Here is a 112,304-nt window from a genome sequence, read left to right on the forward strand (position 1 = left end):
TGTTTAATGAGCTCTAATTTGGCAGAGCCTGGCCCCAGAATCAGAATCTCTTTAGATTCATTTACCGCCTGCATCACAGCATGAAGATATTTAGAATCTAGGGCTAGCTTGCCGCTACCAATTTCATTTGCCTTGTGATGCAAATGTGTATGCGTTGATTTGCTTTTAATAATCTCAGCCTCGCTGGCATCCTTACTTAAAAACATCACATGAGCTTCTTGATGATCAATCCAAATTACCGCATGATTTGATGACATCGTTCTTCCTATCATTGAAATAGCCATTCATTTAGGATACTCCTGCAAACAGGAAGATTCATCTCAGAATTTGATTTAAATCAAGCCATATAGATTAATAGTTTGAATTTCATCCCATTAGGCTCATTAGCACCAGGATGTATCTTGATACCAGAAATTAATACTGCGATTTTGCCGAGCATTTTGAATGGCGGATCTTGTACTGGCAAATTCATTTAAATTCAACTTAGTTGGCTCATAAAGCTCGCAGCCCACTCTAATGCGAGATGCTTCGACGGGGCTTGGCCTGAGATTTCTAATAATAAGATCAAATTTTGCAGTTCTGGCCGTCAAGCGCTCCAAAGAGCAACCAGTCCAAATAGTTCCAACTTCCATCTCAGCCGAACCAAGCCGAAGATCTAGCTGAATACCCTTGTCAGAAATATTAACAATATCTCCGATCATCTCTTTGCCAACTGAAAAGAAGATCAGCGCCTTAAAAGCTCTATCAGGAGGGGCGCTAGCCCTAAAGTCTTCCCGCCTCTGAATTAAGGACATGGTCTTGGGAATATCACAACTCAGGAATCCAGACTCAGCAGATTTAAGACCTGCTACTGGAAACTGCAACTTCCCCCCATCAAGACCTGCAATGAAATAACAGGTTTGTCCTATAAAGGCATTCAGGCCATTTCTGGGGGATTCTTCGACTTTTAGCTTCATCCCAGTTTTAGGGTCTAAGCTCTGAACACTGACAGGGAATATCTGTGAGGATTTGACATTGAAAATACTCGCTGTTGGTCCTGGGGAGAACATGCGCTCTAAATTTTTAAAAATAAAACGGGGGTCGAGCGCAAACTTAGCATCAACTTCTCCAAGCTCTGGGGGGAATATTATCAAATTCATAATGGTATTTTACGGGAGTATGATTAATCCATGAAAACATTTGAGATCATCTCAATTGAGCCAACCAACTTAGCCAACCATTGGGTTGTCAGCTTCAAAATCGCGGGCGGTAAGATCGAAAAAGAGAGTATTCAGGCATATGACTCAAATGACGCTTTTATTAAATTTCGCAATCAAATGATCAAGCAATTCAAAGCTATAAATCAAACCAAAAAGTCGCCCAAAAAAGTACAATTTGAGTAGGCAAACTAATAATGGACCAAAAGCGATGACACCCGAAGAACTTGAACGACACGCAGACCTCATTAAAAGAGCCAAAATATTGAGCATAGCTAGTGAGCAGTACTTTAAGGCGGCGCGCGCTATTGAAATAGGTGAATCCGAAGATTTACGCTATCGCTACATCAAATCTGCTAAGGACTCTATTAAAGACGCATTCCCAGAGGTATTTGAAGTGCGGACTCAAGCACCAAAATACCTTATTAAAGAAGAGCCGGATCACAGAGTCATTAAAACCATTGCTATTGCCGCGCTAATCCTTGGCGTCTTATATTCCTTTGTGAAATTTGGGCCTACAGGTGATCTTAGTAAAACGTGGACAGCCGATGACATCCCTAAAGCAACTGCTTACCCAAAATAATCTGAGGGGATAACACTAAGGTTAAATTTCTGAAGCAACTTGCGCTTCAGCCAATTTCATTTCTAAAGCTAATCTCTTAAATCCTGGTTTGTCTGGGTAGGTTTTAGAGAGATAGTAAATGAGTTCGCGGTCAGTTTTACCATGCTGGTGCTCTTTAAGTAGACTCCTCAGTGCCCAAATTAACTGCAAGGTATTGCGCTCATCCCTCAATAAATTCGCTTTTTCTTCCGAATTCTCATCCAAAGTATCAAGGTCGACACCCTTCGCAAAAGCTTCAAGCCTTATAGGCATATCCCATTTACGAACATGCCGAGCCCAAAACAAAAATCGCTTGAAATCAACGCGCATATTTTGAGCTGAGAAATTTTGAATCCAAGCATGCTCAGTCAGTAAATCTAGCTTTGCTTTAAATGCATCGTAATGCCCATCAAAATTGGACAGGTCAAAATGAAGCTCTCCTGCTGCATCCCGCACTGGAAATTTAATTTGTTTAGGATTAATACCATGAACTAAGGCAGCAGCCTGCCAAGTGTATATATAAGGTTTTGAAAACCAAAAATCCCAATCAATGTCAGCCATAAACTACCCTTATGAATATTGCGTTAGGCATAGCTTACTATGGCTAGAAAAATTACAGGTGATTGAACTGGCATCTGTTAAATTAAGAGCATATTAACCACCATTCACTTCAAGAGCCATGATTAAAAATATCCTGTTCCTGCTAGGGGCCCTCACATCTCTCAATGCATTAGCCGATTTGTCGATTGCGGACTATGAAAATAAGAATAAAGCTCAATCGACTAATACCTATCTTTTAGGTCTTAGTGCTGGCCTAAATACTGCTAATAAGAGGTTAAGCGCAAATAAGCAAGTGCCTTTGTATTGCTACCCACCCTATTTAAATCTCAGCATCGCCAATTACAAAGAGATCATTTCTTTGGGCATCCAAGAACTTTCGCCAGATAGCCCCATCAAGCCCAGCGTAGATGAAATTCTACTGAAAAAACTCAGTGCGCTCTATCCTTGCGGGTATAACTAAAGGACTTATATTTGACCAGCCTTCTGATTAGACTGAGTGCTTGAGCCTTCCGCATTTTCCTTGGCATACTGATCTGCTTTTAGCGAAAAATACTGCAAGACATCTGCTTCTAATGTACTGATTTCCGAGGCTGGCTGGTTGTTAGGTGCAATAAGTCCCAGCAAAAAGTAAAGCCCTATTCCGAAGATGGCACATGCTGTGAATATCGGCATTAGGTAACTTTTCAATCGCACCTTTCATTACCTCAGAGGGCTCAGCCTTGAGCTAACAATATGGATCACACTAGGCATCGTATCGCTTGGATAAGCTCGACGGCCAACCTGCTCCTGCCACAAGAGTCGATCCTTGACGAGATCATCGATATGCAACTCCACAAAGACCTCAGAAGCAACTGGTGATTGATTGAGAACCTCTTTTTGTCCCATACAGCCTCCCTCAAGAATGGCACTGCCCATAGATAAATCTTAGGTGCAATGAGTCCTTTATCAAAGAGATAAACCCTGTTTTGGGTGGATTTCTTACCTGCTGAAATGTAAATCTAAGTGGCTGATTTTGATCAGAAAAAAGGTGCCGCATTTTACGGACCAGGGATACACAGATGAAAAAATATGAAAATCTTAAAGATTACAAAAGGCTACAGGAAAATACTCTTGAGAACTTGAATTGTGGGTGGTAAGCCTCTAATTCATATGGCTTTTAAAAGAATTAAATTGGGTAATATAAGCAAAAGTAGCAAAATTGATCTATTTCATACCCAAAAGATCTAAGTCATACCCAAAAGATCTAAGGAATTAGCCCTTCATTAGCAAGCGAGTTAAGGCATTCCGCGCTTCAGCAACCCCCAAATCCATCGCCAACTGAAGCAAAACAGTGGCTTTGGGAACATCCCCAAAATGGCTCTTAACGACCCCATAGTTGTATACCGCCTGAGGATTGCTATTTTTTATCTCACGCTCTAGCTCATGAAACAAAGTATCCAATTGAGACTGATTGAGTTGACCATCCATAGCCATCATGCAGGGCTTTAAGAAGGTGCATTCAACAGAACCAACTTCAAGTGCCATAAAGGCCTCAAAAGCCTGCGGGTATAAGCCCAACTTGAGATACTGCTCGGCTTGGTAAAAATCAGAGTTTTGCATTGACATAATGGGATATTTTAGACTGTAATCTGCTCCCAAGTGCCATTTAACTTGGCATGAAAAGGCTCATGGTAGCGATAAAACTCAATATCTCTAAATTGGCTATTTGCCTCTAAGATACGATTAGACAAAGCAACAATATTCGAGGGCTGCCAGCTAAAGTCTGGTTGCTCGACCCAGGCGCGAATTCCTTCCTCTCGCTTAATGAAGTGATCCATAGAGCCAATCATCTTCGCAATATCCTTCTCATAAGTCACTAGAGCTCTTAAATAGCTTGGTGAATCAGCAAAAGCAAGCTGAATGACAATATATGGCAAGGCAAAAGCAAGCGTCTTATGCTTGCGCACATTTCTGAAGTACACCTGCTGCGTGATATCCCACTGCTGATCCGTACTATTGAGCGAGTAGTCAAAAACCCAATTACTGCTGTAGAAAAAGATACACTGACGACCAACGATTTCATCGCTAATGGTTCGAATATGGCTTTGCTCTCGCAATAAACGTAATTGCTCATAGGGTTGTAGCTTTGGGCTCGAAGAAATCTCTGGATCAGAAGGGGAAATCATTCTTGTCTCTTGTATTGTTCTACCACTACGTCCACTTTATCGCCTAGATCTCTACTGATGCGATAAACAAAATTCTGATCATTTATAAAAAAGTGTTTTTTAAGTGCTGGATCAGCAAATACGATTCGCTTGAAATTACCCTCGCTTAAATTATTAATCAGGGCCAAAGTCTTTTGGGCTTCAGGTTTTAGCGTGATGGGATCTTGCGCCCCAGAAATTCTGGCGACTAGATCAGCTTTGCTGGTAGCGCCTTCATAAAAAGCAAGGCAGCACTGTAAAACACCCTTGGGTCTCACGCCAGTCCACGTAAATTGTTCGTCGGCAAACTTCAGAAGGTTTGCGGTAACTAAGAGCTTTTGCTTACCACCGCCCTCTTGAATCCATGTACCGATCCATCTTTCATTGATGGGCATTACTGCTGCTGACTTACTAGAATCTTTTGTTTCAGCAGCACTTAGCGATTCCTGAGAAGTGATTGAGCCAGACACTACCTGATCAGAATTTTGTGTTGCTGGCAATGCCATAGTGGGATTTGATGCAGGCACTACAGGTACTGAAGAGGGTGTGACTGGTTGGACTGAATTTGAAATAGCATAAATAAGCCCGCAAAGTAGCGTTACAAATAAAAATATACCTAGTACTATGATCACTCTGATTTGTCTAGCCTCATCTCCATTTTCCTCATGCGCATCAGCATCTGGAACTTGAATAGTTGAAAAAGAATTTTTAAGAGTCTCTAATTCTGATAGTAATTGCGTATCAGCCTCAGGCTTAGCCTGCTCTTGAGGAGCAAATGACGGCTCTATTGGTGATTTAACAGGAAGTGGCAGGTTGATTTCTTGCGGGCACTCGAGTTGATGAATAAATAGTAATGCGTCATCAATGCTGGGAAAAATCTTATCTTGTGCAATGATTTGATCTAATGCTAGATTTTTTTCAACCTGATATTTATCTACTAAATATAATACATAGGAATCATTAATCAATTCTTTTGCGCCACGAAAAGATCTTTGTGAGACTGCTTTGCCTGGAAGAAAGAAAATACCAGCAGACAAAAAAATAATTCCGAAGAACCATTTGAGCTGAGTTGAGGTTTGGAGTTGCTCCGTAATGAATTTAATCAGCACGGCAAAGTCAAGGGACGCACTCTCTGAGTGGGCTGAAGCTAAGAGCAAAATACAGCCACAAATCACTGCCGTAAACTTTAGTGCTAGCTGAAGACGCCAATTTTGGGGGGTGGTGTCTCGCATTAATTTCCTTATTGAGATAAATGAGTCTTGCTGACTTAAGCCGAAATGCAGGCATCGAAGACTTTAAAACTTCAATTTTAACCACAAGGAGGCAAAGCTATTGGGATGTAGAGGGCTTTGCAGTCCTAGTTTCTTCCGCTTTTTGACCTATGGGTTCATCCGCAACTTCCGAAACAGCTTCTTCGCTGCCTTCGGGGCTCGCTTTTTGTGTTTCAGCTGGGTTTTTTGTAGCCTCGGCAGGATTCTGCGTGCTTACTTTGGCATGAGTATCGATTGAGTCGAAATTATCAACCCATTTATATTGCGCTAAAAAATCCGCCTGAGGTAAAAAACGCAGGTTTGAATCAATCAAATTCTTATACTCAACGTAGGTGACCCCCACTGCATTCGGAGGAAATACCTGTCTTACAGCTACTCTAGTGCCATTTTCGTCTTCAAAAATATCATGTCTTTGGGGATTGTTCATGCCGAGCCTAACTAGGTTTTGGGTATAAAAAGACTGCTGAGCCACCTACTCGGCCATTTTCTATGGGCTAACCATAAATGTCAATTTAAGGCTGAACGGCTTAAGATAAGGTTTTTTGGTCCCACTGGAGTCGTCATGATCTTTGAACTTGTCTCACTTCTACTAGAGGCATGCACAACAATCCTGGTTGCAGCATGCCTTCTCCGCTTTTATTTACATTACCTAAAAATGAATTTCGTCCCTGGCTCAGGCAACCCCTTTAGTCATTTTTTATTCCCGCTTACTAATTGGCTTATTAACCCGCTTAGAAAAATCATTCCCTTTAGCGGTCGTTTTGACATTTGTCCTTTATTGGCAAGCTATGTGCTTATTTTGGTCAAAGTAATGATCTTAGTGGCGCTAAGCAATGGCGAATACCTTGATCTTCACCTCCCATTGATAGCCCTATTTAATCTTATTGATCTAGCACTATCTGGCCTCATCGGACTTGTGCTGGTTTATGCACTATTTACCTGGACTGGCACGAACTCTCCTACACAAGAGTTGTTTTATAAAATGACTGAGCCCTTATTAAGCCCCATCAGAAAGTTCAGTCCAAGAGTTGCAGGAATAGACTCGTCTGCCCTCATTTTGATAGTACTTATTCAGATGACGTCGATTATCCTAAGACATGCGCAGAAAATAATTCTGAGCAGCATCTAAGCTAGTTACTCTTGATTTTTTTTCAGGAAGCCAGGAATAAAGCGAGATCCGATCGATCTCACAGAGGGAGGGTCTTGTGGCAAGCTTAAATTGATATCTTGCTTAGGGTCCGCCATTGCAGCGCCGCCATAAAAACCCAGGTTTTTTGCACGGTTACGATAATCATCCAGCACGCTAACTTTTTTGCCTATCTCGCGATTCACGGAAGGACCGTTAATTGATAATGTTTTTCTGATCTCTTGGCGTTCATCAATCATTTTTGTGATGTATTTACCAAAAGTACAAAAATTATCAGATACAGCCCTATCAGAGCACACGCAGAAGAAATCCTCATAAACATAGCTATCAATTTCTGGCATACGATGTATCGGTGGCGCTATATGGCAATTCGTCAAAAAGTCTAAGTTGGTAAATGTTCCCTTGGATGCGTACCCTGGATCAACCCTACTTGGAACTATTATCAGACTTTGTTTATTTACCGCTAATCGAGCCATTCTTTTTTGAACGTATTCGAGAATAAAGATTTCAGTACTTGCCATTTCAAACTTGGCGCTTGAGCTTGGGACCAAAACAATATCAAAATCCGACATGAAATCTTCGGACATTGCCGGTGTCCAAGTAAAGTCACAAATGCTCACCTGTACTCCAGATGAATATTTGCGTACCCCCGCCCTTGCGCTCAGTAAGGCCATGCCAGCACTTTGGTAATTGATTTCAACCTGGTCAACCCTGATACCAATATCAGGCGCCTTTTTAGTCCAGCGGGATGGAGAAGCTTGTTTATCAAAATCAACTAAAGCAACCTGTAAATCCTCTTGCATAGCAAGATAAGCCGCCAGATTGGCAGAGATCGTACTTTTACCAACACCACCTTTTTGATTGGTTACAAGAATTTTGATAGGTTCACTAAGTGGCATATTTTTATCTAAAAATTAACTACCTAAATGATCATCAGCAAGCAAATCTTGCTCAGTTATCTTGGATAGCAAGCCACTTAAACGAGCTCCCTGCTCAATGCCAATTTGGGCATAAATAATGTCGCCATGCACGTCAGCTCCACTATGCAATTCGACCCTTTCAGTGGCTCGAACGTTCCCTTCCACTCTTCCGGCAACCAATACGCGACCAGCAGAAATGTTACCTTGTACTAAACCTGTTTTACCGAGTGCCACACAAACGTCGGCACCCTGCTTAGTCACAACGTCACCAATAATCGTGCCATCAATACGCAAACTCTTGGTAGCAACAATTCGTCCAAATATTTCTAGATCTGATCCAATGATTGAGCCAAATGTTTCCCTAGATGGGTCTAATATTCTTATTGCATGACTTTGTTTAATGGCCATGACAATTTAACATTAGCCTTTAATAAAGCGGCCAGCAACCCTACCACCACGCTGAATATGGATATATTTATAGCTAATGTTGCCGTCCACACGGGCAAGCGGGCCTACATTTAAATCATCACAGTTAACATCACCCTTGAGTTGGCCTTTGATAACTAACTGTTCAGAATTCAGCTCGCCGTCTACCTGACCACTCGAATCAATCAACACCGACTTGGCAGTAATTTTGCCGCGGACAGTTCCCGCAATGTTTATTACACCATCTGAAGTGATCGTACCCTCAAACGTAAATCCTTCGCTAATAATCGATGGCTTAGATAACACATTTTGACGGGTAGTTGATTCAAGTCGAGTCACTTGCTCGGAATTGCCGTTACTGAAGGCTTCACTTTGCTCAACAGCAATAAGCTCTTCAACGCTTTCAGGCTGCTCGTTGTCGTTAGACTCATTTACAGCAGGATTTTGATTTTTTGAAAAGATAGACATCGTTATTTAGTAAGTAATGAAATAGAAAATATTAAGAATGGGGATTGAGGTTATGCAAATCACCGTGCAAATGACCGCCCTTTTCAATCTCAATTTCAGAGTAATGAATAGATCCAGTAACCTTACCTGTTGAGCGAATGATTAAGCTGCGTGATGAGGAGACATGCTCATTTACTTCGCCACGAATATCAATTGACTCGCCAGTGAGCTTCCCCCGCACGACACCAGTTGCTTCGATTAGCACTTGCTTGGCAGTGAGTTCGCCCTCAACTGTTCCTGAAATGGATGCGATATCGGGCACATCAAAGTTACCCTTGAGCACAACACCCTCGCCTACAAATAAACAACCCTGTTGATTCACTTCTGCCATGCTTAGCACTCCTTAGCGCATAATGTCATTAATAAAGAATTAGGCAATTCTATCAGTTGATCTTTAGTTTGGGGCTTTAAAATGCACAAATTGCCAATAAAAAATGTCTCAGCCATGCGCCAAAAAGTACCCTCTTTCTTCAAAAAAATAAGCCTCATGGTCTTAACGGCTTTTTTGCTGAATCCAGCTAGCCCATGTTTTGCCAAATGGGTATTCCTGTCCAAGGATAATGTGGGCAATTCTTACTATTACGAGGATAGCAAGACGGTTTATGACTCTGAAAATGGACTAGTCAGCACCTGGCAACTCATAAGCTACACAGAAACCCTCGCCGCACCTAACGGAGCCGCTACTCAATCAGTGATTCAGGACATCTCTTATCTGTGCAAAGTGGGCTACGAAAGCTATAAGGAGTTCTATATTGGGTATTACTCAGGGCCCCAAGGGTCTGGTGTCAGCGTAGATCAGGCAGATACCTCTAATTCAAGCTGGGAACGGGTCATTCCTGACACGATGAGCTACGTGCTCTATAAGTTCTTTTGCAAACCGCCCAATATTCCTAGCTAAAAGAGCAAAAACGCTCAATCGGCTACTGCTTGACCTCTGGACTGGCATCAGCCTTACCGGCCTCAGCAGGCTTAGTGAAATAACTCATCGGGAATGTGGATTCAGACCCATAAGGCCCTTTAATCCATATTTGATCGTTGTATCGAACATAACAACTGCGGGTGACCGTGCCTACCGCATTTACAGAATAAGAAAAGTACCAATTCGGCTCGACCCTCCCAGATTCCGAGGTGCAAGGCTCAGCCGTAATGTACAAAACCTCGCTAAATGAGGGCATTTGGCCAATAATGGCGGCCTGTAGAGGCAAAACGATGCCAATCAGCATGCTCCCGACCAGCCAATTGAGGCTTCTAGACATTTGGGAAAGGGGGTTTAACTTGATCACGTGAATTTATTAAGGCTAAAATGGCTCTCGATTGGACGATTATAGGTCTTTTAAGCGTCCAGAACTTAGCAATTTAATTTCAATAAATCAAATACTTATAGTCAGTGCATGCAATTATTTTGGGTGTCAGGCTCAACTGGAGCCATTAAACAAATCAACATCACCAAAGAGCGCCTCATGCGCCTTGGAGTAGTTGTTGGCGCAGCCTTTTTACTACTAGGTATTTTGATCTTCTCTACAGGCATTCACATTGCCTTAGAAGTGAATCCTGAGTTCGCTAGAGAAGTTAGTGGGGTAGTTACTGTCAAAGAGCGAATGGCGCTGGATAATAGATATGCCAAGCAGTTAAAAGCCGTTCAAGATCAGCTTGCAAAAGCCTCTCTACAATTTAATGAGCTCAAATCCATTAAAGATCGCTACTTAGCCATTTCAACGCCCTACACCATCAAGAATAAGTTTAACGAAAACAGCAGCATTGGCGGCCCACTTAAACCCTTGAGCTTTAAATTTGAGCCTACCAAAACCTTAATCGAAAATTTTGAGGACTCCGTTTTAAAATCTTCAGAAATGGCTGAAATTTTTGAGAAATCAGAGCCCGAGTGGGAAAAACAATACCGTTGGTTGCGCACATTACCAATAGGCCCGCCCATTAACGCACGTCTGGGTATGACAAGCAACTTCGGTGTTCGCGTAGATCCCTTCTCCAAACAACTTGCCCAGCATTCTGGCATTGACTTCGTAACACCAGTGGGCACCCCCATTGTGGCAGCGGGTGACGGCACGGTCATCAAGGCTGGATTAGATCCTGCCTATGGAAACTTTATTGAAATTGCCCACGGCGATGGGTTTATCTCAAAATACGCTCACAACAGTAAGCTGTTCGTAAAATCTGGTCAAACCATTACACGCGGCCAACTAATTGCTAACTCAGGCTCTACTGGAAGGTCTACAGGGCCCCACCTGCATTACGAGATCCATCAAAACAATAGTTACCTAAATCCAGCCAAGATCCTAGTCTACGCACCACCATCAGCTTACTGGTAAAAGCTGCGTCTAGCTTCCACCTTTTTGCTTTTGAGCATTTTGCAAGAGCAGTTGAAATAGCGCACTTTGGAGCGGTGTAGCGTTATTCGGATCTCCAAAATAATTAGCTAACTCATCCGCACTACTAACGCTCATAATTTGCTGTAGTTTTGATATCGTAATCTTCAGTTGTTCTGCAGCAACTGCTGGATGAGTAGATAAAAATTTCAGGTCAAGCTCTTGCGAGCCTGCATTAGCAGTGCTAGTGGCGGCTGCATGATCGACCCCCATTTGCACTTTGGCTTTTTCAAGCAAGCGCTCTAACTCACTCTTAGATAAATGCAACCTCTTAGCTTCGGCCTCAATCAACTCCTGCTCTTCAGCCGAAATCACACCATCTTCTAACATATGGTAGAGCTCATTCATCATTTTCTCGCGCTCAATACGGAGTTGATCGCTCAATGCTGAAGAGAGAATCGCAGCAGGAATCGCAAAAATACCGATGCCCAAAAGTGCGAGAACTATTGTCATCGCTCGACCTGCAGGCGTAATGGGAGAGATATCCCCATAGCCGACGCTAGCCAGTGTCACAACCGCCCAATAGATTGACTGTGGGATGTTTTCAAATTTATCAGGCTGTGCTTCATGCTCAAACAAATAACCCAAACAAGCAGCTAACATGACAAGCAAAATCATAATGAAAGCCGAGGCCTTCATTACGGGCCATTCCCGCTTAATCACGATAAATAAAGATTGGGTTGCACCAGAATAGCGCGCAAGCTTTAAGAGGCGCATTAACCTAAAGACTCTCAAGAAGCGTAAGTCAAATAAATGATGCAATAAACTCTCGAGATAAAAAGGTAAGACAGCAAACAAATCAATCAGACTAGTTGGACTAGCAGCATTTCTGAGTCGCCCTGATAGCCAAGCCTGATATTTTGGATTTTCAGTACAGCTGTACATTCTCATCAAGTACTCAGTTGAAAAAATCGCTACCGCCAAGATATCCAAAATCATGAATTCAGAATGCAGGTGATAGTTAATGCTGTGCACCGATTCTAAAATCACAGCCAGTACCGAAATAATGACCCAAATGACAATAAAGAAATCGAAGATTTGATGTAGCTGACCACTAGTTGGAGTTTCATTCACTAATGCATAGATTTTGTAGCGGAATGACTTGCCCCGATTTTGCTCTCGGAAGTCTTTAACAGCGGGTGCAAGGGCTCTAAAAAGCTTAAACAAACGTAAAAGCCTTAAAGCTCTCAGTACGCGCAAATCTGCATCAAAGAATGCGCCAAGATAAAACGGCAATATTGAGATCAAATCAATTAATGCGAATGGGCTCTTAAAAAAAGCAAACCGTGGATTTTTTGCAGAATTAAAAGCGGAATCTTCCGGGGCTACATAAAAACGTAAAACGTATTCAACCGTAAAGATCCCCAAAGAAATAACATCAAAAAGATGGAAGAGGTGCTCACGAGATTCGTAAATGATGGGAATATGCTCAAGCACTAAGCCTGCCATATTGAGCACAATCATGTACGTAATGAAATGCTCGAATTGATGGTGGAAATTATTTTTAAGATGGGTATTAAAAAAAAGATCGTATAAACGCTTACGTAAGCGCAAATTCAAACTGGTGATAGAAATAGTATTTAGATTCATAGCTTGAACTCGCCAATTTTGATAAGGTAATAACCCGTATCACAAACACTCAGACGAATGTTCATATCATCCATAATCAATTCACCTGCTCCCATTGGAGCAACCCCTGGGGGCCCAACGGGATTAATGATCAATTTTTCAAAAATAAACGCACCACTTGATCCAAGATTCTGCTTATCGCATTTCTGAGCATATACAGGATCCTTGGGCATTAAAAGATTGGTAAAGGCTTTAAAAGGCCCATTATCTGTAAATAAAGATTCAACACAAGAATTCCAGGTATTGGCTTTTGCCCCCTTAGTAACATCCGCCTCTTTGCCTAGGGGCATGCAAGCGGCTGGGGTGACCTCTTCCTTGGACTCGAGCTTTTGAGAAAAATCCTCAAACCAAGAAACGATTTGTTCGCCGTTAGTCTGAATCTGGGATAGCTTAGTAGCTCTTTGATAATCATCAAGACCGAGGTATCCAACGAGTATGAAGTTTGCAATCAAAACTCCAAGAAACGCGAGATCAGAGAATTTCATTCCCCCAAAGATTCCTTGAGTATTTTTTTCCACTATCCTCTCCAAAAACTCTGTAATAATTATTAACGACTATCGCGCTACTTTTAATTGTTGTATATTGACCTCTTAGTGTCGCAACTTAATACTTTGGAATTGCCCATGTTCTTTCAAACAGTTCTTCAAAACCTTTTAGGGAAAAGAAAAAAGTTGGCAAAAGATGCTAAAGCCACTTCTGAAAAAGAGTTATCCCCAATGGCTCAGAGCATAATGCAAAAGCTTGCGGAGCACGAAAAAAATAGTGCCCTCAATTCAAAAACTGACCATTCCCCTGAAAATAAGGGTGATAAATAGCGCTTTCTTGATAGATCATTTCTCTACCTTGATCTTTTTAAATTGACTCAAGAGCGCTAGGCTAGACAAAATTCGGTTGGCCATATCGCCGCCTAAATTGCCCTTAGCCATTTCATAAAGCACCTGATCTGCGCGCTCATGCTCTGGCGCAGTAAGTAAAATCTTAAATACTTGAGCTTCATTCATGTTGGAATCAATTCTTAAGGGTGTCAGCTTGACATCTACCTTACTGCCCTTGATCCCATAACGAACCTGAGCAATCTCTAGCAATTCATTGCGCTGCTTTTCCTGGAGTTGAGCCAAACTTGGCAGATCAGAATGAGAGAGGGGTTCTAAATTCTCCACCAAGCTAGCTTGGGGCTTTTTATGTTTTGTGTAAACCAAATCATCCATAAAAAATTCTTTGCTTTTTATAAGTGGCTATCGATGCCTATAGCAATTTGGTCATTCTTTGATAAGCACTAATCCGTCTATCCGCACTCATGGGGATCGTATCTATTGGATTAGGGCTACCAATCTTGACATCCAGATTAACCGATGGCCCTGGCTGAGCAATTTTGAGGTCTTGGGGTGCTGGATGGGCCCGGCTAATGGCTGCTTTAGGGACTGTGGTTTGCCGCTCATGAATGGTGCCCCCGCTCTTTTGAGAGGAGGCATTTAAATACTGGGCTTGAAGATTTAATTTATCCAAAGGGGGGTGGCGAAGTTCGGTTTATTGATCTAGTTCTATATTAGCAAACAATACCTCAGCCGAAAGTTAAAAAATTAGGTTTTATGGACGATTCTGCCTCTTGGGCGCCCTGCGGTATGATTATTCCAATGCCAAGATTGAAATACTACAAAACCTAAGCCTGCTAATACCCAATTGAGATCCCCATGACAATAAATAAAACTTGGATTTACGTACTTCTTGCCACTGGATTAGCGCTCTCGCTTGCCGCCTGCGGCAACAAAGAGGATCAAGCAAAGGTCGAGGCTTGGTTACCGGATACCAAAGTAGTCAAACTGCCAATGGACGACTATGCCGGAATTCCCTTTAATACCACTCGTGAAGAGGCTAAAGAAAAGTTCAATTGCACGGCTTATGAGCTGTCATTTAGCTGCAAGATTAAAGTAGATGACAAAGAAGAGGCGATTTGGCTCATTTATAACGAGGCTGGGCGTCTCGTTCTAATGAAAAAGGAATTGGGTTATTACAACAAGCAAACTGGCGATACCATTATTGAGCGCTTCACCATTAAGTATGGCCTTGACTACACTCCATCTGAGGGTCAAGAAAGCGCATTTGCGGCAGGTATTCGTAAATCAAAGACATATGTTTTTGGCGGAGGTCAAGTCGCCTTCCAGATTGGCCGCAGCTTAAATAATCGCAATGAACTGATGCTGGTTTACTTCTTCCCCGAAGATGTCGGCACCACTTTTGCAAAGAGCGTGATGAATTAAAGCAAGGGCTTATTGGGTTTTATTTGCTCGGGAATGAAACTCACTTCAGGAATTTGACCTTCAACACCACCTGACTCCTTAACCTCATAAGCCCAAGCCAAAATTTTGGCAATTGCCTCAAAAAGTGACATTGGAATAGCCTCACCTATTTCAAGTTGACTATATAAATACCGCGCTAATGGCGGTATTTGAGCAACGGGGACATCGTGCTCTCTAGCCACCTCCTGAATACGCAGTGCAACTAAGTCCATTCCTTTGGCAATCACAATTGGCGCAGACATCTTTTCCATGTCATAGCGCAGCGCGACTGAATAGTGCTCTGGGTTGGCTAACACGACATCGGCGCGCTCAATAGCCGCCATCATTCGAGAAGAAGCAATCTGTCGCTGTCTTTGCCGTAAGCGTTGCTTAATCTCAGGAGAGCCCTCAGACTCTTTCATCTCCTGCTTCATTTCTTCAGGACTCATCCGAATTTGCTTGCGAAAGTTAAACCATTGCAACCAACCATCACCAATAGCAATTAACAACAGGGGCGCCATTAATAACAAGAAGCCATTTAATATGAAAAAGGAGGTGTGCAACAGTGCGGCATCAAAATCCTGACTCACAATTGATCGCACATAAACAAAAAGGCCAGATAAATAGCCAAGACCTATACCTAGAACCAAGGTTGTTTTTAAAATGTTCTTAACGAGCTCTGCTAACGCAATTAGGGAGACCATTCTTCCAAGACCCGCAATAAAGTCTAATCGCCCCATATCAAACTGTGGAGCAAAGTAAGCGCGAAAGTTCACTAGGGATAAGGGGGCAAATAATGCTACTAGCCAAATAGGCAGGAAAATGAGGCTCAATAAAAGCAACACAACCAGAAATGTGCCTCCCATCCATTCTTGGATATGATCTAAGAGTGCAATTGGCTTAGAAAACTCAAAACTGGATTTTGTCATTAAGACTAACTGCTGCAAAAGCAAAGGGCCAAGAGCAATCAAAAAGATGATGAAAACAGTCAACAGGGCAAAGGTTGCAATATCCCTTGATTGTGGGAGCTGCCCTTGCTCACGGGCACGTAAAATTCGCTGCTCACTCGGCTCTAATTCCCGTTCCTGAGCATTATCTCCGCCTTCAGCCAATCTTCATCCCCTAAAAAGCACTTTGTTAAGAGGATAAACGATTTAAAACCTTGGCTCTAAGGCAGAGTCTTCATAAGGCTAGAGAGCATTGTTTCCGCTTTTTCCAGCTCAGTGGGGCTCAATTTCGCTTTTAACTGCTTAGCCTCTGTGGCTGCCATGGGATTGCCTGATTTATTAGATAGTGTCATCCAAACGTAAGCTGAGACTAGGTCTACAGGGGTTTGATTACCATCCTCATAGAGATGCGCCAAGTTGTACTGGCCAGCGGCACTACCGGCCATTGCCGCCTTCTGAAACCAAAAGAAAGCCATCTGCTCAGCATTTTCTAGGGAAGAGCTCTTTTGATAACGTACCGCCAACTCGAGCATGGCCTGAACATTACCGCCATCAGCAGCCCGATTCAACCAAGTCCAACCCTTCTCAAGATTCTTATTGGTGCCGATGCCTTGCAAATACATTAAGGACAAATCGTACTGCGCCTGACTATCACCTGCGTTTGAGAGTTGCTCAAAAATCTGCAAGGCTTTTTGATATTCACCAGCCTCATATGCAGATCTGGCCTTACGATAATCTGAGCACCCAATGATCAAAAAGGCCAGCAAGAAAAAAAATGGCACCCTTAGAGCAGAGTGCCAATTTATCAATCGCATCAAAACAAGCCCTCAATTATTTTTTAGCGGCAGGCTGCTTATCTTTAGGTGGTGCCGGCTTCTTTTCTTCTAAGTCTTCGTCATCTTCTGGCTGTGCATCGGCAGGCTTTAGATTAAGAGCGGGAGTTGGAGGGTCCACACGATAGCTGGCACCCAAATCGCTACCAATCATTCTAGCGTAAGCACCAAAGTAGCGCCTACTTAAATCAGGATAGTAAGGGGGACTTGTTAGATATCCTTTGCTACGGATGCAAGCAGCATTATTCATCGAACCTTCACAACTGGCGATCGCAGAAAGTCTACCTACCTCAAACTGCTCACCCAAGACGAAGCTAAAAATGAGTAGCACTAAAGGCAGAATGAACCAGAGAAGGACTTTTTTTAGCAGTCGAACAATGCGTTCTAATTTTTCATTCATGCTATGTAATCTCCAATAAATTCAGTATTAATGCTGTTGCGTTTTCTTACTTCCAGACTTTTGAACTAAATCACTAGGTAATTTTCTCCAAGAAGCGATGGGCTCTTCATTATGCAGTTTTGCATAGACATCGACTATACGGGAATCGGCTGGGTTAGCATTTTCTTTCATAGCGTTATACATTTTAGCGCCATCGATCTTATTGCCTTGGCTGATAAATTCAATTGCAGCAGTGTAATAGTAATTGGTTGCCTTATCTTTACGAGGCTCACCTAAAATCCTTGAGCTATAGATATTTCCCATGTACTGGCAAGCATAGGGATTTTTTTCTTTAGCTGGGATTGCTAAAAACTTTTCAGCAAGTAAAAATTGCTGTTTTGCATAGCGTCGATATACGGTGGCAGTCAAAATAAAATCAGGATGAGTAATGAGCTCGGCTTGGGAGTCATAGTAGATGCCGCGCTGGAAGGCAATCAAACCGCGGTAGTAGCTTGCCTGTATATCTCCTGCCGCAGATAACTCATCTAACTTTTGCAGTATTCGCAGAGCCTCTTTGCTATAACGCAGAACCTCATCCTCAGGCTCAATACACTTTGGGTCTCGCACACAAGCAATCGCTGTAATTGTTTTATCAGATGCTTTCTTATAGCGTTTATAGAGCTTTTTAGCTTCAGATGTAGGACCTGCAAAGGGATTGCCGGCATTGATAGATCCGCCTTTAGAGACCTCACCTTGCGCATCTGCAGCTGGAGGGCGAGTATCGCTTGCAAAACTTAAATTACAAGACAGGGTAATGAGCAGAATTAGGCTAACCCTTGAGATAGTAAACAAGGCTTACCTCGCTGGCTTATTTGCTGGAGAGCTTTGCTTGGGCGGTATCTCCATCACGGGCGCTTTAGGAGCATTGTCCTTAGATAAGAATTGCGCTGGTGCGCGAAGATTAGCCGGAATGTCTTGAGCGCCCTTCTCAATGGTCTCAGGGAGCTTTTCTACAGGACGAACAATAGTCTTTTTTTCTTCCTGCTTAGGCTTTTTGTTCAGAAGCGTAATAGAGATGCGGCGATTCAAAGGATCATTCAGATCTTCCGGATTTAAAGGGACTGTATTAGCAAAACCAATCACCTGCACAACTAGCGCAGGGTCTAGGCCGCCAGCAATCAATTCTCGACGGGCTACGTTTGCTCGATCCGTGGATAACTCCCAATTGGTATAACCAGTCTCGCCATTGCCAAACTTAGCACCATCAGAGTGCCCTTCGATGCGGATCGGGCCTGGCGCCATCTGAATGGATTTACCGATGATGCGTAACAATCGACGTGCTGAGACGCTAGGTACAGTACCCCCACTACTAAAGAGCGGCTTGCCCTTCTCATCTACTACCTGAATTCGTAATCCTTCTGAAGTGATATCCATAAAGACCTGGCCTTTGGCATTCTTGAGCTCAGCGTCAGCCTCTATCTTTTTCTGAATATCCTCTTTAACTAATTCGTTTTTGGTTTTGTCTTTACGAGCATTCTCGACGTCAGTGACAGAGGAGTCGCTAATTCGGCGCTGCTCAGTATCGGCATCAGCTCGAGATTCCTCACCAACGGTTTTGGTGATGTTGTCACCGCCACCCTTAATAATGCGAGTCGCATCTCCAGAACCTTGTCCGCCAGACAGGGAAACGCGCAATGGATTTTGAAAGTATGCAGAAATACCAGCCAAGTCACCCGCTGTTGTAGATCCTAAGACCCACATCAACAAGAAGAAGGCCATCATGGCCGTTACGAAGTCTGCGTAAGCAATTTTCCAGGCGCCACCGTGATGTCCGTGACCACCTTTTTTAACGCGCTTAATGACAATAATTGGCGCGTCGCTCTTAGCCATAACGCTTATTTCCCTTTAACGGCTTTGGTACCCTCATCAAGCTCAGCAAACGTTGGACGTTGATAGCTAAAGAGAACTTTACGACCAAACTCGACTGCTGCTGCAGGAGGGAAATTACTTAAGCTAGCAATCAAAATAGCTTTGATCGCCATATAGGCGCGAGTATCAGATTCTGCGTTTTGCTCAAGTACTTTTGCCACTGGAGAAACAATCGCATAAGCAAGCAAAATACCCAAGAAGGTACCCACTAGCGCAGCACCGATCAACTTACCTAGTTCGGCTGGTGGTAAACCAATAGATCCCATGGTGTGAACCACACCCATAACCGCTGCAACAATACCGAATGCTGGCAAGCCGTCACCTACGTTAGTTACGGAGGCCACTGGGATATGGGTTTCTTGATGATGCACTTCGAGCTCTTGCTCCATCAAGCTCTCAATTTGAATAACGTCTAGAGAGCCGCCAAGCATCATGCGCAAATAGTCTGTGATGAAATCTACTAAATGATGGTCTTTTGTAATTAAAGGATACTTTTCAAATAAAGGGCTAGCTTCTGGTTCTTCAATATCGCCCTCTAAGGACATCAAACCATCACGCTTAATCTTCTGCAAAATCTCAAACATGAGACAAAGCAAATCTAAGTGCATCTGCTTAACATTGCTTTTAGATTTAAAAGCACCACCCAAAGCAGACAGCGTTTTTTTCAGATTGATCATGCTATTGGAGGCAATCATCGTGCCAACGGCAGCGCCTACGATGGTCAGAACCTCAGTTGGCTGCCACAAAACCATGATATGGCCGCCATGCAGAGCATAGCCTCCAAGGGCACAAGCTAGCGCAATAATCCAACCTATAGGAATATTCATACTTCGATCAACTCAGTTTTATAGTTTTGAAAACAAGTTACTAGACTGAAGCTTAGCAAACATCGCCTGAGCTGCGTTTAATAATGTCTGAGCTCTAGTATAAGCCGCAGTTGCCTCAGCCATGTCGGTATCGAGCAGGACTGACTGGGAGGAGGCCAATTCGACGCCAAAAGCACTCATGGCTGTCTTTGAAGCATCCACCTGGGCAGAGATACCTCCGCTGACCTGCTCCGCCATAGTCAGCTGGTCAAAAGCGGTTTTTAGCCCGGATTCGACCGTAGCAGCAGTCTGGGTAGTTAAAACCCCCCGGGATTTTTCGTCCAAATAGGTTACAAATTGATTAATACTGACATAAAGCTGTGATTGTTCTGGTGTAGCAAATGCTCCCCCGGCCCCAAAAGCGTCGGCAAATTTAACACCGGAATCTACCATGACATTTGGCTCAATCTGCACCTGGTTTACGGTATCAGAAAAAATGGCATTTCCGGTCGCATCTTTTGCAACCATTTGACTTTTAATCGTATCCCGAATTTGCTGAGCCTGAATTTTTAATGCCCCAAAATTCGATGTATTTAATGCGCCATTTTGTGATTGTGTAAATGTTTGCTTAAGACTGTTAAGCTCATCAATAATGCTGCCCATTTGAGCTTGAGCAACAGCATGAGATGAAGTTAAAAAATTTTGATTCGATTTGAACATCTGCAATCGACCAATATCGAAATCTAACCTCACACCTCTTGAGACTGCATATGCATTGTCCGATGCTTTGCTGTACTGCTTGCCAGAACTAATTTTTTTCTGCCAAGCAGTTGCATCCACTAAGCTGTTATCCATTGCCTGGGTGCCTGCATCTAAAACTTGATTTGAACTAATTCGTATACTCATTTTTTACTCCTTAGTTCATGATAGATAAAAGTGTGTTGAACATTTGGTTACCTGCCTGCAAAACTTTTGTAGAGGCGGTATAGAGTTGCTGATACTTCAATAAGTTAGCCGCTTCTTCATCTAAATTAACCCCAGAGATAGAGTCGCGTTGATCTTTCAAATTGGCCATCACTACAGTGTCGGCCTTCTGATTATTTTTCCAGGTAGCAACTTGAACACCTACATCATTCACAAAATTAGAAGCTCTAGAAGCAAAAACTGTACTCAATTGCTGCAAGGTATTGGCTTTAGATGACGTGATCAGTGGCGCCCCGCCATCAACAGCACCAGTAAAGTACTGCAAGAAATTACTTGGGGCTACTGAAACAAAATTAGATGCCTTTAATCCATTAGCAGTCATCAAATTTGCCGGGCTTGCCAAGTCGTTATAGAGCGACGTCATATCAGCATCAGATGCTATGCTACGAATGTTAGCCGTTCTATCACCGGTTGCTAAACTGGAGTATGTAGTAGAACCCACCTTAAATCCAAATATTGCCAAGTTCGTAGCAGATCCCGCAGCACTTTGTGCAGCTCCGTTGGCAACTTTCACTAATGCCAAAGCAATCGTGTCCAGTTGGCGCACGATGGCAGGCACAAACTCGTTAGATATTTTTAATAATGCTCCTGCTTGTCCACCGTCTAAACTTTGAACTGTAGTTTGAAAACCTTTATCTGGGCCGTTCTGCAAATTGAAAGTGAGGGCGACATGTTCAAGATCGGAGTTGATGGTGACTTTATTTGCAATTGCTCTCTCAACTAATGGCATTCCTGCTGCCAACTGAGTAGCAGTCTCATCAGAATTAATGAGGCTTTGTCCGCCAACTAATTTTTGTAGTTGAGACAGTAGGCGATCTCGCTCGTCGAGTAGATCAGCAGAAGGAGCGCTATTGCCTGGACTATTGGCCTCAATAATTCTTTGATTAATATCGGCTAAGGAAGGTAGTAAGGTATTGACCTGTGCAACGGTGTCAGTCAAGCCTTTTTGAGCATCGCTTTGTAGCTGAGTCGCCAAAGTACTCATGCCCGTCATTCGCTGGGCAACAGCATTTGCTGTTCCAGAGATGGCACCTGCCATCGCTTTATTGGTAGGATCTGCTGCGTAGGTACCAACAGCATTGAAGAAGTCATTTAAAGCCACGTTGAGGCCAGTTGCTTTATCGGCCACCAGTGAATCAACCGATTGGGTGTACTGCACCAAGGTGTCAGAATAACTAGATTTAGCCTGCTGATTGAGCAACTGGCCGTTTAATAGCGATGAATATTGACGTGTAAAGCCCTCAACCGCAAAACTTGACCCGTTTAGCATCAATGAATTAGGTGCCAACTTATCCATAATGGCATTGGCATTGCGCCTGGTATAGCCTTCAACAGATGTACCAGCTACGTTTTGTGATGTTGTTAATATGCCAGCTTGAGCAATATTCAAGCCTGCCATTGCTGATTCGGTTATAGAGTAGATACCCATCTTGCTTCCTTATTTAGCCGTACCCAGAAAACCATCTGGTCTTTGCAGAGATTTCAAGGTTTCAGCAGATACCGTAGCTTCTCTCGGCGTATTCAGTGGTTTAACGGCTATTTCTCCATTTCCGATTAGCTTTCCAGCATTCGCCTGCTGAATCAATTGCTCGGCCATTTTGGTGCCAAAACCCATCCCTTGACCTTTGGACAGCATATCGGCCATATGGTCATCCATGATCTCTAGATAGGACTTTGATGTGCTGCTTTGCTCTTCGGTACCGCGTAAATTGGTATTACGCACAGTACTTAACATTTGACGTATTAAAGTGCGCTCGAAACCTTGGGCAGCCTTTTTGAGCTTTTCCTCATTGCTTGATAAGGCTGGTGCTTGATTATTATTCGCAATAATCCTTGCACTACCTTGATCAATCGATGGGGTGATGGCGTTAAGAGCGCTCATCAAATAACCTCTAGCTCCGCTCTAAGAGCACCAGCTGATTTTAATGATTGCAGTATTGAAATCAGATCTTGTGGAGTTGCACCAAGCATATTAAGTGCTTTTACAACTTGATCCAATGAGGCACCCGGTGGTACCGAAATTAAGCTGTTTTCTTTTCCGCTATCACTAATGGTCGCAGTATCTTGAGTTGCTACTGCAGTCTGCCCACGGCTAAACGGCAAGGGCTGGCTAATTGTTGGGCTTTGCTGAACCTTGACGGTTAAATTGCCATGAGCAACAGCAGATGGTGATAATTGAACCGCTTGGTTCATAACCACGGAACCCGTTCTGGAATTGAGAATCACCCTTGCTGGTCCGCTCACCATTTGCACATCTAAATCTTGCAGCGCCGCCATAAATGCAGTCCGTCTTAATGGCTCAACAGGCACTCTTACATTGAGCGTTCTAGCATCAACTGGAAGGGCTGTACCCAATCCAAATCTCCTACCAATCGCTTCTGCTGTCTTTTGCATCAATGCAAAATCAGCCCGATGTAGGTCCAGCTGAACAAACTCATCGGCTAATAATGATGGAACTGCCTTTTCGATTAAGCCGCCCGAAGGAATGCGACCTGCATTTAAATGGTTTACAGAAGTTGCAGCGCCACCGGTAGCGGCTCTTGCACCACCAATAACAAGGTTTCCTTGGCCCTGGGCATAAACCTGACCATCTGCCGCTTTCAATGGCGTCATCACTAAAGTGCCGCCCTTTAAGCTAGTAGCATTCCCCAAAGATGAGACCGTAATATCAATTTGCTGACCAGGGCGAGCTAGAGCTGGAAAATCAGCGGTCACCATAACGGCTGCTGTATTACGTAACTGAGTTTGACCACCACCCTGAGGGATGGTCACACCTAGAACACCAATCATCTGCAATACGCTCTGCAAAGTAAATGGAGTTTGGGTGGTTTGGTCACCAGTACCATCTAAGCCAACTACTAAACCATAGCCCACTAATTGGTTTGAACGTTGACCAGCAATGTCTGCAAAATCCTTAATGCGATCAGCAAAGCAATGGCTCGAAAATATGCCAAGGCTTATCAACACTAGGAAGCCTTTTTTCAGAGGGGATGTAGAGTTTTTCATCATCAAATTAGAATGGCGCTAACTTCAACATCAGCCTGGTAAACCAGCCAGTGCCTTGGGTATCGTCTGTTGCGCCTCTGCCGCGATATTCAATCCGCGCATCGGCAACTTGCTGTGAAGATACTTGGTTAAAGACCAATGTATTGGGATTTACTACACCGCCAAAACGAATAATTTCTTCTTCGTTACTAACAGCAACTTGTTTTTCTCCTGCAACTACTAAGTTTCCGTTGGAGAGAATTTCAACAACAGTAACCGTGATCGTGCCTGCGAATGTATTACTTGCCGCACTTGCACCAGTGCCTTCGCTCTTCAAATCACCAGATCCTCCAAAGTTAGCTATATTTGCAATACTTGTATACGGGCCAAATGGAGTTGTTCCAGTATTACCAAACTGTGAGCTTGCATTTGCCTTACGCGCAGCTGACATCCCTGAATTTTTTGCTGCACTAGTTGTTTCATTCAGAAGGACTGTGAGCGTGTCACCAACATTACGAGCCCTACGATCTTCAAACAATGGTCGATGACTCACTGCATTTACATATGGGCCACCAGAATTTGCTGGATATAGACTGCCCATATTGGCAGAGGTTTCCTGAATTGGTCTTGGCCTCGCAGTTGAAGGCGTCGTCAATAAGGAGGGACGATCAGCACTAGCGCAACCACCCAAAATAATGGCGCTCAATGCTGCCACTGATAATGCGCGATAGTTATAAAAGAAATTCATTATTACTGACCCATATTACTTACGCGTTGCAAAATCTGATCAGAGGCTGTGACCGCTCTTGTATTGATTTCATATGCACGTTGCGCTGCAATCAAATTGACTAATTCTTCGGCAACGTTCACGTTAGATTGTTCGATGTAGTATTGGTTCGTTGTACCCATACCGTTTGATCCAGCTATATTGTTTTGCGCAGTTCCTGATGCAGGCGTTGGAATAAAATTACCCCCACCTAAAGCTTGCAAACCAGCTGGATTAATAAAGTTAGCCATAGTCAGCTGGCCGGCTTGAATTGCATTGGTATTGCCTTGCAATGTGTACTGAACTAAACCAGCCTGATTGATTGTGATTGAAGTGGCATTGGCTGGTATCACTCCACCACCCGCAACCACGTTACCCTGCATCGTCACAATCTGACCAGTCGCACTTTTACTAAACTGACCATTTCGGGTATAAGCCAATGTTCCATCCGCCAACTGAATCTGGAAGAAACCATTTCCTTGAATGGCCACATCCAATTGGTTACCCGTTTGAATTAATCCACCTTGAATATTATTTCGCTCTGTTGAGGTAACAGCAGCACCTGCACCAATTTGCAAGCCTGTTGGCAATAGATTTTGCGCATTCGATGCAGAGCCTGCAGATCGCAATGTGGTGTAGAGCAAATCCTGAAACATCGGCTGTACGCGTTTAAAAGCGGTTGTCGATGAGTTTGCTAAGTTATTCGTAATGACGTCTAGGTTGAACTGCTGAGAGTCCATACCTGTTTTTGCTATCCATAAAGAACGTAACATTGTTTATTTTCTCTTGTTATTTAATGTTGATTAAGCTCGTGAAAGTGATAGCAAAGTTGTTGCTGATCTTGCATTTTGGTCTGCATAAGTAATTGAACGACTATTCAAATCAAACATGCGGCTCTGATCAATCATTTGCACCATCGCCAAAGTTGGATTGTTATTACTCATTTCGAATGCGCCTTGCACAATCCTCACCAAAGGATCGGCTGCTGCTTGCTGGCCTGGTAAGTCAAATAAACCATCCGCTGCTCGAACTAAGTCATTGTTATTTGGATTAACCAGTTTTAGTTTTCCAGCCTGATTTAAGAACTGTGTTCCTGGTAACTGGGTGTATACAGCGCCATCTTCAGCGATTTGAACTGTCGCCCCAATCGGAATGGTGATCGTGCCACCAGCGCCAACTACTGGTATGTCTTTACCAATCATCAACATACCTGCTTCGTTGACCATGAACTTACCAGCGCGGGTATATGCCTCTTGCCCATCTGGTCGACGAACAGTAAACATACCATCACCCTTAATGGCTACATCTAAGGCATTTCCAGTTGTTTGTAATTGGCCTTGTGCAAAATTACTTCCCGGTGTTGTCTCTACAGAAAATACTCGCGTATCTGCACCGTTACCAGTAAAAGGTACGCCATCCCCTTTTAATGGCACGGCACGGAAGGCGCTAATTACCTCACGAAAACCTGGCGTTAATGAATTGGCCAAGTTATTAGAGGTCACAGCCAACTGCTGAGTAGCAGCTGTTGCGCCAGTCATCGAGGTATAAGCGTAGCGATTAATCATTTAGTTTTTTAGTTAAACGATTTCTTAACGGCCAATGTTGATAGCATCATCAATCAATGTAGCTGCCATCACTTTAGTTGCCTGTGACACAGCAGAATATTGACGTTGCAGCACCATCAATCTCACCAATTCTTCTGTGAGATCAACGTTAGATTGCTCAACGGCTTTAGAGCGAATTGCGCCCAAAGTACCATCGCCAGGAAAGCTTAACAATGGATCGCCTGAAGCAGAAGATGCTTCGTAGGTATTGTTTCCGTTTGGAATTAATCCCTCTAAGTTATTAAAGTAGGCCAAAATTAATTGGCCTTTAACAACAGAGCGGCCGTTATCGTACTGAGCCATTAATCTTCCGCTTGAATCGATATTGTATGAAGCTAATTGCGCTGTAGCAGAACCATCCTGCCTATTTGCATAGGTTTGTCCAGCAGAAGAATAAGCAGTACTACCGTTTGCCTCGATGGTTAACTGAACACCACCACCATTTAGCGTTTGACCATAATTGGAGCCCTCACCTCGTGCCGCGTCAATCTTAAATCTTGTTGCAAATTGCGGCGCTCCAAATGAATCTTTTGATATGGAATCAATATTTTTGCCGGCAATGAAGCCCATCACTCCTAATGCTTGTTGCTCTGCAATGGGTGAGCCCTCAATTAAAACACTTGCATCATTTAGGCCACCAGTAATTGGATTCAAAACACTGGTAAGACTTGTTACGTCTGATTTACCAACCGTACTTGTAAAAACTACAGTATTTGTTGACTGCGGTCCAGTTGACCACTCAGCCGCAGCGCCGGATGTGAATACCCCACCAGTAGATGCGCCAGTTAGAGAGTTATTTGTATTGACTGTTGCATAAGCTTGTCCAGCAGTAATATTTGCAAACGCCGCCGCTACTTGAGCTGCGGTTGCACCAGACGTTCCAGCAGTAAATGTAAGGCCAGCTATCGTAATCGATTGCTCAGCATTTAATGTATTAAATGCCATTGTTGCTGTAGAAGTTACACCCTGAGTTCTTGAATAAGTAGCGTCAGTCACTCGATCTCCAGTACTCTGCAAATCTCCCACAACGGTATAAGGTGTGGCACTTGTGAAGGCTACAGTAGCTGTAGAGCGTGGACCGCTCGACCATCCTGCAACAGTACCCGAAGTGAATGATCCTACAGTTGCAGCATTTGTCGTTAAGGAGTTATTTGTATTTACAGTTGCAGCGCTTTGTCCTGGAGTAATATTTGCGAATGCAGCTGCAAGTTCATTAGCAGTTGCACCTGCTGATCCAGCTGTAAAAGTAAGGCCCGCCATAATAAAAGTCTTACCAGTCGCTAAGGCAGGGAATACAACTGAAGTCAACTCTGTTACTGCAGCTGCACCTGCGGTTCTTGATGGTGGCGTTGGAGGTGTAATACTTGCATTGGGCGTTACTGGATTTCCATCAATCGTAGAAAACACTTCGAAACGATCCACGTTAACCGTATATTGCGCCTTGATAGTGCTAGTGCCTGCGACCGTTTGAGTCAGAGTGAGGTTAGTTCCGTCTCTGAGGCGAAGGTTATACACAGTACCTACAGTGTTTGCAGTACCACTCATTGGTGTAAGCGTAGCTTCATATATGGACTCAGTACTTGCAGCGCCAGTTCCTAATGCTACAGCGGTTGTTGCAATTTTATTAAACTGCTCTCCAGGTGGCCTGTTGAATGAATCGACTGCTGCAATGCTTGGGTCAATAGTTTGCGTAGGACTAAAATTAAATGTACTTCCCGCAGCCGTTCCTACAGCATCAGCACTAATCGTCAATAACTGCGAACTCACTTTTTTGTAGAAAACTGATAGGGTATGCGCAAACCCTCCATCGTCATAAACTGTTTGTGACGTTGCTTGATTGTAGGTTGTTGGATCGGTTGGGGAAAATATATTTCCTGTTTTTGAATCCACCCTATCGTCTAAATTTAACTCCAATGTTGAATTTCTAGTCGGCTGCTGAGCTAGGGGTGTGCGATCTAGAACTAATACTGATTTAGTACTAGAGATAATAGTTCCCGCGGAGTCAGCTGGGTATCCAACCAAGAACATACCGTTCTCATTGACGATCCGATTTTTATTGTCTGCAGCAAACTGGCCATTACGAGTAAATTGGAATTTCGTTGGATTTTCTGTTGGCACTGTTCCATCAACTGTTTTTGCCAACATAAACATGCCAGGGCCAGTGATCGCCATGTCCAAAGGATTTTGGGTATTCACTACCGTACCATAGCTACCAGTTCGACGGATAGCCATGCGATATGCACCCATACCAGCGCGATCAACAGATTGTGGATCTTGGGCTTTAAAGAACTGGTCTGAGAAAACATATTCTCCAGACTTATATCCAATAGTCTGAGCATTGGAGATGTTGTTACTGGTAACGTCAATTGCTTCGGAGGCTGACTTTAATCCTGATAATCCGATTCCGTATCCCATTTTGTTTCCTTTGTCTAACTTTGTTCTGTTGGTTAATAACTATTAAATTTCAATATCTACTTAGCTGATCCACTGCTGTACTTCGGAAGAATTAATTGTTCTTCCATCTAATAAATTAAGAATGGCATCGCCATTAGCGCCTTTAGAGACAGACGCAACTGCAGATGCAACATAAGCCGTTGGATTTTCGCTAGCATCTGCCGCATTCGTTCCGCTTAAGCTCAAGTAGTACATGCCAGCTGGCACGGTATTGCCGCTAGCATCTTTTCCATTCCAAATGAAATTACTCATGCCAGCATTCACATTGCCCAAGTCCACGCTATTGACCGTATTACCGCTAGCGTCTGTAATAGTTGCAATCACTGATTTCAATGGATTCGCAGCATTAGCCCCAAGCATCACTTGATTAGTCCCATCAAATGCAATGCCATTACCTGCAACAACTGGGCTATGGCCAATCAATGCAGCTTGATTCATAAAGTTAACGCTTTGCATCTGAGAAAGCATGGATGTCATTGAGGTGTTCATATTGGCCATACTGCTCACCATATTGAGCTGCGACATTTGCGCTGTCATTGTCGATGCATCCATTGGAGCCATTGGATCCTGATTCTGAATCTGCGCAATCAATAGCTTGAGGAAGTTCTGAGTTTGCTCAGCAGCCGTTCCACCAGCGGTAGATGATGCTTCCGCTGGCTTATTCGCTGTTGTTGGATCGTAAGTCCGGATACCGCTTAATGGATTTGTGATTGCCATAATGTCCTCTTATGCTCTACGCATGCTCTCTATTAATTACTTACCTAAATCTAATGTCTTTAGCATCAGCTGCCGAGACACATTCATTGCCTCGACGTTCATTTGATATGAACGCGAAGCAGAAATCATGTTCACCATCTCTTCTACTGGATTAACGTTTGGCATCTCCACATAGCCTGCGGCATTTGCCTTTGGGTGGCCTGGGCGGTATTCCATTCGTAACGGGGCATCGCTTTCCAATATCTTGCTAACCTCAACACCCGATCCTGGTTGCCCTGGTTTATAGACAGCACTAAATTCCACCTGACGAGCACGATATGGGCGACCATCAGGGCCGGACACGCTCTCTACGTTGGCAATATTGGAGGCAGTTGTATTCAAGCGCATTGCTTGGGCAGTCATGCCAGTTGAGCCGATATTAAATGCGCCTAATAAACTCATGAGGGCTGACCTGTAATAGCAGACATGCGTGAACGAATCGTGCCACCCAACATAGTCAGAGCTGACTCTGTGTATACCGAGTTCTTCGTGAATTCAGTGAGCTCAACATCAGCATCTACCGTATTACCATCCATTGATGGTTGGTTCGGAATGCGATATAGCAAACGGGGATCTTCTTGCGGAACCTTCCCTGGGATATGGGCTGAATGGGTGGTTGCTAAATTAACCGCATTAGAAGGGGCGATACCCTCTAGCTGGGCCTTCAGTACATCAGCAAAGCGAATATCCCGCGCCTTAAAGCCCGGGGTATCTGAATTTGCCAAGTTGTTACCCAGCACTTGTTGACGGAAAGTACGCAGCTTGAGTGCGTTTTCGCCAAAAGTAAGTGGATCGTACTGCGGCACTGCGTTCATTTAATCTCCTCCCTATTCGGGGACGATGAAACCTGAGGGGAAAGTCCTCACGTATGAATATGCAAAGTCCGTGCCAAAGTTACCTTTTCAGAAAGATATAAGTAGTAGCTACGCTGAGTAGGTTTGCAATGTATAGGCAGCGAAAACTAAAAATACCCCAGAAATAGCAAAAAAGCCCTATTTCTAGGACTTTTTAAACTTAGGTGGCAAATTTTGCCGTTTTTAAAGGTTAGCCTGCAAAGATTCGGGCAAAACCTGCCAATCGGGGCTATTACTGCTGTTTGCTTAGTTACCCTTGGTCTCTTTGATTAAACGATCGCCTTTGGGCTGCAAAGGTCGGGCATTCATCGGATAAATGCGATCAAAGTTCTGTACCTGCTCTTCACTAACAAAGATCGGCGTTTTCATGACAAACCACAAGACATTTTCAGTGCATGGAGGGGTTTCTAAGGAGCCCATGTAGGTGAAAAAACTCTTATCTGCTGGCAACATCTGATTTATATCGATCGTCACCCCAGGCATCTCCGTTTTACCCTTGGTAAGGGGCACATTGTTCCAAAGAGTTTGAATGAGGGCGTTACCCTTTACTTCGTCGCTTCCCCACCAGTATTTCTTAGGGCTTACCGGTGGTTTTGTGGTCATTAAAACAGCAACTACCGCTAAGTTGCCGTCATGGTGTTGGTGTACTAAATGCGCCACCATATCAGTGCGCTCCCCATTAATCGCTTCTTCGCTAGGCTTATGGAAATGGAATTGAACTAGGCGGTACTGACGGCCATCAACCATCAAATTACTACCTTCACCATAATTGACCATTACAGTGTGGCCGTTATCAACAATCGATAAGGGGGAAGGTCTGTAGAGGAACTCTAAGGGAGATAGCTCTGCCTTTACTGCCCGATCCACATTGATATTAATGGGGGACTGCGTTTTTCCTTTTGAGCAAGCCAAGTTATCTTTACTCAGATTACCCCAGTCTTCGGGGCCACCAGGGCCTTCAATATAAGACCATTGCACGGCATGCACCTCTTTTTCAACAGGTTTTGCCGCTGCTTTTGTAGCCTTAGGCTTATCTGCTACCTTTGCTTCAATTGGCGCAGCGCCGGCAGGTAAATCACCAGTACGAATCACAATATCGCCAGAGCCTTTGCTGATCTTCTCAAACAAAGCCTTGCTCATTTGGTCATCACTAGAAGTGGCTGGTGCAGCTACCTTTGCCTTTGGCGCGTCGGCTGCTGCTTTTACAGGGGCGGGAGTAGTGTTTGAGTCGCTAGATAGTGCATTGCCTGCAATCAACATGCCCAGCAAAAAGCCGACCGAGACTACAGATCGAGGGGTGCAATTAATAGTTTTCATGTGATCTCTAACGGCTCTTGTTGAAATAGTGTTTATATTGCCATATAAATCAATGCTTAAGCCAATTGACTATACAAATTTAAGACTTATTGAGCAGCCTTCTTCTTGGGTGCAGCCTTTTTTGCAGGAGTAACAACTGGGGCTGGGCTCGGGTCCATGATGCTTCCGCCCGGCAACACATCAATAACCGGCGAACGGCTGCGAGAAAACATCCACTCACACTTCATGAGTCCGGCGATATCCTTCTTACTCTCCAATGGGGTGGACTGTTTTAGCGCCACCTCCAAGGCCTCGTCTGTGGGTGGTGGTGTCAAGTCGTTGCTAGTAGCCCACTTTAAAAAGCGCTGATACCAACCCTGCTTTGGCATTCTGCCTGGGTCTGCATAAAAATTAGAGCTACAGATTTGTAAGCGACGTTCAATTTCGCTGGCAGCCATGTAATAACCATCAATCAAGATATTCGCTACATTCCCGTTGCACCTCGCCCAAGCAGCTAGCTCGATCTTAGAGCCTGTAGTACTAGGACCTGCTGGCTTTTCAGCAATTAAAGAATTGATTTCGCAAACCATTCTTTGTCCACGGATTTGCAATTTCTTACAAATCTCTTGGCCATTTTCGGCATACGGATTATTGGATGAGGAAGCTGGAAATGGATACTTCAGTTCACATTCTTCAGGGCCAGTTGGCGCTTGATCAAGAGAACTTTGATTTAATTTATTTTTCTGTTCAGCCGTAAGCCCCTCTTCTACCGAACCAATTAGCGGCACCTCAGAATTGGCCTGAGCTTGTACTAAAGAACTAACGCTAAAAGCAGATACAAATAAGCTGATAGCGAGAATATAAGGAAGGGATTTATTTTGCATAAGGAGTTTCTATGCCTTGGCGAATAAGTTGCATCGGGTTTTCAAGGGATCGCTCCAAAACAATTTGTAAATCAGGAAGTATCATAAATATAACGAGGAATGCTAAGGGAATGCTAACAGCAAAACCAACGGAGAACAAATTCATCTGCGGGCTTGTTCTTCCTAAAAATGCTTGGGTTAAATTAAACATCATATAGACTAAGAGGACGGGCATTGACAAGATGAGTCCCAGGCGAAATGATGCCGACACTAAATCTACCAAGCCTTTTGAAGACCAAGCGCTAGGCCATACGCCTACTGGTATCGTTTGAAAGCTTTGCAAAACAATATCGATCAATACCAAATGAATGTTTAGTGCAAACGCCAAGGCGATCACAATCAAACCTAAAAATTGTCCGACCAAACCAGAATCTAATGCAGGGTCTCGAAAATAGGTTGAGGCAAAACTAAATCCTGCCTGAAATGACAGTACTTCTGCAGCCACATCGATCACCATAAAGCCAACACGAATCGCAAAGCCAATAAATGCGCCAATAGCAAGCTCAATCACTGATACAAAAAAAGTCAGACTGCCAGGATTAGGAATTTGACCACCAGCGACCAAGGGCATCATATAGAACGCAAATGCTAATGCAATCAGTACACGAAATTGCATTGGTAATGTTCTAAACGCAAACATGGGGGTCGTTAAGAACAATCCAAAAACTCTGAGAGAAGTAAACATGAAGATTGCCATGTACTGCTCAATCTGAAGACCGGTGATAGTCAACATAACTTAGTTCACCAAACCTGGTATGCGCGCAAAGAGCTCTTTCATGTAATCTGTAAACAGAGCGAGAGTGACTGGACCAATCAGCAGGATCACCACCCCAAAAACAATCAGCTTGGGCACAAAAGCGACGGTTGATTCATTCACGGAAGTGGCAGCTTGCAAAATGCCGATGATCAAGCCAACAACTAACAGTGCCATTAATATGGGGCCTGCCAAAACAGCTGCCATTCGCAGAGCCTGATACACCAAATCGATGATGACTCCGCTCTCCATAGCGATTAATTAATATAGCTTTGCACTAATGATGTCGACAGAAGAGCCCAGCCATCAGCCAAAGCAAAGACAATCAGCTTTAGAGGTAAAGAAAACATCATGGGCGAGACCATCACCATACCAAGTGAAGTCAAAATACTCGCCACTGCAAAGTCAATCACTAAAAATGGTAAGTAAATGACAAAGCCAATTAAGAATCCTGTTTTGATTTCTGAGATAGCAAATGCTGGAATGAGAACCGTGAAAGGCACATCCTCGCGAGCGCTAATTTCTTTGCCATACATCTTGGCAAAAAGATTTAAATCGTCTCTTCGCGTTTGCTTGAGCATAAATTCTTTTAAGGGTTTTGCCCCCACCTCAACTGCCTGTGGAAAGCCCATTTTTCCAGATGCATAGGGCTGATAAGCGTTTTGATAGATAGACTCAAATACAGGGTTCATGATGAAGATGGTCAAGAAGAAAGAAAGACCAATCAACACAATATTTGGGGGCATCGTTGTGAGGCCTAAAGCCTGACGCAGCAAAGAAAACACAATCAATATCCGAGTGAAGCTTGTCATCAACACCAAAGCAGCTGGCAAAAAACTCAAAGCCGTAAGAGCAATGATCGTTTCGACAGGAACTGCATAAGTTGTTCCACCGCCAACCTGCTTAGCTGTTACTAAAGGCAGTGTTTGACTCCAAGCAAGTAAAGGAAATAGTCCGATCAGGGCTGTAATTCCAATCGACCACCAGAATACTTTGCGCTTCAACCTAGTTTCCTTTTCACAAACTGCCGCAAGTTATTAGCAAAGTCTACGCTTGGGGTTTGAGGCTTTAAATTTGCCACATCCTCGGGCTCTAATTCAGCGATGAGGGTAATTTGAGTAGGTGTGTGCCCTACTACCAAAATGCGATTCAATACATTGAGTACCAGAACGCGTTCTCTGGGGCCAAGAGCTTGTTGGGCCAAGATCATGACATGTGGGTTACTTGCGCGTATTGCCGAATCACGCTTAACAAGATAAGCCACTACCCAAATCAGTGCTGCAGCAAGAGCGAGCCAGATAAATGAAAAGAGCAACATACCTCCAACCGAGGAGCCCATATCAAATTAGCGATTAATTTTGCGGAGTCGCTCAGCTGGTGTCACGATATCGGTCAATCGAATACCATAACGATCATTCACGATTACCACTTCACCTTGAGCTACTAGACAACCATTCACTACAACCTCTAAGGGCTCGCCGGCTAAAATATCTAACTCAATTACTGAGCCATAAGTCAAGTTGAGCAAATTACGAATTTGCATTTTGGCGCGGCCAAGTTCTACAGTCACCTGAACCGGAACATCCATCACCAAATCAATCTCATTGAACTCGGCACCTGCTTTGGCACCGTCTTCCAAATTATTAAAGGTGGCTTTACGCAATGAGCCGGATACGTCAGTGCTGGTAAGCGATTTCGCTAAATCGTTGTCATTTTCAGCCATTGTGATCCTCTTATTCTTCGCCTTCTTTATCCGTTAGGGGGCATCTGCTGGCACTAAGCCATCTGCTATGGTACTAATTGTATCTCCAGCAGCCATCGGCGCTGGGATTTCTGGGTGGCTTTTCGCATCCTCAGGTAATTGCTCATAAAGTTCGCCTTTTTCTGCGCTACGCATCATGCTAGGGCCCAAACGAGCGCTTTCTAAGGGGCTCTTCAAAAACTCGGCTGGATGTTGAATAGTGCCTACTTTTACTGAATAGCGGCCATCTTTGGTTCCATATTGCCCCTTGATCACTGGCAGTCCATCTACATAGACTGTGACCGGATCACTAATTTCGATAGGGATGATATCGCCGACCGACAAAGAGGCTACCTCCCTGAGGAGCATTTGTTTACGAGCAAGGACTGCTACAGCTGTCACTGGTGCCTCATGCACTTGATCGTTTAAGAGATCTGTCCAATGCTGATCTGGCTCTGTCGCAAAGCCCTGCATATTGTTATACAAAATACTTTTGACTGGCTCTAGCACCCAAAACGGAATACATAAGTCGATATCACCTGGGCGGCCATTAATCTCAATGGTGAACTTTGAGTGCAATACCATCTCACCAGGAGAGGTAATTTTTGCAAAACCAAAATTAGTTTCTTGGCGCATGAAATCAAACTTGATCTCATAGACTGACTTCCATGCCTTTTCATACTCATTTAAAAAGGCGTCTACCAAGCGGCGAATAATACGTAATTCTGTGGCGGTATATTCACGTAAATTTAAGCGCGGAGCTAAGCGTCCTTCGCCGCCAAACATATTGTCAATTGCTATGTAGACCACTCCTGGATCCACAATCCAACAACCTACTCCCCTAAGAGGACGTATGCCCACAATATTAATATTAGTTCGCTCAGGAAATTCATCGACAAACTTTTGATAGCTCTTCACAACCGGAAGATGCATTTGCACCTCAATCGGTGCGCGGATCATGTTAAAGAGAGTTAAGCGAACTGCACGACTAAAGCGCTCATGAATCAACTCCAAAGTCGGCATGCGGCGCCGAGCAATAATCTTCGATTTATCAAACATTGTCCGCTGATCTTCAGCGTCAATATTCATCTCGACATTGATTTCCTCTGCCGCCATGATTTCCTAAATGGACTTTCTAAAGTGGTTGATTACTGCATCACAAAAGAACTAAACAACACTGCCTGGACCGGCAAATCCATTTCAGTTACATTCCAAAACTCTGCAGCTGCTCTAGCTGCTTCACCGGTAATTTTTTGTCCAGATGAAGTCTCTTTTGGAACAGCGCCAATACGCTCAAGGTTTTGCATATCCGCAGTACTAGGTTGCTGTTGCAACACATAAATAGCAGTCAATTGAGGGGCAATAATGGAGTTAATGACCAAGGCAATTTCACGAGCTATCATCACTTTGCCTTCAACTGTGGCCAACTCCTGCATTTGACGTGAAGACAGTACAGTAATGATTTTGTCACGGATGACTGGCATGAAGTTTTTAATTTTGCCTTCGGTAGAAGAGTCATTTGTTCTTAGAACAATCTTAGTTTGCAAATAGTGCTCGCCACCACGGCCAGGCAAATTCACAATCATTTCATCTAGCGGTATATAGATTGGAGGGGCATTTTCTTTGCGCTCCATCAATTGTTTTTTGAGGATATTTTCTGGACGCTTAGCTTCTGCTTCTTGACGTTGACGTTCCGCAGCTGAATGCTGCATATAAAAATATCCGCCAACAGCGCCGGCTACGACAACAACTAGGCCAATGATAATAAAAAGCTTACCTTTACCTTTTGGCTTAGGAGCTTGGTCTGAAGATTCTTGTCCACCTGCAGGAGCAGCGACAGCCGCCTGGGGGTCAGCAGCATTTGGATCTAAGGTGGGTTCAACGCGCTCTTCATCAGCCATTACTATTCCTCTTTACTTAATAATATCAAGCATACAGGTGAACTGTACTGCTATCACCCCTATTATCACCTGAACCAATAGAATTGATTGAGGCTGATGCTCTCAGATTCTGGGGGCTTGAAGTAATACCGCTGTAGCCAGGCTGGCGTCCACTGTAAGAGGCTTGATCACGCATTTGCTGGGACTGATCACCCTGCCTTAAATCCAAGGATAAATTAAGGCCCATTTGGGCAAATTCATTCTTCAGGTTTTGCCCGCCTTGATCCAAGCGAGACTTAGTAGCATCGCTAGCACCCTCAACAATTAAGTGAGCCTGTCCGGCGGCATTAATACGCAAATCTATCCGGATAGTCCCCTGCTCGGGAGGAGTTAACTCCAACATAATCCGACCACCACCAGATTTAGCAGCGCTCATGACTTCAGCATGAAGTGGGCCAGATGCGAGAGATACTTCGGAAGCCTTCAGCTCCATTTTTTGGGTAGCAGTACTAGATTGGTTGTCTAGTCTTACAAGACCGCTATTTGTGGCTGTTAACGCATTGAAGTCCAGCTTATCTTTAGAGTTCTGGGCACTGAACTGATCGACTTGAGCAGACTTAGCCGCCTCACTTTGATCTTTCGCTAAAAGCAGTGCAGCGTCATCAGCCATTGAACCAGGTTTGCTTACAAGCTTTTTGTCACCAACGGCATTCAAAGTCAAAGCACTATCTAAAGACTTACCTTTAGATAGCTTGTCAGCAGCAGTGGTCATGACCTGCGCTGACTTGCCTTCAGTCAGGTTTTGAATCGTACTTGCTTTTGAAGGATCAACCGCTCCAGCCTGAAGGGTGGCATCGCTTTGTACGCCAATTAACTTAATGCCAGCAGTTTCTGCACTACCCTGATTAATCAAACTGGTTAATTGCGTCTGGATTTCAGGTGGCAATGTGATGCCTTTTTCCCGAGCCAAAGCTTGAATAGCGCTAGCAATTTGCGCTGGGGTTTGACCTGAAGCTGGATTTTGAGAATTCTGAGCAGCGCCACCTTGCAAAGCTTGCAATAAGGCGGCGATCTGGCTTTGCATCATGGCATCTGGGCTCTGACCACTTGCTTTCATTGCCTTGGTCAATGCCTGGCTAATTAATGCAGCCTGCTTAGAATCAAGCTGCTGCCCCATCAAAGCCATCAAATCTTGGGGGGCACCAGCCCCTTGTGTATTCAGACTCGCCATTAATGCTTGAATATTCATTGAGCTATTAACAGCCCCATTGACTGAACCATTCGCAGTGCCGCCAAGTACTGGTTGATTAATAGCACTAGAAGTTTGAAGTGCAGTGTTTTGCGCCAATAAACCTTGGGCAGCTAACTGAGCCATTAAAAGCTGCATTGGATCGGAACTTTTTGCAGTGTCTTCAGTAGTCTTATTAGAAATCGGCAAATTTTGCCCTCTCAATGCTACGGGCAAGGCATTTTGGGCGCCAAATCGTTCTGAATCGCTACTCGCATTGAGGCGAGCTGCTCGGGTTTGATCAAGGGCGGCTAAAAAAGCCTCGAAGCCACCGGGCATAGCAGAGCTGCCTGGCGTAGAGCCAGGCTTCGCCATAGCGTTATTAACGCTATTAGCAGCTGCTTGCATCCGAATTTGACTTACTGTTGGCATAGCCTCTCCAAAAGGAACAGTTCTTACTATGCATCTTTCGTGCCAGAGTTGATATTCAGTCTGGCGGCATAACTATCCTCAAACTGATTCATTTCTGCCTTATCCTTCTTTTTTCGGGCTTCCAGCCGCTTTTTATCCACTAATTTCGTCAATCCGCGAGTACGCATTCGAGCCTGTGTAGCAGTCATTAAGGTCTCTTCAGAGGCTCTTGAGAGCCCCTGAATTTGGCCATCCATCTCCAGAGAGCTCTGAATCAGCTTCTCTCGAAAGGCATTGGCATCTTGAATAAAAGAAACTGGCATGCTCTCCTTAGAGGCCCCTAGCATTTGAATTTCATAATCTTTAGCGTACTCAAGTACTTGATTTTTAAAGGCTTTTGTTTGATTGACTTGCCCAGCTGCTCTTTTGGCGCGGGCCATTGCCTGATCCTCGCGGATTTTGGCTAAGCGGAGTAAGAGTTCAATGGCAGACATTTGTTATTGAACCAATTTATTGAACTGTTGGGGGTGCTATCTCAAATAAGAGCTTTTCGGTCTGATCAATTGGCACCATGACCTCTGCATCTTGCTGCAAAAATGCCTGGATTTTGGGCCAAGCCTGAAGAGCAGTATCTAATTCAGGATCTGTTCCGGCGATATAAGCGCCCATGGAGACTAAGTCTCTTCCCCGCATATAGCGACTGTAAAGCTGCTTTAAACGGCGTGCTGATAACAAATGCTCTTTTGAGACGACTTTAGGCATTACCCGAGAAATCGATTTTTCCACATCAATTGCGGGATAGTGGCCGCTATCAGCTAACTCTCTAGAGAGAAAGAAGTGGCCATCCAAAATTCCGCGTGCCGTGTCAGCAACGGGATCATTGGTATCGTCACCTTCTAACAAAACCGTATAAAACGCAGTAATCGATCCATCGGGATTGGCGCCATTTCCTACTCGCTCAACCAACTCGGGCATTCGGGCGAAGACGCTAGGAGGATAGCCACGAGCAACTGGTGCCTCACCTAAGCTCAGACCAATTTCTCGCAACGACATAGCGTAGCGAGTTAAGGAGTCCACAATTAAGACAACGTGCTTACCTTGATCTCGAAACCAAATGGCGACATCGGTTGCATAGGAAGCACCCTTCGATCTAGCGAGCGGCGAAGCATCTGCTGGAGCAGCAACAACGACTGCGCGCTTGAATGATTCAGGTCCCAAGGTATCTTCACAAAATTCCCTTACCTCGCGCCCACGCTCACCAACAAGTCCAATCACGATCACATCAGCAACACAGTTACGCGCCAACATTCCAAGCAGGACGCTCTTACCCACGCCAGAGCCAGCAAAAATTCCGACGCGTTGTCCGCGGCCGACCGTCAGTAAACCATTAACTGCTTGAATGCCTACATCCAAAGGTTCATGAATCGGCGTTCTATCGAGAGGATTTAAGTTTCGCTGAATAAATGGCGTAAGTTGTTTTTCACCATACCCCTTGCCATCGATTGGTCGGCCAAGGCCATCAACTACTCGCCCCAATAAACTCTCACCAATCGGGAGTGGGTCACCAATACTGTTAGAGGTGTAGCCCTTACCTGAATCAAAAGGAGTATTTGCTGGGTACACCAAAGCACCTGGAGAAATCCCCTCGATCGCATCAATTGGCATCAGATAGGTAATTGCGCCATTAAAACCAATGCACTCTGCATCATAGGTTTTGCCACCCAACTCAGAAAGGATGGTTGCGCCAGTGCCAATACTCATTGGCAAGCCCTCAACCTCCAGCACAATGCCAGAGACGCGCTTTAACTTACCTTCACGAATTGACAGCGGTGTTTCAAGTAAGTGTTGCTTGCGCATCTCTAACTGACTTGCTAACTCAGCAGGCTGCAAATGACTCACTCTGGTTTTACCTCATCATCTGATGATTCAATCGGACCATCTTGCAAAGGATCATCTGTTAAATGAGGATGCTCGTGATGCTCAAGCGAGCGCACTTCATCAATGCCACTCAACATTTCCTCATCAGCATTTCGATCTAAACCTAACGCAGCTCTGACCAATGCGATGCGTGCTTGTTCACCCACATCAATGCGAGCACCACTCACTTCAACATAGGCGTGACCAAGCTTGACATCTGCGTCAATCAAAATAGTGCAGTTAAATGGCAATCCTGGATCTTCCACAATTTTTTTCCAGGTCTCTACCTCTTCCCCGTTGAGTCGCAAATAGAGATTTTCACCAGGACGCGGCAAGCGCATGAGTGCTTCTTGAACCGCTGCTACAAACGGAGCACGTTCCATGGAATGATTTGCTGCTAAGCGCGCAGCCGTTTCGTAGGCAAATTCGGTAAGCGGCTGAGCAATCGCCTCTGGCATACCTGTGAGCGCCTCTAGCAATTCTCCGAGCGCGGCTTGAAGGCGATGAGTCTCATTATCAGCATCGGCATATCCTTGTTGATAGCCCTCACGATAGCCAGATTCTTTACCTTCCTTATATCCAGCATCACGGCCTTCAACAAAACCTTGGCTGGTACCTAACTCATAAGCCTCTTTGTAAGCGCTATCGCGTATCGCCTCAACCTCTTCAACCGTGGGGTAAAGAATGGGCGCAACCTTTGGAGGTTTGGGGGGCTTTGGAGGATCAAAGGAGGGTGGCTCCCACCTCGTCAGCAAGGAGTCCTCATCAGAGGAAGGCATCGGCTGACTTGCCCCTTTCCATGATCATGCGGCCTTCTTCAGCCAAGTTCCGTGCGATACGAATAACTTCTTTTTGCATTTCTTCGACTTCTTGCACCTTGACTGGTGGGCGTGTTTCCAAATCTTCGCGCACACCATCAGCAGCGCGCTTAGCCATATTCTTGAACAATTTTTCGCGAAGTTTTGGACTAGCGCCCTTGAGAGCAACGATGAGTGTTTCTTGCGGAACTTCCAAGAGCAAGGTTTGCAAGGAGCGATCTTCGATATCGTTGAAGTCTTCGAATATGAACATCTTTTCTTGAATTGCATCAGCCAATTCAGAATTAAAGTCGCTAATGGTTTTAAGCGCTTGTTTGTCAAGGCCACCTGAAAGCATGTTGAGAATTTCGGCGGTAGGTACTACCCCACCAACAGTACTTCTGCGGAAGTCTGCATCTGGACCAGCGGAACGTGACATCACTTCATTCAACTCCTTCAGAGCGGCTGGTTGAACTTTTTCTAACAAAGCAATACGAAGAATCAATTCATTACGCAAATCATCCGGGAAGAGTTTCAAAACGGAAGCTGCCTGACCAGGCTCCAAGAACACCATCACCGTTGCCACAATTTGTGGATGCTCCCCCTTGATCATCTCATACAGAACATCAGGCTCCATCCTTTTAAGCGTTTCAATACCAGACATATCTAGCGTTGATTCCAGGCGACCGAGCAAATCAGAAGCACCTTCTGCACCCATGGCTTTGGTGAGCATGTTCTGCATAAAGTCATCAGTGTCAAACGCCACTTGAGAATTGTTTTCTGTGACCTCTTTAAATTGCCTTAGCACTTGCAAAACTAAATCACGACTTAATGAACGTACCACCGCCATTTTTCCAGACAGTCTTTGCACTTCAAATGGGGTCATAGTGCGCAATACGTTTGCTGCTGATTCTGCGCCGACCGCCAATAGAACCACCGCTGCACGCGAGGCGCCATCAAGCTCTTCAAACGTTAGGGCGCCAGTCTGCTGAGCACCTTTAACGCCCTCTTTAAGCGCCTCTGCTATCGAGAGGCTTTTCGGTGCTGCGACTTCTTCATCGGCCATGTTATTTACTCTTTATCTCAACCTGTAGCAGCGGCAGCTGCTACATTTGCAGTATTGGTTTTCGCAGCATCTGCAGCCAGCCACTCCTTGAAGATGCCAGATACCACTTTGGGATTTTCAGCAACAAACTCTGTAGCGTATTTGAGAAGCGAGTCATACTCATTCTTCTTCTCTTCTTCCAGACGAGTGCGCTCTTCATCCATCTTCTTTTTCTCTTCATCAAGACGCTGACGCTCTTCTTCTTCAGCAATACGCTGGCGCTCTTTTAATAACTCCATCTCCATACGCCGCTTCTCACGCAGTTTTGGATCCATCTGCGCCATCTCGGCTTTGATTTTCTCATCAAACTCTTCTTCAATACGCTGCTCTTCCAAAGCATCGTCCACTTTCTTTGGGAAGAGTAGTGGCTTAACCACACCAAAGAACATAATGCCAAGCGATCCCAGAATGATGGCAAATTTAAAGAACTCTTTACTAAGCTCAATAACACCAGGTTGCTTGTAAAACGCCGGCTCATCTAATACTTCCACTTTAAATGGGATATTAGCAACACTCACGCTATCGCCACGTTGCTCGGTAAAGCCCACTGCATCCCTGGCAAGATTATTAATCTGGTCTAGCTCTTTTGCACTAAAGGGTACGGGCTTGAGCGGCTTACCATCCTTATCAACACCAGTAGGCTGCTTATAGTTCACCACCACAGCTGCAGAAACCCTTCTGACCTTACCTTTTTCAGACTTGATGCGCTCAATCGCACGATCTAGTTCGTAGTTCACAGTTAAATCTTTTTTGATGTTGCTAGCACTAGAAGAAGAACTCGAAGGTGGCGCATTCAAATTTTGCGGACCGGTATTTGCGGCGGCTCCACCAGCTGCATTAATCGGGGCTTGTCCACCACCTGGAGGCTGATTTGTCAGGGCACCTGGTACACCAGATGCGGATGAACTCGGTGTTGCAGCCTCATTAGATTGTTGACTACGAATCGATGATTGATTAGGCGGAGAGTTGCGACCATAGGTTTCTTGAGTACGCTCTAACTCACCAAAATCCATATCCACTGTGACTTGAGCGCGTACATTCTCTTTACCAGTCACTGGCTCCAAAATTGATTGCACACGTTTTGATAGAGCACCTTCTAACTCAGCAACATATTTGAGTTGATTGCTATCTAAACCCATTAAGCGCTGGGCATTAGGAGCAAGCAAGCTACCTTCAGCATCAACGATCGTGACATTTGCAGGCCCTAAATTCGGTACGGATGAGCCCACTAGATTAGTAATCGCAGCAACTTGCTGAGAGTCTAAGAAACGGCCTGGATGCATTGTCACAACAACGGATGCAGTAGGCTTTTCTTGTTCACGCATAAATGCGGTTTGCTTTGGAATCGCCAACATCACTCTGGCAGATTTAACTTGCGCCAAAGAACTAATGCTGCGCGCTAATTCTCCCTCGAGCCCACGTTGATAGTTCACCTGCTCAACAAATTGGCTGGTCCCCATCTTTTGATTTTCCAGGAGCTCAAACCCAACATTGCCAGCCTTGGGCAAACCTTGGCCAGCAAGGCGTAAGCGAGTCTCATATACCGAGGATTCAGGCACCAAAATGGCAGCGCCACCTTCGGTAAATTTATAAGGAATGTTCATCTGTTGCAAAGCGGCAACAATCGCTGCCCCATCACGCTCGTTCACGCTGGAAAACAGCACGCGATAGTCGTCTTTGCTACGACCAGAGACAATCACAAAAGTCAGGGCAGAGATAAATAACAGCAAGGCAGCGGCAACAATCAATCTTTGCTGCATACCTAGCGCTTCAAAGCGCATTTGCAGTTCGCCTAATTTTGAGGGGAGTTTTACCTTGCCCACAAAAGGGGCTGATGCTGGAACAGCAAAGGCTGCCGGCTTAGAGCCAATATTGACTACCGCCGCATCCTTTTCGCTTTCCTGTATTCCGGGCTGTGCTTCTTCGCTCAATGGCTCGTTTCCGTCAAATCAGGCAAAAATTCTAAAAACATAATAGCACTATATATAGAACTTTTTTGCCTATTTTCTCTAAATATTGATATTCTATGCTCATATTGTAAAAAAAGAGGCAAAATTTGCCTCCTATTCTTACTCAGTAGCTAAGGCCAAAAATCCATTGCCCAACTCAGAAAATACCATGCCTCTTGCCGCAAATAGTGGCAACCTACCTCTAGATGCCAAGCACTTAGAAGAAGCATTTGCGATTTTTTATGCCGAATCTCAAAAACTGGAGGCTCAGCAAAGCGCCCTGCAGGAAAAGATTAACCAGCTAAGCGATGAGCTACAAAAGTCCAATCAACGGCTAGGTATTTTGGTCAACGCCATCCCAGCGGGCGTAATCTTGCTAGAAAACAATATCGTGCTCTTGCACAACCCTGCGGTATTGCACTTCTTACCTACCCTTAGCGCGGGTCAATCGTTTGCGATCCCCAGTGATTGGCAGCAGTCCATTGCGCCTGGTGAATACCTCATTGGCGAAACAGATAGCCCAGATTCGAAGACGCAAAAGACAGTGCAGGTCATCCGAATTGACGAGGGCATTCGTAGCTTTATTCAAATCCAAGACATTACCGCCAATATTTCCTTGCACCAAGAAACCCAACGTGAAAATCGTCTCAGTGCGATGGGCAAAATGGCAGCTGGCATTGCCCATCAATTTCGTACACCTTTAGCAACTGCCCTACTCTACTCATCTCACCTTTGTGATGATGATTTAGCACCAGAGATGTCTAAAGAGTTTGCGCAACGCTTACGTAAGCAATTACTCGATCTAGAAAAACTCTCACAAGAGATGCTGCGCTTTATTTCGAATCGTCCAAGTAAAAATATTCTGACTAGCGCTCAGCAAATCATCGATGAAGCACAGGCCAGCATTCAAGCATTGTTTGAAAGCAAGGAGGTTGAGCTCAATGTGCAATGTAGCGTTCCATCCTCAGCGATGTTGTTAGTTGAGCCTAAATCTATACCCAATGCTTTAGTAGCCGTTTTAGAAAATGCACTCAGTGTGTCCAAGTCAAAAGATAGCGTGCAATTACAAGCAAGCGTGGATACAAAAAAACTCATTATCAGCATCAAAGACCAAGGCCCTGGTATTGCATCAACCATTATTGATTCCTTGTTTGAGCCCTTTTCTACCACTAGCGCGAATGGCACTGGTCTTGGTTTATCGATTGCCAAAAATACGATTGAAGCGCACCGTGGAACTATTGCTGTTGAGAATTCTAACCACGGTGCCACCTTCAAAATTACCTTACCGATTGCCTCTGAGTAACTAGCCAATAACCTATCAACCCTGAATATTGCGAATAAATCAATCATGACCGAGCTTTTAAATGAACGCTTCCCAGTGATTCTTGTTGAAGATGACGAAGATCTGCGAGAGGCTATTGCAGTGACCTTAAGAATGAAGGGCATCGACTTTGTGACGCATCAGCGCGCAGAGACTGTAGTGCCTTTACTGCGTCCTGATCTCAACACTGTATTGGTAACGGATTACAAACTACCAGGCATGAACGGCATAGATTTGCTCAAGATTGCGCAAAAAGAATGTCCTGATTTACCAGTCGTCATCATGACGGCCTTTGCCGATGCCAAGCTCGCTGTCGAGGCCCTTAAAGCAGGTGCTCGTGATTTTTTAATTAAGCCTTTTGTACCACAGCAGCTGATTGAAATTATTTCTCGCTATCGTGCACCCAATAGCGCACCTGTTACCGCACCTGCCTTAACAACAGATGCAACTAAAACTGAAGCAGTTGGTTCAGAGATCAGACCTGCTGAACATAAGGTGATCGCAGTAGACCCAAAAACGGTGGCGATTTTTGCTCGTTGCGAAAGAGTGGCCGCCACGGATACGAGCGTATTAGTGACGGGTGAGTCAGGCGCCGGCAAAGAAGTCGTAGCGCACCATATTCACAAAACCTCTAAGCGCGCCAATGGTCCTTATGTCGCGATTAATTGCGCAGCCATTCCTGACACACTTTTGGAATCGATTTTATTTGGTCATGAAAAAGGATCTTTTACTGGAGCCACGAAAGCGCAAGCTGGTAAGTTCGAGCAAGCCAATAAAGGCACGCTCTTTTTAGATGAAATCGGTGAGATGCCAGCAACTCTTCAAACCAAATTGTTAAGAGTGCTACAAGATAAAAAGATTGAGCGCATTGGTTCAAGCGATTCGATTCAAGCAGACGTGCGCATCATTGCTGCCACCAACTTGAACCTTCAAGATCAAGTCAAAGCAGGCAAATTTCGGGAAGATTTGTACTTTCGCCTAAACGTCTTCCCAATCCATATTTTAGAACTTCGCAAACGTCCACTAGATATCATTCCACTGGCTGAATTCTTCCTCAAGCGCTATAGCGTCAATATTGGGCGAGACTCTCTAGTCCTTAGCAATGCCGCTAAAGCCTTGCTCCAAAAATACGCTTGGCCTGGCAACGTTCGCGAACTGGAGAACATTATTCAGCGCGCGGTCTTACTGGCTGACCGAGATCAAATTTATGCCGAGGACTTGGAGCTAGACGACTCTCATTTAAGTCATGACATCTCGACGCCAGATCACAGTGCCCAAACCCCTGAAAACCCAGAAACCCCGAATTTGAGCACCAAATCTGGGCAAAATGGCATAGAACTTGCATTAAATAAAGGTGAAAGTGGTCAAGATATTGAGTCAGTGGAGCGAGAGCACATCCTCAAGGTGTTGGCCGAAGTAAATGGAAATCGAACGAAAGCCGTAGATATACTAGGTATTTCAGCAAGGGCACTGCGCTATAAGCTCAAATCCTATAAAGAAGCTGGCTTTCTGAATGAATAAGCAGTCTTAGTGATTTTTTGTGTGATTTTGATAGATAATTAGGCATATGACTACAACTAACGTCGACTCTATGATTACCCGGATGCAAGCGCTTGCCGCTGCAGCCAGTGGTAAGCCTGTAGCTAGCGATAACCAAGCAGGCAGTGGCGTTGACTTCTCAGCTGTTCTGAAAAACGCGATTGAGAATGTGAATACTGCTCAAAATAGTGCCCAAGCTAAGGCTCAGTCCTTCGCAACTGGTGCTTCCGACACCTCTTTGGAAGACGTGATTGTCTCTTTGCAAAAAGCCAACCTTTCATTGCAAGGCATGATTGCAGTGCGCAATCGCTTAGTTGATGCTTATAAGGAAGTGACTAATCTGCAGGTTTAAGGCTAGTTATTCATAAGGCATTAGCAAAAAGCCCGATAATTCGGGCTTTTTTATTTCCTTCTAATCACTCTTAATAACACTACTGCTGATTTATCTAGCGGTCGATAAGCACATTATTGGGGTTGGGCACTGTTTTGCCATCAACCTCATAAGCCCAAGCCAATACCTCTGCAACTGCTGCGTAAAGTTTTGGCGGGACTAATTCATTGAGCTTGAGCTGCATTAAAAACTCTACCAATTCAGGCTCAGTTCTAGTGGGAATACCCATTTCTTTTGCTTTAGCCAAAATGGCATCTGCCACAAAACCTTCACCCTGCCCTGTAATACGTGGGGCAGCGCTATTAGTCTCATAGGCTAACGCGACTGCTTTGCGAATCTTTTTCTCATCCATCAGGAACTAGCCTCTCCCTTAAGACTGACCTTAGCGTCTGGATCTATCTGTGAGTGCATTTGACCAAGTAACTGCGCAAATGCATTTGCCAATGTTGTTTGAGAATCAGGAGATGCCTCAATGGCCACATATACGCTCTCGCCAAATTGAGTGCCCACTACTTTAAAGGGCCCTAGATTAGGAAGCGTGATTTCCATAGTGATCTTGCTGCCCTTTTGCATTTGGGTTGGATCTTGAGGATCGGATTGCCACGCATCTTCTCGGTACAGGCGGCCCTGCACATTAGGCATTAACTGACCTTGCCATAACAAGTCGCCGCGCAATAGTAACTTGACTGAATCCTGTAAGGCAGGTGAACTGCTAAGTTGCCCAACCAATCTCTCTGCTTCTGCTGGAATATCTCTTATGACCTTGGACTGCATGTCACCATCATCACTTGCAGGAAAGAGTAGTTTTTTTAATTGATCAGCGGCAAAAATTCCGGAGGTCTGTAAATTTTGATACAGCACATTCATTGCAACTCTGGGATCGGTTGTATTGGCAAGCGCTGCGTTTGTATTAGCAGGATTAGCGCCAGGCCAGTTCACCACAACATTCTGTAATGTATTCTTGTTACCGGTATTGACAGCCTGTCCTAGCTCAGGAACATCGACTGCCAAAATGTCAGAGAGCATCTGTCCTAGCGCTGCGCCACCTAAGGCATCCATGCGATTGAGACTTTGTGACAACAAGCTATCTACTCGGGCTTGCGAAGGATTACCTGTCGCTTCAGCCTGATCACCGGCAAAACTGGAGATTTGTAATAAGACCGCTTGATCTACTGTTGGTTCAGTCGGCAATAAAGTGCTTGGCTGTCCACGACCAACTGCACTTTGCAGGACATCCTGTAATGAGCCACCAGCCGAGGAATCGACTACTGGCAAAGGCATTTTGAGGGCTATGCGAGGGTCTATGGCTGCAAGGCTTTCAACTACCGTTGGAGCTGCAGGCGGAGAAACAAGATCATTGCGATGAAAATCAACTACTGGGTTGATTGGTAAATTCGGAGGGATCGGAATTGCCATTTTCAACCCTCCATTTACAAAGATCGATTTACTTTACAGCTAGATTCAATATATATCTAGCATCTGGACTACTTACTAGTTAGCAGCTTGAGCATAGGGAGCGCCAGCTGACTCGCCATCCCTTAAGCTAGGCATCACATCTTTTGGAGCTAATGCTAACCAAGCTTCATATAAGGGCAATAGTACATCTAACACTTCTTGGACTTTTTCTGGAGACTTCGTCAGGCGCGCGCTCAATATCTCCCGCAAAGACCATTCGTAAACTGCACTAAGGCTCTGCGCCACTTCGCCGCCGCCATCATAATCAAGACATGCTAAAAGGCCTTGCTGAATCAAGTCATGAGCTTTTGTAAAGGGCTCAATTCCGTAATCGCCTGACTCAAGCGCTTTTTTTGCTAGCTTCAGATGATCGAAAATACGCTCATATACCAAGACAATTAACTGCCCTGGATTGGAACCATTTACGCCAGTTAGAGAATCAGTTGCAGCGTAAGCACGCGCAGATTTAGGAGCCATGGAACTTCCCATCTTAAAAAGAATTAATTCTTACTCTGACTATTGGTCAAAGCATCTAAAGCGCTTGTCAATGCAGTACTGGTGTTGTTTAACTGAAAGAGCAAGGCATTGAGTGCAGAGTATTGCGAAATTAAATTATTCTGCACAGCATTCAAGCGAGTCTGCAAATCATCTTGCCGCTTAGTTAAATTTCGGACAGATTCATTTTGTGATTGAATCTGGGAATCGAGTGCACCACCAGTTGATACCTGGGAGGTCAAAAAAGTATTGAGATTATGAGTGCCATCGATACGGCCCATAGTTACTCCAGAAGCCAAAACATCCTGCAGTCCATTTGCGCTAGCATTCGTAAAATTCACAGCATTAAATTTTGCCGTGCCGTCTAACTGTAAATCAATACCCAGCTCATTTAAACTCATGGTCTTTAGGGTGCCTGAACTGGTATAACTCAATCCCTTTGCAAAACTTGCCTTAATTTGATTAATAAAACTAAGAGTAGTCGGAGAGTTTGCAAATGTTCCAGGAGTTGTTGAGTTGCTACTATTTGCCGTCATAGTCTTATAAGACGACATCAGATCGTTATATGCAGTGATCAAGGTGTTGATTGCTTGGCTTGATGTATTTGCCCCCTTAGTAATATTAATAACTTGGGTGCTATCCGTCGGAGATTTTTTTATGAGGTTTAAAGTCACGCCACTCAAAACATCATTGATTGAATTGCTGCTTCTTACAAAAGCCGTTCCATCCAAAGTAAACGAGGCATCTCCCGCTATGCTTACCGGAGTTGATGTGATTGATGGTGTTGCGCCTGTGGTCCCAGTTAAGCCAGTGAATGAAATGGCGTTAGATAGTCCAGTTTGGGTGCCACCAATCTGCAGGGCCCAATTAGCACTGCTTGTCGTTTGAACCACATTGGCACTAACGTTGGCACCTAATCCATTAATCCAATTCTTTAAATCAGTGATGGTTGGACTTGCACCCAATGCTGCAGTGCCAGCAGGTGTGCCTAATGTGTTGTAGGTAACTCCATTAATAGTTAACGAAAAGCCTGATGAAGCATCTACAGTAGCCAATGCGGCACTAGAGTTGTAGCCTGTTAGGGCAAATTGACTGGAAGTGGCGATGCTATCAACAACAATACTGTGGCTACTGACCTTGGCTCCGTTAGATGAAGTTGCCTGAATCACGCTACTATCTGTTGTACTAACCGAAGTGGCATTAAAAGTAGTTGGGTCCTGGAATGTCTGCAAGACCTCTTGCAGAGTACTAACCTTACTTTTTATTGTGCCTAAATCACTAATCACCGTATTTTGCTGGGTAATTTTTGCCTTGATGGCGTCCAGAGGTCGATTCTCAACCGTCATCAACTGCTGAACAATGCCAGCAACATCTATGCTAGTTGTTGAAGTTGAGCTAGAACCGGTAGTGCTAGATACGGCCATTTTTTAAGTCCCTAAGTCTGTTTATTCGTTTACTTTAGGCTTAAGAGATATGCAAAATATGTGCCAACCTTAGAGTTGGCACATATCCTTAAGAGATTATGCGCGCTGATGAACTAACGCAGCATTTAACTGCTCAAAACTTTGGGCAATACGTAGCAGCTCCTCAGTTGGTAGCTGCCTGACAACCTCACCCGTATCGGGGTTGGTTACTCTGACAATATGATAACCAGTTGTGCTATCAACAGAGAAAGCCAAGTTACGGCCCATTGAATTCACGAAGCTTTGGATTTGCTGCGCGGCTTTAGCAACCACTTCCCTTGTAGGTGCAGCAGCTTCATTAACGTTTGATGGCTTAATCTCAGTGCTGGCAACGACAGATACAGCTTCTGCATCACTTTTAACTGGTGCAGCAACCCGATCAGGAACAGAACCAGCCGAAGACATTACGCCCAGGCCACTATTTGAGGCTACTGGGGCGGGACTTATTGCGGTGACTTGACTCATAACCTACTCCTTCTTAAATTGCAAAATGCAAAGGCTGAATTTCTTCAGGCTTTGCATTAATCCTATACTAATTACTTCAACAATGACAGAACAACGTTTGGCATCTGGTTTGCCTGTGCCAACATCGCTGTTGCTGCTTGTTGCATAATCTGACCCTTAGTCAACTTTGCAGTTTCTGCAGCAAAGTCGGTATCAGTAATAGCTGATTTAGAGCTTTGCAAGTTAGTACTTTGAGCCTGCAAGTTTGTGCTGATATAAGAAATTCTGTTAATCAAAGAGCCCATAACGGAACGTTGATCAGAAATGTAATTAATCGCTGTATCAATATTAGTACCAAGCGTATTAAAACCTGAAGCCCACGAAGTTGTTGCTGTCGCTCCAGTATAGGCACCAACGGTAGTAATTTGTGTACCCAAGTCAGTCATAGCGGCATTGCTACCAGTTCCAGACGTAGTTTGTACATTAATCGTTTGGTACGAAATTAAATTTGCGGCCTGAGTATCTGCACCAGCCTGAAAATCCAAAGAAGGATTGCTACCACCAACGATTACTGTAAGAGTGTTTAAAGATGTTGCGGCAGCTGTTGACACAGTGGCGCCTGAGTGTTCCATTGTGAAGGAAATGCCCAAAGTATCAAAATTAAATTCTTGCTTACCGCCATTGCTACCCGTCGCAATAGTCTTTGTTTGAGCCAGCAGACTTGTTGCGCCAGTCAGGGTGATATTTGAACCTGAAATAGTTATTGTGTAAGTATCTGCTAGGGTACCTTTTGATGCTAAATTAGTAATTGTTCCAGTTGTACCAACTACCTCACCATTAGTAAGTGTTCCACCAGTAATGCCAGTGGTTACGTTAATTAAGGAGTTACCATTGAATTTAGTACGTTCAGCTGTATTATTAATCTCAGTATTTAGCTGCTTGATCTCATCCATGATGTTCATCTTTTGAGCACCGGATAATGAGCCATCATAGCCCTGAGTGGCCAACTGCTTCATGCGCAACAACATATCATGAATTGTGCTCATAGAAGTATCAGCAACCTGAATCAAATTAGTTGCATCATTCAAATTGCGCACAGACTGATTTACGCTGTTGATTTGACCTTGCATATTTTGAGAAATTGCCAATCCAGCAGCATCATCCTTGGCGCTATTGATACGCAGACCAGACGATAAGCGCATTACTGAAGAAGCCAAGGCGTTTTGAGCGCCTGATAAATTGTTTTGGGCATACAGAGAAGCCAAGTTGGTGTTAATTACTGTACTCATGTAAATCTCCTTAGTTGAACTGTTAAGGGAGCTTTCAACGTGGTTCCGTTCCCCTGTAAATCACTTAACGGCCCCCCGCCCTTAAGCGTTTAGATCTTTTTAGGTTTCTTTTACTCCAGAGCACCAAGATATAGCTACCTAAATCAGCATAAGTCATTGATTTTGTTAGTTATATTTTAATAATTGTCTTTTTTCACCATTAAACTGTCCCTCCTAACATCCCGGACACCCAACGTGGTGGTTGATCCCTTTGGGCCAACCTGCTGCATTTATGCTCATTTTGAAGTCTTAGGTAAACAAGTTACCTTTATTAGCCGTAGAGCCAATAAGCCTTAGTGTTTATTGAGGGCGCATCAACTTGAAAGCCAGTGAAATGGTCACCTTAAATACCAATGTTTCTTCATTAAATGCGCAACAAAGCCTTGCCCAAGCTCAAAAAGCGCTTACGGAGACCATGGTGCAGCTTTCAACGGGTAAAAGAATCAATGCTGCCCAAGATGATGCTGCCTCACTTGCCATTTCTCAGAGCATGGTGGGCCAGATTCTGGCGGTTAACCAATCTGTCAGAAATCTCAATGACGCTACTAATATGATGCAAATCGCTGACACCGGGCTTTCTTCATTGCAAGATATGTTTTTGCGTATTAATGAGTTGGCAGTCCAGGGGCGCAACGATAGCTTAACTGGCTCACAAAAAATGAATATTGTGACTGAGCTCTCTTCAATCAACCAAGAAATTAACAACGTTATCGACCGTACCAAGATGAATGGCAACGGTCTATTAACAAATTACGGCGTTCTGAATGCTGGATCCGGATTACAACAAAACAGCACTAACGTTGGTATTTTGGATGACACGCTTGCTTCCACTATTAATGTATTGGGTGCGCGCCCCGGAATTTATAAATTCTCCAATGTAGGCGCAGATCTAACCCTAACGAAGACTGACAACAACGACAATACTCTCTGGGCGCAAACGCTGACGGTCCAAACACCGGTTGGAGCAAAAAATACTGATGTATTGCAAACGCTAAACTACTCTGAGCTTGGCATTTCTATCACCCTTAAGAGCAGAACAAAGCCGAACAATGTTAATAACTTAACGGATAGTGGCGATGAAATTGCACACAAGTTGAGTAATATCTTTAAGCCAATGATTATCGATGAAGCAGTTAAGTTAAATTTTGGTGCAGGTGCAACGAATGATCTTTTGGTATCTTTTAGACCTATTAACTTAACCACTGTAGCTAAGCCTGATTTGGAAATAGATGCTGCCACGCAAAATCTCAATGGTGCTAGCAATACCAATCCAACAGCAATCCAAGTGCTGCCTGCTAGTACTACAGCAAAGGGGGCCTATTCAATCAGTATCAGCCAATCGGCAGCTGCAACAGAGTTTGAGCTCGTTGGATTTACAGGCACTGGTGCTACAGGCGCCTTAAATACTAGCAATAGTATCGGCATTAATTCGGGATTTAACTTAACCGTTGGAACACGTACTTATATAGCTAGTAGCGGCACAACTCCTCTTAGCGGCTCTAATGGTCAATTGGTCTCCATTAACGAATTTACCAATTGGATTAATGGTCTAAATGACCAAAACATTTCTGCACGTTTGTACCAACGAGACACCGGCGACTACTCCATCAAAGTAGATGGCGGATCTACTGGCGCAGCAAATGCAGTCTCATTTACTAATCTAAATTTAGCAGTAGGCTTTGATCAACTTCCAGGGACTAAGATTTATGGCAATGTGAGTCTAGCAGCCGATGGAAAGTTATCAACCAGTTTCCCAAGTTACCTCAGTGGCGCAGTTGACCCAACAAGTGGTAATGCCGTCACTACATCAGCAACAACCTTTAATGGTTACGAAGGTAACAACAGTCAATACCTAAGCTTAAGTGGGCAAAACTACTCCTCTTTGTATGCAAATACAACTGCGAGTGCTAATGGCATACAAATTAACAATGAGCTTGGTCCAATCCCAGCTTATAACCCTAATTACTACCCTTACCCAAATGCATACAACAACGCATATGACCCTGGAAGTGTTAAGTATGTTGGCGCCGGATTAGTGCCAGGGGGCTGGAGTCAATCATCTACGCCACCAGCATCTTGGTATGTAACGCATTGGGATCGCAACTATACCTATGCATATGATGCTACTTACAACCCACTATCAGGAAGCTATAACTCCATTCGAGGAACTACTCGCGATCAACCGAGTAGCGCAGCCTATGTAAGAGACACAAGCACCTACACTTATAACGCTACTAGTTGGGATAATAATTTCACATCAAATACTTACTTATTAAATTCAGTGATAAGTATTGATCCTGCACGTGATGCAAAATTAACCATCACAAAAGATGGTGTTTCCAGAAATATTTCTAACGACACAAACGTATTTACTGACGCCACCTCAGGCATACAAATCAATTTAACCCCAGGCCTCCAACCCTGGGATGGGGGCGCTGCTGCAACAATTGTGGTTGGCGACCCTCAGCCAGCCTTGCCACGTAATAACTCAAATCTTGTAGCGGTAGATGAAAAAATTACCGCCATGAATAGCTTTAGCACCAATACGTCGAAAACGGACTGGAAGGATGCCTTTGACTACCTTCAAGATCAGGCTAATAAAGCCCTAGATTACCTCTCTTATGAGCGCAGTATTATCGGCGGGCAAATGAATCAAGTGGCTTACATCAATACAAATTTACGCTCGCAAAGTGTGAATCTTGAAAAATCGAACTCTGATTTGCTTGATACTGATGTTGCTTCTGCCTCGGCAAAACTTGCTAAAGGTGAAATTCAACAAAGGGTAGCAGCGCAGATGATTACCCAAGCCAATTCACTGGTAAATCCGATTCGAACATTGATCAATCTATGGGATGACATTAAATCTAAGTAAGTCTCTGATATTCAAAATCCAAGGCCGCCCCTAGCGGCCTTTTTCTTGACCCTCTTTTAGTAAAAAACCATATTTATCAATCAGTTAGAACTTTTTTGCCACCTTTACAGTTTAACATCGGCAAAATTTGCCATTTTTGGTGTTTTTCTCAATGAAATCAGGTATATTTAGGGCTGTTTAGGGAGCTAACCACTAGATATAGTGATTTTTTCCTTTTTTGTGAATGTGCGCTATTTCGATACACACTTTCGCTTTTTTTGATCATTTTTCGGGCAAAAGACCTATACGCATGAAAATCCTGGGTTTTGACACCTCCAAGCTGCCGAGTCCTTCGGCACAAGGCGCCATCCCGATTCTGGTTCTTTTAGTCCTGATCATGATGCTGGTGCCCTTGCCAGCAATTCTTTTGGATGTGCTCTTTACCTTCAATATTGCGCTATCGATCATCGTACTGTTTACAGCGATCAATATTAAGAGCTTTAAAGACTTCGTTGCGTTTCCTACAGTATTGCTCTTAACCACCCTACTGCGCCTATCCCTTAACGTCGCCTCTACTCGTATTGTGCTGATGGATGGTTACAAAGGCACGGATGCGGCCGGTAAGGTCATTGAAGCCTTTGGGGTGTTTTTGATTGGCGGCAACTTTGCTGTCGGTATCGTGATCTTCATTGTGATCACCATCATTAACTTTGTGGTGATCACCAAGGGTTCTGGTCGTGTTGCTGAAGTATCTGCCCGCTTTGCACTCGATTCGATGCCAGGTAAACAAATGGCAATCGATGCAGATTTAAATGCAGGCCTGATTCAACAAGATGAAGCGAAGGCACGTCGTGCTGATGTCGCCCAAGAAGCAGACTTCTTTGGTTCCATGGATGGTGCGTCTAAATTTGTGCGTGGCGATGCGATGGCTGGCATCATGATTTTGGTCATCAACCTCATCGGTGGTTTGCTAATCGGCGTACTGCAACATGACATGGATTTTGGTAAGGCTCTTTCTACTTTTGCATCATTGACGATTGGTGATGGCTTGGTTGCCCAAATTCCGGCGCTGATCATTTCTACTGCAGCAGGTATTTTGGTTACCCGTGTTGCTACCGAAGATGATTTCTCGGGGCAGGTCTCTAAGCAATTTGAAGCCAATAGCAATGCATTAGGAGTAGTAGCTGCCGTCTTAGGTATCTTGGGCGTGCTGCCTGGTATGCCTCACTTTATCTTCTTGGCCTTTGCGGTATTTTTTGGCGCACTTGCCTATATCACGCATCAGCGTATTAAAAAAGAAAGTGCTGCAGCCAAGATAGCAGCAGCACAGCCAGTGACCAATGAAGAACTCGAGTGGAAAGATGTTCCGATTGTTGAGCCTCTCTGTTTGGAGTTGGCTTATCGTCTGATTCCTTTGGTAGATAAAGGTGATGAAAGTGATTTGATTAAACGCATCAAAGCGATTCGTCGTAAGTTTGTGACGCAAGTAGGATTCTTAATTCCGTCGGTACATATTCGTGATAACTTGCAACTGAGCGCTGAGACCTATCGGGTTTTGTTATACGGCGCAGAAATTGGTCGTGGTCAATGCTTACCTGATCGCTTATTAGCGATTCAACAAAGTGGTACTGAAAAAATTCCTGGTATTGAAGTGAAAGATCCAACTTTTGGGATGCCTGCTGTTTGGATCGAGCGTCGCCAACGCGATGAAGCGATTGCCAAAGGCTATACCGTGGTTGAACCTGCTGTCGTGATCACTACCCATTTAGATCATCTCATTCATCAGCACGCTGCAGAACTCTTAGGTAGACAAGAAACCCAAGACTTACTCGATCACTTTAAGATGAGTTATCCAAAGTTGGTCGAAGATGTCATTCCAAAAATAGTGAGCGTTGCGCAGTTGCAGCGCATTTTGCAATTACTGCTCGAAGAGAATGTGCCTATTAAAGACTTGCGGACGATCTTGGAAGTATCCAGCGAGTATGCAGGCAAGCTGAATGATCCCCTGGAAATTCTGCCGCATATTCGGTATGCATTACGCCGTACGATTGTGCAAGACACCTTGGGAGATGGTGTTAATTTTCAGGTGCTTGGTATCCAACCCGAATTTGAGCGCTTAATTGAGCAGTCGATTGGTGCAGGCGCTATCGCTCCCGATGGCTTAATTGAACCTTCATTGGCACGTATGTTTGGTGAAGAGGTCATCAAAGGGGTGCAGGAGATGGAAAATGAAAACCTCCCCCCAGTCATTGTGAGCGGCACTCGGACTAGGGCTACTATCTCCAGAATTGCTCGTCGGGTTTGCCCGCAGGCCATCATCCTGGCGCTGAGCGAGCTGCCGCCGACTGCAAATCTGGCTTTTTACAAGGTTCTTTGTTCCCAAACCGGCAAAAACCCCTAAAATCAACCCTAGAGAGAATTATTTCGGAGTTAACGTATGGGTCCACAAAAATTTATAGCAGCCAATACCGCTGACGCTTTAAAGCTCATACGTGCCGAGATGGGTCCTGATGCTATGGTGCTCTCGACCAAAGATACTGATCAAGGCGTTGAGGTAATGGCTATCACTTCTGGTGATTTAGCAAACCTTTCTTCACGCTCTGAACTCATTAACCCAGAACATGGTGAACATGGCGTCTTTTCAGAGCGCTCCCTAGAACGCTCAGGATTATCGGATAAGTTTGCTAGCGCCATTGCTAGGCGAGCACCTTCTCCTGCACCCTCGCCTTCTGCTAGAACGTATCCGGATGTACCCAGTGGTATTGTGCGGCGTAACCCTGCTAGAGCTGAGCGCTCTATTCGTGCTCCTGGTGCCGAGGCTTTTTTACCGACTTCATTTAATGATGCAGAGCGCATTCCACGAGGATCGGCTAATGTCATCAATCCTTCTAATAATGATGCAATCTTTAGCGCCAGCCTTGCAGCGAACACCAAAGCAGCGCAAGAGGCTGCAGCGCTCAATGCTATGAAAAATGCAGCGCAAAGTGCAGCGCAAAGTATCCGTGCTGCAAGCGGCTTTATCCCTGCCAGCGCTCCATTAAGTATCCCCACCGCCCCCATTGCAGGACCAGCCGAAAGTTCACCGAAAGTAGAAAAGTTACTTTCTGAAATCAGCGAAGTGAAGCAACTATTGCAATCACACGTTGCTGGCAGTTTTTGGGGCAACCTGCAACAAGAAAATACTCGCATCACCGAGGTTGTAAAACATCTTCTCAATTGCGGCTTTTCACCAAAACTGGTTGCAGAGATCTCCCAAAATCTTCCTGAGAATTTGAGCGTATTGCACTTATTGAAAAATGCTCGGGAGCAAGTTAAATGCATGATGAAAACATCCCATGCATTTGATACTTTTGATCGCGGTGGCGTATTTGCGTTTATTGGCCCCACTGGAGTTGGTAAAACCACTACGGTTGCCAAGATTGCTGCCCGCTGTGTGCTGCGCTATGGTCGCAATCAAGTCGCTTTGCTCACAACCGATACCTATCGTATTGGCGCTCAGGAACAACTCAAAACTTTTGCCAAAATATTGGGCTTATCGGTTACTGCAGTCAGAGATAGCGAAGACTTGGCTGCCAAAATTAAAGACTTTTCAAATCGCAAGATCATTTTGCTAGATACCGCTGGCGTAAGCCAACGCGATACCCTCATGGTTGAGCAATCTCATTTGCTAGAACATGGCTCTGGTAAAGCACGTCGGATCTTGGTGATGAGCTCCACTACCGATCTGCGCACTCAAGAAGAAGTGATTAATTTACACAATCAAGCAATGCAAAATACCCATGGTGAAAAGTTAGATCATGTCATCATTACCAAAATTGATGAAGCAGCCCACTTAGCCCCAGTGATCGATAGTGTCATTCGGCATAATCTATCCCTCTTGTTTGTATCTAATGGTCAACGTGTTCCAGAAGATCTCAGCCAGCCTGATATCAATTATTTAAGCCACCGCGCGATGGCTATGCGCGCTTTCTCTGAAACATTCTCACTGACTGACGAGCAAGTTCCTGCCCTACTTTCTGATCATTTGGGCGACTGGATTCGCAAAGTAAATCAATGAGTACCGTAGGCACTGCTAGCGGCACGGATCAGGCCGCAGGTTTACGTAATATTTTTGGCTCCGAAATGTGCCGTGTGATTTGTATTGCAAGCACCTTAGATGCTGACTCTACTATCCACCTAGGCCATAGCACCGCAAGGAATATCAAGCAACAGGGTCACCGTGTTCTACTGATTGATGAAATAGCCCTTGCTGATCGCAAAACGATGACTGGTTTTTTATACCCAGTACGTTACGACCTTGGACAAGTATTTTCTAGCTCAGTAGATTTAGATAAAGCCATTAAACAAATTGAAGAAAATCTTTGGTATGCCACTAGCGTAAAACTAAGGCCAGAGATTTCTAAGCGGTTTGCCAAATACCCCCAATTAGATGAGCGTCTGATCAAACACGAGCTTGATATTGACTACGTTATTTACCCTACAGTAGATCCACAGGCTAATATCGTTGCCTACTATGGCAGCAATATCAAACGCATTTTGGTGACAAGCACGGAGCAATCCTGCCTGAAAAGAGCGCTGGTGATGATCCGCCAAATGGCGCAATTGCAACTCGATGAGCCCTTAGCAGTATTGATTGTTGGTGGTCCAGATGAGGAAACAGGCACCGCTGCTTTCGAAAAACTGAAAGAGGCAGCTCATAGAGCACTTGAGCAAAGTATCGAGTTTCTTGGTTGGATTAAAGCCCTGACTGCTCAACGTGTAGAGCTTGATCTTGACGATATGAGCCTGAATCCTGTCAGCCACGGGACTACGCACGAATTTGTGCTTCCTCACGGTTTCTTTAAAGCAATTTCTGCCAAAATTACAGCTTAAGAAAATTTTGAGATTTCCGATTGATATCCCTTTTCGTGAGTTGTAATTGAAGCCATCTAGCTATTCCCAATCTATTGATATCGATCTAGCTATTAAAGAACATTTGCCGTTGGTAAAGCGGATTGCCCATCAAATCTGCTCACGCCTTCCACCCAACGTTGAAGTGGATGATTTAATTCAGGAGGGCTTAACGGGTTTATTGGATGCCTTGACTCGTTATGAACCACAAGCTAATTTGAACTTTGAAGTCTATGCTCGAACCCGTATTCGCGGGGCTATTTATGATGCCTGTCGTAAAAACGATATCCTGCCGCGCAACCAGCGCGATGAGTTAGAGGGTCTAGAAAAAGTGACTCGCAAACTAGAGCAAAACCTTGGACGTCACCCATCTGAGCGAGAGATTGCTGATAGCGCAGCGATGAGCATTGAAGCCTATCACGCCATCATGGCAAATATGGTTCATCTAATGCCCTTAGATGATCTTTCTGATGATCTACTGCCATCCGATACGGACTCATCTGACCCCATGAGAGCCGTAGCGATGAGTCAACTCGCTGAGCGTATTGCCACCATCTTGGAAGGCTTGCCTGAAAATGAGCAATTGGTTTTTGCGCTTCACTACCAAGAAGATTTATCCTATCGCGAAATTGCCCAAGTAATGAATATCACTCCAGGGCGAATTAGCCAGATTCATACTCAAGGGATGATTCGGATCCGCGCCAAACTCAAACTTCAATAAGAGGTTAGTTGCGTTGATAACATAAAAACTCAAGCTTGCTTGAGTGAGCAAAGGTTAAACCTTGCGCGACAGAACCCCGCCAACAGAGCCTGGCACACCGCCCTCACTATCGTAGGTCGCGCTGGGTGCTTGCTGTGCAATAAACGATTGCATGGCCGCACTCCGCTGCATCGCAAGACGGATCAGATCCCCATTAATTTGGTGGTTTACAGAGGCTTCATCCAATAAGCTCATGAGCATCTGTTTTTGATCTTCAGGAAATTGTCCAATATCCCCTTTGAGCTTTTCAGCGCCGCCAGGATACTGATTAATGGCGTCCAGAGCGATATTGGTGAGATCCAAAGCAGCGGGCAAACGATCCATATCATTGGCCTCTAGCGCAGTTCTTAAATCTTGAACAGCACCAGCAATTTTTTGCAAAAAGTCTTGCATGCCATCAAATGAGCTTGATGGCGCTAAATCTGGCATAAATTGATAAATCTAAGGGAAATTTTAGGCTTAGATGACGCTTAAGCTTGTTTTGGTTTTTGACCAATAGAAGCAACGACATCTTTGAGCATTGCCTGAGAAATCTTTTGGTAATCAATCTTAAATTCGCCATTGGCAACTTGATTGCGCAACTTTTCGATCAAGGCCTCATCGCTAACCTTGCTAGCATTATCGCTTTGTACTTCTGCTAATTTTGCAGTCAGGCTGATATCTAAATTTACTGCAGGACCAGCCACTACATCGGTAGCGACTTTATTGGCACCTGGATTTACAGAAGTCGAGTTTGAGCCGGGGTTGGTTTTTCCAACTCCTGAGTTTGGCGGAATTAGTGCAGCATTCTCGTTAACTTTCATCTCATTCTCCTCTGTACTTCAACTATTTTACTGCCCTTGGCTGCAGATCGCTGGCCATTAGCAATAAGCCTTACTGTAATGCAAAAACCGTGTTTTGACAGCACCTTATTCAATGGTCACCCTGACTACCGATGACCTTAAAACCTTACCTTGCAACACCTGTCCATCGGCTAATCGCACCCGAACCATGTCACCAATCATGCCTGAGGTTTGGGCAATACCCTCACCAGAAACCTCAAAATCCTTGCCGCTTAACACTAGCCTAACAGGATCTCCTACCTTTATTACGGATGATTCCCTTAAATCGTTTAGCCCAATCGGAGAACCCATTTGTAAGGGCCTGTTCAATACTCGGTCATAGGCCCCCTTAGGGGTGCGCAGGACATCATCAGGCAATAAATTGAGCTCCCCTTCAATGACCCGAATATCGCCCGGCTCAATTTTTTGGCCAAAAGGAAGATAGCGGCTAGCAACTACATAATCGCCAAATACTCGAATATTAAAGGGTACATTAACCATCCAGCTTGCCTTAGCACAGCGTAGTTGCAAGGTTGTTCTTCCCCAAACGCGAGCTCCTGGTTGGGTACTGATCTCAATCGCACCACCAATACAGGCCGGCACCGCAATATTGGGATCTACCTGCTCCACCTGAACTCTTAAGCCATTGACGCTCGGGCTTTTTTGAATAAAACGGGTAATTTCTTTATCTAAGTCAGGTGCCAATGCTGCCTGAGCACTTGTGCCTAAAAAAAAGGCAGTCAGGAGGATTCCCCAAAAACGCATTATCGAACGTACCGATCTAAAGCAATCCAAGAGTAAACATTGTTAGCGCCATCTAAGGCAACACCAGCCATCCAATAGGGTCGCTCTAAGGACTTGGGAAGATTTTGGTGAACGTTCATATTTTGAACGCCCAAAAACTCATGGGCATGAATCACGTAATTCTGATTGCCAGCACGAATGTAGATATTTCTGGCGGGATGAATAATCTCTCCTAAAAAATCAACCTTAGCATCGGCAGTCTTGGTCAGCGGCTCTTCACCCAAATACTGAATCGCTGAAACAGCGTATTGCTCACCATGACGAGTAAAGAAGGCCATTGGCATTCTGAGCAGGCTAGATGGACAGGATAAACGGACGCCATCATGATGTATCTCTAAAGAGCCACCAATCTCAGCCATCATATTACCTACCGCCAACAGGTGCTCACTAGAAAGAGTGATGTGATCTAAATCGACAAAAATCATGAGCTCTTGTTGAACAGCAAAGATGCTGGGGCAAGGCGGCAAAATACTGAGTATGGTCAAGAGCTGCTGTGCAATATCTGGATCAGCATAGACTTCATCAATTAATAGCTCGTCCGTTAAATTCTCAAAAATATGGCGCAAGGATTGCTGGCCAGCGCGCACTAATTCATCTTGCTCACGTCCGAGTAGAAAATCCACCTCTACACCACTCCAGCCATCGCCTTTACCAATCAAACTACGCGCTTTTTGCATGCGGTTTAAATTGACAGATCGGTCCAAGGAGAAATGTTTATCAAGATAGCGCGCCTTACTTGAATACTCAAAAGCACTCTCGCGATCAATTGGCTTGGTTAAGTTCTCTGGCAAGGAGAAGGATTTTGGCTCTGGAGGGGTAAATAAAACTGGTGGAGATTCTTTTCTGGGTGCAAATAAATGATTAAGGCCATAAGAGGCACGCTCTAGAGTTTCATGTTGAGCCTGTTCGGATGGAACAGACTCTTGAGCTAGAACCTGATCAGTTGGTGGCTGAACTGCTGCAGGTGAAGATTGTGACTGCTCTGGAGCATTCACTTTGTTAGCCTGCAAATTACGGAAAAGTTCTGGAGAAAATTCTTGATTAGGGAAAGAATCCTCAGCAACATCTTCAGCCTGCCAAGTTTGGCTTTCGGAAACTGCCTGAGCTTGCACAGTTTGCTGAGCATCTTTAGCCTCTAGCTCTTTGCTTCCCAGAATAGGCTCGGGAGAAATTGGCGTACCCTCTTTTAGCTGCCCTAATTTTTTTGCAAAATTAGATTTAGCAGTCTGTAATGCCTCTTCTCCAATGGCTGATTGCGATGCTTCGCCTGGATGAATTTGCATGACCCCCACATTAGCCAATTCAATGAAGTCATTTACCAGCAACAAAGATTGCGTTTGATTTGTTTTAAACTGATTTGCAAGCTCATGCGCAAATTCAGAGAGATCCTCTAGGCCGGCTCCATCTAGCGCATTCGCTAGATCAACGCAATACATCACTATGGACTCAACCTTGATTGACCCAGATGTACTTTTAGGCGTCGATGAGAGTAAGCCTTCGATGGCGCGATCGACGTCTATTAAAAAAAGGGGTTTTTCTTCAGCCATGGGTACTTTGTGCTTAATGTACTTTCAACTCAATCAAACTTTGATTTCACGCTTGAGCTCACCAAATGCTCGGCCCAATCCATCAAACTCTTCTTGCCACAAATCAAGATCACGCATCACCTGTTTTGCATCCATACTCAATAACTCAATCATCTCAGGCGATACCTGAGGAGCAGCAGTCTGCGAATCGGCAGCTTGGTCAAGCACTTGCGCCAATGAACTCCTTATTTTGGAAACCGTAGTCTCAACTCGCTCAACTAGTAGATTTAGCTGCTCTGTTTCAACCGCCAATTGCTTACTAGAGTGGTTATCCAAAATTGCCAAATACAAACGAACGCCCTGCTGCTTAAGGGCAAAGAAGGCATCTTGTAATTGCTCCAGAGGGCCACCGCGATCAGCGCTAGCACTGACGCCATAAAATCCATCAGCCTGCGCACTTGTACCAGATCGCAACTGAGCACTTTTATCTTGTAAAGTACTTACTGAGTGACGTAACTTATTACCCAATTGGCTGAGAACCTTAATCTGGGACTCAAAACCCATTACCTTATCTCTTAAGTCTTGACTAAGCTCCGTAATAACGTTGGTTACAGTTTTGACCTCGGCATTACCTGCGCTGGCTAGATTCTTCTTATCATCAGCTGCTTTGAGAGCTGCTGCCTGAGGTTCGGCTTTAGCTTTCCCATCTTGAGCATTCGTACTGGCTGACTTGTTTAACCCTAGGTCAATAGAGCCCAATAACTGATCTGCTGCTGCTGAAAGCTTAGTGGTTCGCTTATCCTCAACTTGAGCAACTCGAGTATTTTTTAGCAACATTGCAACGCCCAAGCTAGTACCAATCAAACTAATCACGCTTAGCAATGTCAGGCCTAAAAATCCACCCGCAGTATTAAAATCAAAGAGGCGCAGTTCTTTTGAATTCTTTTGCGCAACTACACGTAAGGCCTCATGGTCAGAGGCGAACTTACGCACAAGCTGAATATTATTGGCATACATCTTGAGGGCTGAAGCACTCTCTTGCGGTAATTTGGTATGCCATGGAGTTTGATTCAACTTTGGCATTGCTTGTGTAAGGCTTAATGTTGACTTACCAGATGTCTTTTTGCCAGCCTCAATCTCAATCAAGACCTTCTGATCAATGGCAGCGCCCAATGCTTTTTGCAAATCTGCTGATGCAGACGCACTGGTGATATTTTTTTGCCAAGCGGCGTTTGCCTTGACATACTCAGCCAGACTTTCAGCATATTTTCTAACCGGGGAATCAGGAGCGATCTTATCTAACTCAAGAGATCCCTTTGGAGAAAGCAACACCTCTGCAGATTTAGCCAAAATGTCTAAGCCGGCCAAACCCTTCTCCTGGGCCAGCACTATGACAATAGACTGTTCTGCACTTTTAGCGCCAATTAAAACTTCTTGAACATCAACGGCGCTAACAGAATTTTGCTCAGGGACATTTGAAGCGGGGACTGTATCTTCCTCATTAGGTAGCGCCGCATACTTATCTGGCTTATCAAATAGCAGCTTCATAATTTTTGAATCTAGCTTTTGGAAAAAAGCTAAGGCAGGATTATCTGAAAGTACTGCCAGAGAGCCAGACTCAGCAGTGGAATTCTGATTCTTGTTTGAATTAGCAGTAGTTACTGACTTTTGAGAAGTTACTGCATTTGATGTACTAGATGAATTAGAGCCATCTGAAGGCAACTTCACATCATCAGTCATCGAACGCAAGAGACGATCTGCTTTTTTAAGCTTATTGAAAAAATCAGAATCTAAGGTATGCGTTCCTGAGGTTTGTTGCTGCAAATCTTTGAGCGCAGGAATTAAGCGCAACACCTCAATCTGGTCAATATCAATTGCTTGCAAATACCGGCCCTCGCCCAACCAGCTGCGAGCCGTAAAATATGCGCCAGCACTCGCCAGCAAAGCTACGCTCAAAGAAATGATAGCCAACCATTGCCAAGGTTTGGTCGAGCGTTGAAAGACGTGATTGTTATATATTTTGCGCATATTTATTGTCTAACTATAAGGTTTCGCGGTATGGTCTGCAAATTTATAAAACCTCTACCAAATAAAAATCTGATCCGTTGTGGTGCAGGAAAGGGGTTTCAGGAAAAGCGGATGAGTGAAACGGGCCAACAATATTATTTACCCTAAAACCCAAACCTTTATCTGTGCCATCTTTTAATACAACCACCCATGGGGCATGGTCTCGCTTTAACACCTGCTGCCAGTGTGCCATGCTCTCAACACCCCGACCCGTCCTGAGAAGTTGAAAATGATTACGAAGATAAACTGGCTCACCTTCATGCACTACTACGCCAGAAATCTTTAACTCTTTAATAGACTGCTCTACCTCTGGGCAGAGAAAAACGGAATATACGTGTGATGCAGGTAATGCATAGCGCTCACCATTAATCCGTAAACCCAACCAATACTCTTGGTTATCTAAAGAGCTCATGATTTATTACCTGCAATGCGACGTTGATACCAAAATAGAGCTGCAGCAATGATAAAAATAATCAAACTACAAACGAAGCCAACTACCGCATCACCCATGCCAGTTAAATAAACGGCATTTGTATTTTCGATTTTTCTTCTTTGAGAAAAGTAAACATCAATTCGCTCTAGTACTTTTTTATGCTGCCAACTCAATAGATCTTTAGTCTGAATCTTTGATGGAGATGAGCCAGTAGGATCAATCACCGCCTTAGCTATTAAATTTAAACGCTTAGCGCTTTGCATTAAATTATTAGCCGCTTCAGAGCGCCAGTCTATAGAGATAGCAGGAAGCATTTCACGGCGATATTGATCGGCCATGCGCTTACTATCTAGCTCTGTTACATAAACGGCTTCTGGTGGAGCGGCAAACTTAATACCGCTATTACTTCCATTGATGGACGTGCGATTTGGATTTTTCATCGCAAGTGAAATATTGTTCTGCTTATTCCGCAGTAACTTTAAACTTGTTTCTGAAGAGAGCTTTTCATTGAGCGCCTGGTAATAACCCATAGCCGATTCAATCTTAATAGAACTAACAAATAGAATGAGGTCACCTGGCTTAACTCCTGCAATATCCGCAGGAGAGCCGGGCTCAACTGACTCAACATTAGGAGTCGTCACTGTCAAAATAGGCCCAGAACGTTTATTTTCAAATTCCGCAAAGTACTGAAATGCTCTATTGACCGCATCATCTACGCTTACTGTAACAACGGCATCGTCAGCTAATTTTGGAATGTCACTTGGCTTTAATCGACGAGTGTTGAGGGTAGTATTGTTCAGGCGATAGTCGATTGCCTGAGAATTGACATACTCCTCCAAACTCGGCATCACAACCTTCAGATTTTTTAAATCTGATGAGGAGCTAGACAGCTCACCAGCCGCCCCTAAAAGGGTAGCTAAAGAAAAGAGCATCAAAAAGCTTGAAAAAGCCAAGAACCAAAAGTAGATACCTTTTTGTGTACGAGGAAACTGAATTTTTAGCACGATGATGTTTACTTTTTCTTAGGCCCAGAACCAACTTCGTTGCTAGTAAACTTATGACTACCTTGATTCAAAATGAAGCGCTGCTTTAATAATTCAACCTCACGATGCTCTGCCATCAGCTGAACCTCAGTTTTACGTTTATCCATGAGCAATCTGCAGCTAGCAATATCGTCTATCCAGTCACCTGATTTCATTTCAATAATCGCTGACTCTAAAATATCGCGCCCATTAGTCTCGTTAGCCTTAATCCGCACAACAAATAAGCGCACGTCATCTACATCACGCAAAGTGAGTTCAACGAAATAGGTTCTTGCAAATCGATGATTAATAGCGGTAAGTGTGTATGGGTAGTTATGTAAGGTAAATTCAATCTTTGTGCCATCATCTAGAGGTAGCGGCTCAACTTTCAGATCGGTAATGCCCGCCTGAGCATGCCACTCAAGATCAGTCTGCTGCGCATCTAGACTCTTCTTAGGAAAGGCACGTGTTTCAAAATAAATTTGATACAAGGTTTCTGGTAGATGCCTTTCAGTTGCCAAATTCTTTAAAACTTCAGCAGTAGAGGTAATACGCAAGCGCTCCGCCATCAAATCCAACTTCATATTGGCAATCTTTTGGTTGATTACCTCTTCTAGTTGATGGGTTTTTTGTAGACTTGCCACTACCACAGGCTCAATCGGTTTAGCTTGTTGATCCTTAACCTCATCAATGACTTTCCCATAAAAGTCACGAATGAAAAAATAGACCAAAGCAATAAACATGAGCAAGCTCACGATGATGATCAGTTTTCCAGTAGTAAATGATGCGAAGAAATTCATAGAGAAATTAAATTCCAAGAACTGACAAAGGTCGCGCCAGGGTATTACTCATGCCAAGAAGCCCCCAAATACCAGCGATTTAAACGGCTTTGGACGCGCGCATTCTCAATAGCACTGCGCGTACTTTCAAATTCTTTGAGGACTTGTTTTTTAGGCTCATATAACTCGCACCCAGCACGAATACGATCGATGTCAGCCCCAGGACGTACATTTTTAATTTCTAAGTCTATAGTAGTTGAGCGCGATCTTAAGCGCTCAAAATAACCAGAATGCCAATAACGCCCTACCTCCACTTCTGTTGCACCTAAACGAAGATCCAACAAAATGCCATGGTCAGATATATCAATCACCTTGGTGAGCAACTCTTGCCCAGCACCAAGGCAGAGCACAAAATTTAAATCATCATCTGCGGGTCCAAGAGTTCTAAATTCCTTGCGGCGCTGAATCAAAATTAAATCTGCTGGCAATGGGCATAACAAGTTGCCCTCATCATTTAGCCTTAAATTACTTGCCAAGAATTGCATCTTACCGCTATCACTACATAGCACCAAAATGCGCTGCCCACCAACCAGACTTGCAAAACCACCCTCTGGCTTTATTTCGAGCTTCATGACCAATAAGCCTTGGTGGATACCTAAAAGACTCACTGGTATGGCCGCGCCATTACCGTCAATTGGATATAAACCAGCCAGGGGAATTTTATGCAACTCCCGCTCTATTGTCTTAGCAATGGCACGAGGTTCAACATGGAATTTTGGCTCGATACTTTTGAGCCCTTCTGGTGGGAAAATATTAAATCTCATATGAATAAATTAAGAACTACAAATTTGGGAATAAATAATAGCCAAGGGAGTTCCTGCCGGAACCGGATCGTCGTTTAATTCAAAACCAGACTTCGTTTGCAAAATGGGTTTGCCCATGGCGTTGGTCCCACCATAATTTACGGTAGCTAAAGTGGAGTAAGTATTACGAACGCAATTAAATAAAATATTGCTGCGAATCGATTGAATTTTCTCGGGTGCAGCACCCTCTTCTTGTTTTCGATTGGTAATAATCCATACCTTCTTCCAATCGGGGGGCAAGGCTTTAATTGAGCTCTTGTAATAGGAAAGACTATGCTGGCGCCCATCGAACACAGTTACCAAATCGTCATTTGCTTGGGCCAAAGCAAGACCACTGCCAAAAATGGCAAAAAAGACAATAAAAGTGGTTTTTTGAAAAAAGGAGCGGCCCATACAACTAACCCACATTAAATGGGTCATTATACGGATATCCTATGTTTATAGTCCTCTAAACACCCTTAAATCCCAATAGAGGATTTACGAATTAAAGGCTTTAGAACAGCTAGAAATAGAGCGTGAAGTTGTTAAATAAAACTTATGAGGTTTTCGCGTCACCATGGTCAGCATCGCCTTGAGGAAGGGCAACACTCTGGCCGGCTACCACATGCTTTACCCAATAACGTGCCGCCGCAATATTGGTCGTGTAAAAAGCAATTTTGTTGCTTTTCTCGATGGTATAGAAGCGTTCACCACGAATACGGTGCTCAGTAATGATAGGATTTTCCATAATGTGAAATTCCTCTTTTTTAGTGACAGGGTAACTTTAAACGGATAAATCTGGACAAGCGATTAGCTGTATTTAGCATTCGGAACATCATACACGTCTCAATACTTTCGTAAGTAATTAATTTATATAGCTATTTTTTATATTTTTTCGATTTACTGGGATGCAAAAAGAGGTATTAGACACCCGGGTCCATAGGAAATTGACTTTGGAGGCGGATAGAAACCCTTAAACAGACTTGAAGGTGCCCAATCAGATGCATCCATTCTGAAATAAGCCAATTACACTCAATCCTGTGAACACTCAAATTCTCTCCATAATCATCAATAATCAGTAAATCATGGCCATCTCACTGAATACCCGAGTCAGCCAGACCGTCAACCTTACGCCACAACTGCAGCAATCAATCAGGCTGTTGCAGCTTTCTAATTCAGAGCTAGAGCAAGAATTAGCCAAAGCAGCTGAAGACAACCCTCTTATCGAATTTGAGCCAAATCCTGAAATTGAATCCAACCTTTCTCAGTCTAGCGAGCGGATTGAAACCAATCAAAACTCTTGGGCTAATAATCGAATATCGCAAGACGATGATGAGGAATGGGGAGAACGCTACGAGCGTATAGCTCATAAACAAACCTTACTAGAATATCTAGACGAGCAGGTTCATCTGCTCAATATCGACCCCAAAGAGCAATCATTGATTGCCTATATCGCCGGATGCTTAGATGAGAGGGGTTACCTCCCAGAGGATCTCGAAGCGATTCAAGCGGATATTGGCACCCAGATTGATGGAGCCAATTCGCGCGATAGTATCCAAAATGCCCTGGCTAAACTGCAATCACTTGATCCTCCAGGTATTGGTGCTCGTGACTTGGCAGAATGCCTGTCACTCCAAATAGATCGCATTCTTGAAAATGCAAAGTCTGATAGGCCCTCTTGGGAATTAGCCCGATATATTGTTACCAGTCATCTATCCAAAGTGGGATCAAAAGACTGGCAAAAAATCAAACAGGCTAGCGGCAAATCTGAGGCAGAAGTACTCAAAGCCGTTGAACTGATTCGTACGCTACAGCATAATCCAGGCTCTCAATTTGAACGTGAGAATGATCAGTGGGTTCTACCGGATGTCGTTGTTAATCTGAAACAAAATCGTTGGGTCGTTGAATCTAATCCCAACGCAAAACCCCGTCTCTCTCTAAACAATGAATACGCAAGAATTCTGAAAGAAAATGGTCAGAAGAACATTGATGGCGTCCTAAAGCAAAAAATGCTAGAGGCAAGTTGGCTCGTGAAGAATATTGTGCAGCGAGAAGAAACTATATTAAGAGTAGCGCAAGCGATTGTTGTCAGGCAACAGCAATTTTTCTCAATGGGGGCTATTGGTATGAAACCTTTAGTTTTGCGTGAAATTGCTGAAGAATTGGAAATGCATGAATCGACCATCTCCAGAGTGACCACTCAAAAATATTTAGCCTGTCAACTGGGAATTTTTGAGTTCAAATATTTTTTTAGCAGTCAAGTCAGCTCAGAAAAAGGTGGCGGCATTTCTTCTACAGCCGTACAGGCCTTAATCAAAAAAATTGTAGAAGAAGAATCTGCTGGTAAACCAATTTCTGATACTCAGATCGCCCAACTATTGAGCGATCAAGGCTACATCATTGCACGGCGTACCGTTGCGAAGTATCGAGATATTCTCCGGATTCCGCCTGTTCACTTGCGCAAACAATAGCCCTCTAGTCACCACTTTACGAAGTAGTAATTTCAATTCGGTTTTTGCCTGCCTTTTTGGCGTTATACATTGCCTGGTCTGCTCGCTCAATGAACGTCAGCGCATCTACTTTCTCCTGTGAAGCCATGGATGTCGCCGGCATAACAATAGATACCCCAATGCTTGCCCCCAAGAATAAGGTCAACGGCTCATCAGCGCTCAATCTTAGAGGATGAGAAATGGCAGTCAATAGTCGATTGGCTAAGTTTTCAACTGATTCCGGTCGATCAACATTTTGTAGAACCACCACAAACTCATCACCGCCCCAACGACATAACAGGTCATCTGACCGGATAGAGTTTTGCAAGCGTGCGCTTACCAAGCATAAGGCTTGATCGCCTAAGGCATGCCCATGCTGATCATTAATCTCTTTAAATCCATCTAGATCAATAAAACATACCGCTAAGATGGCATTACTACTTTGTAGGCCCCTTAGCGCAAGGTCTAGACTCTCAATTAAGCTAGATCTGATTAAGAGCCCAGTTAACTCGTCACGCAAAGTCGCAGACGGCGATGGCTGATCATAAAGTAGCTCTTGAAAAATATGGCGCTGAAGATGGGTCAATTGCGCATCAGAATGGATCTGTGCAACAAGCTCTTGATGATCAGCTTCCTGAGCCAATTTTTGCATTTGAGCAAATAGAGTCTTAAATTGCTCTGCCACGAGTTGTGACTTCGCTTGGCGATCTGTCATTTAATTACAGATAATGGATTTAACGCTCGACTCAATAGTCTCGGGATTAATTGGCAGGATGTCAGACTTACTTTTCTTGAAGAAGACTTCGCTCAAGGCTTTGGACTTGGTATCAAAATACATATAGGAAATACGGTAAAAGAAAAAATGATTTTCCTTGCAATCCTGAGCACCACTCAGACTAAAAAGATTAAAAGGCTTGCCATTAGGTGCTAATTGCTCGGCATTAAAGTGAGCTGAAACGGTGTACCAAACATAAGGCTCTTCTGCTTTACCCCAGCCTGACAATAAATACACGGTGGATTGTCCATTCTTTCGCAGTACAACATCCTTATCATTATTTGACTTCTGCGCGCCCTTTGCACTTCCGGATTTTGCTGGCCCTGACTCCTGCTGTTCAGACTTTGCTTGCGCTCCCACTACAAAGCAGACCGTTAATAGCGCACATAGATAATATTTAATCCGGGGGATTACCGTACTCAATAAAAGAGCCATTATTTGGCACCCCCTGAGGTTTGATTACCGTGCCACTTCTCAAACGCTGCAGGTGTCGACTTACCATCCTCAACACCATAGTAAACAGTCTTGCCATCTTGGCTAAGGGCCGCATAGTATTTACCGCTATCGGGGTCAATCACAAATGCTGCTTCGGCCTCACTACACGCTTGCTTTTTACAACCTGAGCCTAAAATTTGCTTACCAACATAAATCATCGGGACGCTATCTTCCATTGCATTCTGAAAGGCTTTGTAATCAGCGGCTAAGAGGTAAGAAAAAATAAAATCTCTGTTACCGCGCTGTACATATTCAAGGGATGAAGTACCGACCATTAGGGGGGCGTAAGAAACCTCGTCTCTGATGAAATCCTCAAACTTAGTCTTTTGCTGATTTAGAAAAGCAGTTTTTTCGGCTCGCTTTCCTTCTATAGTCTGGTATTCCCAAAACTTGAATCCTGCATAGAGCAAGATGAGCAAAGCCAATAAGATAGCAATGCCCTTCAAAATGATCTTTGCCAAGGCTTTAGCTTTAGCTACTATCATCAGCGTTTGATATCCATTCTGTTATGAAATTTGATCGGCATCATTGCCTTGTAAACGGCTTATTTAATGCAACACCACTATAAAGCAAATTAAATGGATTCCGCCCAATTCCAATCCAAAAGGCGGCTAATTTGTAACGTTTTCGCCAAATTAACAAAAAATACAGGATGGCCGCCTGAAATTTGCCATAATTCTGTTTAATTTAAGAACACTTATTAATTGCGCTACTGAAGATCAATAGCGCAACCCCCAATTTGGAGCATTCATGGGCAATCTAGACGACGCAATTGCAGAGCTAAAAGAGATGAACTCTCGCTTAGCTGAAATTAGCGCCAACATTCAAGCTAGAGATCGAAAATCTGAGGAAAGCCTTAACACTATCAGAAAAGATCTATGGAATATTAAGAATATTGTTACTGATGAAAATATTCAAAATAAAATTGTGCAGAAGGGTATGGAGAGAGCCTTAGGTAAGGCGGCGATATATGCTCTTGTATCAACCATGATGCTATACATTATTGGTAAGTTCTTGCTCTAAAAGACTTACTAGTAATAGCCTAGTTTAGCGTAACTGAGTAGGTTCAATCTTTTCGATCATCACTGAGTAATCAACTATACCCGTCAATCGACTAAGCCAATTTTTTTGACTCAGGTCGCTTACAACAAAATACGCAACCGAATAGTTGCTTTGGTTGGTAATCAAAGTCACATTGCAAGAACGTTGTGATTGGTTGTGCATAACTTCCTTAAATCCATTAAAGGCAAGGGTTTGCGAGTTTTGGATAAGTCCTTCATTATTTCTAATGTTTTGATTAAGCAATATTTGCACTGCCTCATCTTGGCACCTTGGTAGATCTCGGTATTGATAGACATATACCAAAGATCCTAGCGCAACTAGCACAAGAAATGCTAGTAACAAAATCAAGGGAACTTTTCTTTTAAAGGAATTTTCTTCTAAAGATTCCTTGAGGTGATGAATCTGATTTTGTGGTGTTGGTATCATCCCATCATAGCCAAATATTAGAGGCCTTTAACCTTTGCGATCCGCAAAACATTATTTGCCAAATCATCGCCATCAGTCGCAGTTACTTGAGCATGAAGAGTATCAGGCAGCAAACATTTGAGATTGCCATTGACCTTCGCATCGGGGTGCACATTGATTTGTGAGTACGTAATGTCTCCGCGTACAACTGCGCCTGGGTAAATCTCTACTCGACCCTTTGCGTGCACTGATCCGTTGATGCAACCAATAATGATGGCATGAGCACTATAAATATCGCCCTCTAAAAAACCTGTTTTGCCAATCACTGCTGTAAAACCATTGGCAGAGTCTGGGGCTTCTTCGTCTTGATGAATATCGCCTACTAAATGGCCAGACAATAGCATGTTGCCACGATGCGTAAAGTTACCAACAACAGAAGATCCAGCACCCACCGTAGTTGAGTAGGCTAGTTGTGTATCAGCCATTGGGCCTTTTTTTGTAAATTCGAACATCTCATCACCTCCAGCGAGCGATTAGGTCAATATCTTTATTGCACAGCTACTTCAACTAATTTCATCTGTTTAGCACCAGGACTTGGAGATCGAACCCTCCAGCCCTGGAAATACATTTCTACATTATCTAAATCTTGTGCTGATATGACAAAAGGGGGAGCACCCTTAAACGCATGAGCTGTATTTGGCTCAAGATCAATAAGTGTTTGCTTGCCTTGCCCATCAGACACACAAATAGATTGTTTAACTAATGTTTTGACATTCACGACATCACCCAATTTAGAGGCGTTGGGAGACTTATAAACCGGAATCTCAGCATCCCTTATTGGTGGACACTGACTTTGTACAGCAGTCGTATTCACACTGGTAGCTAAAATGGTATTGGGCTTAGTCTCCATATTTGTAGGGTGTTTCTCATCAACTGCTTCTGGCGAGGGCTCTTGGATAACAAGCTCTTTAGGAGCCTCTGGCTTCACCACATTCTTGCTTCCCATCTGCTCTAAAAAAGCTAGGGTTCTCGTAGAAATTTCAAACTGACTATTTAATCCATACAGTACACCAACTGCTATCAACAGACCAAGTAATATCCCGATTCGCCTTACGGGAATAGAGTGCATATTCATGTGAGATAAAGAAATCCCAGAATTGGTGCTTTGATATATCAAGTCATCCAACTGCTCACCTTCATTTACAACAGATTTAGGGGGGCTTGCCTGAGCGGGCTGCTCCCCTCCTTTGGCAACAGACTCTTCCACTTCAACCACAGGATCTGGAACTTCAGCCAGCTCAACGACTTGCTCCAAGTAATCAGAGGGAGATAGTCCTAAAAAAGATCCAACACGTTTTGCCGATGACAGCTTCAGTTGAAAGCTGTAAAACGCGGTCATGCCACCCTCTTCCAACTCTAAAATCATTTTGTTAGACAGACAGCATTGAGTTGCTAGCTCAGAGCGCTCCATACCCCTTTTTTCCCTGGCATTTTTAAGCGCAGAGCCGATGATTTCTGGGAGACGGTCTTGGGGCATGAGCTGAATTTAGTTTTAGCTGAATATTGGCAAAAAAGGGGTTGATTGAAGCCTAAACACAATCATTTGATTTGTCTCTAAATATGATGTTTATTACAGAGAATATTAACACCCAAATTCAGCTTAGAACCTTGTCAAATTGGGCTCAACCCTTTACTTTTTGAGTAAAAATGATCAAAATGAGCCCTAAATCATGTAACCCTCCAGAATTCAAGACAAATTAAAGATGCAGCTCATTTGGATCTCAGGATCAACCTCAACGATGAAACAAGTCAAAATTACGGGTAGAACCGTGATTAAGCTGGCTATTTTGTCCTTTAGTGTATTCATCCTTATCGGCATTGGAATCCATTTTCTAGGCTTTAGGGTAGCTATTCGATTTAGCCCAGAAATGACTAAAGAGATGGGTGGAGTGATCACCAGAACAGAATTGGATGAAATTGAGGCCAATTACCGCGATAAGTTGCAAACCCTGCAACGCCAACTGCCGGTGATTGAGTCAAAAATTAGTACTCTTAATGTACTGAAAGACCAATTCTCTGAATTAGCTACTCCAACTCCCATTAAAACCAAACCCCAAAACACCGATAATTAATGCACTATATTTGTGCACATTTATGCCGTCAATGTTGAGCAAGCTAGAGATTCAGATATGATTTGGTTAAATCTAATAAATTAGGAAAATAGACATGGACAACAATCCAAAGGGTTCACTTTTTGTAGGCGAAGGAGTCGTCGTTAAAGGTACATTTGAAGTACCAGAAATGGCGGTTGTTGCCGGCTTAGTTGAAGGCGAACTCAATACCAAAGAAGTTTTAGTAGACGCTACTGGAATTGTTAACGGCCGAATTAATGCAGAGGTTGTAGAAATTCGTGGTGAAGTGACTCAGGGCCTGCATGTTACCAGTCACCTCAACATCAAATCGAGCGCAAAAATTACGGGGCTAACTCAATATGCTGAAATGAGTGTTGAAAAAGGTGCAAAACTCAGCGGCGAGTTAAGAGTAATCGAGCCAAATCACTCATCCTCTTACTCTGCTACCCCATCTTACGAGTCAAACAACTCTTCAGATAACGAGTAACACTTTCTTGTTTGCAACTTTGAAAGGCGCAGTTTATTTCTAGCGCTTTTCAAAGACCTCTACACCCGTTACGTTAAGCATTGAAAGCATCTGAAAATAGGATGGAGGACTCAAATTGAATTCTGAGTTTTCAAATGCAGAAATCTGCGTTTTATCAATTGCCTTAAAAATTTCAGAGTCAAAATGAATTCCCCTGATGGATTCATCAAGCTCATAAGTATCTTGGTTTAATTTGGATACTGCCTTTACTACCTCTGCCCTACCATTCTCAATTCTCACAATCCAAATATCAGAGTATCCGGTTGAATCTCGAAACAGAGTCCATCTACCCCAAGTAGTATCTTCGTTCTGAATATAGGAGTCTTGGTCTAAGACCTTAAGAACACTACCGCTGTACTTAAAGCTCGAACTCAGTGATTCATTCAAACCATTTAAGAAGAAATGCATTTTGGTTTGCACATCAAAGCTCACTGGGTTTAACTGAGCAATTTGCATTTCATACCTGTAAAGATTTCTCATACAAGAATCCACCCTTGAATCAGGGTTGACAGGGGATTGACTAGACTTAGCATTAAGCTCTTGGGCCTGAGCCTCGGACTTTAATAGAGCTTCCTCAGCTTGAGACTTGATGCTTGAGAAGACAGATAGCGACTCAGAACTTGAACCAAACTTCATATTCCAGTATTTTTCGATCTCCAAACACGCTTGAGATAGTTGCCCTCTCAAATGCTCATCTTTCGTGTACTTGGCAGCTTGGGCAAATAAGCTATCTACCAAACGAATTTCTGCCCCACTTGAGTCAACTTTTTTTGCATGCCAAAAACTCTGAAAGTCTTCATATTGATGACGTAAGCAATAGAACCGAAAAATAGCCGCATCAAACAATGACTGATCCATATACTGAGGAGTAGTCGATCCTAAATTAAATAAAGCCATATATTTTGTTTACTCTATAGACTAAAGCGCAAGAAAGTGGCGCCCAGAAAAAACCTTAGCGACTTTTAATCTTAGCCCAATTTGCTTGAAATACTGCTGATGAATCAACCATGCCTTTGGGCTCCTCACCATTTCTTGAAATCATTAGCCCGTTCAGCTTAGCGCCATGCTCAATACCGAGCTGTCCGTAGGTAATATCGCCTCGAACCTCGGCGCCATCATGCAACTCGACGCGCTCTGTCGCATAGATATTTCCCTCAACTCGTCCGGCAACCAAAACTCTGAATGCATATATGTCGCCTTGCACAACACCCGAACGGCCCAAGGCAATACTCACATCTTTGCCCTGCGCTGCCTCTATATTTCCGATAACGCTGCCATCAATACGCAGACTTTCATTCGCGACTAGTCTTCCATGCACTTCTGTGGCTGGACCAACAATCGTCTCGAATGACTCCATTGTGGGTTGCAAAAATTTAATCGACTGAGATTTCTTAAAAAGCATGTCTTTATTCCCTTAAACCATTATTGAAATGATTTTCTGTGACCTATAGCTTATGTCTAATTTGGAGATCTATTTTAGTCTTATTTTTTCGACTTCAAAAGCCTGAATTAGTAATGTTAATAAATGCTAACTTTTGCCAATTCATTCAAAGAGCGTTTATCAGGCTTATTTACAACCATTAGTGGCGAAATATCTGAAAAGGCTGGGTTTTGCCCTTGCCCCTATAGATGCTGAAGTTTATTAGCTATAGCGATAAGCGGGCGTCAAAGCCAAATTGCCTTCGCACAAATCGATCTAACCCAGGCAGTTTTAAACACACTTATAAAGAAGGCGAAGATTCTGAATTTTTCCGAATTGCAACTCAGCTGCATCCATCTCTGCGTCATAGTTTTCTTTGTGAGAATGCACAAAAATGTGCAATACCCTTTTGGCTTGATCATGACCCTGAAGGGCAGCTAAGGACAGAAAATAAAATGATTTTTTTAAATCCAGAGGAATAAATTCTCCCTTTCCATACAGGGAACCTAAGGTAAAGGCGCACTGCCGGCTACCCTCATGTGCACCGATAGTGAGATATTTAATTCCTAATTCCACGTCTCTGGGTACGCCTTGCTCCATCCCAAGACCAAGGGCATAGATATTGCCTAAATTACAGAAGGCATCTTTGACTTCTTCTTTGACAGCTCTGAGGTAATATTCCACCGCAGTTTTATAGCTTTGAGGAACTTTGCCGAGCCCTCTCTCATGCATCAGACCAACATTAAATAATGCATAACCATTGCCTATGCTGGTATGACCATTCTGCAACTCGTAAAACTTTTCCATCTGCTCAGACTCTAGATGACCATCAAAGGTCATCTTGGTTAGCAAAAAGAGTGCGTCATCATTTTGATCGTTAACAGCGGCGTCATACAAAATATCAAAAGCAACATCGTACTTGCCTTTTTGAATATTGAGTTGACCTAACTCTATTGCGCCATAGCTCATGGTTTTAACCTTTGACTTTCTTGTGAATCTATAAAATCTGCATGTGTAATGTTACATAGTCTCAAACATAAACTGAAACACGGTTTAAGACTTGAATGAATATCTATTTTAGCCCCCATTGGCGACAGTCGATAGGGGCCTTTTTAGGGCTATATTGCCTTCCCTTCCCGCCCCAAATGAGTGCTCGCGCATCGATCTACAGCCAGCAATTTAGCCTCTATGTGGCTTTTCTGCATAAACCTAGCGGTGAATCTTCTGATGGCTAATTTCAACTTTCAGGAGAATATAAATCTGATATTGTTCAGTTTGTGCTCGGCTGTTAATAGGTCATAGGGACTTTGACTTGTGGGTCTAGAAACTTCGGGGACTAAAACATCCTGAGCCCAATAAAACTTACCCATTTAATTCTCTTGCTGAAATCCCATTAAATTGAGCGAATGATGACTAAATTATCTAAACCTATTCTGCCGATTCGCCTCAGTACATTTGCTATTTGCATCATTGGAATGGTGGTGAGTGGATTTCTTCAATTCATGGGTATCACTAATTGGTATTTCTTACTAATTTTTAGTTTCTTAACTTTGGTGGGTGTTCATGATTGCCTCCAAACTAAGCATGCTATTTTGCGCAACTATCCAATTCTGGGTCATATGCGCTTTTTGCTGGAATTTATACGCCCGGAAATCCGACAATACTTCTTTGAGGGGGATAACGATAAAACGCCGTTCTCACGGGAGCAACGCACCTTAGTCTATTCACGCGCTAAAGGCATGGCTGATCAAATTCCATTTGGCACTACTTTAGATGTAATGGCACCAGGCTATCAGTGGATTAATCAATCTCTAGCACCCACCCATTTACCCACTCATGAATTTCGTATTGAGATTGGAGGGAAGGACTGTAAACAAAAATACTCGGCCAGTATTTTTAATATCTCGGCGATGAGTTTTGGGTCATTAAGTGCCAATGCGGTGATGGCTCTCAATCTAGGAGCGAAAAATGGTAACTTTGCCCACGACACTGGTGAAGGCTCGATCTCTCGCTATCACCGCGTTTATGGTGGCGATTTAATTTGGGAAATCGGCTCTGGCTATTTTGGTTGTCGTAATCCCGATGGTAGCTTTAGCACTGAAAAATATACTCAAAATGCGCTAGACCCTCAAGTCAAAATGATTGAAATCAAAATGAGTCAAGGCGCCAAGCCAGGGCATGGTGGAATCTTGCCTGGCCCTAAAGTGACCCCTGAAATTGCTGAAGCGCGTGGCGTTATGGTGGGTGAAAACTGCATCTCCCCCTCCTCTCATAGCGCATTTTCTTCACCACTAGAGATGATGCAGTTTATTAAAACCTTACGTGACCTATCTGGTGGCAAACCCGTTGGCTTTAAGTTGTGTATTGGCCATCCCTGGGAATGGTTTGGAATCGTCAAAGCGATGCTAGAAACTAATATCTATCCTGACTTTATTGTGGTCGATGGCTCTGAAGGTGGCACTGGCGCAGCGCCGGTAGAATTTACTAATCATGTAGGTACGCCGCTACAAGAAGGTTTGCGTTTAGTCCATAACACTCTCCTAGGAGTAAACCTGCGCGATCACATCAAAATTGGTTGCTCAGGAAAAATTATTAGTGCTTTTGATATGGCCGTTGCTTTTGCGCTAGGGGCGGATTGGTGTAATAGCGCCCGAGGCTTTATGTTCTCGATCGGCTGCATTCAGGCTCAAACATGCCATACCGGTAATTGCCCGACTGGCGTGACGACTCAAGATCCATTACGTCAAAAAGCACTCGTACCAAGCAATAAGGCTGAACGCGTCTTTCATTTCCACAATGAAACCTTGAAAACATTAAAAGAGTTAGTAGAGGCGGCGGGATTACAGCATCCTAGCGAGATTGATGCATCACATATTATTCGTCGCATTAATGCAAATGAAGTTCGCTTATTATCAAACCTACTACCTGAAATGCCGGCAGGGCTCTTACTCAAATCTGCGGCGATTGATCCAACCCTAGGCTTACCTAAAGCGTTTGAGCTCTATTGGAATAAGGCTCAGGTGGGCAGTTTTTCTGCGCTCAAACATTAAACTGTTTGAAGCAAATACCGCACACTACCCTATAACTCCAGGGCTCTTTGGCTGGTAAAGGCTCGCTGCTCTCCAGTAATGGGGTCAAGAAAAGCTATTTCTTTGGCGAGCAACTGCAAAGGTTTTGAAAAATCCAAGTCATACTCTTGATACGGAGTAAGTATGGGGTATATCTGATCATACTTAATCGGTATACCTAAGGCATTAAGGTGACAACGGAGCTGATGCTTCTTACCGCTACCTGGTATAAGTCGATATTTAGCCCACGGCTTATTTTGGACAATAAGCTCAATCAATGTATCGGTATTGGCTTGGCCCTCTACCTCCATCATTTGTAAGAAATGCTCGGATTCTTCTAGCCTACTTTGATAAGTCATTGGCAGCTTTGCATTCAGCGCATCAGAATAAAGTGCAATCGCTTCATAAATCTTAGTGACAGATCTGTCCCTAAAGAGATTCTGATACGAGGCTCTCTCATCTGGTTTGACAGAAAAAATTACGATTCCAGCAGTATCGCGGTCAATGCGGTGGATCGGACTCAAAGTCTGAAGGCCTGTTTTTTTCTTTAGGCGATTGAGTAAAGTTTGATGCAAGTAAAGCCCGCTAGGTGTTACTGGTAAAAAGTGAGGCTTATCTGCAACCACGATATGTTCATCTTGAAAGAGGATATGTTCCTCAAAAGGTATTGCGGGCTCTCTTGCTAAGCGCCTAAAGTAAATGAGATGGGTATTAGGTTGATAGGCATCGCCAGCGCCAAGGGCCTGCCCCTCGTCATTGAGTACAAGGCCCTGGGAAAATCTATCTTCCCACTCTTTTACTTCAATGTGAGGAAATTGAGTGATAAAGAAATGCAATAAGTTCGGGTGAGCCTGATCAGCAGGCAAAAATACCCGTGATGATGAGACCCCCTCTGAATTAACTCTCATGCCAATAACGCTCTTTAATTCTTAAGGCGACAGTTACTAGGCCGATCATGATAGGCACTTCTACCAAAGGCCCTATCACTGCTGCAAAGGCAGCCCCAGAATTGATGCCAAAGACTGCAATTGCTACAGCAATTGCTAATTCAAAATTATTACTTGATGCTGTGAAAGAAAGCGTGCAACACCTTTTGTAATCAATACCCATCTTGGCTGTAATTACAAAAGTGATCAGAAACATCACTCCAAAATAGATCAGCAATGGAATAGAGATTGTTAAAACATCCCCCGGCAACTCGAGAATCAGTTTTCCCTTCAGGCTAAACATCACTACGATAGTAAAGAGTAAGGCAATCAATGTGAGCTTGCCAATCTTGGGTACAAAGTGTTCGTGATACCACTCTTTAGAAACAAACTTTAGCATCACGAATCTAGTTAGCAATCCTGCAATACAAGGAATGCCTAAATAAATAAAGACAGTCTTGGCGATCTCGCTAATAGTGATACTCACGCTTGATCCTTCGAGACCAAACAGGGGTGGAAGTACGGTCAAGAATACATAGGCATAGATACTAAAAAATAGAACTTGGAAAATGGCATTAAACGCCACTAAGCCAGCAGCATATTCTGTAGACCCCTTGGCAATGTCATTCCAGACAATCACCATTGCAATACAAGGTGCAATCCCAATCAAAATAAGACCTGCCATGTATTCAGGTTGATTGGGCACAAAGGTAATTGCCAGAAGGAACATGAAGATTGGGGCAATGATCCAATTCATGAGGAAAGCAATCGCAAAGATTTTTTTATCTCTAAAGATATCAGGTAGGTCTTCATATCTCACCTTAGCAAAGGGCGGATACATCATGAGTATTAAGCCTATCGCTATGGGGTAATTAGTGCTACCCACCTGAAACGAGTTAATCAAGCCCTCTACCTCTGGAAATAAATGGCCCAAACCAATACCCAAGGCCATGGCAGCAAAAATCCAGACCGTTAAATACCGATCTAAGAAAGACAGTTTTTTGGTCAGAGAACTCATGATGTTGTATGGATCCCTTTTAAAGACATGGCATCGAGCTTATCTAAGGGCATGGCAGCCAGAATATCCACTCTCTTTTTAAGGCCATTCATTACACTAACAAACGCTGCCTTCTTTTCGATATCAGTACCCTGCACTTGCGATGGATCAGGGAAGCCCCAGTGGGCTGTAACTGGATGCCCAGGCCAATGGGGGCAAACCTCACCTGCTGCGTTATCGCATACCGTAATGATGAAATCCATCTTTGGGGCATCTGGCTGTGCAAATACGTCCCAGCTTTTGGATTTGAGCAAGAAAGTATCTAAGCCTAGCTCTTTGGCAATCTGAGCTGCGTATGGATTGACGCTAGTGCCGGGAGTAGAGCCAGCAGAAAAACCTTTGAGCTTACCGCTGGGGTGAGTGGATGCCAATGCTTCGCCAATAATCGAGCGAGCTGAATTATGGGTGCAGAGAAAAAGAACGTTGTATTGTTTCATGATGACTTTGCTTTCTTTAAAACTTTGGCTGGAACACATGATTGTCCATTGCAGCAGTTTTCCAATAGGAACTCGCTGAGATCTTGAACAAGCTTTGCATTCGGGCGATAAATGAGATTACGACTTTGCCTCTCTACTACGAGTAGATCTGCCTGCACTAACTCCTTGAGGTGAAAACTCAATGTCGCATTCGGAATGCCTAATTTTTCGATCATTTGGCTGGGAGTGAGACCCTCATCTCCTCGCTGCACAATTAAGCGGAAGATATTGAGTCTTGACTCCTGCCCTAAGGCTAAAAAGGCCTGTATTGCATCAGTATTTTTCATATTTCTAATTATATAGAAATATATATGACGAATTGATGACAGTAAAAAAGCCACCCGAAGGTGGCTTTTTTGATGCAGCTTGAGACGCTTACTCGCGTGAAGCCTTCTTGCGATCATGCTCCTTGAGGTGGCGCTTACGAACACGCACACTCTTAGGTGTTACTTCAACCAATTCATCGTCACTAATGAATTCAACCGCATATTCCAAAGTCAGATCAATTGGGGTGACTAGGCGAACCGCTTCATCAGTACCGGAAGAACGCACGTTGGTTAATTGTTTACCTTTAATCGGGTTCACAACCAGATCATTGTCACGACTATGAATACCGATCACCATACCTTCATAAACGGGATCGCCATGCTTTACAAACATACGACCACGGTCTTGCAATTTCCAAATAGCATAAGCAACTGCCTCGCCATCATCTTGGCTAATCAATACACCGTTATGACGTTCGCCCAAAATGCCATCTTTAGCAGGTGCATAAGCATCAAAGGTATGACTCATCAAACCATTACCACGGGTCATGGTCATGAAATCGCCTTGGAAGCCGATCAAGCCACGTGCTGGAATGCGGTACTCAAGACGGGTGCGACCTTTTCCATCGCTCACCATATCTTGCAACTCACCTTTACGCTTACCCAAATCTTCCATTACGGCGCCTTGGGTAGCATCTTCCACGTCAACCGTTAAATTCTCATACGGTTCCATCTTCACGCCATTCTCTTCATGGAAAACGACACGTGGACGAGAAACAGCCATTTCATAACCTTCACGGCGCATAGTCTCTACAAGAATCGTAAGGTGTAATTCACCGCGACCTGATACTTCGAACACAGTATCGTCATCAGTTTCTTTTACACGCAATGCCATATTGGATTTCAATTCACGGTCTAAGCGTTCGCGGATCTGACGGCTAGTCACAAACTTACCTTCACGACCGGCCAATGGGCTAGTGTTCACCATGAAGTTCATTGTTAAAGTTGGCTCATCAATTTTGAGCATCGGCAAGGCATCTGGTGTATCAACTGCACAAACCGTTGTACCAATAGCTAGCTCCTCGATACCATTGATCAGTGCGATATCGCCAGCAATCGCCTCTTCAACGACCTCACGCTCCAAACCCTTAAATTTTAAGACCTGGTTTACACGGCCTTTGAATGGCACGCCATCTGGTCCATTCATGCAAATGACTTCCATGCCGGATTTAACGCGGCCGCGGTTTACACGACCAATACCGATTTTTCCAACGTAGCTGTTGTAGTCAATAGAAGAGATCTGAAACTGTAAAGGACCATCAGGATTATCGTCACGGACAGGAACATGCTCTAAGACAGCATCAAATAATGGCCGCATATCGCCCTCACGCACATCTTCAGTCATGCCTGCATAGCCGTTTAAGCCAGATGCATAAATGATCGGAAAATCGAGCTGCTCTTCAGTAGCGCCCAGTTTGTCAAACAACTCAAAGGTTGCATTGATAACGTAATCGCAACGAGCGCCTGGACGGTCAACCTTGTTGATCACCACAATTGGCTTTAGACCAAGCGCTAGCGCTTTCTTGGTAACAAAACGAGTTTGCGGCATTGGGCCTTCAACTGCATCAACTAAAAGCAATACGCCATCAACCATAGACAGTACGCGCTCCACTTCACCGCCGAAGTCAGCGTGTCCTGGGGTATCAACAATATTGATATGGGTGCCGTTGTACTCTACTGAGCAGTTCTTGGACAAAATAGTAATGCCACGCTCTTTTTCCAGGTCATTTGAATCCATGACACGTTCGGTCATTTTTTCATTCGAACGGAATGTGCCTGATTGGCGTAAGAGTTGGTCAACCAAAGTAGTTTTACCGTGGTCAACGTGGGCGATGATAGCGATGTTACGGAGTGCGCGTTTAGTCATGTGAAGCTTCTAAAGTTAAAGATAAGTGAAAGTTAATTAATTGGGTAATGAATACTTCTATTAATGAGCCTGCGAAATCAAACGCTTGGGATGCAATACCCCAGAGCGCCAATCAGCAGTGCCAATAAAGTTATGGGGTGCGGCAGTAGCACGATAAATACGCACTAGAGCTTCAATCGATGGCAAATTCAGAGGTACGCGCTGACCCATCTCTAAGCGCTTAGCCTGTTGCTCATCCACAGTTAAATGCGGCAAGGTTTGTAGCAATGCATCAACTGGCAATATGTAGTTTGAGCTATTTTGCAAACCACTCTGAATCGATTCAATCGTAAATGACTGCTCCAGATTTAAGTGGCCTACTTCAGTGCGGCGCAGGCCAACTAAATGAGCGCCACAACCTAAGGTATTACCAATGTCTTCTGCCAATACTCGAATGTAGGTACCTTTGCTGCAGGAGACTTCTAAAGTTGCTACTGGCCATGCAATATCAGTCCAGCGAATTTGATGAATAGTGATCTCGCGGGCAGTCCGCTCCAACTCAACACCGGCACGCGCATATTCATATAAAGGTTTGCCATCGCGCTTAAGCGCAGAATACATCGGTGGCACTTGAGAAATCAGTCCAGTAAATTTTGGCAGTAAGGCATCTAGCACTTTTCTGAGATCTGCCTCACTTGTAAAGACGGGTATAGGCAACTCTTCAATAGTGAGGCCTTCAGCATCACCGGTATCAGTACGAGATCCAAATTTCACTTGGGCTATGTATGTTTTATCTGCCTCTAATAAATCTTGAGAGTATTTAGTTGCCTCACCTAAACAAATAGGTAAAAGGCCAGTAGCCATCGGGTCCAAAGTACCTGTATGGCCAGCTTTATCAGCATTAAATGCGCGCTTGACTGCAGTAACTGCACCCTGGGAACTCATTCCTGCAGGTTTATCTAGCAGCACTACGCCGTCGATCCGAATAGCCATGAAATTATTGCGCTTCGTCTTTGCGATCGCCACGATCACTATCAACTGCTTGATCGATCAATCGAGACATCTCTATGCCGTGCTCCACTGAGCTGTCATAGTGAAAGTGCAAGGTTGGAACGGTATGAATATGCAAGCGCTTAAACAATAAAGAATGTAAATATCCTGCTTTTTCCTGAAGCGCCTTGAGCACATGCTCAGGCTCAGCACCCAGTACCGTGAAGAATACTTTGGCATGTGCTAAATCTGGCGTGAGCTCAATACTTTGCAAGGTAATTAAGCCTAAGCTCGGACTACGCAACTCACGTGGGATGAGCTCGGCCAGGTCTCGCTGAATTTGATCGGCGAGACGCTGGTTACGATGCGGACTAGTTTTGTGCATATTACAAAGAATGCTTAGAGTGAACGAGCAACTTCTGTAACTTCGAATACTTCAAGCTGATCACCCTCTTTAATGTCGTTGTAGCCCTTTAATGACAGACCGCACTCAACACCGGCACGAACTTCTTTAGCATCATCTTTAAAACGCTTGAGTGAGTCGAGCTCACCCGTCCAGACAACCACGTTATCACGTAGCAAACGCACGCTTGAAGTACGCTTAACAACGCCATCGACTACTAGGCAACCTGCAATCGCACCAACTTTAGATACCAAGAAGACTTGACGAATCTCAACTAGACCCGTGATCTCTTCTTTCTTATCTGGAGTCAACATACCGCTCAGAGCCAACTTCACCTCATCAACAGCGTCATAAATAATGTTGTGATAACGAATATCAACGCCATTATTCTCAGCTAATTTACGGGCTGCTGCATCCGCACGAGAGTTAAAGCCAATGATCACTGCCTTAGAAGCGACCGCCAAGTTAACGTCAGTCTCAGTAATGCCACCCACCGCTGCGTGAACGATTTGCACCTTCACTTCTGGGGTAGAGAGCTTCATTAAGGACTGAGATAGGGCCTCTTGTGAACCTTGTACATCTGCCTTGATGATTAATGGCAACAACTTCGCCTCAATCGCACCCTCTTCCATATTTTCCATCATGGTTTCGAGTTTGAATGCTTGTTGCTTAGCTAACTTCACATCGCGGAACTTACCTTGACGGAAGAGTGCAATCTCACGAGCCTTACGCTCATCAGGAACTACTTGGACTGACTCACCAGCAGCAGGAACTTCTGCTAAACCTTGAATTTCTACTGGAATCGATGGGCCAGCCTCATTACAAGGCTTACCGTTTTCATCCATCATGGCGCGTACGCGACCAAAGGTAGATCCGGCCAACAACATATCGCCACGCTTGAGTGTTCCAGACTGTACCAAAATAGTAGCAACTGGGCCCTTACCTTTATCTAAGCGCGCTTCAATCACAAGACCTTGGGCAGGCGCCGCTTTCGCAGCCTTGAGTTCTAAAATTTCAGCTTGCAAGAGAACGTTCTCTAGCAATGCATCAATTCCTTCACCAGTCTTTGCAGATACTGGAATAAATGGCACATCACCACCGTATTCCTCTGGAACGACCTGCTCTGCTACTAACTCAGTCTTCACCCGCTCAGAATTGGCTTCTGGCTTATCAATTTTATTGATAGCTACAACAATTGGTACGCCACCTGCAACTGCATGGTGAATCGCTTCCTTAGTTTGCGGCATTACACCGTCATCAGCAGCTACAACCAAGATCACAATATCCGTTGCCTTAGCGCCACGAGCACGCATCGCCGTAAAGGCTTCGTGACCCGGGGTATCTAAGAAGGTAATCATGCCACGGGGTGTTTCTACGTGATATGCGCCAATATGCTGAGTAATACCACCAGCCTCACCAGTAGCTACTTTTGCTGCACGAATCTTATCGAGCAAAGAAGTTTTACCGTGATCAACGTGACCCATGACGGTCACTACTGGAGGACGTGGCAATAATTCTGCATCATGTCCAGCAATACCAAGATCTAAATCAGGATCATCTAACTTGGCAGCATGAGCTGTATGACCCATCTCCTCTACGATGATCATTGCTGTGTCTTGATCAAGCACCTGGTTAATGGTGACCATTTGACCCATACCCATCAAAAGCTTAATGACTTCGGCACTCTTTACTGCCATTGCATGGGCTAGTTCAGCCACAGTAATGGTTTCTGGAACTTGCACGTCATGGACTACTTTTTCTGTAGGCACTTGGAAGTTGGTATCTACATTAGCCTCAGCAATTTGGCGTTGCTTTCTACGGCCACCACCAGAGCGCCAACCACCAACACCACCAGATGCATCTCCACGAGTTTTCAGGCCGCCTGGTTTCTTGGCGCCTTCTTCTTGCCAAGTAGAGGATGTCTCTGAAGACTTGATTGTTTTACCGCCAACCTTAGCTGGAGATTTTTTCTTGTCTTCTGCACCTTCCGCCTTGGCTGGTTTATGTAGAGTTCCTTTTTTCGCTTCTTCAGCAGCAACTTCACTTGGCGCTTTGAGAACGCGAGCTGGAGCACTCATCATGTCACGAATCGCTAAAGCTTCAGCTTCGGCAGCGGCACGACGAACACGAATCTCAGCCAACTCTTTTTCTTTGCTTGCAGCTAAATCTTTGGCAGCCTTTTCAGCCTTGGCTTTTTTCTCTGCAGCTGCTGCAGGTGCACCTTGATCACTCTCAACTAGCGACTTGGCAACCTCTTTTTGACGAGTCTCTTCTGCCGCCTTCATTTCTGCTTCTTGGCGAGCCAATAACTCAGCTTGACGAGTAGCTTCTGCAGCGCGTTTTTCTAACTCTTCAGCTGGAAGTGTGGCTTTGACTGCTGTAGCAGCTTTAGCTGGCTTAGCGGCTGGAGCTGGCTCAGCAGGAGCTACAGCCTCTTCACCGCGCTTTACTAAGACACGTTTTTTTCGTACCTCAACCTGAACGGTACGAGTACGTCCAGCCGAATCGGCCTGACGAATCTCAGAATTCTCGCGCTTGATTAAAGTAATCTTTTTACGAGCGCCAGCATCAACATTGCCGTGTGCTTTTTGCAAATGCTCAAGCAGAACAGTTTTGTCCTTTTCGGTAATGCTCTCGTCCTCAGAACCTTTTTCGATACCAGCTGCCTTCAATTGCTCTAAGAGGTCAGCCGCAGTTCGTTTCAATTCCTTGGCGAGTACTTTTACTGTTGTTGCCATGTACTACTTCCTCTCATGAAGTAAACCAATGTTCGCGCGCTTTCATGATGAGCGTTTTCGCAGTTTCTTCGTCAATTTGTGTCACCTCAACCAGCTCATCAACAGCTAGTTCAGCGAGGTCGTCACGGGTATGAACTTGATTGTCAGCAAGCTTAGCAATCAATTCTGTTGTCATTCCTTCTAAAGAACGCAAGTCTTGGGAAACTTCACCAATACGCTCTTCTTTTGCCAACTCCATCGTCAACAAGGAATCACGAGCACGGGTACGTAACTCATTCACAGTGTCTTCATCGAATGAATCAATCTCTAACATTTCAGAAAGTGGTACGTACGCCACTTCTTCCAATGTATTGAAACCCTCTTCAATCAAAATATCAGCAACCTCTTGGTCAACATCTAACTTATCCATGAACAACTGACGTACAGAAGAAGCTTCTTTTTCTGTTTTTTCAGCAGACTCTTCCGGAGTCATAATGTTGATCTGCCAACCAGTTAAATCGCTTGCCAAACGAACGTTCTGTCCGCTGCGGCCAATCGCGATTGCCAAGTTTTCTTCATCAACTACGACATCCATTGCATGACGCTCTTCATCAACCAGGATTGAAGAAACTTGTGCTGGAGCCAAAGCACCAATCACAAACTGCGCTGGATCTTCAGACCACAATACGATATCGACTGCTTCGCCAGCAACTTCGTTGCGAACTGCAGTAACGCGTGTGCCACGAACACCAACACAGGTACCGATTGGGTCGATACGCTTGTCATAAGTCACAACCGCAATCTTGGCACGAATACCAGGGTCACGAGCTGCGCCCTTAATCTCCAATAAGCCCTGCTCCATCTCTGGGACTTCGTTCTCAAATAATTTGATCAAGAAGTCTGGGCAAGTACGGGAGAGTTCAATCTGTGGGCCACGTGCTTCACGATCCACTTTCAGGATATAAGCACGCACACGGTCACCAGAACGTAAATTCTCTTTTGGAATCATTTGATCGCGACGCAATAAAGCTTCAACGCGGCCAGACTCAATAATCAAACCATTCTTGTCAGCACGTTTCACGGTACCGGTCATGACTTTTTCGCCACGCTCAAGGTAGTCGTTCAAAATTTGCTCGCGCTCAGCATCACGAATACGTTGCAAAATGACTTGCTTCGCAGCTTGTGCACCGATACGACCGAAAGCTAAGGATTCGATCTGCTCTTCGATGTAGTCGCCAACTTCCATATCAGCAAGTTGCTCTTGAGCTTCAAACTGCAGAATCTCTTTATCAGGTTCCTGCAGGCCAGCTTCGTTAGGAACAACCAACCAGCGACGGAAGGTTTCGTATTCGCCTGACTCACGGTCAATCGATACACGAATATCCACATCTTCATTGGGATAACGTTTCTTAGTGGCTGATGCCAACGCCATCTCGAGCGCCTCAAACACAATCGTTTGATCAACGTTCTTTTCACGCGCTAGAGCGTCTGCCAACATGAGAACTTCTCGGCTCATGACTTTCTTCCTTTGAAATCAATAACAGGGACCAACCGAGTCTTATCGACCTCGGCTAAAGTGAACTCCAATTGAGAAGGCTGACCATCAGCACCCTCAAACACCAAACCAAACTTCGCATCAGGCGAATTCAATTCACCAGTCAGCAAACCTTGCAACACACCACGAAAATTCTTACGGCCGCCAGTGGCGACACGCAACTTCAAATCCACTTCCATTCCAGCAAAGCGCTCAAAATCTGAGGCGCTCTTCACAGGACGATCTAGGCCTGGTGAAGAAATCTCCAAACGCTCGTAAGGAATGTTCTCAACTGGCAATGTGTAGCTCAGCTGATGACTGACCTTCTCGCAATCGAGGACATTAATCAAACGCTCGTAATCGGGATTTTCAATCGTGACACGCAGCAAACCACCGGCTTCACGCTCAATATCAACTAACGTGTAGCCTAAGTTTTCCAGCTCTGCAGAAATAACCTGCTGATCTTTCACGACTTTCCCTCATACCAAAATGGCAAAAAAAAATGGGCTTTGAAGCCCATATTCTCGAAATTCAGAACAGGCCGACTTACGTTGATCGCAACATCAGTCGGTAACAACTAAAAACAGCAGAAAACTGCTGTCAGTCCAAAATTATAGCTGATTTTTAGGGAAAACTGTTAGAAATCAGAAGCTTTCGCTAGGATTGCGGGGTTTTCTAGGGCCCTTATTGAAGGGTTTTCGCCCTTTTGGAGCGTTCCGTTTAGGTCCGTTTCCAGGACTTTGGGGGCTAGCAGTTACAAAAGCGGACTGACCATGATGTACTTTTTTGCCTTTATTGCGGTTTTGACCTTGGCCCTGACCTTGACCCTGACCACTCTGACCAGGTCTGCCACCCTGGGTGCGACCACGGAATGGGCCTCGGCCTTCACCTGAACCACCTGAGTTGTTATTTCTGCCCTGATGAGTCATACCGTTGTGACCACTAGCCAGGGTTAAGGCATCGCGTGAGCCCCAGTAAGAAACTGAGGTTTGCATTGGATCAGGCTGAAAATCTGCACCGGCAGGATTGCGACTTTGGCCGTTTGGGTTTGGATTACGGCCCTTATCTTGGGGCTGTGGCATTTTTAAGCCAGCCGACTTCATCAAGTTATAGATACCACCAGCCTCAACCTCCTCCCATTTCCCCCGCCTCAAGCGTGGAGGCAATAAGAACATGCCATAACGAGTACGAATCAAACGTGACACGGTATGACCTACTGTTTCAAACATGCGTCGCACTTCACGATTACGACCTTCACTCAAAGCAACGTGATACCAACGATTCGCACCATCGCCACCACCGGCTGCCAGACGTAAAAATTTAGCTTGGCCATCGTCAAGCTGAATACCACTCTTTAGCTGAGCCATAGAGTCCTGTCCAAGCTCGCCCAAAATACGGACTGCGTATTCACGCTCAACGCCATAACGTGGGTGCATTAAGCGGTTGGCTAACTCACCAGAGGTGGTAAACAGCAAAAGGCCCTCAGTATTAAAGTCCAGGCGACCTACTGCAATCCAGCGTCCTTGACGTGGCTTTGGTAAGCGATCAAAAACTGTTGGACGACCTTCCGGGTCAGATTGACTGACAATCTCACCAGCAGGCTTGTGATACAAAATCACCCGCGGCGGTTTCGTCTGAATCTTGCGATGTACTGGCTTGCCATTAATACGCACTTGATCGGTTGGGCCAATGCGCTGACCAATATGTGCAGGCAGTGCGTTGACCGATACGCGACCCTGAATAATCAAGTCCTCCATATCGCGGCGGGAACCCATGCCAGCGTCAGCCAATACTTTATGCAGTTTGACGGTATCTTCATCATCAGCGTCATCATCTAAACCATCCAGATCTGACCAAACCTCATCACGCATACTCAGCGGTAGCTCATCGACATTCGCAAATTGCAAGCTACTCACTTCTTCTTCTGTTGGCGCATCAGGATCTTCATCTTCACGCGAACCTTGGGCACGCTGCACACGACGCTCTGCACCTGTCTGATGGGAGACTTCATTCTCATTAAAGCCATCCGGATTTTTCACTTCTAATGCCTCAGGGGCATCTAAAGCAGCATCAAATTCACCAGACACTACTGAAGCAAATAAAGCCTCAGCCTCAGCAGGATTAGGGGCTAGTTTGGCAGAATGATTACCTTGATTGTTGCTACCCTCACGTGGAGCGTTGCCTTCACCACCTTCGCGGCGTGGCCGATCTTTATTGAATGGGCGCTTCTTATTAAATGGATGCTTCCCCGTTCCGGCACGACGTGGGTGCCTCGGTCCCCGCTCTGCCCCCTCGCGACCTTCTGCTTTATTACCACCCTCATTGGATGGCGCCGCGTCTGCGCTTGATGGAACTGCCGATGAATTTACTACCGGGGATGAATCGTTTTCGTTAGAGCTTGTCATTAATTATTATTTTGTTTCGTCTGATGGTTCTTCAGACTCAGGAGTAACTTCTTCTACTACTTCATTGATGATCACAGTTTCTACTGTGGCATCTGGATCAAATTCGATAATGGCTTGGCCCAATTGCTCTGCCGCTGCCATTGGTGCTGCATCTTCCAGCATTGGCAAGCTTTGCAAGTTTGTCAAACTGAGGTCATCTAAAAATTGCTTGGTAGTGGCATATAAACCAGGACGACCGATCGTCTCTTTATGACCAATCATCTCTACCCAACCACGATCCTCTAATTGCTTCATCACATTGGTACTCACTGCAACACCACGAATTTCCTCAATCTCACCACGCGTCACTGGCTGACGATAAGCAATAATGGCTAAAGTCTCCATCACTGCACGAGAATACTTTGGCGGCTTCTCTGGGGTTAAACGATCTAAATATTCGCGCATCGATAAACGACTCTGGAAACGCCAGCCAGTCGCAATGTGCACCAACTCCATTCCTTTGTCATCCCAGGCTCCCTGAAGCTCAGTTAAGGCTTCATTAATATCTGCAGTAGTGATGTCTTCTACAAATAAGCGAGACAAATCAGCAACGCTGAGTGGTTCCTGTGCGCACAGGAGGGCTGTTTCAATAACGCGCTTGTTGTGATCGTCCATAAAAATTGGGCTATCAGGAGTGTCCTGATGAGGCTTTAAAAAATGTATTTCAGTAATGGGTTGGGGGGGTTCTCTAGCTACTACGAACAATCCATCTCTTAGATTCTAGTTGGGGATTGGTTCGCGCCGAAACGAAGTCCTTTTCGTTCACCGTGCACCCATTATAAGGTAGGCTCAATACAATAGCCATATGAACAAAATTTCATCAAAACCCCAGATTCAGTCATTTGTGGCGCCGAACTCCCCAGAACGGCGTCGCCTCCTAGGGCTGGGTGTTGGCATCGGGACCCTACTTGGGGCGGCAGGCCTCTCCTCATGCAGCTTCATGGGAAGCAAAAAACCGGTGGTTGGCTTGGCACTTGGTGCAGGAGCGGCCAGAGGTTTTGCCCATGTGGGCGTAATTAAGGCGCTAGAAGCACAAGGTATTCGCCCTGACATCGTTGTTGGCAGTAGCGCTGGCAGCGTGATTGCTGCCCTACTTGCCTCTGGCGCCACGGGTAATGAACTCAATCGCCTTGCCCTCAATCTGGATGAAGCCACCATTGCCGATTGGGGCCTGCCATTTGTTGGACGCTTTGGAGGCCTCATTAAAGGAGATGCCCTACAAAACATGGTGAATCGCGAAGTCCAAAACAAAACTATTGAACAAATGCGTATCCCCCTCGGTATTGTGGCAACTGAATTGCAATCAGGCAAAGGTGTCTTATTTAGAACTGGCAATACTGGTCAGGCCGTCCGCGCATCGTGTAGCGTGCCTGGCGTTTTCCAGCCCACAGTTATTGGTAATAAAGAATATGTTGATGGCGGATTGGTAGCACCAGTACCAGTGAGTTATGCAAGACAAATGGGGGCAACCATCGTGATTGCAGTCAATATTTCTTCGGAGCCAGCCCATCAAGATGCCAGCGGTACGTTTGGCATCCTTCAACACACCATTGCAATTATGCAAAGCAGCATTAATCAGTTTGAACTTAAAAGCGCTGATATCGTGATTACTCCTCAACTCAAGCAAATGAGTAGTGGTGACTTCAGATCCAGAAATGCTGCAATCCTTGCCGGAGAATCTGCAGCACAGGAACAAATGGCTTTGATTAAGGAAAAGCTAAAGGGCTAAACCCCCTTTAACCCGATGCCCTTTTCATAGGCATGGTATATTTCCATTTATCTAATTGTAGTTACAATTAGATAAATGGAAATTACTTATGATCGATCAAAAAACCTATACAACATCAATAACCGCCATCTCTCCTTTGAGGAGGTGGTTAATTTTGATTTTGAAACTGCTAATTACACCATCGACAAAAGAAAAGATTATGGGGAGATCCGTCGATGCGCAATTGGGTATCTTGGAAATAGGTTATATGCCTTGGTTTTTACGGAAACAAAAAATGGTATTCGGGTAATTAGTTTTAGAAAAGCCAATAAACGAGAGGCAACAAATTATGACCAAAAAAGTTAAGAAGGATCTAGAAGATTTTGAATGGACGGCAGCTGAATTAAAGGCTTCGAAGAAGATAAACTCCCTTCCAAAGTCTTTGCAGCAAAAAATAGCCTCGCGCAAGACTAGAGGGGCACAAGTAGCCCCAACCAAAATTTCAACCACGATCCGCCTATCAAGCGAGGTAGTTCAATCGTTTAAAGCGACTGGAGCAGGATGGCAATCAAAGATTGATTTCGCTCTAAAACAGTGGCTTGAAGAGCATACGCTTGTATAAGCAAATAGGGCTATAGACTGCGTGACTTACGCTTGAGTTTTTTGACTTCATTGAGCAGTTCTTGACGCTCTGAGTCATTCAGAGTGTCGCTGCCATCTAAGCGGCGTGCGCCATCGAAGCGCTTATCCCAATACAGACTCCCAAGATCATCGACACGAACAGTGGTGCCCTTGGATGGAGAGTGAATAAATTTATTGTCGCCAACGTAAATACCCACGTGGGAAAAAGTTAAACGCATCGTGTTAAAAAATACGAGATCACCTGGTTGCAACTCATCACGATTTATAGGCTTACCAACACGGCTCATCTGTGTTGATTTACGCGGTAGCAAAAATCCAAGTTTGTCTTTGAAAACATAACCCACAAAACTACTGCCGTCTAAGCCAGACTGAGGTAATTCAGTATCTGAACGATAGCGTACCCCAATGACTTCCATAGCGCGATCAATCAGCTCTTCTGATTTTCCAGAGACGCTATCCACCAAGCGATCAGATACGCGGTAGAGATAAGAGCGTCCAGCTTGAAACATGCTTTCTTTGGGAACCACTGCTTCTGCAGTGGCGTCACTAGGCGAATCGACTGCATAGGCCGACACCCAAAACACGAATCCCAAGGCAAGGCCAAGGGACTTTAAAAGTGGTGCTTTTTTCAGTGACATCGTTCCAGTTTAGCAAAGAACCCTTAATTAACCAAGTCTTGACTGTAGTCTTAAGCCTTTGTTTATAAAGATAATTTAGCCTTAAATTGGGGCAAATGCACCAATTTAGCCCATTCAAAGGCTATTTAGCCGCCCTATTAGGTCAACTCAGCAGCAGCAAAAAGCTCCTTGGTATAGACCTGGCGAGGATTCTTAATCAGAGTTTCGGTATCTCCAAACTCCACCACCTTGCCGCCTTTAAGGACCATCACCTCATGAGACATTGCTCGAATCACCGCCAAATCATGGCTAATCATCAGATAGGCCAAGTTGTACTTCTTCTGCAACTCAGTCAGCAAGGCTAATACTTGCTTTTGGATTGAGACATCTAAAGCTGAGGTGGGCTCATCTAAAACCAAAATTTGTGGACGTAAGATCAGAGCTCTCGCAATGGCAATCCGTTGTCTTTGTCCACCAGAGAACTCGTGTGGATAGCGTGTGAGTGCTGAGCGATCGAGACCAACTTCTTTGAGCATATCAACCACCCGATTTTCACGTTCGGCAGTGGAGAGTTTCGGAAAGTGAACGTCCAATCCCTCGGCCACAATCTGCATCACATTCATACGCGGGGACAAAGAACCAAATGGATCTTGAAAAATTACCTGTAAGCTTGAGCGCATCGTACGACGCTCTACTGGTTTTAGTTTTTGCCAATCATTACCCAGAACATCAACAGCGCCAGAGACCTCTGCCGCAGAATCACCTAACAATCCCAGTACTGCCATACCAAGCGTAGTCTTACCAGAACCCGATTCACCAATCACGCCAATCGTTTGTCCCTGCTTTAAAGAGAAGCTCACCTTCTTTAATACCTTATGCGGTGGAGCCTTTTTAAACCAAGAGCTAGATTCTGAGTTGGGATAAGCAACTGATAAATCATCCGTCTTCAGAAGAACGGGCGCTAATGGCATTACAGGAGCTAAATCACGAACGGGTCCACTATTGACTAGCGCCTTTGTATAGGGATCACTCGGTTGAGTAAAAACCTGTTTAGTCGAACCTGACTCCATCAAGTTGCCTTGATTTAATACTGCGACACGCTGCGCAAAGTGTTTTACTAAATTGAGATCGTGCGTAATCAATAAAATACCCATACCACCTTGATCTTTAGATTCCTCCTGGAGATCTTTGAGTAAATCTAAAATCTGCAAACGCAAACTCACATCAAGGGCAGTCGTCGGCTCATCCGCAATCAAGAGGCGCGGTTTACAGGCCAAGGCCATCGCAATCATGGCGCGCTGCCGTTGACCACCTGAGAGTTGGTGCGGATAAGAATGAAAGCGTCGCTCAGGCTCGAGAATGCCAGTCTTTTTAAGGAGATCGATCGCCGCATCAATGCAATCTGCCTTAGAAATCAGTGGCTGATAAATCTGAACTGCTTCAATAATTTGATTGCCCACTGTGAACAATGGATTGAGCGCAGTCATCGGCTCCTGAAAGACCATGGCGATTTCTCGACCACGAATCTCACGAATATCTTGGATGGGCAATGAGAGCAAATCAACTGTACCTTGCCCATCCTTTCGATTCCATAGAATCTTGCCAGATATCTTAGCGCCCTCAGGTTCGAGTCTTAAGGGAGCCAAGGCAGTGAGTGTCTTGCCAGAGCCAGATTCACCTACCAGAGCAACGCGCTCACCAATCCCAATTTCTAAATCGAGATGGTTCACTGCAAGCCTTTCACGGCGTCCAGACCCAAATGAAATGCAGAGATCTTCATAACGTAGCAAGCTCATGGGCGACCTCCGCTCATTGCGCCTGATTTACGAGAGTCAAATGCATCCCGCAATGCCTCGCCCATAAAAGTGAGTAGAAGTAAGGTTGCGACCAAAACCACAAAGGTTGATAGTGAGATCCACCAGGCGTCAAGATTTCCTTTGCCTTGCGAAAGCAACTCTCCAAGACTGGGGGTACCAGGCGGCACGCCCAGACCTAAAAAATCCAAGCTTGTCAGAGACAAAATGGCAGCACTCATCCGAAACGGTAAAAAAGTAATCACTGGGGTCAAGCTGTTTGGCAGAATATGGCGCCACATGATTTGCACATTCGTAAGACCTAATGCTCGTGCTGCACGCACATACTCCAAGGCGCGATTCCGGAAAAATTCTGCGCGTACATAGTCAGATAATCCCATCCATCCAAATGCAGCCAAGAGGATGATTAATAAAGAAATACTGGGATTAAAGATCGAAGCAAAAATAATTAGCAGATACAACTCTGGCATGGCCGACCAAATTTCAATGAGGCGTTGCGAGACCAAATCAAACTTGCCTCCAAAGAAGCCCATCAAGGACCCCGTAATGATGCCTACGCTTACACCCACTATCGTGAGCGCTAAACCAAACAAAATGGATAAGCGAAATCCGTAAATAAGACGCGCCAGAACATCTCGCCCGCGATCATCGGTGCCGAGCCAGTTTTCTAAAGAAGGTGGCGCAGGGTTGGGCACCTGAGAAAAGTAATTGAGAGTCTCGTAGCTATAGTGAATTGGGGGATAGATTGCCCAATTGCCATTGCTCGCAATGTTTTGACGAATATCTGGGTCCAAGAAATCGGTTGGGGTCGAGAAATCGCCACCAAATACCGTCTCAGCTTGATTCTTTGCAATGGGGAAATAGAAGTGTCCTTCATAGCGAACAACTAAAGGCTTGTCATTGGCAATCAATTCAGCGCACATGGATAAGCCAAATAGGATTGTGAAGATCCATAAACTCGCATAGCCGATACGACTGTACTTAAAGCGCTGCCAACGACTCATGAGCCGCCTCCAGCGCCAAACTGAATACGAGGATCAATGTAAACATAGCAAAGATCAGAAATCAGTTTGGTAAACAAACCAATCAGGGTAAATAAATATAGGGTGCCAAATACCACTGGGTAATCTCTACGCATCACAGACTCATAAGAGAGCAAACCAAGCCCGTCCAATGAGAAAAGCGTTTCGATTAACAGTGAGCCCGTGAAAAATGCGCCGATGAATGCTGCGGGAAAGCCCGTTACCAGAGGTAAGAGTGCATTACGGAACACATGCTTCCACAGCACTTGTTTTTCAGTGAGGCCTTTAGCTCTTGCCGTCAATACATACTGCTTGCGGATCTCTTCTAAAAAAGAATTTTTAGTTAACATCGTTATGACTGCAAAACTACCCAATACTGAAGCGGTGATTGGCAACACTAAATGCCATAGATAGTCCATCACCTTGCCGATCAAACTGAGATCGCTCCAGTTGTCTGAAGTGAGACCTCGCAAAGGAAAAATTTGCAAGAAGCTGCCACCACCGAAGATCACTAAAAGCAATACTCCCAAGACAAATCCTGGGATAGCATAGCCGACTAAAATCATGCTACTCGTAACGGCATCAAAGCGAGAGCCATCACGTACTGCCTTGGCAATGCCTAATGGAATCGAAACTAAGTAAGTGATAAAGAATGTCCACAAACCAATGCTGATGGATACGGGTAATTTTGAAACGACTAAGCCCCAAACACTTTGATGCTGGTAATAGCTTTGACCCAAATCGAATCGGGCAAAACGTCCTAACATCATGAAGTAGCGCTCTAATGGTGGCTTATCAAAACCATAGAGTGCCTTGACCTCCTCTAAGCGTTGAGCATCGATCCCTTGGCGCCCACGATAAGTAGCGCCAGCCCCAGAAGACTCGGTGCCTCCAACAGCAGCGTCCCCTTTGCCTTTAAGCTCCAATACCATTTGCTCGACTGGGCCACCCGGCACAAACTGCACCACTGCAAAAGTCAAAGTGAGTACGCCCAATAAAGTGGGAATCATCAAGAGCAGTCGCTTAAAGATATATGCGCGCATTTGTCCTTGCATTATTTAGACTCCTCTTTCCACCAATTTTGCATAATCCAGGGCTCAGCTGAATAGTACAAAGGGGGCTCGGGATAGCGCATCTCTTTCCGAAAAGCTACGCGGTGAGTAGGGTTGTACCACTGAGGGACAACGTAATAGCTATTCCATAAAACCCGGTCCAAGGCTCTTGTTGCTGCGCGCAACTCATCACGGTTTTGTGCTTTGGTAATTTCCTCAACCAAAGCATCCACCACGGGTGATTGCACTCCAATGATATTGTCTGAGCCTTTCTCCTTGGCAGCTTGGCTGCCAAAACGATCCCACAGTTCATTACCAGGGTTTTGTGAATCTGGAAAACGCGTGGTCGTCATATCAAAGTCATATTCATTGATCCTCTTTTGATACAAGGCAAAGTCGCTCGTGCGAATATCTAACTGAATACCTAGCTTTTCTAAGTTACGACTATAAGCAGAAATCACTCTCAAGAAAAATCCGCCGTTTTCTACCATCTCCATGCGAAAAGGCTCGCCCCTTTCATTCCGCAAGGCGCCATCGCGATATTGCCAGCCAGCATGCATCAATAATTCGCGGGCTTTCTTTAAATTCTGGCGCAGACTATCCGGTGATTTGGTTGATGGCGGTGCTGGCATAGGACCAAAGACTGCATCTGGCACCCATTGCGGATATTTAGCCTTGAGTGGTCTTAGTAACTTCAGCTCTGCTTCAGTAGGTTTACGAGGGCCATCAAAATTAGCGCTCAGATCACTATTAGTGAAGTAACTATTAATACGCCCGTATTGATCGAAAAATATTTGGCGATTCAGCCATTCGAAATCTAATGCCAAGCCCAATGCTTGACGAACGCGTACATCCTGAAAAATTGGTTTACGCACATTCATGGCAAAACCTTGCATGCCTGCACCATTGTGATTTAAGAATGCCTTCTTCGTTAAAGTACCGTTATCAAACTTAGATCCTACATAGCCCTTTGCCCAAATCTTGGCACGATATTCAACAATGGCATCAAACTCGCCCGCCTTAAATGCCTCGAGGCGAACGGCATCATCGCTATACAACTTATAAAGCACGCGATCAAAGTTATAAAAACCGACGCGCACATTCAAAGGCTTACTCAATTGATCTGCCCAGTATTGTGGATTGCGTTTATAGACAATCGATTTACCGGCTTTAAAAGATTCAATCAGGTACGGGCCGCTTCCCACAGGCGCTTCGAAGGCGATCTTCTCAAAAGGAATAATCGTACCGTCAGGTTTCTTACCCCAATTGCGAGAAAAGATTGGCAAAGTTCCAGCCAAGATTGGCAGCTCAGCATTGTTATTCTTAAAGTCAAAACGTACGGATCGATCTGAGAGCACTACTGCTTCTTTGATATCGGCAAAAGTGGTTTTGAATCGTGGATGTGCCTTGCCACTCATGAGCACATCAAAACTATATTTAACATCTGCAGCTAAAACTGGCGTGCCATCAGAAAATTTTGCTTCTGGCCGAATCCGAAACGTGACTGACTGACGATCTGCTGCTACTGCGATATCTTCAGCTAGCAATCCATAGATGCTAGAAACCTCATCCGCACTCCCCTCGGCCAAAGATTCAAACATCAAATCAATTCCAGGGGCGGTTACACCGCGCAGCGTATAAGGATTGAACTTATCAAAACTGGTTCTTTGCCCAGGGTTAGGCAAAGTCAGAGTGCCTCCCCTAGGAGCATTGGGATTTACATAATCAAAGTGGGTAAATCCATCGGCATATTTAGGCTTGCCATACTGGGAAATCCCCTGAGCCGCCTGCACTGTATTAGCACCAATCCCTACCAGCATGGCTAGGAGCAAGAAATGGGCGATATGGCGAATAGGGTTTAGGGTAGGCATATATGTAACAATTGTAGATAGCTAATCATATTTGAAGCAAAGGAAACAACATGGGCTTTCTCTCAGGCAAAAAAATCCTCATTACCGGCGTCCTCTCCAACCGCTCGATTGCCTATGGTATCGCCAAGGCATGTCACCGCGAAGGGGCTGAACTAGCCTTTACCTATGTTGGCGAGCGCTTTAAGGATCGGATCGTTGATTTTGCGAAAGAATTCAATACTGAGCTCATTTTTGACTGTGATGTAGGTAGCGATGAGCAGATTGGCGCCCTCTTTGCGGATTTGGCTAAATCCTGGCCTCAATTTGATGGCTTTGTTCATGCCATTGGTTTTGCCCCCCGTGAAGCGATTGCTGGAGACTTTTTGGAAGGGCTCTCGCGCGAAGGCTTCAAAATTGCGCACGATATTTCTGCATACAGTTTTCCTGCAATGGCCAAAGAGGCATTGCCGATGTTGCGCGATAAATCATCTTTAGTCACATTGACCTACTTGGGCTCAATGAAGAATGTTCCAAACTACAACACCATGGGTTTAGCAAAAGCTTCTTTAGAAGCATCGGTACGCTACCTCGCTGGCTCAGTGGGTCCAAAAGGTATTCGTGCTAACGGCATTTCTGCTGGCCCGATTAAAACTTTGGCTGCTTCTGGAATCAAAGGCTTTGGAAAAATTTTGGAGGCGGTTGAAAAAACTGCACCACTGCGTCGCAACGTCACAATTGATGATGTTGGTAATACTGCTGCCTTCTTGTTATCCGATTTAGCCAATGGCATTACTGGTGAAATCATCTACGTGGATAACGGCTTTAGCCAAGTAGTTGGCGGAATGGAAGAGGCTTGAGCATTCCACTAAGCGAGGCCCTGAAGTTTTGGGCCAAGCTTGGCTTCATTAGTTTTGGTGGGCCCGCAGGACAAATCGCTGTTTTACATCAAGAGTTGGTTGAGAAGCGTCGCTGGATTTCTGAGCGGCGCTTTTTACATGCGCTTAACTATTGCATGCTACTGCCTGGACCTGAAGCCCAGCAGTTAGTTACTTACATTGGCTGGCTCATGCACCGCAGCTGGGGCGGCATCCTCGCTGGAACACTCTTTGTATTGCCATCACTATTGATTTTGATTGCGCTATCGTGGATTTATCTCACCTTTGGACAAGTGCCCTGGATCGCTGCCATCTTTTTTGGCATTAAGCCTGCAGTTGTCGCCATTGTTTTGCACGCAGCCGTTCGTATTGGTAAGCGGACTATTCACAACAATGCATTGAAGTGGATTGCACTGGCTTCTTTTTTAGCCATCTTCATTTTGAACTTAGCTTTTCCGATCATCGTCATGATCGCTGCTGCTATTGGCTACTGGGGAGGTAAGCGTTATCCGGAGTATTTTGAGCAGACATCACATGCAAACTCCAAAGAGAAAAATTACGGCAGTGCCATCATCGATGACAACACCCCTACCCCTCTGCACGCTCAATTTAATCTTCAGAGAACTATTCGTCATAGCGCAATTACATTAACTTGTTGGCTACTGCCGATTGCAGTATTGATCACCATCTTTGGCTGGAAAACGCTCTACCCTCAAATCGCTTGGTTCTTTACTAAGGCTGCACTTCTCACCTTTGGTGGTGCATATGCTGTATTGCCCTATGTTTACCAAGGCGCAGTAGATCATTTTCATTGGCTTAGTGCCAATCAGATGATTGATGGTTTAGCACTTGGAGAAACTACGCCAGGGCCCCTCATCATGGTAGTTGCCTTCGTCGGCTATCTTGCTGGTCATATTCAGCATCTCATCGGCAGTAGCAATCCATTTTGGTTTGGTGTTCTTGGTGCTTGCGTTGCTACTTGGTTTACCTTCTTACCTTCTTTCTTTTTTATTCTGGTTGGCGGCCCTCTGATTGAATCAACCCATGGCAAGCTTGGCTTTACCGCACCACTGACTGCGATTACTGCTGCAGTGGTTGGCGTCATCGCCAATTTAGGCTTGTTTTTTGCCTATCACGTGTTTTTACCAAGTGGTCTGGGTGCCTCTATTTCCTGGATATCGATCATCATCTGCGGATTAGCAGGATTGGCGCTATTCAAGTTTCAAAAAGGAGTGATGACTGTTCTAGGAGGCTCTGCATTAGCTGGACTGCTCGTATACCTGATTACAGTTCTCATGGGCTAAGCCCCCTTCCCAAGATTGGCATAATGGAAGCTATGCGAATCGAAGCCCAAACTATTACCCACCTTCAAGAATGGCTCGGTAAAACCGAGTCAGTATCTGACACCATTACAGCAGCGCCTGTTCGCGCCCTATCGGCAACTCTAGATCGACTTGATCCAGAGCCCAATAAGGGCGCATTCCTTCCTGAACTGTGGCATTGGCTGTATTTCTTGCCGCATGCAAGGCAATCTGAAATTGGTGCTGATGGTCATCCCCAACGTGGCGGTTTCTTGCCGCCGGTTCCACTTCCACGTCGTATGTGGGCAGGTAGCCGTATCCAGTGGTTGGCGCCACTTTCAGTAGGCGATGACATTGAGCGCGTTTCTAAAATTGAATCCGTGACCCATAAGTCAGGTCGTACCGGTGATTTGATTTTTGTTTTAGTGAAACATCAGATATCAAACCAACAAGGTCTTGCCATCATTGAAGAGCACGATATTGTCTATCGAGATGCACCAGGGCCTGATGACAAACCAGTTGCACCCACTCCCGCACCAACCGATGCAAAGTGGACTAAGACAATCACACCTGATGATGTGTTGCTCTTTCGTTACTCAGCGCTCACTTTTAATGGTCATCGTATTCACTATGATCGTCAATACGTTACCGAGGTAGAAGGCTATCCAGGATTGATTGTGCATGGGCCTTTAATTGCCACTCTACTAGTAGATTTAGTGCGTCAAAGTATTCCGGGCTGTAAGCTGAAGAGTTTTGAATTCCGCGCGATTCGACCAACCTTTGATATCAATATCTTCAAAGTATCCGCTAAGCCTGATTTAGAAAAAGATCCCAGCGGCAAAACGATTGCTATTTGGGCGCAAGATCATGAAGGCTGGCTAACCATGCAAGCTACTGCTGTTCTGGCATAACGTAGCAATACTAATAAGAGAATATTTTGATGAGCAATGAACATTTAACTCGTGAACTAGCCAGCTTTGCTGCCAATTTAAAAGCCAGTGATATCCCAAGTGATGTGATGAGTCGTGCTGAAGATTTATTGGTGGATTGGTTTGGCTCAGCAATCGCAGGCAAAGGTTCGCGCCCTGTGGAAATCATCACTCAGTTTGCTCAGAGTATGGGTAGTTTTGATAGTAGTCATGCTGGCCCTTCTGAAATAGTGATCTCTCGAAAAAGTTCAAGCCCTTTTTTAGCCGCAATGGCTAATGCTGCTGCATCACACGTAGTAGAGCAGGACGATGTTCACAATGGCTCAGTCTTTCATCCAGCTACCGTAGTGTTTCCGCCTGCACTAGCCTGCGCACAAGCAATCGGCGCCTCTGGAGAAGAGCTCTTAGTTGCAGCAGTAGTGGGTTACGAAGTGGGTATTCGGGTTGGTGAGTTCTTGGGACGCTCACACTATAAAGTCTTTCATACCACCGGCACTGCTGGCACGTTCGCTGCTGCGGCTGCTGTCGGGCGACTGCTCAAGCTCACCCCTGCGCAAATGCTACATGCCTTTGGTTCTGCTGGCACACAGTCCGCTGGCGTATGGGAATTTTTACGTGATGCTGCAGACTCCAAACAATTACATACCGCTCATGCAGCGGCAACTGGCTTGATGTCGGCCTATATTGCTCAAGCAGGCTTTACTGGTGCAGAGCATATTCTTGAGGGCAAGCAAGGTTTGGCTGCCGGCATGTCAAGCGATGCCGACCCCAGCAAATTGGTTGATCGTTTAGGCAGCCGCTGGACCCTAGCAGAGACAAGCTTTAAATACCACTCCTCTTGTCGCCATACTCACCCTGCCGCTGACGCGCTATTGCATGTGATGCTGACCAATAAACTCAAGCCAAGCGATATCGCTAAGGTAGAAACATTAGTGCATCAAGGCGCGATCGATGTCTTGGGGCCTGTAACCAATCCAGCAACTGTGCATCAATCGAAGTTTTCCATGGGCACTGTGCTGGCCTTGGTTGCGCACTATCAATTTGCTGGCCTGCAAGAATTTGATGCTCACTTTAAGGATGATGCCATTTGCCTCTTCCGCGATCGGGTCACCATGACTCTTGATCCCGAAGTAGATAGCGCCTATCCACAACGCTGGATTGGTAAAGTCAAAGTACATTTGAATAATGGACAGATTCTGGATGGTCGCGTGGATGAACCCAAAGGGGATCCTGGAAACACCTTAAGCCGCGCTGAGATCACTGATAAGGCAATGCGCCTTGCCGCTTTTAGTGGGGGTGCTAGCCCTGTTGAGATGAGTAAGGCAATTGATCACTTGTGGAATATCCGCAAACAGGCCAAGATAGGCTTTCTACTTCAAAGCAATTAGTCCTCCCAGTCAATATGAATCCACTCAATACGCCTTTAGGTTTTTGTAGTAACTTTTTATTTGTGCCGGGTACTCGCCCTGATCGTTTTGCAAAGGCACTAGATAGTGGTGCAAGTAGTGTCATCCTGGACTTGGAAGATGCTGTTGCTGCAGAGGATAAAGAGACTGCTCGCAATTCAATCCAAGCGGCATGGCCTAGCTTTACTGCTGAGCAAAAGAAACGCCTCATCATTCGCAGTAACTCGCCAGGTAGTCAGTTTTATTCTGCTGATTTAATGCTGGCGCAAAAACTGGATCTTGCCTGCCTGCTGATTCCCAAAAGTGAATCTGCTGATGAAATGAATGGCGCTGCACTAGTCTTGCCAAATACCGCCCTCATCCCCATGATTGAAACTGCTGTTGGCTTAGACCGTTTAAGCGAAATAGCGAATGCAAACCAAGTCATTCGTCTTGCAATAGGTAATTTAGATTTGCAGGCAGACCTTGGAATGGTTTGTGATCCACAAGAAACCGAACTTCAGACTGCGCGTTTCCAAATCATCCTGGCATCTCGAGTTGCCCAAATTGCCCCTCCTATTGATGGGGTTACGCCAACCACCGATGACGTGGCACGTATTCAAGATGATGCAAAGCGAGCTAAGCGCATGGGCTTTGGTGGAAAACTCTGTATCCATCCAAAGCAAGTGGGTATTGTGAAGGCTGCTTTTATGCCTTCAGAGGAAGAATTAGCTTGGGCTCAGCGGGTCATTGAAGCTGACAAAACCTCTAAAGGAGGCGCAGTTAAGCTAGATGGGCGCATGATTGATCGTCCAGTGGTGCTGCTGGCTCAAAGAACCGTTGCTATTGCTGGTAAGCACTAGGCATTAGCTTGCCTAAAAGGCCATTAAACTGGCAGAATATCGAACACATTAAAAGATGGAGATCAAAGTGAAGATTAAGAATTTCTTATTTTCTGGAATGACTGCGGCCCTGACTGCAAGCGCACTGCTGAGCGGCAATGCCATGGCAGAAAAAGACTGGCCAAGTAAGTCGATTACCTTAGTCGTACCATTTGCTGCTGGCGGACCAACTGACACTGTTGCACGATTAATTGCGGCGCCAATGGGACAAGCCTTAGGCCAAACCGTAGTAGTAGAAAACGTCAATGGTGCAGGCGGCACGATTGCATCGACTAAAGTAGCACGCGCTGCACCAGATGGCTATACCATTTACTTGCACCACATGGGTATGGCAACAGCAAATGCACTCTATGACAAACTTCCCTACGATCCAATGACTAGCTTTGAATACATTGGCCAAGTAGCTGACGTGCCAATGGTGCTCTTGGGTAAGAAGGATTTGCCACCAAATAATTTCAAAGAGTTAGAAGCCTATATCAAGGCAAATGGCTCAAAAATCACGATGGCTAATGCCGGTCCAGGCGCGGTGTCACAGCTTTGCGGCTTGTTATTCCAAAGCCGTATGGGCGTGAAACTTACTAACATCCCTTACAAAGGGACTGGCCCAGCACTAACAGACTTATTGGGCGGCCAAGTAGATCTGCTTTGCGATCAAACGACCCAAACCATTCCTTATATCAAGGACGGTCGCGTCAAGGCTTATGGCACTACCACCATGAAACGCTTACCTGCAATCGCAAACGTACCTACTTTGGATGAGCAAGGCTTAAAAGGCTTCGAGGTTAAAGTGTGGCATGGCATGTACACACCAAAAGGTGTTCCAAAACCAATCTTGGATAAGCTCAATGCTGCGTTGAAAAAATCACTCAACTCACCTGACGTGAAAAAACGTTTAGAAGATGCCAACATTGATATCGTCTCGCCAGACAAGATGACTCCGAATGGCTTAAAGACTCACCTTGAAGCAGAAGTGAATAAATGGGGTCCGATTATTCGTAAAGCGAATATCCCAGACTAAGTATTTACTGCATCAAATAAAAAGCCAGCAACATGCTGGCTTTTTTCCTTCTGAAGACTCAATCTCGTATTTTCTCAACCCCGCATTTCTTAACCTGGTCTAAATAAATAACCAGAACGGGCTTTATCTCTGCGTCTTCTATAAAGCGCCCCAAACACTGCTATCAATGACCAGATGGCTAAGAATGGGTCTAATAAGTAATCCCACAGATTGGCAGACTCATGCCAATGCGCCGCCCACGCAAGAATACCAATTGCAATGATCCAAACGCCCTTACTCCAATTGGCTAGACCACACACTACCGCAAAAAGTAAGACTGCAATAAAAAAGAGGACTGATTCATATCCCCAAGCATAGGGATCGATCATGCCAATACCTAAGGCCAGCGGGTAAAAGACAATAGCAATACAAGCTATAGAAACTTTAAATGCAAATGGAGTAGGCTTTCTTCCCGACAACAATGAAGTCCAAAGTAATAACATCGTGACAATACTCAGATCACCAATAACACCACGCACATAAGCAACCAGCGGTAATTCCATGCCGAGCCCTAAGGGCCAGAAAAAGAGATTGCCGAGCAATAGAATCAACAGTACTTTTGTCGTGAGCGAAAGCTCTTGGGATGATGTTTTTTGCAATAGCAATATCATCACTACTGCACACGTAATGGATAGCTCAACTAAAGCAAAAATCTGCATGAGGTGATTCATTATTTAGCCTCCTGAGAAATGATATTTGCTGATGGAGTGTCGAGCTGGCTTTGAGCACGCTTTAACCAGGCCCCGGAGAAGTATCGATGACGAATCTTCTTGCGATCCCAGGTATAGGCCAAATGTGCATCATTACCATCAGTGCTAATGAGGTATGGATAAGAAAACTCTTTGCACTGATCTGCTGGCAAGGCCTCATCATCTTCCACTACTTCAATCACTTGCCACTGCCCAGATTTGGGATCAGCCATCATCAAGGCTAAGCGATAACGCCCTGCTTCAATATTATTTAAGACCAAAATTCGGGCACCGCTATTGAGTATCAAACCAGCTACTGCAGAATTGGGGTTGGCAATCGGTAAATCTGCAACTGACTGCCATGATTGACCTGCATTGAATGTTTCGCTAACGGGTACTTGCTTTGCATAACCCGCTCTTCTTGTTTGACGGAAATACGCAGTTGCGTCTTGAGCATCATTTACAAATACCAGTGGCTGAATGGCGCTTCGGCCTGAGCTCATACGACGCTTATCAATGACTTGTCCGGCATCAACCCTTAAGAATTCACCGAAGCGTCCGATCCACTCATGATACGCAGGCAAACCTAGACGGCCATCGGCAAACGCAATAGCTGGAGACTTCACTAGAGTGCTGATATTAATCAGAGGGGATCCAATCAGGCGCTGTGGATTAGACCAAGTCAAACCTTCATCATCCGAAATCACGCTAGAAATTGAGCTCCCTGCCCAGCCCCCAATCGAAACCGTAACAAAGAATAATTGTAAGCGACCATCTGCCATTCTGGCAGGGACTGGATTACCGAGTTTAGAGATGTAACGTGATAAACCCTTTTCAGCACTCACTCTATCCATGACAACAGTAGGAGCACTCCAATTGGATGACTTAGGATCAAAGACGGCACTATTTATCACAACATCTGCTGCGCCTTCACGACTACCGGCAAACCAAAAAGCTCGAAGAGCGCCATCCTTCAATGCAATCAGAGATGCTGCGTGTACTGAAGCGGCGCCTGTTTCTGGCAACCAAGTACTAACGGGGCTTGCAATGTTTGCCTTACTTGGAGTATTTTGGTTTTTAGGTTTTGGGGCCGAGGCTACCTCTAATTCCTCTTCAACTGGAGTAACTATCTGTGTTGCGAATGGCGCCCAAGCTGGTCGACTATCAATATGCAAGAATCCGAGTACTGCAGTTAGCAATAAAAAACAGAGGGCAATAACACGGCTCATCTACAAACATCCTTAACATTAGAAAGATCCGGGGCGATCACCGGTGTTACAACTAGATACTCATTCACAAAAAGATACTTTCCGATATGGCCTTGTAACATCTGCTTGATTTCTTCATCAGAGTGGCGTGCACGCATCTCCATTCTCTGCCCAACAATCTGACAGGAGTCGCATAGCTCTGGCTTAGCCCCCAATGGTGCATGGACTGCCACGATAGGATAGGAACTTGTTAGCTTGCTTACTTCAGCAGCATCTTTAGCCAAATAGCCATGGAGCTTGGCTCCGGGCAACAACAATCGGTACTCTTCATCTTTGGCGCGATAGTCACAAGGTATCCAAACATCCTTACCTTGAACTTGCGTAATCGTTTCAACCGAGTAACGGCCTAGCTTTGCCTCCAAGGGAGTAAGGCTACTGGTCAGCGCGCAATAAGTCAAAAAACATCCTGCCAATGCAAGCGTCTTCGAATGATTACGCCTCAGTAAACCTACCAAAACAATCACCAGACTTC

Annotated in this window: 125 protein-coding genes (2 of these 125 cut by a window edge); 29 read left to right on the forward strand and 96 right to left on the reverse strand. The window is 44.6% G+C overall.

The window, feature by feature from the left end:
- Nucleotides 1-257, reverse strand: partial view of a translational machinery protein gene (locus ICN31_RS05010; RefSeq protein ID WP_216259155.1) — the 5' portion only. Its footprint begins 127 nt before the window's first position; only the first 257 of its 384 coding nucleotides appear in the window; the start codon lies at nt 255-257; its stop codon lies beyond the left edge, outside the window.
- A 126-nt stretch (nt 258-383) separates the two neighbouring features.
- On the reverse strand, nt 384-1,139 hold the full coding sequence (locus tag ICN31_RS05015; protein WP_216259157.1) for a flagellar brake protein: 756 nt from the start codon (nt 1,137-1,139) through the stop codon (nt 384-386).
- A 268-nt stretch (nt 1,140-1,407) separates the two neighbouring features.
- Here ICN31_RS05015 and ICN31_RS05020 point away from each other — a divergent pair, with 268 nt between their 5' ends.
- The gene (locus ICN31_RS05020) at nt 1,408-1,779 is read left to right on the forward strand and encodes a hypothetical protein (RefSeq protein WP_216259167.1); all 372 of its coding nucleotides are present in this window, start codon (nt 1,408-1,410) and stop codon (nt 1,777-1,779) included.
- Nucleotides 1,780-1,800: 21 nt separating this feature from the next.
- On the opposite strand, the gene ICN31_RS05025 is transcribed toward ICN31_RS05020, so the two are convergent.
- Nucleotides 1,801-2,358 (reverse strand): hypothetical protein, encoded by a 558-nt coding sequence (locus tag ICN31_RS05025; protein WP_216259168.1) that lies wholly within the window; start codon nt 2,356-2,358, stop codon nt 1,801-1,803.
- Nucleotides 2,359-2,476: 118 nt separating this feature from the next.
- Here ICN31_RS05025 and ICN31_RS05030 point away from each other — a divergent pair, with 118 nt between their 5' ends.
- A complete protein-coding gene (locus ICN31_RS05030) occupies nt 2,477-2,818 on the forward strand; it encodes a hypothetical protein (RefSeq protein ID WP_216259170.1) in 342 nt (113 codons plus the stop codon).
- A gap of 5 nt (nt 2,819-2,823) precedes the next feature.
- Here ICN31_RS05030 and ICN31_RS05035 read toward each other — a convergent pair whose 3' ends face one another.
- The 6 genes from ICN31_RS05035 to ICN31_RS05060 form a co-directional block, all read right to left on the reverse strand.
- Complete coding sequence (locus tag ICN31_RS05035) at nt 2,824-3,030, reverse strand: hypothetical protein (RefSeq protein ID WP_216259172.1); 207 nt, start codon at nt 3,028-3,030, stop codon at nt 2,824-2,826.
- A 27-nt stretch (nt 3,031-3,057) separates the two neighbouring features.
- Nucleotides 3,058-3,243, reverse strand: a complete 186-nt coding sequence (locus tag ICN31_RS05040) for a hypothetical protein (RefSeq protein ID WP_216259182.1) — start codon at nt 3,241-3,243, stop codon at nt 3,058-3,060.
- A 366-nt stretch (nt 3,244-3,609) separates the two neighbouring features.
- Nucleotides 3,610-3,957: a hypothetical protein gene (locus tag ICN31_RS05045; RefSeq protein ID WP_216259184.1), complete on the reverse strand. Its 348-nt coding sequence runs from the start codon at nt 3,955-3,957 to the stop codon at nt 3,610-3,612.
- Nucleotides 3,958-3,974: 17 nt separating this feature from the next.
- Nucleotides 3,975-4,523 carry a hypothetical protein gene (locus ICN31_RS05050; protein ID WP_216259186.1) on the reverse strand — a complete coding sequence of 183 codons (549 nt, stop codon included), beginning with the start codon at nt 4,521-4,523 and terminating at the stop codon, nt 3,975-3,977.
- Nucleotides 4,520-5,773 carry a hypothetical protein gene (locus ICN31_RS05055; RefSeq protein ID WP_216259188.1) on the reverse strand — a complete coding sequence of 418 codons (1,254 nt, stop codon included), beginning with the start codon at nt 5,771-5,773 and terminating at the stop codon, nt 4,520-4,522. The genes ICN31_RS05050 and ICN31_RS05055 overlap by 4 nt, the downstream gene beginning before the upstream one ends.
- Before the next feature lie 97 nt (nt 5,774-5,870).
- On the reverse strand, nt 5,871-6,239 hold the full coding sequence (locus ICN31_RS05060; protein ID WP_216259191.1) for a hypothetical protein: 369 nt from the start codon (nt 6,237-6,239) through the stop codon (nt 5,871-5,873).
- A 135-nt stretch (nt 6,240-6,374) separates the two neighbouring features.
- Between ICN31_RS05060 and ICN31_RS05065 the strand changes: the two genes are divergently transcribed.
- Nucleotides 6,375-6,941: a YggT family protein gene (locus ICN31_RS05065; RefSeq protein WP_216259193.1), complete on the forward strand. Its 567-nt coding sequence runs from the start codon at nt 6,375-6,377 to the stop codon at nt 6,939-6,941.
- Between the two features lie 5 nt (nt 6,942-6,946).
- On the opposite strand, the gene ICN31_RS05070 is transcribed toward ICN31_RS05065, so the two are convergent.
- The 4 genes from ICN31_RS05070 to ICN31_RS05085 are packed head-to-tail and all read right to left on the reverse strand — an operon-like array spanning nt 6,947 to nt 9,143.
- Entirely contained in the window at nt 6,947-7,858 is a 912-nt protein-coding gene (locus ICN31_RS05070) for a ParA family protein (RefSeq protein WP_216259195.1), read from the reverse strand.
- A 15-nt stretch (nt 7,859-7,873) separates the two neighbouring features.
- The gene (locus ICN31_RS05075) at nt 7,874-8,287 is read right to left on the reverse strand and encodes a polymer-forming cytoskeletal protein (protein ID WP_216259197.1); all 414 of its coding nucleotides are present in this window, start codon (nt 8,285-8,287) and stop codon (nt 7,874-7,876) included.
- Between the two features lie 12 nt (nt 8,288-8,299).
- The gene (locus ICN31_RS05080; RefSeq protein ID WP_216259199.1) at nt 8,300-8,773 is read right to left on the reverse strand and encodes a polymer-forming cytoskeletal protein; all 474 of its coding nucleotides are present in this window, start codon (nt 8,771-8,773) and stop codon (nt 8,300-8,302) included.
- 31 nt (nt 8,774-8,804) lie between these two features.
- Nucleotides 8,805-9,143: a polymer-forming cytoskeletal protein gene (locus ICN31_RS05085; RefSeq protein ID WP_216259201.1), complete on the reverse strand. Its 339-nt coding sequence runs from the start codon at nt 9,141-9,143 to the stop codon at nt 8,805-8,807.
- Nucleotides 9,144-9,299: 156 nt separating this feature from the next.
- Between ICN31_RS05085 and ICN31_RS05090 the strand changes: the two genes are divergently transcribed.
- Nucleotides 9,300-9,710 carry a surface-adhesin E family protein gene (locus tag ICN31_RS05090; RefSeq protein ID WP_370624324.1) on the forward strand — a complete coding sequence of 137 codons (411 nt, stop codon included), beginning with the start codon at nt 9,300-9,302 and terminating at the stop codon, nt 9,708-9,710.
- 22 nt (nt 9,711-9,732) lie between these two features.
- On the opposite strand, the gene ICN31_RS05095 is transcribed toward ICN31_RS05090, so the two are convergent.
- A complete protein-coding gene (locus ICN31_RS05095; RefSeq protein ID WP_216259205.1) occupies nt 9,733-10,035 on the reverse strand; it encodes a hypothetical protein in 303 nt (100 codons plus the stop codon).
- Between the two features lie 168 nt (nt 10,036-10,203).
- On the opposite strand from ICN31_RS05095, the gene ICN31_RS05100 reads away from it, so the two are divergent.
- The gene (locus ICN31_RS05100; RefSeq protein WP_216259207.1) at nt 10,204-11,139 is read left to right on the forward strand and encodes a M23 family metallopeptidase; all 936 of its coding nucleotides are present in this window, start codon (nt 10,204-10,206) and stop codon (nt 11,137-11,139) included.
- Between the two features lie 9 nt (nt 11,140-11,148).
- On the opposite strand, the gene ICN31_RS05105 is transcribed toward ICN31_RS05100, so the two are convergent.
- Nucleotides 11,149-12,786, reverse strand: coding sequence for an ion transporter (locus ICN31_RS05105; protein WP_216259209.1), 1,638 nt, complete (start codon nt 12,784-12,786; stop codon nt 11,149-11,151).
- Nucleotides 12,783-13,310 carry a hypothetical protein gene (locus tag ICN31_RS05110; RefSeq protein WP_216259211.1) on the reverse strand — a complete coding sequence of 176 codons (528 nt, stop codon included), beginning with the start codon at nt 13,308-13,310 and terminating at the stop codon, nt 12,783-12,785. Before ICN31_RS05110 ends, ICN31_RS05105 begins: the two co-directional genes overlap by 4 nt.
- A gap of 138 nt (nt 13,311-13,448) precedes the next feature.
- Between ICN31_RS05110 and ICN31_RS05115 the strand changes: the two genes are divergently transcribed.
- Complete coding sequence (locus ICN31_RS05115; RefSeq protein ID WP_216259213.1) at nt 13,449-13,640, forward strand: hypothetical protein; 192 nt, start codon at nt 13,449-13,451, stop codon at nt 13,638-13,640.
- A gap of 15 nt (nt 13,641-13,655) precedes the next feature.
- On the opposite strand, the gene ICN31_RS05120 is transcribed toward ICN31_RS05115, so the two are convergent.
- Together ICN31_RS05120 and ICN31_RS05125 are read right to left on the reverse strand one after the other, a co-directional pair.
- Nucleotides 13,656-14,033: a hypothetical protein gene (locus ICN31_RS05120; protein ID WP_216259221.1), complete on the reverse strand. Its 378-nt coding sequence runs from the start codon at nt 14,031-14,033 to the stop codon at nt 13,656-13,658.
- Nucleotides 14,034-14,070: 37 nt separating this feature from the next.
- The gene (locus tag ICN31_RS05125) at nt 14,071-14,331 is read right to left on the reverse strand and encodes a hypothetical protein (RefSeq protein ID WP_216259223.1); all 261 of its coding nucleotides are present in this window, start codon (nt 14,329-14,331) and stop codon (nt 14,071-14,073) included.
- A gap of 185 nt (nt 14,332-14,516) precedes the next feature.
- Between ICN31_RS05125 and ICN31_RS05130 the strand changes: the two genes are divergently transcribed.
- Nucleotides 14,517-15,083 (forward strand): hypothetical protein, encoded by a 567-nt coding sequence (locus ICN31_RS05130; RefSeq protein ID WP_216259225.1) that lies wholly within the window; start codon nt 14,517-14,519, stop codon nt 15,081-15,083.
- Here the strand turns inward: ICN31_RS05130 and ICN31_RS05135 are convergent.
- The 32 genes from ICN31_RS05135 to fliF form a co-directional block, all read right to left on the reverse strand.
- Nucleotides 15,080-16,213, reverse strand: a complete 1,134-nt coding sequence (locus ICN31_RS05135) for a flagellar biosynthesis protein FlhB (RefSeq protein ID WP_216259227.1) — start codon at nt 16,211-16,213, stop codon at nt 15,080-15,082. The two genes, ICN31_RS05130 and ICN31_RS05135, sit on opposite strands and share 4 nt — an antisense overlap.
- A gap of 56 nt (nt 16,214-16,269) precedes the next feature.
- On the reverse strand, nt 16,270-16,863 hold the full coding sequence (locus ICN31_RS05140) for a tetratricopeptide repeat protein (protein WP_216259228.1): 594 nt from the start codon (nt 16,861-16,863) through the stop codon (nt 16,270-16,272).
- Nucleotides 16,864-16,879: 16 nt separating this feature from the next.
- Entirely contained in the window at nt 16,880-17,281 is a 402-nt protein-coding gene (locus ICN31_RS05145; protein ID WP_216259229.1) for a hypothetical protein, read from the reverse strand.
- Nucleotides 17,282-17,308: 27 nt separating this feature from the next.
- Entirely contained in the window at nt 17,309-18,112 is an 804-nt protein-coding gene (locus ICN31_RS05150; RefSeq protein ID WP_216259231.1) for a hypothetical protein, read from the reverse strand.
- Between the two features lie 3 nt (nt 18,113-18,115).
- Nucleotides 18,116-19,150 (reverse strand): flagellar motor protein MotB, encoded by a 1,035-nt coding sequence (gene motB, locus ICN31_RS05155; protein ID WP_216259233.1) that lies wholly within the window; start codon nt 19,148-19,150, stop codon nt 18,116-18,118.
- A gap of 5 nt (nt 19,151-19,155) precedes the next feature.
- The gene (motA, locus tag ICN31_RS05160; protein WP_216259234.1) at nt 19,156-20,016 is read right to left on the reverse strand and encodes a flagellar motor stator protein MotA; all 861 of its coding nucleotides are present in this window, start codon (nt 20,014-20,016) and stop codon (nt 19,156-19,158) included.
- 18 nt (nt 20,017-20,034) lie between these two features.
- Complete coding sequence (locus ICN31_RS05165; RefSeq protein WP_216259236.1) at nt 20,035-20,901, reverse strand: flagellin; 867 nt, start codon at nt 20,899-20,901, stop codon at nt 20,035-20,037.
- 10 nt (nt 20,902-20,911) lie between these two features.
- Nucleotides 20,912-22,408 carry a flagellar hook-associated protein FlgK gene (gene flgK, locus ICN31_RS05170; RefSeq protein WP_216259239.1) on the reverse strand — a complete coding sequence of 499 codons (1,497 nt, stop codon included), beginning with the start codon at nt 22,406-22,408 and terminating at the stop codon, nt 20,912-20,914.
- Between the two features lie 9 nt (nt 22,409-22,417).
- A complete protein-coding gene (locus ICN31_RS05175) occupies nt 22,418-22,861 on the reverse strand; it encodes a hypothetical protein (protein WP_216259241.1) in 444 nt (147 codons plus the stop codon).
- The gene (locus tag ICN31_RS05180) at nt 22,861-23,985 is read right to left on the reverse strand and encodes a flagellar basal body P-ring protein FlgI (protein WP_216260791.1); all 1,125 of its coding nucleotides are present in this window, start codon (nt 23,983-23,985) and stop codon (nt 22,861-22,863) included. The genes ICN31_RS05175 and ICN31_RS05180 overlap by 1 nt, the downstream gene beginning before the upstream one ends.
- Before the next feature lie 7 nt (nt 23,986-23,992).
- Nucleotides 23,993-24,712 carry a flagellar basal body L-ring protein FlgH gene (locus tag ICN31_RS05185; protein ID WP_216259243.1) on the reverse strand — a complete coding sequence of 240 codons (720 nt, stop codon included), beginning with the start codon at nt 24,710-24,712 and terminating at the stop codon, nt 23,993-23,995.
- A 2-nt stretch (nt 24,713-24,714) separates the two neighbouring features.
- Nucleotides 24,715-25,503 carry a flagellar basal-body rod protein FlgG gene (flgG, locus tag ICN31_RS05190; RefSeq protein WP_215334541.1) on the reverse strand — a complete coding sequence of 263 codons (789 nt, stop codon included), beginning with the start codon at nt 25,501-25,503 and terminating at the stop codon, nt 24,715-24,717.
- Nucleotides 25,504-25,533: 30 nt separating this feature from the next.
- A complete protein-coding gene (locus ICN31_RS05195) occupies nt 25,534-26,295 on the reverse strand; it encodes a flagellar basal body rod protein FlgF (protein ID WP_216259254.1) in 762 nt (253 codons plus the stop codon).
- A 24-nt stretch (nt 26,296-26,319) separates the two neighbouring features.
- Nucleotides 26,320-28,749 carry a flagellar hook-basal body complex protein gene (locus ICN31_RS05200; protein ID WP_216259256.1) on the reverse strand — a complete coding sequence of 810 codons (2,430 nt, stop codon included), beginning with the start codon at nt 28,747-28,749 and terminating at the stop codon, nt 26,320-26,322.
- 60 nt (nt 28,750-28,809) lie between these two features.
- The gene (locus ICN31_RS05205) at nt 28,810-29,505 is read right to left on the reverse strand and encodes a flagellar hook assembly protein FlgD (RefSeq protein WP_216259257.1); all 696 of its coding nucleotides are present in this window, start codon (nt 29,503-29,505) and stop codon (nt 28,810-28,812) included.
- A 36-nt stretch (nt 29,506-29,541) separates the two neighbouring features.
- Complete coding sequence (gene flgC, locus ICN31_RS05210; protein ID WP_216259258.1) at nt 29,542-29,946, reverse strand: flagellar basal body rod protein FlgC; 405 nt, start codon at nt 29,944-29,946, stop codon at nt 29,542-29,544.
- Nucleotides 29,943-30,359, reverse strand: a complete 417-nt coding sequence (gene flgB, locus ICN31_RS05215) for a flagellar basal body rod protein FlgB (RefSeq protein ID WP_216259260.1) — start codon at nt 30,357-30,359, stop codon at nt 29,943-29,945. Before flgB ends, flgC begins: the two co-directional genes overlap by 4 nt.
- Nucleotides 30,360-30,644: 285 nt before the next feature.
- Nucleotides 30,645-31,715, reverse strand: coding sequence for a carbonic anhydrase (locus ICN31_RS05220; protein ID WP_216259262.1), 1,071 nt, complete (start codon nt 31,713-31,715; stop codon nt 30,645-30,647).
- An 86-nt stretch (nt 31,716-31,801) separates the two neighbouring features.
- Complete coding sequence (locus ICN31_RS05225; protein WP_216259264.1) at nt 31,802-32,578, reverse strand: hypothetical protein; 777 nt, start codon at nt 32,576-32,578, stop codon at nt 31,802-31,804.
- Nucleotides 32,568-33,350, reverse strand: coding sequence for a flagellar biosynthetic protein FliR (locus tag ICN31_RS05230; protein ID WP_216259266.1), 783 nt, complete (start codon nt 33,348-33,350; stop codon nt 32,568-32,570). Before ICN31_RS05230 ends, ICN31_RS05225 begins: the two co-directional genes overlap by 11 nt.
- Before the next feature lie 3 nt (nt 33,351-33,353).
- Entirely contained in the window at nt 33,354-33,623 is a 270-nt protein-coding gene (locus ICN31_RS05235; RefSeq protein WP_216259268.1) for a flagellar biosynthetic protein FliQ, read from the reverse strand.
- A gap of 5 nt (nt 33,624-33,628) precedes the next feature.
- A complete protein-coding gene (fliP, locus tag ICN31_RS05240) occupies nt 33,629-34,375 on the reverse strand; it encodes a flagellar type III secretion system pore protein FliP (protein ID WP_216861396.1) in 747 nt (248 codons plus the stop codon).
- Nucleotides 34,372-34,689: a flagellar biosynthetic protein FliO gene (fliO, locus tag ICN31_RS05245; protein ID WP_216259271.1), complete on the reverse strand. Its 318-nt coding sequence runs from the start codon at nt 34,687-34,689 to the stop codon at nt 34,372-34,374. The genes fliP and fliO overlap by 4 nt, the downstream gene beginning before the upstream one ends.
- A 27-nt stretch (nt 34,690-34,716) precedes the next feature.
- Nucleotides 34,717-35,094, reverse strand: a complete 378-nt coding sequence (gene fliN / locus ICN31_RS05250; protein ID WP_216259273.1) for a flagellar motor switch protein FliN — start codon at nt 35,092-35,094, stop codon at nt 34,717-34,719.
- Nucleotides 35,095-35,127: 33 nt separating this feature from the next.
- The gene (gene fliM / locus ICN31_RS05255; protein WP_216259275.1) at nt 35,128-36,228 is read right to left on the reverse strand and encodes a flagellar motor switch protein FliM; all 1,101 of its coding nucleotides are present in this window, start codon (nt 36,226-36,228) and stop codon (nt 35,128-35,130) included.
- A gap of 32 nt (nt 36,229-36,260) precedes the next feature.
- A complete protein-coding gene (fliL, locus tag ICN31_RS05260) occupies nt 36,261-37,013 on the reverse strand; it encodes a flagellar basal body-associated protein FliL (protein WP_216259276.1) in 753 nt (250 codons plus the stop codon).
- Nucleotides 37,014-37,038: 25 nt separating this feature from the next.
- Nucleotides 37,039-38,652 carry a flagellar hook-length control protein FliK gene (locus tag ICN31_RS05265; protein WP_216259278.1) on the reverse strand — a complete coding sequence of 538 codons (1,614 nt, stop codon included), beginning with the start codon at nt 38,650-38,652 and terminating at the stop codon, nt 37,039-37,041.
- Nucleotides 38,653-38,678: 26 nt separating this feature from the next.
- The gene (locus tag ICN31_RS05270; RefSeq protein WP_216259280.1) at nt 38,679-39,125 is read right to left on the reverse strand and encodes a flagellar export protein FliJ; all 447 of its coding nucleotides are present in this window, start codon (nt 39,123-39,125) and stop codon (nt 38,679-38,681) included.
- 16 nt (nt 39,126-39,141) lie between these two features.
- Entirely contained in the window at nt 39,142-40,530 is a 1,389-nt protein-coding gene (locus ICN31_RS05275; protein WP_216259281.1) for a FliI/YscN family ATPase, read from the reverse strand.
- Nucleotides 40,527-41,327: a FliH/SctL family protein gene (locus ICN31_RS05280; protein ID WP_216259283.1), complete on the reverse strand. Its 801-nt coding sequence runs from the start codon at nt 41,325-41,327 to the stop codon at nt 40,527-40,529. The genes ICN31_RS05275 and ICN31_RS05280 overlap by 4 nt, the downstream gene beginning before the upstream one ends.
- Nucleotides 41,314-42,411, reverse strand: coding sequence for a flagellar motor switch protein FliG (gene fliG, locus ICN31_RS05285; RefSeq protein WP_216259286.1), 1,098 nt, complete (start codon nt 42,409-42,411; stop codon nt 41,314-41,316). The genes ICN31_RS05280 and fliG overlap by 14 nt, the downstream gene beginning before the upstream one ends.
- 17 nt (nt 42,412-42,428) lie before the next feature.
- Nucleotides 42,429-44,381 (reverse strand): flagellar basal-body MS-ring/collar protein FliF, encoded by a 1,953-nt coding sequence (fliF, locus tag ICN31_RS05290; protein WP_216259288.1) that lies wholly within the window; start codon nt 44,379-44,381, stop codon nt 42,429-42,431.
- Nucleotides 44,382-44,568: 187 nt separating this feature from the next.
- On the opposite strand from fliF, the gene ICN31_RS05295 reads away from it, so the two are divergent.
- Genes ICN31_RS05295 through fliE form a run of 3 tightly spaced genes read left to right on the forward strand, consistent with a single transcriptional unit; the run spans nt 44,569 to nt 47,611 of the window.
- Entirely contained in the window at nt 44,569-45,702 is a 1,134-nt protein-coding gene (locus tag ICN31_RS05295) for a PAS domain-containing sensor histidine kinase (protein WP_216259290.1), read from the forward strand.
- 45 nt (nt 45,703-45,747) lie between these two features.
- Nucleotides 45,748-47,241, forward strand: coding sequence for a sigma-54 dependent transcriptional regulator (locus ICN31_RS05300; protein WP_216259292.1), 1,494 nt, complete (start codon nt 45,748-45,750; stop codon nt 47,239-47,241).
- Between the two features lie 46 nt (nt 47,242-47,287).
- Nucleotides 47,288-47,611, forward strand: coding sequence for a flagellar hook-basal body complex protein FliE (gene fliE / locus ICN31_RS05305; RefSeq protein ID WP_216259294.1), 324 nt, complete (start codon nt 47,288-47,290; stop codon nt 47,609-47,611).
- A 94-nt stretch (nt 47,612-47,705) separates the two neighbouring features.
- On the opposite strand, the gene ICN31_RS05310 is transcribed toward fliE, so the two are convergent.
- The 6 genes from ICN31_RS05310 to ICN31_RS05335 form a co-directional block, all read right to left on the reverse strand.
- Nucleotides 47,706-48,002, reverse strand: a complete 297-nt coding sequence (locus ICN31_RS05310) for an EscU/YscU/HrcU family type III secretion system export apparatus switch protein (protein ID WP_216259296.1) — start codon at nt 48,000-48,002, stop codon at nt 47,706-47,708.
- A complete protein-coding gene (locus ICN31_RS05315; RefSeq protein ID WP_216259298.1) occupies nt 48,002-49,066 on the reverse strand; it encodes a hypothetical protein in 1,065 nt (354 codons plus the stop codon). Before ICN31_RS05315 ends, ICN31_RS05310 begins: the two co-directional genes overlap by 1 nt.
- A 75-nt stretch (nt 49,067-49,141) precedes the next feature.
- The gene (gene fliS, locus ICN31_RS05320; RefSeq protein WP_216259299.1) at nt 49,142-49,582 is read right to left on the reverse strand and encodes a flagellar export chaperone FliS; all 441 of its coding nucleotides are present in this window, start codon (nt 49,580-49,582) and stop codon (nt 49,142-49,144) included.
- Between the two features lie 23 nt (nt 49,583-49,605).
- Entirely contained in the window at nt 49,606-51,024 is a 1,419-nt protein-coding gene (gene fliD, locus ICN31_RS05325; protein WP_216259301.1) for a flagellar filament capping protein FliD, read from the reverse strand.
- A gap of 96 nt (nt 51,025-51,120) precedes the next feature.
- Nucleotides 51,121-51,528, reverse strand: coding sequence for a flagellar protein FlaG (locus ICN31_RS05330; protein ID WP_216259303.1), 408 nt, complete (start codon nt 51,526-51,528; stop codon nt 51,121-51,123).
- Between the two features lie 71 nt (nt 51,529-51,599).
- The gene (locus ICN31_RS05335) at nt 51,600-52,796 is read right to left on the reverse strand and encodes a flagellin (protein WP_216259306.1); all 1,197 of its coding nucleotides are present in this window, start codon (nt 52,794-52,796) and stop codon (nt 51,600-51,602) included.
- Between the two features lie 358 nt (nt 52,797-53,154).
- Between ICN31_RS05335 and ICN31_RS05340 the strand changes: the two genes are divergently transcribed.
- From ICN31_RS05340 to ICN31_RS05360, 5 genes are all read left to right on the forward strand, one after another.
- Nucleotides 53,155-55,707, forward strand: coding sequence for a flagellin (locus ICN31_RS05340; protein WP_216259308.1), 2,553 nt, complete (start codon nt 53,155-53,157; stop codon nt 55,705-55,707).
- A 289-nt stretch (nt 55,708-55,996) separates the two neighbouring features.
- Complete coding sequence (gene flhA, locus ICN31_RS05345; RefSeq protein ID WP_216259310.1) at nt 55,997-58,087, forward strand: flagellar biosynthesis protein FlhA; 2,091 nt, start codon at nt 55,997-55,999, stop codon at nt 58,085-58,087.
- Nucleotides 58,088-58,123: 36 nt separating this feature from the next.
- A complete protein-coding gene (gene flhF, locus ICN31_RS05350; RefSeq protein ID WP_216259312.1) occupies nt 58,124-59,743 on the forward strand; it encodes a flagellar biosynthesis protein FlhF in 1,620 nt (539 codons plus the stop codon).
- Complete coding sequence (locus ICN31_RS05355) at nt 59,740-60,558, forward strand: hypothetical protein (RefSeq protein ID WP_216259313.1); 819 nt, start codon at nt 59,740-59,742, stop codon at nt 60,556-60,558. Before flhF ends, ICN31_RS05355 begins: the two co-directional genes overlap by 4 nt.
- A gap of 46 nt (nt 60,559-60,604) precedes the next feature.
- A complete protein-coding gene (locus ICN31_RS05360) occupies nt 60,605-61,297 on the forward strand; it encodes a FliA/WhiG family RNA polymerase sigma factor (RefSeq protein WP_216259315.1) in 693 nt (230 codons plus the stop codon).
- A gap of 54 nt (nt 61,298-61,351) precedes the next feature.
- On the opposite strand, the gene ICN31_RS05365 is transcribed toward ICN31_RS05360, so the two are convergent.
- The 11 genes from ICN31_RS05365 to ICN31_RS05415 all read right to left on the reverse strand — a co-directional run bounded on the left by ICN31_RS05365 (nt 61,352) and on the right by ICN31_RS05415 (nt 70,378).
- Nucleotides 61,352-61,765 carry a hypothetical protein gene (locus ICN31_RS05365; protein ID WP_216259317.1) on the reverse strand — a complete coding sequence of 138 codons (414 nt, stop codon included), beginning with the start codon at nt 61,763-61,765 and terminating at the stop codon, nt 61,352-61,354.
- A gap of 41 nt (nt 61,766-61,806) precedes the next feature.
- A complete protein-coding gene (locus tag ICN31_RS05370) occupies nt 61,807-62,139 on the reverse strand; it encodes a flagellar biosynthesis anti-sigma factor FlgM (protein ID WP_216259319.1) in 333 nt (110 codons plus the stop codon).
- Between the two features lie 105 nt (nt 62,140-62,244).
- Entirely contained in the window at nt 62,245-62,922 is a 678-nt protein-coding gene (gene flgA / locus ICN31_RS05375; protein WP_216259321.1) for a flagellar basal body P-ring formation chaperone FlgA, read from the reverse strand.
- A complete protein-coding gene (locus ICN31_RS05380; protein ID WP_216259323.1) occupies nt 62,922-64,508 on the reverse strand; it encodes a hypothetical protein in 1,587 nt (528 codons plus the stop codon). The genes flgA and ICN31_RS05380 overlap by 1 nt, the downstream gene beginning before the upstream one ends.
- 33 nt (nt 64,509-64,541) lie before the next feature.
- Nucleotides 64,542-66,515, reverse strand: a complete 1,974-nt coding sequence (locus ICN31_RS05385) for a hypothetical protein (RefSeq protein WP_216259325.1) — start codon at nt 66,513-66,515, stop codon at nt 64,542-64,544.
- A gap of 43 nt (nt 66,516-66,558) precedes the next feature.
- A complete protein-coding gene (locus ICN31_RS05390; RefSeq protein WP_216259326.1) occupies nt 66,559-66,966 on the reverse strand; it encodes a chemotaxis protein CheW in 408 nt (135 codons plus the stop codon).
- Complete coding sequence (locus ICN31_RS05395) at nt 66,963-67,991, reverse strand: PDZ domain-containing protein (protein WP_216259329.1); 1,029 nt, start codon at nt 67,989-67,991, stop codon at nt 66,963-66,965. The genes ICN31_RS05390 and ICN31_RS05395 overlap by 4 nt, the downstream gene beginning before the upstream one ends.
- A gap of 8 nt (nt 67,992-67,999) precedes the next feature.
- Nucleotides 68,000-68,809, reverse strand: a complete 810-nt coding sequence (locus ICN31_RS05400; protein WP_216259331.1) for a hypothetical protein — start codon at nt 68,807-68,809, stop codon at nt 68,000-68,002.
- Nucleotides 68,810-68,853: 44 nt separating this feature from the next.
- Nucleotides 68,854-69,612, reverse strand: coding sequence for a hypothetical protein (locus tag ICN31_RS05405; RefSeq protein ID WP_216259333.1), 759 nt, complete (start codon nt 69,610-69,612; stop codon nt 68,854-68,856).
- Nucleotides 69,613-69,621: 9 nt separating this feature from the next.
- A complete protein-coding gene (locus ICN31_RS05410; protein ID WP_216259335.1) occupies nt 69,622-70,071 on the reverse strand; it encodes a surface-adhesin E family protein in 450 nt (149 codons plus the stop codon).
- 115 nt (nt 70,072-70,186) lie between these two features.
- Nucleotides 70,187-70,378 carry a hypothetical protein gene (locus tag ICN31_RS05415; RefSeq protein WP_216259337.1) on the reverse strand — a complete coding sequence of 64 codons (192 nt, stop codon included), beginning with the start codon at nt 70,376-70,378 and terminating at the stop codon, nt 70,187-70,189.
- A gap of 337 nt (nt 70,379-70,715) precedes the next feature.
- Between ICN31_RS05415 and rpoN the strand changes: the two genes are divergently transcribed.
- Nucleotides 70,716-72,101, forward strand: coding sequence for an RNA polymerase factor sigma-54 (rpoN, locus tag ICN31_RS05420; RefSeq protein ID WP_216259339.1), 1,386 nt, complete (start codon nt 70,716-70,718; stop codon nt 72,099-72,101).
- A 16-nt stretch (nt 72,102-72,117) separates the two neighbouring features.
- On the opposite strand, the gene ICN31_RS05425 is transcribed toward rpoN, so the two are convergent.
- The 3 genes from ICN31_RS05425 to ICN31_RS05435 are packed head-to-tail and all read right to left on the reverse strand — an operon-like array spanning nt 72,118 to nt 73,874.
- Nucleotides 72,118-72,834, reverse strand: a complete 717-nt coding sequence (locus ICN31_RS05425; RefSeq protein WP_216259341.1) for a GGDEF domain-containing protein — start codon at nt 72,832-72,834, stop codon at nt 72,118-72,120.
- Entirely contained in the window at nt 72,835-73,329 is a 495-nt protein-coding gene (locus ICN31_RS05430; RefSeq protein WP_216259343.1) for a hypothetical protein, read from the reverse strand. It lies immediately after the preceding gene.
- On the reverse strand, nt 73,329-73,874 hold the full coding sequence (locus ICN31_RS05435; RefSeq protein WP_216259345.1) for a hypothetical protein: 546 nt from the start codon (nt 73,872-73,874) through the stop codon (nt 73,329-73,331). The genes ICN31_RS05430 and ICN31_RS05435 overlap by 1 nt, the downstream gene beginning before the upstream one ends.
- 265 nt (nt 73,875-74,139) lie before the next feature.
- On the opposite strand from ICN31_RS05435, the gene ICN31_RS05440 reads away from it, so the two are divergent.
- Nucleotides 74,140-74,412 carry a hypothetical protein gene (locus ICN31_RS05440; protein WP_216259347.1) on the forward strand — a complete coding sequence of 91 codons (273 nt, stop codon included), beginning with the start codon at nt 74,140-74,142 and terminating at the stop codon, nt 74,410-74,412.
- 24 nt (nt 74,413-74,436) lie between these two features.
- Here ICN31_RS05440 and ICN31_RS05445 read toward each other — a convergent pair whose 3' ends face one another.
- From ICN31_RS05445 to ICN31_RS05455, 3 genes are read right to left on the reverse strand one after another with little or no spacing between them, the layout of a single operon-like run.
- The gene (locus ICN31_RS05445) at nt 74,437-74,877 is read right to left on the reverse strand and encodes a hypothetical protein (RefSeq protein ID WP_216259349.1); all 441 of its coding nucleotides are present in this window, start codon (nt 74,875-74,877) and stop codon (nt 74,437-74,439) included.
- Nucleotides 74,878-74,894: 17 nt separating this feature from the next.
- Complete coding sequence (locus tag ICN31_RS05450) at nt 74,895-75,368, reverse strand: polymer-forming cytoskeletal protein (protein WP_216259350.1); 474 nt, start codon at nt 75,366-75,368, stop codon at nt 74,895-74,897.
- A gap of 35 nt (nt 75,369-75,403) precedes the next feature.
- Nucleotides 75,404-76,393 (reverse strand): multiprotein-bridging factor 1 family protein, encoded by a 990-nt coding sequence (locus ICN31_RS05455; RefSeq protein WP_216259352.1) that lies wholly within the window; start codon nt 76,391-76,393, stop codon nt 75,404-75,406.
- 262 nt (nt 76,394-76,655) lie between these two features.
- On the opposite strand from ICN31_RS05455, the gene ICN31_RS05460 reads away from it, so the two are divergent.
- Both ICN31_RS05460 and ICN31_RS05465 read left to right on the forward strand, forming a co-directional pair.
- On the forward strand, nt 76,656-76,988 hold the full coding sequence (locus tag ICN31_RS05460; RefSeq protein ID WP_216259354.1) for a hypothetical protein: 333 nt from the start codon (nt 76,656-76,658) through the stop codon (nt 76,986-76,988).
- A 94-nt stretch (nt 76,989-77,082) separates the two neighbouring features.
- The gene (locus tag ICN31_RS05465; protein ID WP_216259356.1) at nt 77,083-77,475 is read left to right on the forward strand and encodes a polymer-forming cytoskeletal protein; all 393 of its coding nucleotides are present in this window, start codon (nt 77,083-77,085) and stop codon (nt 77,473-77,475) included.
- Nucleotides 77,476-77,514: 39 nt separating this feature from the next.
- Here ICN31_RS05465 and ICN31_RS05470 read toward each other — a convergent pair whose 3' ends face one another.
- The 3 genes from ICN31_RS05470 to ICN31_RS05480 all read right to left on the reverse strand — a co-directional run bounded on the left by ICN31_RS05470 (nt 77,515) and on the right by ICN31_RS05480 (nt 79,903).
- Nucleotides 77,515-78,411, reverse strand: a complete 897-nt coding sequence (locus ICN31_RS05470) for a hypothetical protein (RefSeq protein ID WP_216259359.1) — start codon at nt 78,409-78,411, stop codon at nt 77,515-77,517.
- Between the two features lie 55 nt (nt 78,412-78,466).
- Nucleotides 78,467-78,916, reverse strand: a complete 450-nt coding sequence (locus ICN31_RS05475; RefSeq protein WP_216259361.1) for a polymer-forming cytoskeletal protein — start codon at nt 78,914-78,916, stop codon at nt 78,467-78,469.
- A 309-nt stretch (nt 78,917-79,225) separates the two neighbouring features.
- Nucleotides 79,226-79,903 carry a tetratricopeptide repeat protein gene (locus tag ICN31_RS05480; RefSeq protein ID WP_216259364.1) on the reverse strand — a complete coding sequence of 226 codons (678 nt, stop codon included), beginning with the start codon at nt 79,901-79,903 and terminating at the stop codon, nt 79,226-79,228.
- Between the two features lie 440 nt (nt 79,904-80,343).
- Here ICN31_RS05480 and ICN31_RS05485 point away from each other — a divergent pair, with 440 nt between their 5' ends.
- Nucleotides 80,344-81,984 (forward strand): FMN-binding glutamate synthase family protein, encoded by a 1,641-nt coding sequence (locus ICN31_RS05485; RefSeq protein WP_370624325.1) that lies wholly within the window; start codon nt 80,344-80,346, stop codon nt 81,982-81,984.
- Nucleotides 81,985-82,013: 29 nt separating this feature from the next.
- Here ICN31_RS05485 and ICN31_RS05490 read toward each other — a convergent pair whose 3' ends face one another.
- From ICN31_RS05490 to scpB, 12 genes are all read right to left on the reverse strand, one after another.
- Nucleotides 82,014-82,910, reverse strand: a complete 897-nt coding sequence (locus tag ICN31_RS05490; RefSeq protein ID WP_216259368.1) for a pseudouridine synthase — start codon at nt 82,908-82,910, stop codon at nt 82,014-82,016.
- Entirely contained in the window at nt 82,900-83,946 is a 1,047-nt protein-coding gene (arsB, locus tag ICN31_RS05495) for an ACR3 family arsenite efflux transporter (RefSeq protein ID WP_216259369.1), read from the reverse strand. The genes ICN31_RS05490 and arsB overlap by 11 nt, the downstream gene beginning before the upstream one ends.
- Nucleotides 83,943-84,422: an arsenate reductase ArsC gene (locus ICN31_RS05500; RefSeq protein ID WP_216259372.1), complete on the reverse strand. Its 480-nt coding sequence runs from the start codon at nt 84,420-84,422 to the stop codon at nt 83,943-83,945. The genes arsB and ICN31_RS05500 overlap by 4 nt, the downstream gene beginning before the upstream one ends.
- Nucleotides 84,419-84,748, reverse strand: a complete 330-nt coding sequence (locus tag ICN31_RS05505; protein WP_216259374.1) for a helix-turn-helix transcriptional regulator — start codon at nt 84,746-84,748, stop codon at nt 84,419-84,421. The genes ICN31_RS05500 and ICN31_RS05505 overlap by 4 nt, the downstream gene beginning before the upstream one ends.
- 88 nt (nt 84,749-84,836) lie before the next feature.
- Nucleotides 84,837-86,654, reverse strand: a complete 1,818-nt coding sequence (gene typA / locus ICN31_RS05510) for a translational GTPase TypA (RefSeq protein WP_216259376.1) — start codon at nt 86,652-86,654, stop codon at nt 84,837-84,839.
- A gap of 60 nt (nt 86,655-86,714) precedes the next feature.
- Nucleotides 86,715-87,626 carry a tRNA pseudouridine(55) synthase TruB gene (truB, locus tag ICN31_RS05515; protein ID WP_216260796.1) on the reverse strand — a complete coding sequence of 304 codons (912 nt, stop codon included), beginning with the start codon at nt 87,624-87,626 and terminating at the stop codon, nt 86,715-86,717.
- A 4-nt stretch (nt 87,627-87,630) separates the two neighbouring features.
- The gene (gene rbfA, locus ICN31_RS05520; RefSeq protein ID WP_216259378.1) at nt 87,631-88,008 is read right to left on the reverse strand and encodes a 30S ribosome-binding factor RbfA; all 378 of its coding nucleotides are present in this window, start codon (nt 88,006-88,008) and stop codon (nt 87,631-87,633) included.
- A 14-nt stretch (nt 88,009-88,022) separates the two neighbouring features.
- A complete protein-coding gene (gene infB / locus ICN31_RS05525; RefSeq protein ID WP_216259380.1) occupies nt 88,023-90,764 on the reverse strand; it encodes a translation initiation factor IF-2 in 2,742 nt (913 codons plus the stop codon).
- Between the two features lie 13 nt (nt 90,765-90,777).
- The gene (nusA, locus tag ICN31_RS05530) at nt 90,778-92,259 is read right to left on the reverse strand and encodes a transcription termination factor NusA (protein ID WP_216259383.1); all 1,482 of its coding nucleotides are present in this window, start codon (nt 92,257-92,259) and stop codon (nt 90,778-90,780) included.
- Entirely contained in the window at nt 92,256-92,747 is a 492-nt protein-coding gene (gene rimP / locus ICN31_RS05535; RefSeq protein ID WP_216259385.1) for a ribosome maturation factor RimP, read from the reverse strand. The genes nusA and rimP overlap by 4 nt, the downstream gene beginning before the upstream one ends.
- 174 nt (nt 92,748-92,921) lie before the next feature.
- Nucleotides 92,922-94,682: a pseudouridine synthase gene (locus tag ICN31_RS05540; RefSeq protein ID WP_216259387.1), complete on the reverse strand. Its 1,761-nt coding sequence runs from the start codon at nt 94,680-94,682 to the stop codon at nt 92,922-92,924.
- A gap of 6 nt (nt 94,683-94,688) precedes the next feature.
- Nucleotides 94,689-95,336 (reverse strand): SMC-Scp complex subunit ScpB, encoded by a 648-nt coding sequence (gene scpB, locus ICN31_RS05545; RefSeq protein WP_216259389.1) that lies wholly within the window; start codon nt 95,334-95,336, stop codon nt 94,689-94,691.
- Between the two features lie 190 nt (nt 95,337-95,526).
- On the opposite strand from scpB, the gene ICN31_RS05550 reads away from it, so the two are divergent.
- From ICN31_RS05550 to ICN31_RS05560, 3 genes are all read left to right on the forward strand, one after another.
- Nucleotides 95,527-96,450, forward strand: a complete 924-nt coding sequence (locus ICN31_RS05550) for a patatin-like phospholipase family protein (protein WP_216259394.1) — start codon at nt 95,527-95,529, stop codon at nt 96,448-96,450.
- Between the two features lie 75 nt (nt 96,451-96,525).
- Nucleotides 96,526-96,795 (forward strand): BrnT family toxin, encoded by a 270-nt coding sequence (locus tag ICN31_RS05555; RefSeq protein WP_216259396.1) that lies wholly within the window; start codon nt 96,526-96,528, stop codon nt 96,793-96,795.
- Nucleotides 96,779-97,051, forward strand: coding sequence for a BrnA antitoxin family protein (locus tag ICN31_RS05560; RefSeq protein WP_216259398.1), 273 nt, complete (start codon nt 96,779-96,781; stop codon nt 97,049-97,051). The genes ICN31_RS05555 and ICN31_RS05560 overlap by 17 nt, the downstream gene beginning before the upstream one ends.
- A gap of 10 nt (nt 97,052-97,061) precedes the next feature.
- On the opposite strand, the gene ICN31_RS05565 is transcribed toward ICN31_RS05560, so the two are convergent.
- From ICN31_RS05565 to ICN31_RS05585, 5 genes are all read right to left on the reverse strand, one after another.
- Complete coding sequence (locus ICN31_RS05565) at nt 97,062-97,709, reverse strand: C40 family peptidase (RefSeq protein WP_216259400.1); 648 nt, start codon at nt 97,707-97,709, stop codon at nt 97,062-97,064.
- A gap of 137 nt (nt 97,710-97,846) precedes the next feature.
- A complete protein-coding gene (locus ICN31_RS05570; RefSeq protein ID WP_216259402.1) occupies nt 97,847-99,484 on the reverse strand; it encodes an ABC transporter ATP-binding protein in 1,638 nt (545 codons plus the stop codon).
- Nucleotides 99,481-100,506: an ABC transporter permease gene (locus ICN31_RS05575; RefSeq protein ID WP_216259404.1), complete on the reverse strand. Its 1,026-nt coding sequence runs from the start codon at nt 100,504-100,506 to the stop codon at nt 99,481-99,483. The genes ICN31_RS05570 and ICN31_RS05575 overlap by 4 nt, the downstream gene beginning before the upstream one ends.
- Complete coding sequence (locus tag ICN31_RS05580; protein ID WP_206075448.1) at nt 100,503-101,567, reverse strand: microcin C ABC transporter permease YejB; 1,065 nt, start codon at nt 101,565-101,567, stop codon at nt 100,503-100,505. Before ICN31_RS05580 ends, ICN31_RS05575 begins: the two co-directional genes overlap by 4 nt.
- An 11-nt stretch (nt 101,568-101,578) precedes the next feature.
- Complete coding sequence (locus tag ICN31_RS05585; RefSeq protein WP_216259406.1) at nt 101,579-103,447, reverse strand: extracellular solute-binding protein; 1,869 nt, start codon at nt 103,445-103,447, stop codon at nt 101,579-101,581.
- A 50-nt stretch (nt 103,448-103,497) separates the two neighbouring features.
- Between ICN31_RS05585 and fabI the strand changes: the two genes are divergently transcribed.
- The 6 genes from fabI to ICN31_RS05615 are packed head-to-tail and all read left to right on the forward strand — an operon-like array spanning nt 103,498 to nt 109,836.
- Nucleotides 103,498-104,283 (forward strand): enoyl-ACP reductase FabI, encoded by a 786-nt coding sequence (fabI, locus tag ICN31_RS05590; protein ID WP_216259408.1) that lies wholly within the window; start codon nt 103,498-103,500, stop codon nt 104,281-104,283.
- Nucleotides 104,280-105,605, forward strand: a complete 1,326-nt coding sequence (chrA, locus tag ICN31_RS05595; RefSeq protein ID WP_216259410.1) for a chromate efflux transporter — start codon at nt 104,280-104,282, stop codon at nt 105,603-105,605. Before fabI ends, chrA begins: the two co-directional genes overlap by 4 nt.
- Nucleotides 105,606-105,628: 23 nt before the next feature.
- Nucleotides 105,629-106,513: a MaoC family dehydratase N-terminal domain-containing protein gene (locus tag ICN31_RS05600; protein ID WP_216259412.1), complete on the forward strand. Its 885-nt coding sequence runs from the start codon at nt 105,629-105,631 to the stop codon at nt 106,511-106,513.
- 29 nt (nt 106,514-106,542) lie between these two features.
- Complete coding sequence (locus ICN31_RS05605) at nt 106,543-107,919, forward strand: MmgE/PrpD family protein (RefSeq protein WP_216259414.1); 1,377 nt, start codon at nt 106,543-106,545, stop codon at nt 107,917-107,919.
- Nucleotides 107,868-108,779 carry a CoA ester lyase gene (locus ICN31_RS05610; protein WP_370624273.1) on the forward strand — a complete coding sequence of 304 codons (912 nt, stop codon included), beginning with the start codon at nt 107,868-107,870 and terminating at the stop codon, nt 108,777-108,779. Before ICN31_RS05605 ends, ICN31_RS05610 begins: the two co-directional genes overlap by 52 nt.
- A 55-nt stretch (nt 108,780-108,834) precedes the next feature.
- Nucleotides 108,835-109,836: a tripartite tricarboxylate transporter substrate-binding protein gene (locus ICN31_RS05615; protein ID WP_216259415.1), complete on the forward strand. Its 1,002-nt coding sequence runs from the start codon at nt 108,835-108,837 to the stop codon at nt 109,834-109,836.
- Between the two features lie 89 nt (nt 109,837-109,925).
- Here ICN31_RS05615 and ICN31_RS05620 read toward each other — a convergent pair whose 3' ends face one another.
- The 3 genes in view from ICN31_RS05620 to ICN31_RS05630 are tightly spaced (each overlapping or abutting the next) and all read right to left on the reverse strand, a layout consistent with a single transcriptional unit that may run on beyond the window.
- The gene (locus tag ICN31_RS05620) at nt 109,926-110,546 is read right to left on the reverse strand and encodes a hypothetical protein (protein WP_216259417.1); all 621 of its coding nucleotides are present in this window, start codon (nt 110,544-110,546) and stop codon (nt 109,926-109,928) included.
- The gene (locus tag ICN31_RS05625; protein ID WP_216259419.1) at nt 110,546-111,793 is read right to left on the reverse strand and encodes an exo-alpha-sialidase; all 1,248 of its coding nucleotides are present in this window, start codon (nt 111,791-111,793) and stop codon (nt 110,546-110,548) included. The genes ICN31_RS05620 and ICN31_RS05625 overlap by 1 nt, the downstream gene beginning before the upstream one ends.
- Nucleotides 111,790-112,304, reverse strand: the final stretch of a protein-coding gene (locus ICN31_RS05630; RefSeq protein ID WP_216259421.1) for a glycosyltransferase family 39 protein. Its footprint extends 1,207 nt past the window's final position; the window shows 515 of its 1,722 coding nt (coding positions 1,208-1,722); its start codon lies beyond the right edge, outside the window — the gene reads right to left on this strand; the stop codon is at nt 111,790-111,792. Before ICN31_RS05630 ends, ICN31_RS05625 begins: the two co-directional genes overlap by 4 nt.

The organism is Polynucleobacter sp. UB-Piko-W3, assembly GCF_018881635.1.
Classification (GTDB): Bacteria; Pseudomonadota; Gammaproteobacteria; order Burkholderiales; family Burkholderiaceae; genus Polynucleobacter.

What these genes read in the sequence shown, in the direction of transcription:
- ICN31_RS05015 (WP_216259157.1), bottom strand. Translation starts at nt 1,139, where the DNA reads ATGAATTTGATAATATTCCCCCCAGAGCTTGGAGAAGTTGATGCTAAG.
- ICN31_RS05020 (WP_216259167.1), top strand. Translation starts at nt 1,408, where the DNA reads ATGACACCCGAAGAACTTGAACGACACGCAGACCTCATTAAAAGAGCC.
- ICN31_RS05025 (WP_216259168.1), bottom strand. Translation starts at nt 2,358, where the DNA reads ATGGCTGACATTGATTGGGATTTTTGGTTTTCAAAACCTTATATATAC.
- ICN31_RS05030 (WP_216259170.1), top strand. Translation starts at nt 2,477, where the DNA reads ATGATTAAAAATATCCTGTTCCTGCTAGGGGCCCTCACATCTCTCAAT.
- ICN31_RS05035 (WP_216259172.1), bottom strand. Translation starts at nt 3,030, where the DNA reads ATGCCGATATTCACAGCATGTGCCATCTTCGGAATAGGGCTTTACTTT.
- ICN31_RS05040 (WP_216259182.1), bottom strand. Translation starts at nt 3,243, where the DNA reads ATGGGACAAAAAGAGGTTCTCAATCAATCACCAGTTGCTTCTGAGGTC.
- ICN31_RS05045 (WP_216259184.1), bottom strand. Translation starts at nt 3,957, where the DNA reads ATGCAAAACTCTGATTTTTACCAAGCCGAGCAGTATCTCAAGTTGGGC.
- ICN31_RS05050 (WP_216259186.1), bottom strand. Translation starts at nt 4,523, where the DNA reads ATGATTTCCCCTTCTGATCCAGAGATTTCTTCGAGCCCAAAGCTACAA.
- ICN31_RS05055 (WP_216259188.1), bottom strand. Translation starts at nt 5,773, where the DNA reads ATGCGAGACACCACCCCCCAAAATTGGCGTCTTCAGCTAGCACTAAAG.
- ICN31_RS05060 (WP_216259191.1), bottom strand. Translation starts at nt 6,239, where the DNA reads ATGAACAATCCCCAAAGACATGATATTTTTGAAGACGAAAATGGCACT.
- ICN31_RS05065 (WP_216259193.1), top strand. Translation starts at nt 6,375, where the DNA reads ATGATCTTTGAACTTGTCTCACTTCTACTAGAGGCATGCACAACAATC.
- ICN31_RS05070 (WP_216259195.1), bottom strand. Translation starts at nt 7,858, where the DNA reads ATGCCACTTAGTGAACCTATCAAAATTCTTGTAACCAATCAAAAAGGT.
- ICN31_RS05075 (WP_216259197.1), bottom strand. Translation starts at nt 8,287, where the DNA reads ATGGCCATTAAACAAAGTCATGCAATAAGAATATTAGACCCATCTAGG.
- ICN31_RS05080 (WP_216259199.1), bottom strand. Translation starts at nt 8,773, where the DNA reads ATGTCTATCTTTTCAAAAAATCAAAATCCTGCTGTAAATGAGTCTAAC.
- ICN31_RS05085 (WP_216259201.1), bottom strand. Translation starts at nt 9,143, where the DNA reads ATGGCAGAAGTGAATCAACAGGGTTGTTTATTTGTAGGCGAGGGTGTT.
- ICN31_RS05090 (WP_370624324.1), top strand. Translation starts at nt 9,300, where the DNA reads ATGGTCTTAACGGCTTTTTTGCTGAATCCAGCTAGCCCATGTTTTGCC.
- ICN31_RS05095 (WP_216259205.1), bottom strand. Translation starts at nt 10,035, where the DNA reads ATGCTGATTGGCATCGTTTTGCCTCTACAGGCCGCCATTATTGGCCAA.
- ICN31_RS05100 (WP_216259207.1), top strand. Translation starts at nt 10,204, where the DNA reads ATGCAATTATTTTGGGTGTCAGGCTCAACTGGAGCCATTAAACAAATC.
- ICN31_RS05105 (WP_216259209.1), bottom strand. Translation starts at nt 12,786, where the DNA reads ATGAATCTAAATACTATTTCTATCACCAGTTTGAATTTGCGCTTACGT.
- ICN31_RS05110 (WP_216259211.1), bottom strand. Translation starts at nt 13,310, where the DNA reads ATGAAATTCTCTGATCTCGCGTTTCTTGGAGTTTTGATTGCAAACTTC.
- ICN31_RS05115 (WP_216259213.1), top strand. Translation starts at nt 13,449, where the DNA reads ATGTTCTTTCAAACAGTTCTTCAAAACCTTTTAGGGAAAAGAAAAAAG.
- ICN31_RS05120 (WP_216259221.1), bottom strand. Translation starts at nt 14,033, where the DNA reads ATGGATGATTTGGTTTACACAAAACATAAAAAGCCCCAAGCTAGCTTG.
- ICN31_RS05130 (WP_216259225.1), top strand. Translation starts at nt 14,517, where the DNA reads ATGACAATAAATAAAACTTGGATTTACGTACTTCTTGCCACTGGATTA.
- ICN31_RS05140 (WP_216259228.1), bottom strand. Translation starts at nt 16,863, where the DNA reads ATGCGATTGATAAATTGGCACTCTGCTCTAAGGGTGCCATTTTTTTTC.
- ICN31_RS05145 (WP_216259229.1), bottom strand. Translation starts at nt 17,281, where the DNA reads ATGAATGAAAAATTAGAACGCATTGTTCGACTGCTAAAAAAAGTCCTT.
- motB (WP_216259233.1), bottom strand. Translation starts at nt 19,150, where the DNA reads ATGGCTAAGAGCGACGCGCCAATTATTGTCATTAAGCGCGTTAAAAAA.
- motA (WP_216259234.1), bottom strand. Translation starts at nt 20,016, where the DNA reads ATGAATATTCCTATAGGTTGGATTATTGCGCTAGCTTGTGCCCTTGGA.
- ICN31_RS05165 (WP_216259236.1), bottom strand. Translation starts at nt 20,901, where the DNA reads ATGAGTATACGAATTAGTTCAAATCAAGTTTTAGATGCAGGCACCCAG.
- flgK (WP_216259239.1), bottom strand. Translation starts at nt 22,408, where the DNA reads ATGGGTATCTACTCTATAACCGAATCAGCAATGGCAGGCTTGAATATT.
- ICN31_RS05175 (WP_216259241.1), bottom strand. Translation starts at nt 22,861, where the DNA reads ATGAGCGCTCTTAACGCCATCACCCCATCGATTGATCAAGGTAGTGCA.
- ICN31_RS05180 (WP_216260791.1), bottom strand. Translation starts at nt 23,985, where the DNA reads ATGAAAAACTCTACATCCCCTCTGAAAAAAGGCTTCCTAGTGTTGATA.
- ICN31_RS05185 (WP_216259243.1), bottom strand. Translation starts at nt 24,712, where the DNA reads ATGAATTTCTTTTATAACTATCGCGCATTATCAGTGGCAGCATTGAGC.
- flgG (WP_215334541.1), bottom strand. Translation starts at nt 25,503, where the DNA reads ATGTTACGTTCTTTATGGATAGCAAAAACAGGTATGGACTCTCAGCAG.
- ICN31_RS05195 (WP_216259254.1), bottom strand. Translation starts at nt 26,295, where the DNA reads ATGATTAATCGCTACGCTTATACCTCGATGACTGGCGCAACAGCTGCT.
- ICN31_RS05200 (WP_216259256.1), bottom strand. Translation starts at nt 28,749, where the DNA reads ATGGGATACGGAATCGGATTATCAGGATTAAAGTCAGCCTCCGAAGCA.
- ICN31_RS05205 (WP_216259257.1), bottom strand. Translation starts at nt 29,505, where the DNA reads ATGGCAATCACAAATCCATTAAGCGGTATCCGGACTTACGATCCAACA.
- flgC (WP_216259258.1), bottom strand. Translation starts at nt 29,946, where the DNA reads ATGAGTTTATTAGGCGCATTTAATATCGGCTCAACTGGCATGACTGCC.
- flgB (WP_216259260.1), bottom strand. Translation starts at nt 30,359, where the DNA reads ATGAACGCAGTGCCGCAGTACGATCCACTTACTTTTGGCGAAAACGCA.
- ICN31_RS05220 (WP_216259262.1), bottom strand. Translation starts at nt 31,715, where the DNA reads ATGAAAACTATTAATTGCACCCCTCGATCTGTAGTCTCGGTCGGCTTT.
- ICN31_RS05225 (WP_216259264.1), bottom strand. Translation starts at nt 32,578, where the DNA reads ATGCAAAATAAATCCCTTCCTTATATTCTCGCTATCAGCTTATTTGTA.
- ICN31_RS05230 (WP_216259266.1), bottom strand. Translation starts at nt 33,350, where the DNA reads ATGTTGACTATCACCGGTCTTCAGATTGAGCAGTACATGGCAATCTTC.
- ICN31_RS05235 (WP_216259268.1), bottom strand. Translation starts at nt 33,623, where the DNA reads ATGGAGAGCGGAGTCATCATCGATTTGGTGTATCAGGCTCTGCGAATG.
- fliO (WP_216259271.1), bottom strand. Translation starts at nt 34,689, where the DNA reads ATGTTGCTCTTTTCATTTATCTGGCTCGCTCTTGCTGCAGCACTGATT.
- fliN (WP_216259273.1), bottom strand. Translation starts at nt 35,094, where the DNA reads ATGGCTGAAAATGACAACGATTTAGCGAAATCGCTTACCAGCACTGAC.
- fliM (WP_216259275.1), bottom strand. Translation starts at nt 36,228, where the DNA reads ATGGCGGCAGAGGAAATCAATGTCGAGATGAATATTGACGCTGAAGAT.
- fliL (WP_216259276.1), bottom strand. Translation starts at nt 37,013, where the DNA reads ATGGCTGATGAAGAGCGCGTTGAACCCACCTTAGATCCAAATGCTGCT.
- ICN31_RS05265 (WP_216259278.1), bottom strand. Translation starts at nt 38,652, where the DNA reads ATGCCAACAGTAAGTCAAATTCGGATGCAAGCAGCTGCTAATAGCGTT.
- ICN31_RS05270 (WP_216259280.1), bottom strand. Translation starts at nt 39,125, where the DNA reads ATGTCTGCCATTGAACTCTTACTCCGCTTAGCCAAAATCCGCGAGGAT.
- ICN31_RS05280 (WP_216259283.1), bottom strand. Translation starts at nt 41,327, where the DNA reads ATGCCTTCCTCTGATGAGGACTCCTTGCTGACGAGGTGGGAGCCACCC.
- fliG (WP_216259286.1), bottom strand. Translation starts at nt 42,411, where the DNA reads ATGGCCGATGAAGAAGTCGCAGCACCGAAAAGCCTCTCGATAGCAGAG.
- ICN31_RS05295 (WP_216259290.1), top strand. Translation starts at nt 44,569, where the DNA reads ATGCCTCTTGCCGCAAATAGTGGCAACCTACCTCTAGATGCCAAGCAC.
- ICN31_RS05300 (WP_216259292.1), top strand. Translation starts at nt 45,748, where the DNA reads ATGACCGAGCTTTTAAATGAACGCTTCCCAGTGATTCTTGTTGAAGAT.
- fliE (WP_216259294.1), top strand. Translation starts at nt 47,288, where the DNA reads ATGACTACAACTAACGTCGACTCTATGATTACCCGGATGCAAGCGCTT.
- ICN31_RS05310 (WP_216259296.1), bottom strand. Translation starts at nt 48,002, where the DNA reads ATGGATGAGAAAAAGATTCGCAAAGCAGTCGCGTTAGCCTATGAGACT.
- ICN31_RS05315 (WP_216259298.1), bottom strand. Translation starts at nt 49,066, where the DNA reads ATGGCAATTCCGATCCCTCCGAATTTACCAATCAACCCAGTAGTTGAT.
- fliS (WP_216259299.1), bottom strand. Translation starts at nt 49,582, where the DNA reads ATGGCTCCTAAATCTGCGCGTGCTTACGCTGCAACTGATTCTCTAACT.
- fliD (WP_216259301.1), bottom strand. Translation starts at nt 51,024, where the DNA reads ATGGCCGTATCTAGCACTACCGGTTCTAGCTCAACTTCAACAACTAGC.
- ICN31_RS05330 (WP_216259303.1), bottom strand. Translation starts at nt 51,528, where the DNA reads ATGAGTCAAGTCACCGCAATAAGTCCCGCCCCAGTAGCCTCAAATAGT.
- ICN31_RS05335 (WP_216259306.1), bottom strand. Translation starts at nt 52,796, where the DNA reads ATGAGTACAGTAATTAACACCAACTTGGCTTCTCTGTATGCCCAAAAC.
- flhA (WP_216259310.1), top strand. Translation starts at nt 55,997, where the DNA reads ATGAAAATCCTGGGTTTTGACACCTCCAAGCTGCCGAGTCCTTCGGCA.
- flhF (WP_216259312.1), top strand. Translation starts at nt 58,124, where the DNA reads ATGGGTCCACAAAAATTTATAGCAGCCAATACCGCTGACGCTTTAAAG.
- ICN31_RS05355 (WP_216259313.1), top strand. Translation starts at nt 59,740, where the DNA reads ATGAGTACCGTAGGCACTGCTAGCGGCACGGATCAGGCCGCAGGTTTA.
- ICN31_RS05365 (WP_216259317.1), bottom strand. Translation starts at nt 61,765, where the DNA reads ATGCCAGATTTAGCGCCATCAAGCTCATTTGATGGCATGCAAGACTTT.
- ICN31_RS05370 (WP_216259319.1), bottom strand. Translation starts at nt 62,139, where the DNA reads ATGAAAGTTAACGAGAATGCTGCACTAATTCCGCCAAACTCAGGAGTT.
- flgA (WP_216259321.1), bottom strand. Translation starts at nt 62,922, where the DNA reads ATGCGTTTTTGGGGAATCCTCCTGACTGCCTTTTTTTTAGGCACAAGT.
- ICN31_RS05380 (WP_216259323.1), bottom strand. Translation starts at nt 64,508, where the DNA reads ATGGCTGAAGAAAAACCCCTTTTTTTAATAGACGTCGATCGCGCCATC.
- ICN31_RS05385 (WP_216259325.1), bottom strand. Translation starts at nt 66,515, where the DNA reads ATGCGCAAAATATATAACAATCACGTCTTTCAACGCTCGACCAAACCT.
- ICN31_RS05390 (WP_216259326.1), bottom strand. Translation starts at nt 66,966, where the DNA reads ATGAGCTCTTTAGATAACCAAGAGTATTGGTTGGGTTTACGGATTAAT.
- ICN31_RS05400 (WP_216259331.1), bottom strand. Translation starts at nt 68,809, where the DNA reads ATGAATTTCTTCGCATCATTTACTACTGGAAAACTGATCATCATCGTG.
- ICN31_RS05405 (WP_216259333.1), bottom strand. Translation starts at nt 69,612, where the DNA reads ATGAGATTTAATATTTTCCCACCAGAAGGGCTCAAAAGTATCGAGCCA.
- ICN31_RS05410 (WP_216259335.1), bottom strand. Translation starts at nt 70,071, where the DNA reads ATGACCCATTTAATGTGGGTTAGTTGTATGGGCCGCTCCTTTTTTCAA.
- ICN31_RS05415 (WP_216259337.1), bottom strand. Translation starts at nt 70,378, where the DNA reads ATGGAAAATCCTATCATTACTGAGCACCGTATTCGTGGTGAACGCTTC.
- rpoN (WP_216259339.1), top strand. Translation starts at nt 70,716, where the DNA reads ATGGCCATCTCACTGAATACCCGAGTCAGCCAGACCGTCAACCTTACG.
- ICN31_RS05425 (WP_216259341.1), bottom strand. Translation starts at nt 72,834, where the DNA reads ATGACAGATCGCCAAGCGAAGTCACAACTCGTGGCAGAGCAATTTAAG.
- ICN31_RS05430 (WP_216259343.1), bottom strand. Translation starts at nt 73,329, where the DNA reads ATGGCTCTTTTATTGAGTACGGTAATCCCCCGGATTAAATATTATCTA.
- ICN31_RS05435 (WP_216259345.1), bottom strand. Translation starts at nt 73,874, where the DNA reads ATGATAGTAGCTAAAGCTAAAGCCTTGGCAAAGATCATTTTGAAGGGC.
- ICN31_RS05440 (WP_216259347.1), top strand. Translation starts at nt 74,140, where the DNA reads ATGGGCAATCTAGACGACGCAATTGCAGAGCTAAAAGAGATGAACTCT.
- ICN31_RS05445 (WP_216259349.1), bottom strand. Translation starts at nt 74,877, where the DNA reads ATGATACCAACACCACAAAATCAGATTCATCACCTCAAGGAATCTTTA.
- ICN31_RS05450 (WP_216259350.1), bottom strand. Translation starts at nt 75,368, where the DNA reads ATGTTCGAATTTACAAAAAAAGGCCCAATGGCTGATACACAACTAGCC.
- ICN31_RS05455 (WP_216259352.1), bottom strand. Translation starts at nt 76,393, where the DNA reads ATGCCCCAAGACCGTCTCCCAGAAATCATCGGCTCTGCGCTTAAAAAT.
- ICN31_RS05460 (WP_216259354.1), top strand. Translation starts at nt 76,656, where the DNA reads ATGAAACAAGTCAAAATTACGGGTAGAACCGTGATTAAGCTGGCTATT.
- ICN31_RS05465 (WP_216259356.1), top strand. Translation starts at nt 77,083, where the DNA reads ATGGACAACAATCCAAAGGGTTCACTTTTTGTAGGCGAAGGAGTCGTC.
- ICN31_RS05470 (WP_216259359.1), bottom strand. Translation starts at nt 78,411, where the DNA reads ATGGCTTTATTTAATTTAGGATCGACTACTCCTCAGTATATGGATCAG.
- ICN31_RS05475 (WP_216259361.1), bottom strand. Translation starts at nt 78,916, where the DNA reads ATGCTTTTTAAGAAATCTCAGTCGATTAAATTTTTGCAACCCACAATG.
- ICN31_RS05480 (WP_216259364.1), bottom strand. Translation starts at nt 79,903, where the DNA reads ATGAGCTATGGCGCAATAGAGTTAGGTCAACTCAATATTCAAAAAGGC.
- ICN31_RS05485 (WP_370624325.1), top strand. Translation starts at nt 80,344, where the DNA reads ATGACTAAATTATCTAAACCTATTCTGCCGATTCGCCTCAGTACATTT.
- ICN31_RS05490 (WP_216259368.1), bottom strand. Translation starts at nt 82,910, where the DNA reads ATGAGAGTTAATTCAGAGGGGGTCTCATCATCACGGGTATTTTTGCCT.
- arsB (WP_216259369.1), bottom strand. Translation starts at nt 83,946, where the DNA reads ATGAGTTCTCTGACCAAAAAACTGTCTTTCTTAGATCGGTATTTAACG.
- ICN31_RS05500 (WP_216259372.1), bottom strand. Translation starts at nt 84,422, where the DNA reads ATGAAACAATACAACGTTCTTTTTCTCTGCACCCATAATTCAGCTCGC.
- ICN31_RS05505 (WP_216259374.1), bottom strand. Translation starts at nt 84,748, where the DNA reads ATGAAAAATACTGATGCAATACAGGCCTTTTTAGCCTTAGGGCAGGAG.
- typA (WP_216259376.1), bottom strand. Translation starts at nt 86,654, where the DNA reads ATGACTAAACGCGCACTCCGTAACATCGCTATCATCGCCCACGTTGAC.
- truB (WP_216260796.1), bottom strand. Translation starts at nt 87,626, where the DNA reads ATGGCTATTCGGATCGACGGCGTAGTGCTGCTAGATAAACCTGCAGGA.
- rbfA (WP_216259378.1), bottom strand. Translation starts at nt 88,008, where the DNA reads ATGCACAAAACTAGTCCGCATCGTAACCAGCGTCTCGCCGATCAAATT.
- infB (WP_216259380.1), bottom strand. Translation starts at nt 90,764, where the DNA reads ATGGCAACAACAGTAAAAGTACTCGCCAAGGAATTGAAACGAACTGCG.
- nusA (WP_216259383.1), bottom strand. Translation starts at nt 92,259, where the DNA reads ATGAGCCGAGAAGTTCTCATGTTGGCAGACGCTCTAGCGCGTGAAAAG.
- ICN31_RS05540 (WP_216259387.1), bottom strand. Translation starts at nt 94,682, where the DNA reads ATGACAAGCTCTAACGAAAACGATTCATCCCCGGTAGTAAATTCATCG.
- scpB (WP_216259389.1), bottom strand. Translation starts at nt 95,336, where the DNA reads ATGGACGATCACAACAAGCGCGTTATTGAAACAGCCCTCCTGTGCGCA.
- ICN31_RS05550 (WP_216259394.1), top strand. Translation starts at nt 95,527, where the DNA reads ATGAACAAAATTTCATCAAAACCCCAGATTCAGTCATTTGTGGCGCCG.
- ICN31_RS05555 (WP_216259396.1), top strand. Translation starts at nt 96,526, where the DNA reads ATGGAAATTACTTATGATCGATCAAAAAACCTATACAACATCAATAAC.
- ICN31_RS05560 (WP_216259398.1), top strand. Translation starts at nt 96,779, where the DNA reads ATGACCAAAAAAGTTAAGAAGGATCTAGAAGATTTTGAATGGACGGCA.
- ICN31_RS05565 (WP_216259400.1), bottom strand. Translation starts at nt 97,709, where the DNA reads ATGTCACTGAAAAAAGCACCACTTTTAAAGTCCCTTGGCCTTGCCTTG.
- ICN31_RS05570 (WP_216259402.1), bottom strand. Translation starts at nt 99,484, where the DNA reads ATGAGCTTGCTACGTTATGAAGATCTCTGCATTTCATTTGGGTCTGGA.
- ICN31_RS05575 (WP_216259404.1), bottom strand. Translation starts at nt 100,506, where the DNA reads ATGAGTCGTTGGCAGCGCTTTAAGTACAGTCGTATCGGCTATGCGAGT.
- ICN31_RS05580 (WP_206075448.1), bottom strand. Translation starts at nt 101,567, where the DNA reads ATGCGCGCATATATCTTTAAGCGACTGCTCTTGATGATTCCCACTTTA.
- ICN31_RS05585 (WP_216259406.1), bottom strand. Translation starts at nt 103,447, where the DNA reads ATGCCTACCCTAAACCCTATTCGCCATATCGCCCATTTCTTGCTCCTA.
- fabI (WP_216259408.1), top strand. Translation starts at nt 103,498, where the DNA reads ATGGGCTTTCTCTCAGGCAAAAAAATCCTCATTACCGGCGTCCTCTCC.
- ICN31_RS05600 (WP_216259412.1), top strand. Translation starts at nt 105,629, where the DNA reads ATGGAAGCTATGCGAATCGAAGCCCAAACTATTACCCACCTTCAAGAA.
- ICN31_RS05605 (WP_216259414.1), top strand. Translation starts at nt 106,543, where the DNA reads ATGAGCAATGAACATTTAACTCGTGAACTAGCCAGCTTTGCTGCCAAT.
- ICN31_RS05615 (WP_216259415.1), top strand. Translation starts at nt 108,835, where the DNA reads ATGGAGATCAAAGTGAAGATTAAGAATTTCTTATTTTCTGGAATGACT.
- ICN31_RS05620 (WP_216259417.1), bottom strand. Translation starts at nt 110,546, where the DNA reads ATGAATCACCTCATGCAGATTTTTGCTTTAGTTGAGCTATCCATTACG.
- ICN31_RS05625 (WP_216259419.1), bottom strand. Translation starts at nt 111,793, where the DNA reads ATGAGCCGTGTTATTGCCCTCTGTTTTTTATTGCTAACTGCAGTACTC.